Source organism: Natrialba sp. INN-245 (genome assembly GCF_009807105.1).
In the GTDB taxonomy this organism is placed as follows: domain Archaea; phylum Halobacteriota; class Halobacteria; order Halobacteriales; family Natrialbaceae; genus Natrarchaeobius; species Natrarchaeobius swarupiae.
The window spans coordinates 685-105,723 of the sequence record NZ_WUBV01000061.1; the positions used below are offsets into that span (position 1 = coordinate 685).

Genomic DNA, 105,039 nt, shown 5'->3' on the forward strand with positions numbered 1-105,039 from the left:
AGAAACGATGTCGCTAGTCCTAACATCACGCTATGAGACCCATTCTGCCCCACCGCCACTTCCGGAGGGAACTATCTGAAGATCGGTCGCTCTGCTGCGGCCGTCACCGTTGGGGACGGCCGCGAGTTCACGACCGACGTCTCATACGGGTTACTGTCAATCGGTACCGCCGAAACCGCGACCAGTTTGGGGTTTCAGCGGTACAACGGTACAGCGATCCGTATCACCGACTTCTCTCCGACAGTAGAGTTCCCTCGTCGGCTCGGGTTCCAACGGCTCGCGATCCGGACCTTACGAAATTACGTGGGAAAACGCCGACAGTGCGGACCACAGTATCGAGATCTGGAACGAGGACGGCGAGGTCATCGACGACTACTATCAGGCCGTAAGCACCGGCCGGTCGACGTCTCTGACGACGCGTTCGGCGACGCTTCCGATCTGATCTCCCGAAGTGCGGCCGCGATGTCCGAGCACGAGGAGATCGGCGTCGATCGATTCGGCGTAGTCACCGATCGCTTTCGGTGGATGACCGCGACGCAGTTCGGTCGTGACGTCGGCGTCTGCCCGTGACCGGACGTCCGTCAGTAACCCGGTCGCGTACTCACGCAGGTCGTCGACGACGTCGGCGGAATCAGCGAGCATCGAGTCGCCGTATCGCCGCGTATCGACGACGGCGATCGCGTGAAGTTCGGCGTCGAACGTCGAGGCCAGATCGAGCGCCTGCTCGAGTGCTCGATCTGCGGCTTCACTGCCATCGGTGGCGACGAGGATCCGTTCGTACATGTACGGGGAGTGGTCCACGGACGGACACTAATACCTTTCATACGGACTGCGATGTGTCTGTCCCGACCGACCGCAGAACGGTTGGCGGTCGACCGGCAATCAGTCACAACGACCCGCATCGTACGAACCGCTGGACGACAGTTTCACCACCGGTTCGACGGGCGAGGGAGAACGGACCGCATCGTGGCCTCTGTCAGCGGACGACGACGACCGGGATCGGGGATCTCCGAACGACGTTCTCGGCGACGCTTCCGAGCAACAGCCGCGAAACGCCCTCTCGGCCGTGGCTGCCGACGACGATCGCGTCTGAGGCGTGGTCGTCGGCGTACTCGACGAGACACTGGTCCGGTTTTCCCGAAACGACGTCCGTGTCGATCGAACGATCGTATTCGGCCGCGACGGCGGTCGCGCCGTCGAGGACGTCCTCTGCGTGCTCGAGCGCCCGGTCGCTGACGGGGAGGTCGACCGACGGACCGTCGAACACCCCTAACTGTCCCTCCGGAACCTGGATAACGTATACTGCTGTGACGTCCGCATCCGGAAAGTTCTCGAAGGCGAATCCGAGGGCGGCGTCAGCGAGCGGTGTGCCGTCGTATCCGACGAGTATTCGGTCACTCATGGCTGTAGCCGTCGTCTCGGAACCGACCGTTGCACCGCGAACGACTCGGGGCGATGTCCATAGACGGTTTTCACCGGCAGAATACGTATACTTCACCCCCGGTCGCGACGAGGGTCGTTCAGTCGTGACAGTCGTCTCGGACGGTCTCCAGTCCCACCGGTGGTCGTCACGTCCCGAGATTGCGTCGGCGTTACCCGATCGTCAACACTGGCCGACTCGACTGGTCGAGAACGCGGGCGGCCGTTCCGCCGAGAACGCGCCGACGGACGTCGTCTCGATCGTCGGCGCGTCCGCCGCGTCTCCCCATCGCGATCAGGTCCGCGTCGACGTCGTCCGTGTACGAGACGAGCTCGGCGGCCGGAACGCCGCGGCGGACGTCGGTTCTCACCTCGAGACCTCGGTCCTGGGCGTCGAATCGGACCGGTTCGATCACGTCGTGGGCGCCCTCGCGGAGGAGTTCCGAGAGTCGCTGGGAAACGGAGTCGAGTGCGAGTCTCGTCTCGTCGATCACGTGAACGACGTGGACGGTCGCTTCGACGGCCGCGGCGAACTCGAGTGCGTGGGTAGCAGACTCTCGAGCGAGGGCGCTTCCGTCGACGGGGACGACGATCCGCTCGGGCGTCCCGGACCCGGCGTCTGACCACGTCGGCCCGTCGGACGGAACGGCGAGGACTGGAATCGCAGCCTCGAGGAGAACGCGCTCTACGGTACTCCCGATTCGCGTCCGGTCTCTCCTCCCGGCTCTCCCGGTCGCGGCTGCCGTGGCTCCTCGCGTTCCCATCACGATCAGATCGATCCCGCGTTCGTCGACGACGTTGCCGATCTCGCGGTCGGGGACGCCGGTGCGTTGCTCCGAGACGACGTCCACCCCGTCGGCCTCTGCGCGATCGACGACCGCCGTGAGCGCCTCTCGCGACCGACGGTCGGCCTCCGCCTCGATCGTCTCGGCGTCGTCGAGCGGGAGGTCGTACTCGAGTGGCTCGCGAACGGACAGCGCGTGGACGGTCCCGACGACTGCCCGTGCGATTCCGACTGCCGGCTCGATCGCCGCTCGCGACTCGTCGCTCCCGTCGACTGGGACCAGAATCGTTGCGTACACGTCGCCCGGACGTACTGCGGTGACCGACAAAAAGCCATCTGTGGTCTGATTGGTGCTGACGACCGCTGTTATCGAGTGGGGTTCGGGAGGGACTCGAGACGTGCGGGGTCGGACCGGACTCGAGACGCGCGAGCCGTGTACTGACGTCTGGGAGCTACCCTGATCCGGTCGGGGTCGCGCTGGCACTGGCGTACAGCAAGACCCTGTCGGATCTCGAACCCACCAGGGAACGGCCAATTGTGGGCGGAAGTGACCACGACCGAAGTACTGAAGTCGTCACTCACGTGTTCCTAGCTGTCGGACATGATCGCGAAAACGAACGTGGGCGGGGACGATCAGTTTCGCGAGCGATGAACGACTACCGTCGGTACGTTCAGGTCGTCGTCAGTTTTCTGCCCGTCGCGTTCGCCCTCCTCAGGGACCGTCGACGCTACCTCCTGTTCGGCCCGTCGAGACGGACGAGCGAGGCCGTCGATCGCAGACGTGCCGAACGACTCCGGAAGACGATGCTCGAGCTGGGGCCGGCGTTCATCAAGGTTGGACAGGTCCTCTCGACGCGCCCCGACATAGTCCCACCGACGTACGCCGACGTCTTCGCGAAACTGCAAGACGAGGTTCCGGAAGAGGCCGGCGGCGAACCGTTCGCCGTTCTCGAGGAAGAACTCGGCGAGACGCTCGATCTCGAGACGGTAGAGCCGGTTGCGGGTGGCTCGCTCGCGTTCGTCTACACCGCCGCGTACGACGACGACCGTATCGCACTGAAGGTCCGCCGCCCGGGGCTCCGTGCGCTCGTCGAACGCGATCTGCGTGTCATTCGTCGGCTCCTGCCGATACTGCTGTTGTTCGTCGACGAGCGTCAGCGCTACTCCCTCGAGAACGCCGCGAACGATTTCGAGGAGATCATCGTGGACGAACTGGATCTCGAACGGGAAGCGACCATGATGGTCGAGATCGGAGAGAACTTCGCCGACGACGACCGGGTAGTCATCCCCGACGTTTACCCGGAACTCTGCTCGAAGCGCGTCGTCGCGATGGAGTACGTCGAAGGCCAGAAGATCACGGACGAGGAGGCGCTCAGCGACGTCGGGACGACGCCATCGGAGATGGCGACGTTGATCACGCGGATCTACCTGAAGATGGGGCTGGTCGACGGCGTCTTCCACGCGGACCCCCACCCTGGAAACCTCGCGGTGACATCGGAGGGCCGTCTCGTCATCTACGACTACGGGATGAGTCAACGGCTCACCGAGCAAGAACAGGAAGACATCGCCTCCCTGTATCGGACGCTCGTCCGGCGTGACGTCGACGGGCTGGTGAACGCACTCGTCGCACTCGAGGTGCTCGAGCCGACGGTGGACCGCGTCGCGGTTCGACAGGTCCTCGAGATGGTGATCGAAACGCTCCAGGGCCAGTCGGCGCTCACCTGGCGGACGATCATCACCGAACTGTTCGCGATGCTCCACGACTTCCCGTTTCGGATCCCCCCGAACGTCATGTTGCTCGTCAGGGTCGGCACCGTCGGCGAGGGCGTCTGCCGAAGCCTCGACCCGGAGTTCGACTTCCTCGAGGCGACCCAGTCGTTTCTCGTCGACCACGGCTTCGTCGAGAGCGAACTCGAGACGCTGTTCGAAGACGTCAGAACCGATCTTCGTCGATCGGCACCCGTCGTGGCGGGAATGCCGGCACGTCTCGACGCCGTGCTCGGACAGCTCGAACGCGGCGAACTGGTCGTCAGAACGGAGTCGACGGACCCCGTCCGTGCCGACGATTCGGGCCTCGGCTACGCCGTCCTCTCGAGTGCGTTCGTGATCTCGTCGGCGGTGGTGGTAACGTACGAGCCGCTTTACGCGGCGATCGGTGCGGCGTTCGCCCTCTGGTTTCTCGCCCTCTACGTTCGAAATCGACTGGGCAGGACGAAGACGAGTTGACATCCTCCCCGCCCTGAACAGTAGACGCCGAACCTAATTTGCGCCGTTGCTGGTAGGGCGGCTATGGTCGAGACGACCGAAGCAAAACAGGTCTGTCGCGCCGCTTCCACCGTCGTGTATCCAGCGCTCGATTTCGATATCAAACCCTGTGGGAGCTATACGAGAGAGGACTTCCTGAACGTCCTCTCTCGTGTCGCGTTCGAACAGGAGTTTGCCAATACCGCCGGGAAAACGTGCCAGCTCGATCGCGGCGAGCCCGTCGACGTCACATCGACGGCTCGCAACGGACTCGCTAAATCGCTCCTTTATCACCCTCGGAACATGGAGACGGACGCCATCGACGACCAGTTCGATGGCGTCCGCGACGATCTCTTCGGGATTCTCCGGAAACAACGGCTGTTACCCGAGTGTGTCGATGTTGCGACCGACCTCCACCAGTGGCGGTTTTACGGCGATGCAGACACTGACCACGTCCTGATTACCTATCCCGATCAGGGAACCAATCGAACGTACTGTTTTGCGACAATCTGTATCGTCGCACCAGGAACGCGGTTCACGCTCGACGTGCTGGCACTGGAGGCGAACGGCTTTCGCGAAAAGCGCGAAGCCGTTCGCTCGCTGCTTGAAACGGCACGAGAGTACGTCTCGATCAGACACATCTACCTCGACAGAGGGTTCTACCAGGTTCACGTTGTTGCGGAACTCGAACAACTCGGCGTCGATTACATCGTCCGTGCACGCCCGAGCAAAGGGATGAAAGCCGGTCTCAGCGCCGGCGCTGAGACGGTTGTCGACGACTATCTCATGCAAAGGAAGCGTGAGCCAACCGCCTCAGCTGCCGTAACTGTGTTTGCGGTCCCACATCGATCGAGCGAGGACGAGCACGTTTGGTTTGTCACGAATCTCGACGTTGAGCCTGAGGCGGCGAGAGCGTACGCGGCGGCGTTTCGCCGCCGCTGGGGAATTGAGACTTCTTACCGCCAGATCGGCGACTTTCTCCCGAGAACGTCATCGCCGACGTTCTCGGTGCGACTGTTCTACTTCCTGTTCGCGGTTTCGATGTACAATCTGTGGATCCTCGCAAATGTGCTTGTCTCAGCTGGTGCTGTCCCGGAGAAACCGCCAATCTCAACACGTGTCTTTAGAGAATTCGTCGATATGACCGATTACGGGTAGAGGGAGATCAGTCCGACCGAGATGATCGGTCAGAACGCCGTAACCGAGTGGCAACGCTCAGAAACGCCGCCGACAGCGGCGTTTCTTCGCTCCCTTCCTCGCTGTGTCGCAGAGATCGTTGGAAAGCTGCAATCCAAATCGGTTGATCAACCAGTTTCGTTCGGCTGTCCGCGTTGAATCGGCAACTACTGTAAACGGCGGGGTTTTGCACCTGTTCATCCCATAACCGGTCTCGAGGCCAGATCGCTCGGTCTCGAGCGTCGGCTTCGATCACGTCGACCGACTGATTCGTGGGGCGATTTGATGTGTGTCGACGTCGAACACGCTCGCATGTTCGCGACCCTGCTCGTTCCGACGGACGGCTCCGACGGGAGCGACGCCGCGATCGCCCACGCGATCGAGTACGGCCAGACCTACGGCGCGAAGATCCGTGCGCTCTACGTCGTCGAAACCGGGCTCGAGCCCTCCGATCTGACCGACGATCAGCGCGACGCACTCGAGGCACCCTCGGAAGGACGCGGTCGAGAGGCGACGATCGAGGTGACGAACCGGGCGGAATCCGCGGGTCTGGAGGCGGCTCGAGAAGTTCGCGAGGGCGTCCCCTACCGCGAGATCCTCTCGGCTGCCGTCGAGTCCGGTGACGATCTGATCGTGATGGGAACCCACGGCCGGCGGGGGGTCGACCGCGCGCGACTAGGGAGTACCACCGAACGGGTCCTCGCACTCGCGGACGTCCCGGTGCTCTCGGTTCGACTGGACGAAGACGCGTCGCCGGCAGTCGACGACGACTACGACCGGATCGTCGTTCCGACGGACGGCAGCGACGCTGCCGAACGGGCTGCGGAGACGGCCTTCGACGTTGCGGAGAGGTACGACGCCACCGTCTACACCGTCTACGTTCTCGATACGACGATATACGACTTAGAAGACGCTCCCCGGAGCACGATCGGCCCGCTCAGGGAGGGCGGAGAGAACGCGATCCAGTCGGTCGCGAGCATGGCCGAGGACCGTGGGCTCGAGACGAAAACCGCGGTTCAACGGGGCGTTCCGGCGGACGAACTGCTCGCGTACGCGTCGTCGGTCGATGCGGATCTGCTCGCGATGGGAACGCGGGGACAGGCCGTCGGCACCGGTGACCTGCTCGGAAGCACCACGGCCAGGGTCGTCAGGCGGTCGCCGGTGCCGGTATTGAGCGTCGGATAGCCGCCGCGGGCGCGCTTCGACAGGCCGGCTGTCCGCCGGACCTGGCCCGGTACGTCCGGACTCGCCGGGACGCGGATCCGGCTCCACATCGGCGCTCCACGTTCCGGCGATCCGCATCAGGGCTCGACGACCTGAACGTACTGCCGATCCAAGCGTTCGTTCCCTTCCTGTCCAGCCAACCACTCCCGATCGTCGGTCTCCTCCCAGTCGGCGGGGTATCGCTCGTCCGCGACGGCGTAACGAACTTCCACGATCGGCGGGTCATCGACGTCCGCTGCGACGGCCTCGAAGATCCGTTCACCGAGAGCCGGATCCGGCGCGAGTTCGTCGCTTCGGACCGTCACGACGACACGGTCGATCGACCGGAACGGGTAGTCGTCGTCGAGCATCACCTCGACGGATTCGGCCTCTAGGTGGTCGTATCGGGGTTCTGCGAGCACGGTTTCGACCTCCTCGTCCGCCGCCGACGCCACCTGCGTCGTCTGGAACTCGATCAACGTAATCGCGCCGAGGGGTGCCGCAAGCACCAGCAGTGCCACGGCGAACACCGCGAGGTAGGTCGCTGTCTGGCGACGCGTCGGAGACACCTCGAACAGCCCCTGCGGTCGGTATCCGGCCACCCAGAGCGTGACCAGCGCGGCGAGGTTGATCGACAGGACGTTGACGACGACGAGGACGAACGCGCCGAAAGCCGCACCCCACATCCCCCAGGCAGTCGTAATTCCGACGGCCGCAGCCGGTGGGATGAGCGCTGCCGCGATCATTACGCCGACGATCGCCTCCGAAAACCCCCGCGTGAGACTCAGAATGCCGGCGACGCCGGCACCGAGTGCGACGGCGAGCGAAAAGAGGTTCGGCGATACCCGTTCCTGGAGTTCGGCGACGACCACGATGTCGACGCCCCCCGGCTCGAACCCCGCGAGTCGGGCGAGCCACGCGAGTCCGATCGATGCGGCGACGACGACGGCGACGCCGACCAGCTGGTACCGGAACCCGGTCGACCGAAGCCCATCGTTACCGGTGACGATGCCGACACTCGCCGCGAGCGCCGGTCCGAGCAACGGCGCGATCACCATCGAGCCGACGACCACCGCCGGCGAGTCTGCGAGCAGTCCCGACGTCGCGACGACGGCGCTGATCAACAACATGACGACGTAGATCCTGAACGCGGGCGTGAGTTCGTCGGCTTTCGTCTCGAGTACCTGCCTCGAGGTCCGTTCACCCCTCGTTCCGCCGTGGCTGTGGCGTTCGCGCAACTCGTCGAACTCCTCGGAGACGACGGTCTCCGCGTCGATGACGACGACACGTGCGCCAGAGAGGTCCGCCTCCGAGAGTCGGTCGAGCACGCCCTCGACGGCCCGCGTCGGAAGCGGAAACCTGACTGCTGCGTCGTGTTCCTGGCGGCCGACCTCGTCGCTGACGATGTAATCGACGCCCTCCGCCTCGAGAACGTCGAGGACTGTCCGGCGCTGTCCGTCCGGAATCGTGATTTCGATGTACCGCACACCCCGTCGGACCACGGACAGACGGATAGAACTACGTCGTGACGGCCCCGTCTCGTCGCCACTCTCGATCTGTCTGAGTACTCGAGAGTTCTCTGTGGAACGGCTCGTCGACTGATTTCGAGAGCCCCAGCCGACAATCTCGAGACGGTCAGCGGAACAGCCGGCGGAGTCTGGACGGGACGGGGTCGTGGCGTTTCGCCAGGATAACCGTCCCGGCGGCGTGTCTCCCGACCGCTTCCGAAATCGTCCCGAGGAGCCGTCGCTGAATGAGGCCGCCTCGAGAGACGCCGAGGACCGTCAGGTCGTGATGGGGCGTCTGATCCGTAATCGTCCCGGCGACGTCGGTCGACTCGAGGACCGTTCGCTCGACCGAGTCGACGCCAGAGAACGAGTCGGCGGTATCCTCGAGTAGCGCCTGTGCCTCGTCTTCGGATAGCTCGAGGTCGTCGGGATCGACGACGTGAAGCAGGGTGACCGACGCATCGTTCCGTCGGGCGATCGCGCCGGCGGCTTCGGCGGCGTACCTGTCGTGTGGCCCGCCGGCAACGGGGACGAGGACCGAGTCGATCTCCGGCGTCGGCGTCTTGACCCGTTTGACGAGAACGTCACAGGGAGCCTTTCGGAGGATCGTATCGAGGTAACTTCCCAGAATCACCTCCTCCCGCGGTGGGCGACCACGCCAGCCCAGAAGAATCGCGTCGGCGGCGTACTCCTCTGCGCCACCGACGATGCCGGTCGCGACGTCGCGGGCGATTCGAATCCGGCTCTCGACCGGAATGCCGGCCGATTCGACGCGATCTGCGGCATCCGCCAGCAGTTGTTCGTTTTCGTCCTCGAGGAGATACCGACGCCCGTCCTGGAGCGACAGTTGTGGGGGGACCTCGAGAACGTAGAGGAGCACGATTCGGTACGAGCGATCGGTAGCGAGATCGATCGCCGTGTCCAGCTGTCGGGTTGCGGTCTCGGCGTTCGCGATCGGGACGAGTAGCGTCCCGTCCGCGGTCGTCGGATCGTCCATACGCTCGAGACGGCCCCCGGTCTGTTATCAGTTACTCTGACTCTCGAGTCGACGGGGACATCGACCACCCGAGTTGGTCCTGAGTGAGAACCGCGATAGCAAACGGTGTGTCGTACGGACTGGGATGAGCCGGTGCCTGTTGATCGAAAACGGCGGCCCGGGAACGAACGCCACATTATATGTTCTATGATCGAATAGAAAACCATGAGGGATTCACCGTGTACGATAGCGTTCTCATCCCAACGGATGGTAGTAAGGCGGCGACGGCAGCGGTCTACGAAGGAATCGAACTGGCGGCACAGAATCAGGCGACCGTCCACGCGCTGTACGTCGTCGAACCGATCCCACTCGGTGGGTTCACCAGTGGCCCGGCACCGGCGAGTTCGGAGTGGGACGACGTCGTAGACGAACAGCGGGCCGAAGGAGACGAAGCGGCGACCGACGTCGTAGAGGCGGCCGAGTCGTTCGATCTCGAGGTCGTCGAGGCCGTCGAGTACGGAAAACCAGCCGACGTGATCCTCGAGTACGCCGACGAACACGATATCGACGCGATCGTGATGGGAACTCACGGTCGATCCGGCGTGGACCGAGTCGTCATCGGGAGCGTCACCGAGACGGTCGTTCGTCGGAGTCAGGTTCCGGTCCTCGTCGTCAGGACCGACGGCGAGGGTGACTGATACGGGTTACTGCAACGATGTACCGCGCATCTGCCGCACGGGTCGCGGTTACGCCGGAAATGACAGTAAGTCGTATGAATTGGTAGCTACCAATCCGGTATGCTGTGACCGACTGTCGGTCGGTCATCTCTGATGGAGCCGTTGACGGGGACCGGTCCGGATTTCCGCCGGCCCGTCGCGACCACCGGGAGCGCCTCGAGGCGAACGCTGAACGGTGTGTACCGTGAGAACGCGGCGGCAGCAGCGACGAGCGCTGCGAGCCCCAAGCGTGAGGTGGCCACCCACCCCAAACGGCTTCGGATCGAACCACATGATGGAGAGGGACACTCACGTTGACGTTTTCAGCGCCCCGATATCTTTATATTATCCCCCAGTGAGGTGTGGGCTGTTACCATGTCACGGGTACCACTCATCGAGCCCGACAGCGTCGACGATCCAGCCATCGAAGAGATATTCGAGTGGGTCACCGAGATGGAAGGGACCGTACCCAACCACTTCTACTTGGAAATGAACTTCCCGGAGTATATGAAACACAAGCTCAGGTCGACGGCAGTGCTTTGGGAAGAAGGGGAGCTTTCGATGCCGGAGATTCAACACGTCGGTATCGCCGTCTCGAAGGCAAACGGCTGTGAGTACTGCACCGGCGCTTTCTGTACGATCCTCGATTACGGTCTCGAGGCGGAGACGAAATACGTACTGGAGTTCCTCGAAGCTGGCACGGACGTACTCGATGACGCCCGTCTCGAGGCTATCGTCGACTACGCGTTGATCGCAAACGAAGAGCCAACCGCCGTCACGGACGAGGATGTCGAGCGATTACGGGACGTCGGTCTCGGAGATAAAGGGATTGTCCAGTTGACGCATGTCGTCAGTGACTTCGCATCCTACAACCGGATCAACAGCGCACTAGACACCGACTACGACTACCAGGAGATGTGGCGCGAGGCTAACCTGACTGCGATGAATCCCGCCGCCGACGAGTAACAACCTCCGGTCGTTCCAACCAAGCCGATACCGGTACGGGACAGTGCCCTCCTTTATTTCTGAGGAGATATTGGGTACAATAATGGCCCTGTTCGACCCGTCGCTACGAAGAGATCGATTCCAGGCGTCCGCCTTTATACTCCGTGAGGGACAACGTCGGGTATGTACGATCGAATACTCGTGCCGACTGATGGGAGCGATCACGCCGACGCGGCGGCGGAGACCGCGATCGACCTCGCGGCCACGCTAAACGCGAGCGTCGACGTTCTCTGCGTCGTCGAAGTGGGGCCACTTGGTTCGATTTCGCTCCCTGGCGAACGCGGGAGTGCAGAAGAGATCCTCGGCGAGCGAGCACGGGGGTTCGTCGACGAGATCGCCGAGCGCGCTCGAGCGCGCGACGTGACGGTCGCAACCGAGGTCAGAGAGGGAATCCCGGTGCGCGAGATCCTCGAGTACGCCGGCGAGATCGACGCGGACGTCGTCGTCATGGGGTCGAGAGGGCGTGGCGGGATCGGCCGAATGATGTTAGGAAGCGTCACGGAGGGGGTCACCCGCCACAGCGAGCGAGACGTCCTCGTGGTCGGCGGCGAGGCTACTGCCCTGTCGGAGTCGTAGTCACCCACGGCGGCACGGTCTCTCCAAATCGTCGTCAGTTCTGCAACTCATACGGTCTGCTGTAGCGATCTACCGGCGAAACCGCAGATGGTCACGGTTTCGGCGGTACCGATCGACAGCAATCCGTATCAGGGTGGATCACGCACCGTCGGAGAGCGCGTTCGAGCGCCGGCCAAGTCCCCACCCGAGAAGGGCGAGGCCGACGAAGATCGCGATCGCCTGGACGACGTGTGCGGCAGGGACGGCCTCGGGTGTGAATCCCCAGGCGTCGAGACCGAGACTCGCCAGAAGCGAGAGCAACACGAGCGCGACGCCGACGTCCGCGGTTCGCATGCTCGGAAGCGGGCCCGGCGAGGTGCGAAGTCGCCCGATCAGGTAAAACACGAGTACGTACGGAATCCATCCGACGACGAGGTACCGCACCGCTCGAGCGGACTCGCCGGCGAGAACCTGGCGGGGGATCAGTCCCAGGTAGACGATCGCCGTCGCGACGACGGCCACGATCAGTAACAGGTACCCGCTGGCGCTGGGGCGCGTTGACATGACGTACGACTCGTGATCCGTTCTGATGGTCAATATATGGATGGGGTACGGATCCGAACAGGGTTCGAGGCGCGAACGGGGGAGACCCGTCCACTCGACGTGCAAGGAGACCGCCTATTGGATCGGGGCTCGTTGACGCGGTATGGGTATCGACGTCCGAAACGGGATCCCGTTCGGAAAGGCGGTCGTCGCCGGAATTCAGGAGAAGAACGTCCCGTTCATGGCAGCGAGCATCGCCTACCAGGCGTTCATCTCGCTGATCCCGCTTCTGGTCCTCGTGTTCTTTCTCGTGACAGTACTCGGCGACGAGGGCCTCGCTGCTGAAGTCAGCGCTGCAACCGCCGGGTTTCTCCCCGAGAGCGGCCAGCTCATGGTCGAAAACGCCATCGAGGAGTCACCCGCGACCGCCGGGTCGACCATCGTCGGACTCGTCGTCTTGCTGTGGGGATCGCTGAAGATCTTCCGCGGGCTCGACACGGCGTTCTCGGAGATCTACGACAGCGCGACCGAGAGTTCGTTCGTCGGCCAGATTCGGGACGCGCTGATCGCACTCGGTGCGATCGGACTCGCGCTGGTTGCGGCCGGAGCGACGAGCATCCTCCTCGCGGTGTTTCCCGACGTTCCGTTTCTCGGTCTGGTGGGTCCCCTCGCGCTCGTCGTCGGCCTGACGATCGCCTTCTTCCCGATGTACTACTACTTCCCCGACGTCGAGGTCTCGGCTCGAGCGGTCCTCCCCGGCGTCCTCGTCGCCGCCGTCGGCTGGACGGCTCTCCAGTCGCTGTTTCAGGTGTACGTCTCCTTTGCGGCCGACTCGGAGTCGGCCGGCCCCGTCGGTGCGATCTTGCTGTTGATGACCTGGCTCTATTTCGGCGGGCTCGTGTTGCTCGCCGGTGCAGTTGTCAACGCGGTCGGAGCCGGCAGACTCGAGCCGGAGGACGTGCCGTTCTCGGAGTCCGACGACGCAGACAGCGACCGCGACCCCTTCGTCGACCGGGCACGCCGCGAACGCCAGCGGCTCGTCGATCGGATCGACGCCCTCGAGCGAGAGCGCGATCGGCTCCGCAACGACCTGGCGTCCCAGCGTCGACGACGGTACCGACTCGAGGACCGGGTGAGTCGCCTCGACGCGACGACAGGGGATCTCGAGGCCGAGAACCGCCGGCTTCGCCGGCGTCTCGAGGACGGCCAGGACCCTGGATGGCGAAAGACAGCGCGTGAAATCCTGTCGCGAGTCAGCCGCGTTCGGCTCGGAACGGTAAAACGCCCGTAGCGAGCCGACGGGTCCGGTCCGCGAATCCGGAGGTTCTTTGTCGATCGCCGTCTCTGCTCACCCGTGTCGCATCCGATACGGGACCTCCGGCGACGGATCCGAAGCGAGCATTCGGACGTCGTCGCCAGCGTCGGCGGCTGCGCCGACCGCGTCGCCGATCCGTGGGACACCTCACGGACGACCGACGGACGGGCAGTCGCCGGTTCGTTGCGAACCGAACTCGAGCGCACGGGTTCGCTCGAGCGACTGTCGGCGGTGCTCGAAGACGTCGTCACTGCAGCGGGGTACGAACTCCGTGCGGATCCAGTTCCGGCACCACCGTACGTCGTCGTGACGAGTCGCGGTCCGATTCTCCGGGCGACGATCGACCCTGGCCGGCTGGTGATCCTGTTCGGCGTCTTCGAGGTAGTACCGAACGCCTCGACGGATCGAGTGACAGCGTATCGGCGGACGGATGGAACGCAGGTGACGATTTCACTCGAGTGAACCTTTTAGTGATGGGGCCGAAACGACCGCACCGATGCACGAACGCGCAGCGGCGTTTTCGGAACGGGCCCGCGAGCGATTCGGCTTCGAGCCCGAGGTCGAGGAGTTTAAAGAAGGAACGAAGACGGCGGCCGACGCGGCCGACGCGATCGGCTGTGCCGTCGCACAGATCGCCAGTTCGCTCGTCTTCGACGTCGACGGCTCGCTCGTCGTCTCGGTTACGAGCGGTGCAAACCGCGTCAGTGAGGAGGCACTCGGCGACACGTTCGACGTCTCGGCCGACGACGTCTCGATGGCCGATCCAGACCGAATTAGTGAGGAAGTCGGCTGGTCGATCGGCGGTGTACCACCGTTCTGTCACGATCGATCGATTCCGGTGCTCGTCGACGAGACGTTGCTCGAGTACGAGACGGTGTGGGCCGCCGCGGGAACGCCGGAAGCGGTCTTCCCGATCGATCCCGAGACGCTGACGACGTACGCGGACGGTGACGTGACGTCTGTCGTCGAATAATCGCCAGATTCGTACGAGCGTCAGATTCGTCGTTCGAACCGACGTCGTCACCACTCGAGTCGATCGACGAGTCCCGTCGATTGCCGACCTCGGAGTCGAATCGCTGTCCCGGTCAGTCGGCTGTCCACGAATGGGTGGGTTTCGGGGGGGACGGACTGTTTTGGGGCGTTCCGCTCGAGGAGTAGATCCATCCTCTGCCGGCCCGGACATCGGACGTACGTGACCGTTACTATCCTTCCTCCTCGTGTTGTGGCTGATTGATAAGATCGTCAGCTTCATTACTAACCACTTGTAACGGAGCGATGGTGACTACGCATGACTGACAAGCCACGTCTGGCTTCCCGTCGACGGCTGCTCGCGACGACCGGTACGCTCGCTGCGCTCGGTATCGCCGGCTGTCTCGGCGACGAGAACGGCGACGAAGGTGAGGGTGACGACGATCACGATCATGGCGACGATCACGATGATGATCACGATCACGACGATGACCACGACGACCACGATCACGACGATGACGATGAGATAGATGGTCCCGTTTCGGAGTTCGAACTCATCCACCGCGGTACCGACGAGGTCATCGCGTACGTCCATATCGACCACTGGGACCACGGCCCACTCGAGGTCCCCCTCGACGGCGACGTTTCGGTAGAAGCACACGTCGAGGACGACCACGGCGACGAGATCGAACTCGGTGACGAGGTCGAACTCGATGCTGCGGTCGTCGACGGGGCCAACGAGATCATCGAAATAGAGTCACACGGCGACCACGTCGATGTCTACGGGGAAGAGAACGGCTTTACGGATATCGTCTTCAAGCTCGTCGAGGACGGCGAGGTAATCTACGAGACGCCCGAACTCGAGGCCGAGGTCAGCGACCACGACGACCACGATCACGGTCACGATAACGGAGACGTCGAAGAGCTCAAGATCCTCGACCGCTCCGAGGACCCCCACGAGCAGGTCGCTGAGTATCACGATGACCACTGGGATGGCGAGTTGCCCCACGTCCACGTCGACGACAACGTCTCGCTCGGCGGCGAGTTCTACGACGACCACGGCGACGAGATCCACATCGGTGGCAGTGAGGAGTACGAACTGGCCGTCACGCTCGCCGACGGTGCTGAGGAGGGAGTCGTCGAAATCGATCCCGACGAGCACTGGCACGGCGACCACGTCCACATCTACGGCGAATCCGAGGGCGAGACCGAAGTGATCTTCCAGCTCTGGCACGACGATCACGCCGACTGGGAGACCGAGCCGATCACGATCGACGTCGAGGATCACTGATACGGATTCCTGTCCCGATCGCCCGTCGCACCCGCGCCCCCCGGGGCCGGTTCGCCGGAACTGACTGACAGGAACCCGTATGAGAGGATCATCACCCGCCGTTGCCGATCTGCCCGTTGTTCGGACCGTTACTAACACTGCGTGATCCGCTACCACGTGTTAATAACCAGTCTCGATCAGATAATAACACTTTTAGCTGCGAGCACCTAGTGGCGAATATGGACATCTCACGTCGTTCTGTCTTGAAAGCCAGCGGGGGTACGCTGGCAGGAGCAGCGGTCGCCGGCTGTCTGAGCGAACCCGACGCGGGGGAGTCCGGCGAGGGCGACGACGGCAACGGTTCCACCGGATACGCCGCGTTTTTCGCCCTCTGGGACTGGGCCGAACACGTCGGCGGCGACGCGATGTCGTTCGTGAATCCGATCGAAGCCGGCGAAATGGGACACGGCTGGGAGCCACCGGCTGACATCCAGCGCGATATCGCCGAATCGGACGTCTTCGTCTACCTCGACACCGCCGAGTTCACGTGGGCACAGAACGTCGCGACTGACCTCGAGGCCGATTACGACGACGTGACGCTCATCGACGCGATGACGGGCCTCGAGTCGCAGTTGCTGGCGGTCGACAGGGATCCGGAAGACGACCGCGACCCGGCCAGAGACCACGAGTTCGACCCGGGTGCGGTCGACGTCGCCGGTTTCGACATCTACGACGGCCAGTCCGGAGAGGAAGTCGCTTACTGGCACGGTGACCACTGGCACGGAGAACTCCCGGAGGTTCCCCTCGAGGGCTCGGCGACCGTCGAGGGCGTCTTCGAGGACGACGAGGGGCGGGTGCTCCCGCTCGGCGACGACGAGCAGTTTCAGATCGATGCGCGAATCGTCGACGGCGCGAACGAGGACGTCCTCGAGATCGAGTCCCACGGCGACCACCTCGAGTTCCACGCACTCGACGCTGGCCGAACTCGGGTCGCCTTCGAACTCCTCTCGGACGGCGAGCTCGTCTGGGATACGAGTAACGACAACATCACAGCGGAAGTCGTCGAGGAGCTCTCCGAATCCGACGCGCCGGAGTTTTACGACCCCCACGTCTGGATCGATCCGATCATCGCCCAGGATGTCGTCGAGACGATCGCGGACGGTCTCGCCGAGGTCGATCCCGACAACGCCGAAACGTACGCGGAGAACGCCGCCGCCTACAACGACCGCCTCGACGAGGTCGACCGTCAGTTCGAGGACCTCGCCGCGGAGGCCGACCGCGACGTCGCCGTCCTGGCGGGCCACGACTCGTTTCAGTACATCGAGCACCGGTACGACTTCGAGATCCACACGCCGGTCGGAATCGCACCGGACGACGCCGAGACGGGATCGGACATCTCCGAGGCGATTTCGATCGTCGAGGAACACGGTATCGACACCATTCTCTACGATCCGTTCGAAACTCCCGACCCGGACGAGGACGTTCCACAGATGGTCGAAGTGCTCCTCGAGAACACCGACGCAGAGGAGTACGCGCCCCTCTCGCCGGCCGAGGGGACCACCGAGGAGTGGAACGAGCAGGAGTGGGGATGGATCGAACAGATGGAAGAGATGAACATCCCATCGCTGCGACAGGCACTCGGTGCGGAATGAGTTCGAACCAGGAGCGTTCAGGCACGGAAGCGTCCAGGAACCAACGTGCCCGAAACGGACGATTCGAAGTGGAAGAACTAAGCACACGCACCTCCGAGAACGGGGTGAGTTCACAGTGAGTTCGATCGTCGACGTCCAGAACGTGACGTTCTCCTACGGCGAGAAGCTCGCTCTCGACGACGTCTCGTTGACCGTCGACGAGGGCGACTTCCTGGGACTGATCGGTCCGAACGGATCTGGAAAGACGACGCTGTTACACATCATGCTCGGCCTGATCGGTCCGGACCGCGGTTCGGTCGAACTGTTCGGCCAACCCGTCGAGCAGTTCGACCAGGGCGAGCGCATCGGCTACGTCTCCCAGAAAGCGACCAGCCGCGGTGGGACGATGCCGGTCACCGTCCGTGAGTGCGTCCGAATGGGGCGGTTCGCCCACGTCGGCCACTCGAGGCTCTCCGACGAAGATCGACAAATCGCCGAGGACGCACTCGAGACGGTCGACATCGCGGATCTGGCCGACCAGCGAATCAACCAGCTGTCGGGCGGCCAGCGCCAGCGGGCGTACATCGCGCGAGCGATCGCCTCCGAGGCCGATCTGCTCGCACTCGACGAGCCGACCGTCGGCGTCGACGCCGAATCTCGCGACGCCTTCTATCGGTTGCTCGACTCGCTGAACGAGTCGGGGATTACGATCATCCTGATCGAACACGACATCGGCGTCGTCACCGATCGGGCGAATCGCATCGCCTGTATCAACACCGAACTGTACCACCACGGCGACACGGAATCGTTCGTCGAGAGCGAGGCCCTGAGAGAGGCCTACGGCGCGACGGGAACCGTCGTCCACCACCACCACTGACGATGAGTGGGCAGGACGAACACGCGACGGAGTCGACCCACCTCTCCGAGGAGCGATCGCAATCCGTCACGCTGGACCCGAGGCGAGCTGTCGAACTCGTCGGCGTCGCGCTCGTCGGCCTCCTGGGGACGCTGATGGTCGCATTCGTCGCGCTCGATTGGTTGCGCCACTACCCGTCGTTCGGGACGTTGCCGACGACGGCGTTCGAGCAGTTTTTGATCGCCGGCATGTGGGCCGACTACACCCTCGGTACCAACGTCTTCCAGCACCCGTTCATGTGGCGCTCGATCGCGACCGGCGTTCTCGTCGGTATCGTCGGGCCGCTCGTCGGCACGTACCTCGTCCACAGGCAGATGGCGTTGATCGGCGAGACGCTCGCCCACACCGCCTTCGCGGGCGTCGCGATCGGACTGCTCGTCATCGGTCTCACCGGGTTCGGCGGGTCGCTGATGTTCGTCGCGCTGCTCGTAAGCGTCGTCGGTGCCCTCGCAGTCCAGTGGCTCACGGAGCGCACCAGCACGTTCGGCGACGTCCCGATCGCAATCATGCTTACCGGGAGCTTCGCCGTCGGGACGTTGCTCATCAGCTGGGGTCGCGGGCACGTCCCCGTCACGATCGACATCGAGGACTTCCTGTTCGGTAGTATGGCGGTCGTCACCGCCGACGGCGCGCGGATGATGGCGATCTTGAGCGTCGCCGTCGTCGCGATCGTCGCGGTCACGTACAAACAGCTCCTCTTTATCACGTTCGACGAGCAGGCCGCTCGAGTCGCACAGCTCAACGTCTCCGGCTACAACACGTTACTCGTCGTGATGACCGCGGTCGTCGTCGTCGGCGCGATGCAGGTACTGGGCGTGATCCTCGTCGCGGGGATGCTCGTCATCCCCGTCGCAGCAGCCTCGCAGGTCGCCCGAAGCTTCCGCGAGACGCTATATCTCTCGATCTTGATCGGCCAGATCTCGGTCCTCGGCGGCTTCGCGTTCGCGATCGGCTCGAGTCTGCCCTCCGGCGGGTCGATCATCGTCGTCGCCATCGCCTTCTACCTGGTCGCAGTGGCCGCCTCGTTGCTCGCGGGACGGTCGGCGGCGATATCGATGCATTAGCGCTGGTGGCTCTGATACGGATTGCTGTAACGGTTTACCGGTGAAACCACAGACGGCTCGTGGTTTCGCCGGTAACGATTTACAGCAGACCGTATGACACCCGTTTTGCGGGCCGTGTCACGGGAATGAGGGGACGGTTTTAATTCGCCCGGGCACGACCGATCGAACGATGGGACGGTTATCCGAACTATTCGAACCCGAAACCGTCGGCGTGATCGGCGCGACCGACCGCGAGGGTGCGGTTGGCCGAGCGATCACGGCGAACTTACACGAGGAGTTTGCGGGCGAGGTCGTCCCGGTCAACCCCTCGCGTGAGGAGGTCCTCGGGCTCGAGTGTTATCCGGACGTGACGAGTGCGCCGCCGATCGACCTGGCCGTCGTCGTCGTTCCCCCGCCAACCGTCGTCGAAGCGATCCGCGAGGTCGCCGAAGCCGGGACGGAGAACGTCGTCGTGATCACGGCCGGTTTCTCCGAAACCGGAAGCGAGGGCGCAGCCCGCGAACGAAAACTACGCGAGGTCGCCGACGAGTATGACCTCAACGTCGTCGGGCCGAACAGCCTCGGGGTGATGGCGACCGACGTCGGCATGAACGCGACGTTCGGCCCCGAGAGCGCCCGCCCAGGATCGATTTCGTTCATGAGCCAGTCGGGAGCCTTTATCACCGCCGTCCTCGACTGGGCCAACGAACAGGGGATCGGCTTCCAGGACGTCGTCTCGCTGGGCAACAAGAGCGTCCTCGACGAGACCGACTTCGTCCGCGAGTGGGGCGAGGATCCCGACACAGACGTCATAATCGGCTATCTCGAGGGGATCGACGACGGCGACGAGTTCGTCGAGGTCGCCCGCGAGGTGACAGACGAGACGCCAATCGTCCTCGTCAAGTCCGGCAGAACCGACGCCGGCGCGCAGGCAGCGTCTTCCCACACTGGCGCGATCGCCGGCAGCGAGCGCGCCTACGAGGCGGGCTTAGAGCAGGCGGGCGTTATCCGTGCACACTCCGTCCAGGAGCTGTTCGACTACTCGCGGGCCCTCTCGGGACTCCCGGAACCCGAGACGGACGGCGTCGCCGTCGTCACCAACGCGGGCGGTCCGGGCGTGTTGACGACCGACGCGGTCGGCGACTCGAGACTCGGGATGGCAGACTTCGCGGACGAGACGATCGACGCGCTGTCGGAGGCGATGCCCGAGGAGGCCAACGTCTACAACCCGATCGACGCCATCGGCGACGCTGACGTCGAGCGGTTCGGGGAGGCCCTCGAAATCGCGCTCTCGGACCAGAACGTCGGTAGCGCGGTCGTCGTCAGCGCGCCGACGGCAGTCCTCGAGTACGACAAACTCGCCGAGACGGTCATCGAGAAGCGCGAGGAGTTCGACAAGCCGGTCGTCACCTGTCTGATGGGCGGTGACCGTGCACGCGCCGCCGAGGAGGTGTTACGGGAGTTCGGCATTCCGAACTACTTCGATCCGTCGCGGGCGGTCGCCGGACTCGACGCGCTCGCACGCTACCGCGACGTCCGCGAGCGATCGGTCGACGACCCCGAACGGTTCGACGTCGATCGCGAGCGCGCCCGTGAGATCGTCTCTCGGGCGAACGAACGCGAGGACAACCGCCTCGGTATCGAGTCGATGGACCTCCTCGAGGCCTACGGCATTCCGACGCCGGCCGGCGAGATCGTCGACGATCCCGGCCGAGCGAGGGAGGTCGCCGAGTCGATCGAGGGAGACGTCGTCCTCAAGATCGTCAGCCCCGACATCTCCCACAAATCCGATATCGGGGGGGTCAGGGTCGGCGTGAGCGACGAGGACGTCTACGACGCTTACGAGGACGTCGTCGCCCGTGCGCGCAACTACCAGCCCGACGCGACGATCCTCGGCGTCCAGGTCCAGGAGATGCTCGACCTCGAGGAGTCGACCGAGACGATCGTCGGAATGAATCGCGACCCCCAGTTCGGCCCGCTGTTGCTGTTCGGGCTGGGCGGTATCTTCGTCGAGATTCTCGAGGATACCTCGGTTCGCGTGGCCCCGATCGGCGAATCCGACGCGCGCGAGATGATCGACGAGATCCGAGCGACGCCGCTGTTGCGGGGTGCACGCGGCCGCGACCCGGCGGACGTCGACGCGATCGTCGAGACGATCCAGCGACTCTCACAGCTGGTGACCGACTTCCCGGCGATCCTCGAACTCGACGTCAATCCACTCGTTGCCGGACCCGACGGCGTACAGGCGATCGATCTGCGACTCACCGTGGACACGGAGCAACTATGACTGACACCGACACCGACGCGACACCGACAGACGAGAGCGAACGAATCGACGACGGCGACGGGTCCGCGATCGACTCGGAAACCGACACGATCCTCGTCGCTTCGCTCGAGGAGAGCACCGGGAAGACGGCGATCACGCTGGCGCTCGCGCGCCTCGCACAGGCGGAGGGCGAGGACGTCGGCTACATGAAGCCGAAGGGAACCAGCCTGCAGAGCAACGTCGGCAAGACGTTAGACGAGGATCCGATGCTCGCGCGCGAACTGCTCGATCTCGAGGCGGAGATGCACGACCTCGAACCCGTGGTCTACTCGCCGACGTTCGTCGAGCAGGCGATTCGCGGCCGCGAGGACTCGGCGGAACTCCACGAGCGCGTTCGCGAGGCGTTCGAGGGCCTCGCGGCTGGGAGAGAGCGGATGTTCCTCGAAGGCGGCGGCCAGTACAATGTTGGCGGTATCGTCGACCTGACGGACGCCGACCTCGCCGAGTTACTCGATGCGCGCGTTCTGGTGGTCGCCCCGTACGAACGCCCCATGGACGTCGACGATGTTCTCGCCGCAGCCGACGCGTTCGGCGACCGACTCGCAGGCGTCGTCTTCAACGACATCGCCGACGCAGCATACGATCGTCTCGAGACCGACGTCGTCCCCTTCCTCGAGGGGCGAGACGTTCCCGTTCTGGGCGTTCTCCCCAGTGAACGGACGCTCTCGGGTGTCACCGTCGCCGATCTTGCCGACGAACTCGGCGCCTCGATGCTCGTCGAGGAGGGAGCCGACGCATACGTCGAACGATTCACCGTCGGCGCGATGGGTGCCGACAGTGCGCTCAAACACTTCCGACGAACGAAAGACGTCGCCGTCATCACAGGCGGTGACAGAGCCGAGATCCACACCGCGGCGCTCGAGGCGCCAGGAGTTCGCTGTCTGATCCTGACCGGCGGTCATCGGCCGTCGGGAGCAATTCTCGGCCAGGCCACCGAGAAGGGCGTCCCGATCCTCTCGGTGCAGACGGACACGCTGACGACCGTCGAACGCGCCGAAGACGTCGTCCGAAGCGGCCGCACTCGAGACGTGGAGACGGTCGACCGGATGGAAGCCCTGTTGGCCGATCACGCGACGGTCGACGCGATTCTCGGTACGGAGTAGTCGCCGTTTGCAGGCGACTGACACCTGGCTCGGCGACATCACTTCGAGTACGCACCCGTCGCTCGGAGCCACGCGTCGCTGGGGGTCCTCCCCCGCTCGAAGCCACCCGCCGCCCGGCGTCGTCCGCCGCTCGAGGCCATTCGTCACTCAGAGCACTCCCCGCTCGGTGGCGCCCATCGACCAGAGACTTCTGTCACTCGACATGTCCCTCACCCAACAGAGTTCCACCCTAGTGACTGTCACGTCTGACCAACAATTAAGAGCCAGCCACGCATGGACCGAGACATGGACGACACTCCACAGGAGATCACCTCTCTCGTCGGACGCGAGGTCTACTCGAACAGCGGCGTCTTCGTCGGCGAAGTCGAAGATCTACAGCTGAACTTAAACGGCGAGGCCGTCGTCGGGCTGGCACTCGGCGACCTGAATCCGGAACTGTTTGCCGAGGAAGCGCGGACCGAACAGGGCGTCATCGTTCCCTACCGCTGGGTGCGCGCCGTCGGTGACGTCATTCTGGTCAACGACGTCGTCGAGCGGGTCCGCGACCCGGACGAGGAACGCGACGAAGTACTCGCTTAACTTCCGTTCGATCCTTCCGTTCCCTCGACGCCCATCGCGTCGAATAAGGTTCGCTTGACCGCCTCCTCGGTCAACTCGAGCAACGTATCACGGGTATCCTCCGAGATTTCGATGCCGGTGAAGATCCCGAGTGGAATCTCGGCGCTGGCTTGCGTCGAGTGGCCGGCAGTCTCTCCCATCTCGCCGTAGGCGTCGTCTAAGACTTTGCCGATGTTGATCCGGATATCCTTCGAGCGACCGGCGAGGAAGATCGTCTCGTCGGCGATGCCGAAGACGGCGGTCGTGGTGACGCCCTCTAAGTTCAGCAGGTGGCTGGCCGCCTGCGTCAGCGCCTCGCGGTCGCGGACGAGTCCGGCGTTCGAAACGAGGTGACTCCCCTGGACGTCGCGGTTGGCGATCGCCTCTGCGAGGACGTCCAGCGTCTCGGGGGACATCGACGGCGACTCGACCTGTTCTAAGGTGTCGTGGTTCGCGAACGGATAGAGGTAGGCGGCGGCGGTGAGATCGGCAGGGGTCGTGTCGCGTTTGAAATCCAGCGTCTCCGCGCGGATGCCGTAGAGCAAGGCTGTGGCGACCTCCTCGGAGACGTTCATGTCGAATTCCTGGATGTACTTCGTGACGATCGTCGACGTCGAGGACATGTTGGGGCGGATGTCGACGAACTCCGGTTCGTACTCCATGTCCCCTTCGTGGTGGTCGATGACGGCGTCGACCGAGAGATCCATCTCAGTCGAGGTGGCGTGGTCGACCAGCGCGACGGTGTCGTAGATCGATCGGTCCTCGAGTTCGTCCCACTGGAACAGGTCGATTCCGAGTAGGTTGACGAACGCCCGGTTCTCCTGGTGGCCGACGTCACCCAGGTAGATGATGTCCGATTCGATCTCCAGGTGGTCGGCGATCGCCTGGAGCGCCGCCGCGCTCGCGATCGAGTCCGGGTCCGGACTATCCTGGGTGACGATCGCGAGTCTGTTCGAGGTCTCTTCTAGCAGCTGGGCCAACTTTCCGGTGTTGTACTCGAGTTCGCCCGACTCGAGTGCACGAAGCGCGGATTCGGCGATCACCGACGACGGGTTGATGACGATGTCGGCTCCGAGTTCGGAGAGTTCGTCACCCGAGACGGGGTCGCTCGCGCGGGCGACGACGAACTGATCGGCGTTTTCGTCGCGGATGTGCGAGACAGCTCGTTTGTTCGACTCGACGTCGGAGGCGAGGATCAACACGACGTCCCGGTCGGCAACCATCTCGGCGGCCTCCGGCTCGCGAATGTCAGCAGTACGCGCGTCGAGGTCCTGATCGCGAAGCGATTCGACGCGGCTCTCGTCGCGGTCGACGATGAGCACGTCTTTTCCCTGCTCGACGAGTTCTTCGGCGACGGCGTACCCGACGCTTCCACAGCCAAGAATCGCGTAGTCAGAGATCGACGAAATCGTAACCCCCGTACTCATTACCCATGTGGTCGGACCGACCGCACTTAACGGTCCCGAAGATTGGTACGTCACGAAAAGACCGACGTCGAGTCGGGAGTGGTGCGCCCGCTCGAGGGAACGCGTGCCGTCGGTTCCCACGGCGGAACCCAAGGGAAACGTATTTTACCGCCCGTCGAAAAGTCGGATGTGAGGGCCGGTAGCTCAGTTAGGCAGAGCGTCTGACTCTTAATCAGACGGTCGCGTGTTCAAATCGCGCCCGGCCCGCTTTCCTGTCGCGAACAAACACGTGAGCGACAGGTAACGGAACCGGCGGGATTTGAATCGGAGGGAGGTCGCGCGCAACGAAGATGAGCACGTCCGACCGTGTGTTCAGATTCCTCCTTCGTCGGGATCTTAACCAGACCGAGGTTCTACGAGCCGTGCGAGCAGATTTTCGGGTGTGGTTCAAATCGCGCCCGGTTCGTATTCTCGCCGTAGTTCGTAATCGCGCCCGGCCCGCTTCATCGCGATTCAACACGGGTGGATTTCCCGCAACTCACGGACAATTTCGACGCGAATTTGGATCTCGCCCGTCTCCTGTGGCACCGACGCGGTCGTTCCAGTCACACCCGAACTCGTCGCGATGACAGTCGCAGTGGTTGCCGTCACACAGACCCCTGTCCGGCATTGCGACGATCGGTGGCGACCTACTCGTCTCGTTCGAGAATGAAAATATCGCTTCAATCAGACAGTCTCTATCAGCGTCGCTAATCTCTTTGGAAACGGGGTTATTGCTGTCCTTGCTGTATCGTGTATCGTAATTATGACATCGATCGCAGACATCGAGATCCCGGCCGACGGAACCGGATTAGGCGAGCTGTTCGAGACGGTCCCCGCGCTGACCTGTGAGATGGAGCGCGTGATCGCCTCGAGCGGACACGGGTTGTGGCTGTCGGGAGCGGCGCAGCCGAAGATCGAAGATGCGTTGGCGGAGACGTCCGCGATCGGGTCGTACTCGTGTATTACGAGCGAGGAGGAACGACACCTCTACGACATCGAATTCGAACCGGAGACGGTCGATCCGTTCGAAGTCGTTCTCGAGGAGGGTGGGACGGTGTTGAGCGCGTCTGCGTCGAACGGAACGTGGCTGTTGAGCGTTCGCGTGATCGACCGCGAGAGCGTGAGTACGCTGTACGACCGACTCGCGGACGACGGTGTGTCGCCGACGATCGTCCGACTGTTCGGCCTCGCCGAGGAGAGTCGAACCCAGTGTGGACTGACCTCGCGTCAGTACGAGACCCTGGTCGCTGCGATCGATCACGGCTACTTCGAAATTCCGCGAGAGGTCTCGATGCAAGAACTCTCCGACGAACTCGACATCTCCCATCAGGCGCTGTCCGAACGTCTCCGGCGGGCCTACCGGGCACTCGTCACCTCGGAACTCAACGTAACCGAGGAGGAAGCCACTGCACCGCCGCTGCCATCCGACTGAGGCGAACTATCTTCGTTCGTGTCGACGAACCCGTGATCCGTCCGTAGACGTGTCGGGGACCGTTCGTGGATAGCAACAGCGGTCCGAGTGACCCTCGGATCCCCCTGGATCGGCCGACGGCGGTATTCCGAGCGTTCCCCGCGGCAATTCACGACCAGCGATGGCTGCTACGGAACGGCGTGTCGATACACCGGTGTGACCCAGGTGTGATCCCGGTCAGACTGGAACTGATAGGGAGTATCGTCGTCGCTCAGCGATTCGGAACGTGGGACTGATGACGTCAACGACTCGAGGACAACGAAACACTCGGTCGGCGACGAGAATCCCTGTGACGGACAGCAAACTGTCCGAGCGGCGCAGGCTTCGATCGCCACGGGGCCGTCGATTCCGGTCGCATCGGACCGGCCGCAAGCCTGCGCAAGCACCACCATCATAGTCGTCTTTGTGGTCGGTGATAGCGTAATGTCTCCACAGTTTACCGACGACGACATCGGCAAAACCGTCATCAACGCCCGGGGAGAGGAGGTCGGAATCGTCGCGAACGTCGAACACGGAACGGCACACGTCGAGCCCGATCCAGGAATAGCGGACACGATCAAGGCCAAACTCGGGTGGGGTGGAACCGACGAGGACGCCTATCCACTCCAGGAGGAATCGGTCGCAGAAGTGACTGGGGACGAAGTCCGCCTCGAGACCGATCTGTCCGGATCCGGTGGCGGAGCCGGTACAACCGGTCGGACGTCCGAGACGACATCCGCTGGAACGACTGACACCGGTCGCGAATCCGAAATGCATGACGACGAAGGGCTAATGGACGACGACGATGATCTGATCGGCGACGACGACGAGGGGATGATGGACGACGACGACGATCTCATCGGTGACGACGACGAGGGAATGATGGACGATGACGACGATCTCATCGGTGACGACGACGAGGGAATGATGGACGATGACGACGATCTCATCGGTGACGACGATGACGACGACCTCGTCGGTGACGACACCCGGTAACGACTGCTGGAGACGACCTCGAGCGGCCGGATCGAACGGCAATTCTCTCGTCGACCCTCGTGCGGTCGAATAGCACAACCGCGGTCTCTGGCGGGCGTCGAAGGCGCAGTACCGAACCGGTTACGGGTCCGATTCTGGCTCGCCGTGAGTGACTCCCTCCCGCTCGTCGGCACGTTTTCGACGAATCGCGGCGCGGGCGTTGGACGCGTCGTACCCGAAGAGGACGTCCTCGCCGTAGGCCTCCGCGACCTCGAGGGCGTGAATGAGGTCGTCGACGTCGACGTTCACCGCGTACAGTTCGATGCTAAACGGAACGTCGAGTGCGCTCTCGAATCCTCTGGCGATGGTCTCGAGCCAGTAGGTCGTCCCGTAGGCCGTATCGTACAGCGGGACGACGAACTCGTCGACATACTCGGAGATCGCCTCGAGATCGATCCCGGCCCGCTCGTAGAGGTGACCGGGATAGGGGTCGGGGTAGAGCGTGAGGAAGACGCGACCGGGGATTCGATCGGCCGCCTCGGCGACGAACTCGGTAATGACGCTCGCACGCCACTCGAAGCGGTCCTCGTACTCGCTCTCTTCGAACGACCGCTCGCAGATACCACAGTGACAGTACTCCGCCCGCGGGAAGCCAACGTCGTCGAGACGAACGTCCTCGTTCGCATCGACGCAGTCGTCGATCACCTCGAGCAACCCTTCGCGGTAGTCCGTACGCGACGGACAGACGTAATCCCAGTCGAAGTACGACCGATCGCGCGTCGCGGGGCGCCCGAGGTCGTCGACGGGAACGAGCGACGGGTCGGCGTCGGAGGCGGCGTTGTCGCCGAAACAGGAGACCATGTTCACCCCGTCCGCGATCGGTTCGGCGGACCGTCCGGTCACGTCTTTGACTTCGTAGAATCCGCGGTCGAACTCCGGCCATCGGACCTCTTCTTCGTTTCGCGTGACGACGCCGTACATAGCTTGGGGTACGACGCCGCCGCCGTAAGACGTTCGGTTGACTATGCTACTGTACCGGTTCGTACTCGATCTCTTCGACGTCCGACGTGAGGCTCATCGCAACCTTCACGAGAACGGCGATAACGACCAGGGCGACCAGTATCTTGACAATACGGGACATGTACGAACGGACGTAGGACTGGTGACCACTTAGATATTCTGGATAAATCTCTAGAAACGAATACGAGTCGAATTAGGTGTCGATGAGATCTGCAATCGACTCACGGACGATCGTTCCGCAGTACGAACACCGAACGCCGTCCTCGAGCACCTCGAACCGCGAGGTGACTGGCTCGCCAGCGGCCGTGATACAGTCCGGATTCGGACAAGAGAGGACGTCCTCGACGACGTCCGGGCTGTCGACCCGGTGTTTCTCGACGACGTCGTAGTCGCGGACGATGTTGATCGTGGCGTCGGGCGCGGTTAGCGAGAGGACGTCGACTTCGTCCTGGCTGAGCTCGCGGCCTTCGACCTTGACGATGTCCTTGCGCGCCAGCCGATCGGACGGAACGTTTATCCCGACTGAGACCTCCTCGCCCTCGCTCCCGTCGATCCCGAGGATCGCGAGGACGTTCAGCGCCTGCCCGCCGACGACGTGATCGATGACGGTCCCGCTTTTGATCTTGCTCACCCGAAGCTGGTGGTCATCACTCATCGGTCTCCCCTCCGTTCGACAGCAAGAGATCGAGCAACGCCATCCGAACCGGGACTCCGTTGTGGGCCTGTTCGAAGTAGGCCGCGTACTCGGTGTCGTCGATCTCGGGAGCGATTTCGTCGACTCGCGGCAGCGGGTGCATCACCGTCAGGTCGTCGTCGGCCGCCTCGAGCGTCTCGAGGTCGATCTGGTACTCGCCCGCGACCTTCTGGTACTCGTTTTCGTCGGGAAACCGTTCGCGCTGGATTCGGGTGACGTAGAGGACGTCGAGCGACGGCAACACCTCCTCGAGGGATTCGTGCTCGCGGATGCCCGCGCCGTTGCCCGCCTGGTGGAGGTCGTAGACGACCTCGCGGGGTAGACGCAGGCTCTCGGGGCTGACGAAGTGCTGGCGCGCGTCGAAGTTCGTCAGCGCGTGGGCAAGCGAATGAACCGTTCGACCGTATTTCAGGTCGCCCATGATGCCGACTGTCAGATCCTCGAGCCCCGCGTTCTCTCGAATCGTGTAGAGATCTAGAAGCGTTTGTGTCGGGTGATGACCCGCGCCGTCACCCGCGTTCAACAGCGGGACGTCGACGAACTCGCTGGCCATCGTCGCCGCCCCCTGTTTCGGATGTCGGAGGACGAGCGCGTCCGCGTACCCCTCGATAACGCGAACCGTATCGGCGAGCGTCTCCCCTTTCTTGACGCTCGAGGACTCGACAGAACCCATGTCGACGACGTCGCCCCCCAGACGTTTCATCGCGGCTTCGAAGCTCATCTTCGTCCGCGTGCTCGGCTCGAAAAAGAGCAATCCGAGCAACGACCCTGCGTGTCGATCCGCGACGGCGCTGGGATCGGCGTCGATCTCTGCGGCTCGGTCGAGCACGGTCTCGACGTCCGCCCGCGAGAGTTGTTTGCTCGTGATGAGGTGATCGTGGCGCATTCGTTCGTGTACGCTCTTGCGGGCCCCTTCAATCCAACCATTCGGTTCGCTCGCAGTTCCTTTTGGCCCGAAAACAAAGGCAAAGAATTATGCGGCCGCTGTCTCAAATGGACACAATCGAATGGAAGGGCGGCTCGAGACCGGAATCGACGTACTGGACCGGAAACTAGGTGGGGGGTTGCCACCGGGGTGTGTCGTCGCCTACACTGCAAACCCCGCCAGCCAATCCGAGCTGTTACTGTACGAACTGACGGCAGCTCGGGGAACGCTATACCTGACTACGGAGCGCTCCGAGTCGGCTATCGAACAGGCGATCGACAACTCGCCATCGTCGGTCGGGAACCCGACGATCAGACACATTACCTCGGACGATCCACTCGAGGAGGCGACGCAGTTCGTCAACGCGCTCCCCGACGGCGCGAACCTCATCGTCGACACGATGGACGTCTTAGAGCGCAGCGACGCCGGCGAGTACATTACGTTCCTCAACGAGCTGAAAGACCGGATGCTCGAGACCGACAGCATCGCGGTCTTACATTGTCTCTCTGGGGAGAGCGTACCCGAGAACCGTGCCCGGACGAACCACGCCGTCGACGCGGTGTTCGACCTGCGAACCCAGATCGCCGGCACCGAACTCGAGAATCACCTCACGATACCGAAGTTCCGCCACGGTAACCAGCCGACCGATACGATCAAACTCGAGCTAACCGAAGAGGTCGCGATCGACACCAGCCGGGACATCGCCTAGAGTCGGAGGCGATACCAACGTGTGTTGGCACCACCGATATTACCGTTGGGGCGGTACAGTGATATACGGCAGGGCGCCACATCATCACCTGCGCCATACACGCACGGACACCCTGCCGGCGTACCCCCCTTCTGACGTCACTCGACTCCGAGCAACAGCGATTTGCACAGCGCGTCGGCCCCCTCGTCCTCGAGCAGTCGTCGCTGTCGCCGAGCACCGCTGTCGCGCTCGTAGACCTGCTTGATCCCGTCGATCCCGAGTCGCTTACACTCGCGGTCGACGACCTCCCCGAGGTCGACCGTTCCCTCGAGGTCGCGGTCGATGAACGAGGCGTCGTGTCCGTGGCGAATCGCGCGCCACTTGTTCTCGTCTATGAGTTCACGCCGGTGGTCCGATGCCATCCCGCTCGCGCCGTCCTCGTACTCCTCGGCAAGCGTACAGACCAGCGCGTGGGCGTACTCGACGAACGCGAGGACGATCTCCGGGTCGGCCTGCCCGTCGGGCGTCCGAAGTTCGACCGTTCCGTGTGCCGTGTGCGGCCGGACGTCGTACCAGAGTTCACCCCGGTCGTTGATCGAGTCGGTCTCGAGCATCCGCCGCTCGAAGCGGTCGAACGCCTCGAAGTCCTCGAAGTACGTCGGCATCCCCGTGTTCGGGAGCGCCTCGAAGATCTTGGCACGGGCCGACTGTAATCCAGTGTCGAACCCGTTCCAGTACGGTGAGTTCGCCGAGAGCGCGAGCATGATCGGCACGTACCACCGGAGTTCGTTGGCGATCCAGACCGCTTTGTCGGCGTCGTCGACGCCGACGTGGACGTGGACGCCAGCCGTCGTGTTCCGGTGTTGTGGGTACTGAATTCGGTCGAGTTGTGACCGATACCGCGGTTTTTCGGCGTGCTCGAGGTCGCGCCACTTCGCCAGCGGGTGGAGACCGGCCGCCGCGATCCGGTAGCCGTGAGCGCGTGCGTGGTCGTCGAGTGCCCGGCGAACCTCGAGAAGCGAGTCGCGAGCGTCCGCGGGGTCTTCGATCAGGGGCGTTTGGGTCTCGATCACACACTTGAACAGTTCGTGATCGAGCCGCTCTTGCAGGATCTCCGGCGGGTCGTGTTCGTAGACGAGGTCGTCGGTTCCGCTCGTCGGCCGGCCCCGCTCGTCGACGACGAAACACTCCTCTTCGATCCCCAGCGTGCCCATACGCGTAAACGATTCCGGCGACCCGCGTTCCATCGTCTCCGATTTTTGGCCGCGACAGTAAATACGGTTTGGAGTCGGCACGCTGTGAGCGCGTGGTTCTCGAAGAGCACCCTCCCATGTGGTCCGTGCTGGGACGACCGTCGTCGGCCCATCAATCGGCTTCGAGTTCGATCACTCGACGTCGTCGTGGCTCGAGTTCGTTCACTTTCGGAACCCTTCTCTGGGTGCGCCGGGGCTGACGGACAACAGACCGTATGACTGCCGGTCGGTCCCCCGTCAGTGTGCGATCGGCGGGAATAGACGCATCGTGCTCCGTCTCAGACGTCCTCGAGCGCGTAGAGGACTCCGTCCGCGCTGCCGACGTAGACGACGCCGTCGACGACCGCTGGAGAGCTGGCGACTCCGCCGTCGGTCGAGAACCGCCATCGAATCTCGCCGTCTCGAGCCGAGAGGCCGTAGACGTAGCTGTCCTCGTTGCCGACGTAGATCGTGTCGCCGACGACGGCGGGACTCGATCGCACCTGGCCGAACCCGCTCGCAGACCAGTAGAACGTCTCCGGGTTGCCCGGTTCGTCCTCTGACTCGTCCTCGCCGTCCGCGTGCTCGGCGTCGGCCGAGAGCGCGTAGAGGTTGGTATCGAAGCTCCCGACGTAGACGACGCCGTCGACGACTGCAGGACTCGAGACGACCGATCCCTCCGTCAGGAACGTCCAGCGAACGTCGCCGGAGTCCGCGTCGATCGCGTAGACGGTGTCGTCGTTGCTGCCGACGTAGACGACGCCGTCGGCGACCGTCGGTCGGCTCTGGATCATGTCGCCGGTCGCGACCTCCCAGCGCGCCTCGACGGCCGCTTCGTCCTCGTCGTCTCCGTCGTCGTCCCCATCTTCGTCGCCGCCCTCGGCCACGAGGTCTTCGACGTCGACTGCGTACACCGACTGATCGCCGCTGGCGACGTAGACAGTCCCGTTCGCGACTGCGGGTGCCCGCTGGACGGAGCCGCCGGTCTCGAACGCACCGCGCTCCGTGCCGTCGTCGGCAGCGACCGCGTAGAGGCTGTTGTCGGAACTCCCGACGTAGACGACGCCGTCGGCGACCGTCGGACTCCCCGGAACCATCCCACCGGTCTCGAAGCGCCAGCGCTCCTCGCCGTCGTCGGCCGAGATCGCGTAGAGATTTCCGTCCTGACTGCCGACGTAGACGACGCCGTCGACGACCGCCGGCGAACTCGGGACCGCGTCGCCGGTCTCGAAGCGCCAGCGCTCCTCGCCGTCGTCGGCAGCGACCGCGTAGACCGTTCCGTCCTGATTGCCGACGTAGACGACGCCGTCGACGACCGCCGGACTGCTGTACACCGTCTCGCCGGTCGAAAACGTCCAGCGGGCGTCGACATCCTCCGTCGGGCCCTGCCCGGGCGCGTGGCCCGTGTTCCTGGCGTCGAACTGGAACGTCGGCCAGTCCGCACGCTCGTCCGGGTCGCCCGCGGCCACGTCGACCTCCGTGTCGGTCGGTCCATCATCGTCCGAGCCGCCGAGACAGCCGGCGAGACCCGCGAGACAGGCCGCCGCGCCAGCGCGAAGGACTCCGCGTCGGTCACGTACACGTCTCATTTCGGATACAGAACTATCGGAAAGGGAGCCATATAGGCTTCCCGTAATCGCGCCCACTGTCCGTCGCCACGCTGTCGCCACACTACGTCCCGACCGACGACGCGTTCGTCGTTACCGCGGCCGGGCGACGACGCCGAGGTGATCGTCGTGGTAGGCGTCGAGTCGACGCCGCTCGAGTATCTCGTATCCCTCCTCGAGTTCCGTACACACCTCCTCGAAGACGTCCGATGGCTCGCGGGTGACGTCCTCGCTTCGGGCCTTGACGGCGAGCAGGAGCCGCCCGTCGTCGGCGAGAAACTGTCGATTCTCGAGGGCGACCCGCGCCTGGCCGCGCGTCGCGACGTCCTGGACGATGGCGTCGACGTCGGACTCGACGACGTGGGCGTACGTCTCCGGTTTCCGGGCGTCCGCGAGGAGAGGAAAGAGCCGGGGGCGGGAGGCCGCGGTCTCGAGCAGGTCTCTGGCCGGTCGCGGGGCGAACTCCACGGCGTAGGTCGGCCCGGCGAAGTCTGCGACGTGGCTGACCGTCGTTCCGCTGGCCGCACCGAGGTAGAGCACCGTCTCTCCGCCCTCGAGGCCGGTCTCCATCTCGAGTTCGAACATTGCACCGAGTTTCGATCGATCGGGGGCCCAGGCTCGCCACTCGCCGTCGGTCGGCTCGCCGTAGACCGGTTCGCCGCGGGTCGCCAGCCGTTCGGCCCCGTCGATCGTCCGACGTTCGACACCCGACGGAAGCGGATCGTTACTCATCGCCGCCTCCGTTCTCCTGGCCTCGATCGTCGTCGGCACCTGTTTCACCGTCGTCGTTTCCGAGATCGGCGTCGCTGGTGCGCGCCTGAATCGTCTCGATGCGCTCGGCGAGTTCCGCCTCGAGTTCCGGTTTGCGTTCGCCGGAGTAGTGATCGACGCGGGCAGCGATTGCGAGCTTTCCCGCGAGTGCACGCGCCGCCGATCCGCGGTGGTCTGGGTGGGTTCCCCTGACCGCGTCGTGGACGTAGATGATGCCGTGTTTCGGCGACGGAGCGTGTCCGCGGAGGTGGGCGAACAGGGCATCCTCAGCGCCGAGTACCTGGATCGTCCCGCTGGGTTTTTTCGCCAGACTCTCGAGTCCGCCAGCGAGCGAGACGAGTCGGGCCGCAAGGATCGGCCCCGCGAGCGCGGAGAGGTTCGGCGCGACCGTCGGCGCTCGGCGCTCGACGAACTCTCGGAGGTCGTCGGCCTCGTCGCCGAGGTCGGCGACGCGTTCGGCGAGCGATCGGATTGCGGGCTCGCCTGCCACCGCCTCGCGGTCTTCGCTCGCCAGTTCGCGGGCGTACTCGAGGCCGGTTCCAGCGTCGGGGTCGACGGTGCCTGCCCACTCGGCGAGGCGTTCGGCGAGTTCGTTCGCCGTCCGTTCGCAGTCGTCCATCGCTCGAATCGCGTGGACCAGCTGGCGGTCGTCCGCCCGCTCGCGGGACTCGATCGCCGACCGCGCCGCCGCGGTCGTCGCCTCCTTCAGCGCGTCGTAGTAGCTCTCGTGGTCCTCGGCGAATCCGGACTCGACGGCGAGGGCCGGCCAGTCCCGAGACACCTCACTCGAGCCGTCCCGGACCGCCGCGGCGGCCGACTCGAGATCGCTGGCGTCGACCCCGGAGAACCATCCGTCGTCGGGGGCGCTGTCGTTCATACCACGTCGTAGCTGCCGCCGTCGTATATGCGTTCCCGAAACGCGCTCCCGGTGTCCGCTCGAGATGGGTTCGACGGCCACGCGTTCGGGCGAGCGAACGGAAAACGGTGCGTGTGGCCCGCTGGAGGACAGTTATTTCCCGAACAACCGTTCCCTGAGTGACCGGGAGCTCGGGCGCTCTGCGAGCACCACCGAACAGTCGACCTCGGTGACGACGTCGTAGGCGACGGAACCACGGATCAGACGTGAGAGGAGTCCGCGTCCGGTCGCTCCGAGAACGATCAGCGAGTGGTCGCGAGCCGCCGTCGCGATCGCGTCTTCGACGTTGCCGGAGGTATCGACCCTGCTCGCCGCGTCCTCGAGTCCGTGATCGGCGGCCCACTCCTCGAGGAACGCTTCGCCGTCGGCCAGCTCGTCCGGGTCGTCGACGACGTGCAACAGCGTGATTTCGGCACCGATTCGCTCGCGGAGATAGCGAGCGATTTCGGCGCTCAACTCGGAGTCCGGGCCGCCGGCGGTCGGCACCAGCACCCGGTCGAGACCCGTGCCGCGGTCGTCGAAGACGAGGAAGTCACACGGGAGGTCGTCCGTGAGTTCGTCGAGCGGGCGCTCCGCCCGCCCAGCGGACCACGGCCGACCGGAGCCCCACCCCATCACGACCGTGTCCGCTCGCTCGCGTCTGGCGACGTCGAACACCTCCTCGAGCGAGCGGTGGGAGACGACGGTCCGGACGTCGACCGGCACGTCGAGTGTCTCCGTGCTCTCTCGAACCTGGGCCATCAACTGCTGTGACTCTTCGTCGATTCGCTTGACGTGTTCGGAGCCTTCCTCGAGGGGCGTCTGGTCCGGCACCTGAACGACGTGGACGGCCTGGACGACGCCGTCGTTGGCTTTGGCGACGATACTCGCCAACTCGAGTAGGTTCGACTCGGTTCGGGGATTCGACACCGGAACGACGACGGTGTACTCGTCGTCCGACGGCTGGACGGCGCTCGCCGCGGTCACCGCCGCGTCCGGCATCTCGGCGGAGCGATCCAGGATGTACGCCCCGAGCAGCCCCTCGAGACTGGTCTTCGTTCGCGCGTAGCCGAAGTACCAGACGATCGCGAAGACGACGAACACCATGCTGATCAGCGTCGCGATCGGGTCCATGAAGCCGATCAGCGCGAGCGAGAGAACGAAGCCGGCGATCGGTAAGAACGGATAGAACGGCACCTCGAAGTCGGGATCGTACTCCGGGGGGTTCGTCTCGCGGAAGACGACCAGCGAGGCGTTGATCAACGCGTAGACGACGAGGTGAAGGACGCTCGCCGCACTCGAGAGGATCTCGACGGTCTCGCCGAGACCGATGATGAAGACGATGATCAGGAAGCCGGTGACGGCGATCGACCGGTACGGCGTCGCGAACCTCGGGTGAATCTCGTTGAGTTTGTCGGAGACGATCTTGTCCCGGCCCATCGCGAAGTTGATCCGCGCGGAGGCGAGGATCGACGCGTTCGCACTCGAGGCGGTCGCGAGCAGCGCCGCGAGGGTGATCGAGGTGACGCCGACACCCAGAAGCGGGATTTCGAAGCCGGCGACGGGAAGCTGGTAGTCGAAGACGACCTCGGCCGCGTAGGACATCGGCGCGTTCTCGACCGTCTCGAGGAAGAACTCCTCGTGGGGAATTAGCCCCATCAAGAGCCCGACGAGGATGGTGTAGATGACCATCACGATTCCGACGCTGCCGATGATGGCGATCGGAAGGTTTCGACCGGGGTTTTTGAGTTCCTCACCGACGGTCGCGATCTTCGCGTAGCCGAGATAGGAGACGAAGACGAGTGCGGCACCGGGGAGGATCGCGGCCGTCCCCTCGGGGGTGTAGCTGCCGTCGACGGTGACCGTTCCCCAGTCGAACGAGAAGAAGCCGACGATAGCGAAGATCGTGAGGATACCGAGCAGGAGGGTGACGATGGCAGTCTGAATGCCGCCGGTTTCCTTTGCGCCCATGTAGTTGACGCCGACGAAGATGGTCCCTGCAATGATCGCCCCGATCTGGATCTCGTTCAGCGTGAGACCGATCTCGATCGTCCCGATGGCGACCGTGCCAAGGTCGACCGCCGGCAGGAGCGTGATCGTCCCGAGGAGCGGAATCGAGACCGTCGTTCCGTCGAGTAAGTCGGCGAGGTAGCCGCCAAATCCAATGCAGTAAAAGGCACTCGCGAAGGCGAGGCCGATCCAGTCGCCCATCCCCGAGATCGAGCCGGCCAGCGGTCCGAGCGCGCGATTGATGTAGTAGTAGGCGCCGCCGGCTTTCGGCATCGCGGTCCCGAGTTCGCTCACCGAGAACGCGTTCACCATCGCGATACAGCCACCGATGATAAACGAGAGGACGACCGCGGGCCCCGCCTCCTGTGCGGCGACGCCTGGTAAAACGAAGATGCCGGCGCCAACCATCGTCCCGATTCCGATCGCCAGCGCCGAAACGAGCCCGAGGTCCTTGGCGAGTTCTTCTTCGGTTTCAGCCATAATCCCCTCCGTCAATTAGTGGAAGAGAAGATAAACCAGATCTCATTTTCGTATTCATAGTTGTACTCTCGTCGACGGTACAGTAACCCACGTCGGACACACCTCTTAAATTATTTGTTCGCGGTTGGTGTCTCGTTTATAGTTCCCTCCCGCGCGTCGATTGTGGGACGCCACTAGACGCCGAACGTCGCACGGAGCATGTCTCGAGTGCCCGGGCCGAGTCCCACCGCGACGACGGTGATCATCAGCAAGACGGCGTAGCGGGGACTCTCCTCGAACACCTCCTCGTTGAACACCCAGATGACGGCGACGGCGGCCGCGAGTTTGACCAGCAAGAACGGCCAGGCCGCGCCGGTGACGTCGACGACGCTCGCAGGGAGCATCGATCCAGTGACGTTGACGATCGCTTCGTTGACCGGGTGTTTCGGCACCAGATTCTGGCTGTGACCGAACGCCACCGCCCAGTCGAGACCGATGACGTTCGCGACGCCGTCGACGGCGTGGGCCCAGATGACGACGAACCCCATGAACATGGTCCCGCTGTTGATCTGGGGTGCGAATCGATCGACCGCGAACCAGACGACGACTGTCGCGACCGTCGCACCGACGAGCGTCGTCGTCAGTAACAGCGGGTAAAAGGTCGCATACGGTTCCGTCGCCGCGAGCCATCCCAGGTAGCCGACGGTGGCCGCGAGCAACACCGTCCCGATTCCTGCAAGCGGATACTCGTAGCCGGAGACGTAGCCGTTTCGGTCCAGCCAGACCGAGACCACGACCGCGACGAGCGTAACGAGAAAGACGGTGAAGTAGATCAGCGGACTGATCAGAAACCCTGACCACGGCAGTTCGATCGCGAGTTCGCCGGTGTCACGGTAGGCGGCGACGTTCGCGTCCTCGACGACCCGCAGGGCACCGCCGAAGAGCATGAACGGGAACAGCGCGTAAAAGCCCGCCCGGTAGCGCTCGATGTTCAGCCGCCTGACGAGCAGGACGATCCCGGCCAAAAACAGGATGAGCGTCGGGATGTAGCCGGCGTAGGAGACGAACGTGTAGCCGGGCGAGGCGGTCGGTCCGTCGTCGGGCCCGGCTTCGTCGATGTGGACCTGCTCGCCGCCGGCCCAGGCAACCTCCCTCCAGCCGTGGGCGTCGGCGACGACTGGACCCCAGTAATACTGCCAGATGAGATCGACGTACACCCGCTGTGGAAAGGCGATCGCAGCGAGGGTAACGATCGCCGCGAGGAGGGCGACGGTCACGGCCCACACACGGGCCGGCCCGTACCGCTCGATGAACTCGTTCATATCCGATATCCGTGGCGGTGGGCGCTTACCGTTTCCGGTTTTCGCATTTCCTGCAGTCGTCCACTCTGCCCGTTCTCTGACGCACGATTCGGTTCGTCCTCACCCGGTGATCTCTCGAGCAGCCTCGAGTAACTCGTCGTGAATCCCGCCGTTGGACGCGACCAGACCCTCGCTGTCGTGTCTCCACCGCTCGCCCTCGAGGTCGGTGACGACTCCACCCGCCTCGCGAACGAGGGCGACGCCGGCGACCGTATCCCAGGGGTTCGCCCGCAGGTTCGTCACCACGCCCTCGAGCGACCCCGAGGCGACCATCCCGAGCTCGAGTTGGGCACAGCCGTGGCGCCGGATGTCGCCAAAGCGCGTGACCAGGGCTTCGGCCGCCGCCGCGTACTGATCTCGCTGGTGGTAGTCCCACCAGAACGTGGGACAGACCGTCGACGCCTCCGGGTCCGTTCGATCGCTGACCGAGAGCGAATCGCCGTTCAGAAACGGACCGTCGGGTCCGACCCGGTACGTATCCGACAGCGCGGGACAGACCATCGCCGCGCCGACCGGTTCGCCGTCTACGACCGCGGCGACCGCAGTACCGAACGCGCGGCTGCCGGCCACGTAGTTGTTCGTGCCGTCGATCGGGTCGACGATCCAGGCGGGGCCCTCCTCGGGCACCCGCTTCAAGGCGTCGTTCTCCTCGCCGACGATCGGATCGTCCGGATACGTCTCGCGGACGACGTCGACGACCGCCACCTGGGCGTCCTTGTCGGCCTGGGTCACGACGTCCGTCTTCCCGTCTTTGAACTCGACCTCGAGGTCGGCCCGAAACGACTCCGCCGCGATCTCCGCACCTGCGTTCGCCGCTCGCAGAGCCACCCCGGCCCGTCGATCCGTAGACTCGCGTTCGCTCATTGACTCCCGTCCGCGCTCCGCGGTGAAAAGTTGTCGGATCTTCGACGAACGTCGGCTCGAGTGGAGAGTTGGGCCACCCAACGACCGATAGAGGGTATTTCCTTCAAAAACACGCGGAAGTTCGGCCGACACTCGAGTCCTGATGGGCGACCGAGGCGCCGAAACGCGGTATCGTACCCGGCGAGGCCGATTCGGCTGGAGCCGAGACGGGGTTTGGAGTCGCATTCCCGAGGCTGCGTGTTCCAGTCGGACGTGACCGAGGCGCCGAACCGATGCTGACGGCGAAACGGAGTGCCATCACCTCGAGTATTCCCCGCCTGCTCTGGTCGGTGAGTGTACGGTCTCCAAGCAGGATTGAGTTAGTCACATATTTGTTGTAGTGAGGCCAGCGTTCAATCGATGCAACGTACGTTCGACGTGAGACAGCTACTCACAGTTGTGGTGGGGGCGATCCTCATCTGTTCACTCTTTGCGCCGGCAATCGTTGGCGGCGCGATAGCAGATACCGGCCAGGAGACGACGAGCGAGTCGGTTACTGGCATGGACGCCGACCTCGAGTGTGAGTTCCCGCTGGAGCGGACGGACGCCCGCGGGGAGACGATCACACTCGAGGAGAAACCCGACCGAATCGTGACGCTGTATCCGGGTGACGCCCAACTGGCGTTCCAGGTCGGGATCGAGGACCGAGTCGTCGGAATGCCGATCGGACAGTACACCGACTCCCTCGAGACCGACAATCAGACAGACATCAGTCGCGACGACGGCGTCACGCCGGAGGTCGAGACGATCGTCGACCTTGAGCCGGATTTCGTCCTCGCTGCGAACGTCGCACTCTTCGAAGAGGATCTGGTGGCCCAGATCGAAGAGGCAGGGATCCCCGTCTACGTTCTCGACGAGGCGAACTCGATCGAGGACGTCGAAGAGAACGTCGCCGCCACGGGCGAACTCTCCGGCGAGTGTGAGCGAGCGGCACTGCGGAGCGAGTGGATGACCGACCGCCTCTCGATCCTCGAAAACGCCGTCGACGACGAGGACGAGCCTCTGGCGTACTACCCCACTGGCGACGGGTTTACGCCCGGCACCGATACCTTCCAGCACGACGTCCTCGAGGCCAGCGGCCTCGAGAACGTCGCCGAACGCGCCGAGATCGAAGGCTGGGGCGAGATCAGCTCCGAAGTCGTCGTCGCCCACGACCCCGAGTGGATCGTCTACCCGGACTGGGCCGACGACCCACAGGTTCCCGACGTCCTCGACGCGACGACGGCGATCCAGGCGAACAACACCGTCGCCGTCGACGACAACGCGATGAGTCAGCCCGCACCCGACATCGTCTTCGTCGTCGAAGACCTCGTGGCGACGATCCATCCCGACGCCTACGACGAGACCGAAGGCGATCTCGCGGCGCTCGACGAGGCGCTCGAGGACGACCTCGAAGCGATCGACGGCTCGGACGAGACCGACGACTCGGACGACGAGCAGGACGAAACGGGTGACGATGATTCAGACGACGAACAGGAAGAGACTGACGACGACGCTGACACTGTCCCTGACCTCGAGTGTGAGTTCCCGCTCGAGCGAACGGACGCCCGTGGTGAGACGATCACACTCGAGGAGGAACCCGACCGAATCGTGACGCTGTATCCGGGTGACGCCCAGTTGGCGTTCCAGGTCGGAATCGAGGATCGAGTCGTCGGAATGCCGATCGGACAGTATACTGACTCCCTCGAGACCGACGGTCAGACGGACATCAGTCGCGACGACGGCGTCACACCGGAGGCCGAGACGATCGTCGACCTCGAGCCGGATTTCGTCCTCGCAGGCAACATCGCGCTTGCCGACGAAGACCTGCTCGACACGCTCGAGGAGGCAGACATCCCCGTCTACGTTCTGGACACCGCGAACTCGATCGAGGACGTCGAAGAGAACGTCGCCGCCACGGGCGAACTCTCCGGCGAGTGTGAGCGAGCGACACTGCGGAGCGAGTGGATGACCGACCGCCTCTCGATCCTCGAGGACGGTGTCGGCGACGAGGACGAGCCGCTGGCGTACTACCCCACCGGCGACGGATTTACGCCCGGTACCGATACCTTCCAGCACGACGTGCTCGAAGCGTCTGGCCTCGAGAATGTCGCCGAACGCGCCGAGATCGAAGGCTGGGGCGAGATCAGCTCCGAAGCCGTCGTCGCCCACGATCCCGAATGGATCGTCTACCCGGACTGGGCCGACGACCCACAGGTTCCCGACGTCCTCGACGCGACGACGGCGATCCAGGCGAACAATATCGTCGCCGTCGACGACAACGCGATGAGTCAGCCCGCACCCGACATCGTCTTCGTCGTCGAAAACCTCGTGGCGACGATCCACCCAGACGCCTACGACGAGATCGAAGGCGATCTCGCGACGCTCGATGAGGCGTTCGAGGACGACCTCGAAGCGATCGACGACTCGAGCGAGACCGACGACAGCAGTTCCGGATCGTCCGGTAGTACGGGCCAGAGTGGCGGGAGTTCGTCCTCCGGTAGTTCCACTACGGGCGGCGCGGGTGATGAGGATACCGAAGCGGACGACGCCGATGAGGATACCGAAACGGACGAGGACACCAAGATAGATGACGAGACGGACGACGATGCTGGGACAGACGACGAAGGTGACGACGATATCGAGACGGACGATGCAGACGACGCTGAGACAGACGACGAGACGAGTCCCGATGCTGATGAGCTGATCAGCGACGACCCTGAACCCACTGTCACCGAGGACGGCGATGACGCAGTACCCTCGGTCGGCATCCAGGGTGCACTCCTTGCGCTGATCGTGTTCGCCCTCGTTTCCGTGGGCCGTCGCTCGAACTAACCGACGACCCGCGATATCTTCGCGAGGTCCAGGCCCACTGTACACTCAGTGTTCACCGTGAATGCCTCCGTTAGTCGGTGACGGTCTGTCAGAATCTTTGCGAGGGAAGATCCCGCGTAGGACCTTCTGCATTTTCGCTCGGCACAGTGTGTGCCTCGCTGCAATGCGAGGGGAGGGAATCGAACCCACGAACGTCTACACGAGCGGATCTTGAGTCCGCCGCCGTTGACCGCTTGGCTACCCTCGCACGCACCTGGGAGTTGCGCCCTCATCGGGTTAAATCGTCCGATTCGGTCCGGCCCCTGTCGGACGGACGCCGAAAAGTAGTAGGAAACTATTTATATCTCACAGAGTACTTTAAACTGACGCGTAATTCGGGCCGACTCACGGCAAACCGGACGATACCCGTGGCCGCTGATTGCGTCGAAAGTGATCGATAAGGCATGAAACGACGACAGACGCGACGACGGGTGTTGACGACCGCCGGTGTAGTAGTGACGGCCACAGCGGCGGGATGTACGAACGACGAGACGTCCGGGTCAGAGCCGACGGACGAAGAAGGCACTACCTCAACGGACGACAAAACAACGACCACCGACGGCGACGCCGACCGTGACAGTTCCAACGGCCGTGACGTCGCAGTCGGGTCGAAACGATTCACCGAAAACGTCCTCCTCGCGGAGCTGTCAGTGTCGCTTCTCTCTCGCGTTGACGGCGTCACGTCGGTCCTCGAGGAGACGATCGGGGAGCGAACGACCGTCCAGAGTTTCGTCGACACCGAGTACGGTGGTCTCGACCACTACTGGGAGTACACCGGAACCCTCTTTCGGTCGCACTACGCTCACGAGTCTCCGGAAACTATCGAGGAGGTACGAAAACTCGCCGCAGACGACGATATCGCCGTGCTCGAACCGGGTGGCTTCGACAACACGTACGAACTCGTCACGACCGACTCGTTCGCGAGCGAACACGGTCTCGAGACGCTTACTGATCTCGCCGAGAAGTTCGGGGACAGCGACGTCCGATTCGGCCTCGGCGACGAGTTCGTCCACCGCATCGACGGCTGGCGAGGTTTCGTCGACGCCTACGATGTTGACGCCGACCGTGCAAACGAGATCACGTCGGACGCCGAGGTCGTCCCGGCGGGGAGCACGTACGACCTCCTCGAGGCAGAGGAAGTCGACGTCGTAATGGGGTTTTCGACGGATCCCGAACTCGGCGGTGCCGATCTGGTCGCCCTCGAGGACGATCGGTCGTTCTTCCCCACCTACAACCCGGTGGCGCTTGTTCACCAACCGACGCTCGAGGCCGTCCCGGAGATCGAAGCGCCGCTGAACGATCTCGCGAGCCTCCTCGACTCCACGGAGACTATGCGCGAACTGATCGCACGGGTCGACGACGATGGCGAGGATCCGTCCACGGTCGCGACGGCGTTTCTCGCGGAGGAACGGTAACGACTCGAAAAGTGCCCACGACAATTACTCAACAATGACTGACTCACCGATACGCGACGACCGATCCACATCCGAGGCGACGCCACGACGATCGACGGCCGACCGTTCGTCCGCAGAAACGACGAGCAGGCGAACCGCGCTCAAGGCCGGAATTGCGACCGTCGGTGCGCTTTCCCTGTTTGGAACCGGCGTGAGCGCCCTCGAAACCGGTTCCCTCGAATACAACGAGGATACCGAACTCATGGATTCCGCCCACTCCTATCAGTTCTCGGTAACGAATACCCACGACAGAACGGCGATCATTCAGTACCTCCAGCTCGCGGAACTTGACTATCATACGATCGCTCTCGACAATCTGGACGGCGACGATACGATCGAGATCACACCGGCGAACGGGGGCCACACGAGCAGGGTGTCCGACACCTTCGCGAATGGAGGGTACGTCATGCTCGTCACCAAGGACAGCGAAGCGAGTATCAACCCCGGCGAAACCGCGACCGTGAAAATCGGCCCGTACTACGAGGCCGACGCTCACGCCGCCGCCAACACGATTATACACACGAACCACCGGAAACTGGATATCTCCGGATTTTCGTTCAGAAGCGACTTTCGGATCAGCTATGTGCTCGCCCAGACGGAACCCGGCGTGAGAGACAACGACGAAATTCAGTTCTCCCCGGACGGACCGCTCTGACTCACCCGTGGGTCCGACCCGGACGACGGCTCGGCTCTCGTCGACGGATCGACCGTCTCCGGACACCGACGCATCGGTTCGAACAGGCGTATTGAGGCCGGCCCGTCGTGAAAACGTCTCTCACACAACGTTTATTGACGGCCCCGGCATCGGTGTGGGTATGTACGCTGTGAGTTCCAGCGAACCCCGAATCGGTGGCCGGACGACGTTCGACTCCGCCTCCAGCTTTACATTCGGGAATCCGAAATTCACACTCACAGCGCGAGGCCCAAATTGGACGAAACGACTCCCCTACGAGTCGGGACGGTATCGTCCACTACGTTACCCATCGGCCTCGGGTCACGGCCATCGTCCGTGACCGATGAGTGCATCTCAACACCCGGTCGCGCTCCGCCTAGAGCGGATCGTCGGCGGTGACACCAGGCTGCTCGCGCTCGTGATGATGCTGCCGCTCATCGATGGCGTCTTCCCGGCGTTGATCCTCGCCGGCGCACTCGACAGCCCGCTAAACGCGATCCAGGTTGGATTGCTTATTTTCGGCGGGAGCGCCACTGTCGCAGTGATTCTCGCCGAAATGTCCGGAACTCCTCGAGAACAGGCGAAGATCGTTCTCCTGGTTGGCATCCCGCTGATACTGCTCGCCGCGGTGCAAGCGGCGCTCGCACCAGCGATCGGGAGCGTGCTGGACGACGCGATCATCGAGCGGTTCGCCGCACTCGTGATCCTCGCCATCGCTGCCAAAACCGCCAGCGCGACCATCGGCGAGTACCTCCCGAATCCCGCAGTCATCATCGGACTGGGGCTCGTGGCAAGCATCGATCTCAACGGCGCCTCGTTCGCGCTAATGGAAGATCCCACGCTCGTCGCCAACGCGACCCTCGCCGCAGTCGTCGGCGTTGTCTTCGCCCTGGCGGTCGCCCTGAGCGGGCCCTACCTTCGAGAGTACATGGACATCGACCGGTTTCGATTCGGGAGCGCGGTCGCGCTCGGGCTCTTGCCGCTTTCACTGCTCGGCTTCGCCTTCGGACAGGCACCACTCGCCGCCCTCGTCGTCGCCGCACTGTTCGCCCTCGAGTTCTCGTTCGACCGCGGCGACGAACAATCGGAAGACGACGGCGGCGTCTTCCCGGCCGTCGGCACGGGCCCGCTTCCCGACGTCGGTCTAACCGGCCAGGGGGCGAACGCGGATACCTCCGAAGACGAACGTGAAGACGAAGAAGCCTATCCCGGCGACGATCCGACCGACACCGAGGAGCGCGCCCCGTGGCTGTAGCTCGAATCGAAACCACTTTAGGCAGGATACACCTACGAACGCTCGAGGGGTCGTGGCCAAGTCAGGGATGGCGACTGACTCCAGAGGCACCGCGTCCGGGACGACACTCCAGACTGATATACTGATCGGACACCTGATCAGTGTCCGTGTGATGACCCTCTGGAGTTCCGAGGCGCACCGGAGATATCAGTCGATCGGGGGTTCAAATCCCTCCGACCCCATTTTCCCTTGAATTTATTGTAATATTTCACGGTAGTGGTCCGTGTAGAGAGCTATCTTCTATCGAAGGTGGATCTGATGCAATAGTGTGATTTTCGTGGGTGCGTTAGCGACGCCAGTGATTTCGGGACGGGAATAGCACGACTTCCGGAGCGCATCGACCGAATAGGGTGCTGTTCGAGGAGATGGACGCCAAACCCCCCGAGTTTTACGAGGGGTCGTCGACCCGGATCCGCGCACCGTCGGTAGCTGGGGCCGAGACGACGACCCGGCCCTCGAGTCCTCGATCGGCGAGTGCGTCCTCGGCCGCCGCGGCCGCCTCGTCGGCGTGGTCCCGATCGGTCACGCCGTAGACGACCGGCCCCCACGACGACTGGCCGACGCCCGAGAGGACACGACAGTGCTCGAGCGCCTCGACGAGTTCGCCGGCGGGGGGGCGAAAGACGCCGCCCTGTGCGTCCGCGTACCAGCTCCCGTTCTTGCGGCCGATCTCGGCGATCGCCTCGCCGAACTCCTCGAGGCGACCCTCCGCGGCGGCCGGAAGCAGTTTCCGCGTGACGACGCCCGCGATTTCGTCGGCGACCGCGGGATCGGCGCGCTCGACGACGGCTCGCATACTTCGATCTTCGTCGTCACCGCTCCGTCCCGGCTCGGCGTCGGGAACGACGACGAGAAATTGCCAGTCTGCGGGGAGATCGTGACGCGAGACGACGGGCGGAACCGTCCAGTCGCCTTCCGCCGGCGGCTCCGTCGTAAAGCGTGCCGTCGGGTGGCCGGCGTCGACGACGAACCCGCCCGCTTCGAACGTCGCGACACCGACGCCGCTTCGCCCACCACGGCCCATCGCAGGAGCGTGGTCGCGGACCCGAGGTTCGAGACCGTGGGCACGGGCCGTCCCCGCGAGGACGGAGAGGGCGAGCTGGGTGCCACTTCCCAGGCCGACGTGTCTCGGGAGGCGTTCCTCGAGGACGATTTCGACACCAGGAACGTCCAGCAACTCGACGGCTCGGTGTGCGTACTCGCGGACGAGCGAGTCGGGTGCAACGATTTCGTCCGCGGAGTTGGCGACGAGGGTAACCCGCGGTGTCTCGAGGCAGACACCAACGCCGCCGTACAGCCGACGGCGAGCGAGCGAGAGGTTCTGAAACCCGACGTGGAGGCGGGCTCCCGAAGAGACGGTGACGGTCGGCATCGTTCTCGCCGATTGGGTCGCTCGAGGGAAGGGGGTTTCGACGCTGGCAACGTCTGATGCGGAATGCTGTCCCGATATCTCGTCGACGACTCGTTCGGAATGCCATCCGGACCTCCCGGCGCATCCGCCTCACGGGTCGCTGGTGCGCCGACACTGATGGACGGTAAACCGTATCAGTTCGGGTTACGGACGCGTCGAAACTGACGGGCAACGCACCGGACGACGACTCCGCTGAAACGAGATGCGACGTGCCGGTGTCCTCGGACGGTACGGACGACTCTCGACGCGTTGGGGTGTCGACACACCGTGCAGTCGATTTGGCTCGGCGACCGTCGTCGGATCGAGAACGCGTCGGTCGGTGGTGCGTAGCTATCGTTCTGGAACGCCGTACTCGACGTGGACGGTCGGCGTGCTCGGAGACTCGGGGGCGGGAACGCCGTTCCAGTCGACGAGGTTGACGTTCGCCATCTGTCCGGAGAATCTGAACCGCCGCACCCCCACGTCGATCGTTCCTTCCGCGGCGTGTTTCGAGACGACCGTCGCGTCCTCGAGTGGGTCGTGGGAAACCATCTCAATCTCGCCGTCGACGGCGATCTCGAACGCTGCGGGAACGCCGCGACCGACGATGGTCACGAGATTGGGTAGATGGTCGTCTTCGCTCGATGCTGTCTGGCTGTGTACCGGATCGTCGCGTGCCATGCTTCGATGAGCCGGGTGGTACAGTATAAGCTTTCTTCCTCGAGAAACGGTAGGATCGTGAGAAATAGAGCCGCTGATGTATAAATTTCGCAATAGACTTGGTTTCCGGAATGGACGACTACCCTCCGGATATCGGCGAACATGTTCGTGTCATACGGGCGTGGCGGTGTGATCGACCGGGAAAGGGTGACTTATAGTGTCCCGGCGTAAGGTCCGACCATGAGCAGCGACGAGTTCGACTACGGAAAGGACGAGCAGTTGCCGAGCCACGAGGTGACTCAGGGTGCGGAGAAAGCCCCGCATCGAGCGATGTTCCGTGCGATGGGGTTCGACGACGAGGACTTCTCCTCGCCGATGATCGGCGTGGCCAACCCCGCGGCCGACATCACGCCGTGTAACGTTCACCTGGACGACGTCGCCGCGTCGGCGCTCGAGGGCGTCGACGAGGCCGGCGGCATGCCGATCGAGTTCGGCACGATCACCATCTCCGACGCGATTTCGATGGGAACGGAGGGGATGAAAGCGTCGTTGATCTCCCGGGAGATCATCGCCGACTCGGTGGAACTGGTCGCGTTCGGCGAGCGTATGGACGGTCTGGTGACGATCGGCGGCTGTGACAAGAACATGCCCGGGATGATGATGGCCGCGATCCGGACCGACCTGCCCTCGGTGTTCCTCTACGGCGGCTCGATCATGCCCGGCGAACACGACGGGCGAGAGGTCACGATCCAGAACGTCTTCGAGGGCGTCGGCTCCGTCTCCCAGGGAGAGATGAGCGAGGGAGAACTCAGCGAGATGGAACACCACGCCTGTCCCGGTGCCGGATCCTGCGGTGGCATGTTCACGGCGAACACGATGTCGTCGATCTCCGAGGCGATCGGCTTTGCACCGCTCGGATCGGCTTCCCCGCCCGCCGAAGACGATGATCGGTACGACGTTGCCCACGAGAGCGGCGCACTCGCGGTCGAAGCGGTCGAGCGCGGTCTGCGGCCCTCCGATTTCCTCTCGCGGGAATCGTTCGAGAACGCCATCGCGTTGCAGGTGTCCGTCGGCGGCTCGACCAACGCCGTGCTCCACCTGCTGGCGATGGCTGCGGAGGCCGGGGTCGACCTCGACGTCGAGGACTTCAACGAGATCAGCGCCCGGACCCCCAAGATCGCCGACCTCCAGCCCGGCGGCGAGAAGGTGATGAACGACCTCCACGAGGTCGGCGGCGTGCCCGTCGTTCTCCAGGAACTCCTCGAGGCTGACTTGCTCCACGGCGACGCGTTAACCGTTACGGGCGAGACGATGGCCGACGCGCTCGAGCGCGTCGACCCACCACGGATCGAGGAGCTCGACGCGGCGTTCCTGCACACCGTCGACGACCCCATCCACGAGCGCGGCGCGATCCGCATCCTCACGGGCAACCTCGCGCCCGAGGGCGCGGTGATCAAGATCACCGGTGAGGACCACCTTCACCACGAGGGGCCGGTTCGCGTCTTCGAGGATGAGGAGAACGCGATGGCCTACGTCCAGGAGGGCCGCGTCGAGTCCGGCGACGTCCTCTGTATTCGGAACGAGGGCCCCCGCGGCGGACCCGGCATGCGCGAGATGCTCGGCGTCACGAGCGCCGTCGCCGGCCAGGGCCACGCCGAAGACGTCGCACTGTTTACCGACGGCCGCTTCTCGGGAGCCACTCGAGGATTCTCCATCGGCCACGTCGCCCCCGAGGCCTTCGTCGGCGGCCCGATCGCCGCCCTCGAAGACGGCGACATCGTCACGATCGACATCGACGAACTCGAGCTCTCCGTCGACCTGACCGACGAGGAGATCGAGTCACGACTCGAGGAGTACGAACCCGAGCCGGCCTACGACACCGGCGTGTTAGCGAAATACGGCACGGCGTTCGACTCCGCGGCCAACGGCGCCGTGACGAACCCGGGAGCCACTCGAGAGTAGCACCGTTCTGGGCAAAAGTTCGGTACGTCACCGTACTCTCCGTTCCGGACATGGTTCTGGCGTGGACGAAACGACCGCCCTTCGATGTCCTGCACGGCCCTTTCCCCCACCTATCACCGAGAGTAAGCAGAGACGAATGTACACGTACTGCCTCGAGTGTGGATGGCAGGTCAGTACGAGCGGCGACCTCACCGAACGGGAGGCGTCGGAGGCGGCAATCGAACACTTCGTCGAAACCGGTCACGCCGTCGAGTCGCTGCGTCTCCCATCTCCCGTCGTATTCGAGGAGGCCCACAGCCAGTGAGCCGACGCCTCTCGATTCCGATCTGCGCGCCGGTCTGGTGACCGGTCGTGAACTGAAGCGGGGAAAAGCGAGTCGTCCGACGATCCCGCCCACTGAGTGATGATTCCGCCCTCAAGGTGCCGACGAATTCGCGTCTGTTCCGGGTTAGAACGGCGGCGAGGTCGGGATGCCCGTCTCGAAGTCGTCGATCGGTCGAACGCCGATACCGTGGAAGTCCGGCGTCGAAATGTCGTCGTCGTCGATCTCGTCCGCGGAGTAGTCGTCGATCGGATCGGGCTCGACGACGTCAACGACCTCTCGCGTTTCGGTGTCCAACACGGAGAAGCCGGGCGTCACGCCGGTCGCGGCGTGTGGATCACCGGACTGCGGGGCGGGGCCCCGAAGCGTCACGAACATGTACTCGCCGTCGGGCGAGGCCCACATGATGTCGGGTGCGTCGCGCTCGCCCGGGTCGTCGGACTGGTCCGGACCGTAGGCGTCGATCTCTTCGATGACCTCGTCCGTCTCGGGGTTGAGGACCACGCCGTCGTTCGTCTCGCGGTTCAGGACCCACAGCTCCTCGCCGTCAGGAGTGAACCAGAAGCCGTGAGCGTCGTTGCCAGCGGTGCTCGCGCCGTCGACGGTGATCTCGTCGTCTGCCGTGTCGTAGACGTAGTAGTCGCCGACGCCCTCGCCGTCACTCGAGGGGAGACCAGCAGTGAGGTAGAACTTCTCCTCAGTGGGGTGGGGCATCGTCCCGCAGTTGGTCGGAAGCGTCTCGCCGGAGTAGGCTCGATCGACCGAGAAGTCGTCGTGGTCGACGATAACGAGCGCACCGTCGTGGTAGCTCGGTCCGACGGTGTGAAGTGATCGTCCATCCGGGGCGTACTGGTGACAGATCGGTGCACCCTCCTCGATTCCGGCGTCGACGATCGTGTCGTTCTCGCGAAGGTCGATGTCGTCGACGATCTCGAACTCCTCGGCGTCGAGGTCGGTATCGACGCGGACGATCTTGTCCGCGCCGATGACGTCGACGTGGATATACTCGTCGTCGGGCGAGAAGCCGGCGAAATGCGAGCTCGGCCCAGTCTCGATGTTCCCGACGAGTTCGTGATCGTCGGTTCGGAAGACGAGCGTGCGGGCCCCGCCGGTACAGGCGACTGCGGCGTACTCGTAATCCGACGTGTAATCGATCATGTGCGGAACGACCCCGTCGTCCGGGACGCCCTCGAGGTCGTTCAGATCGATCGTGTCGGTCCGGTCGAACTCGTCGTCACCATCACCGGGCTGATAGAAGTGAATGTTGTCCCGGCCTTGGTCGAGCGCCCAAATTTCGTACTGGAGCGTCGCCGGTTCCTCGGGTTCGTCGTTTTCGTCCCCGTCGTCGGTCTGTTCTTCCTGGTCACCGCCGTCGTCGTCCGTGCTTGCGTCGTCGTCCTGGGGCTCGACGTCGCCCTCTTCGTCCGCACAGCCGGCGACTGCGATGGCGCCGGCAACTGCACTTCCCGCGAGGAATGTTCTGCGAGTTGGATCTGGCTTCATACCGACGTACTCGGGTCTACGGGTTCAAAAGTTTGCGGGTTTCAGGCCGTCTCTGCGGCAAATTTGGCACTTGAGGGAGATAGCGGCAATTGTTGACTTCGGTTTCGATCCGGTCTCGAGAGATCCGTCGGAAGCACCAATCACCCGTCAATCGCCGGTTGAAAATATCGGGAGAAACGATGAATATTGCCGCTTTCTACGTCGTCGTTTTTCGGGGTTCCAGAGACGATTCCCTCTCTCGTGGAGAACGTCCACGACAGTACTCGTCGGTGATGTCAACGGCGACGGTCGAGCACCCGGTCGATAATGAGCCGCGTCGAGAGCAACTCGTCGTCGCGTGGCTCTCGCCCGCTCGCACGCTCGACCGCACAGTCGATACCGCGACGCTCGAGTTCGGAAGCGATGGCGGATTCGTCGTGATACTGGTCGTGTCCGAGCGCGATCACGTCGGGATCGATCTCTTCGATCGGCGCGAAGATGTCTTCCTGGTGGCCCAACAGGGCCTCGTCGACGGCCTCGAGAGCGGCCACGACGTCCCGCCGTTGGGTTGCCGGACAGATCGGTGCCTCCTTGTGATCGACGTTCGTCGCCCGCGAGACGATGACGTAGAGTCGATCGCCCATCTCGGCGGCTTCCTCGAGATAGTGGACGTGGCCGGGGTGAATGATGTCGAACGTCCCCTGTGCGATGACCGTTCTCGTCATCTGTCTCTCGTTCGACTCGTTCGTCGAGTCATAGCTTTCTCGAATCTCTTCTCTGGTTCGGCTGCGGTGGTCTGTCCGTTCATCCGCGAAGCTCCTCGTCGATGTCTGCCTGGGTGAAATCGAAGAACTCCTCGTTGTCGGGGAGATCGACGTCGAGGACGTTCAGATTCGTTGGCTGCCCCTGTGAGTCGAATGCCTTCCAATCGGTTCGTCTGTACGGTGCGCCGACGATGATGTGGACGCTTCCACGGCCGAACGTCTCGAGGTCGGCGTCGCTGGGTCTGATCACGCCGTTCGGATGGGAGTGGATGCTCCCCAGCGCCTTCACGTCGTTCGGAATCTGGCTCGTCTTGACCGTCGCGCTAACGCTGTTGGCCTCGGTGCCGGGCACGACCAGAATGTCTGTGATGATGAGTCCGTCCCGGTCGAGTCCTAGCCGACTCGCCTCGGTCCCGCGGAGAAATCCCATATACTCCGCCGGGTGAGTCGCCTCGGAGGACTCGATAGCGAACTCGAGGGTCTCCTCGGCGATGCCGAGGATCTCGTTCGAGCGAAACAGCGCGTCGAGCAGCCCCATATCCATACCTGTGGGCTTGCCGTTGCTAAACGTTCCGATACACCAGTTCGTACTCGCAAGCCCTGACAGAGGGACGCTGGATCATCCCTGGGCACCCGCGGAAACTCCTTGGCAAGGGTTATACGCGGCCACCACCAAACGCCAAACCAAGATGACACGTGAGTCCGCCGAGGAACTCGGCGAGGACGACGGGGGTTCCGTCGTCTACGATCTCGATGCTGACTGTACCGCCGACGACGTCGAGCAAGATACACCCTATCTGGCCGAAATCAACGGTGTCGTCGACTACGGCGTCTTCGTCGACCTCTCCGAATCCGTCTCCGGTCTCGTCCACGAATCCGTCCTCGAGGGCACCTACCGCGTCGGTGACGAACTCGTCGTCGAACTCGAGGCCGTCCGCAACAACGGCGACATCGCGTTCGAACCCGTCGACGCCGACGAGTACGAACTCGAGTCGGTCTCCCACGACTACTCCCTGACGGGGACGAACCGCCTCGAGGCCAACGTCGGCGAACAGATCCACCTCGAAGGCACCGTCATCCAGGTCAAACAGACCGGTGGACCGACGATCTTCCACGTCGCCGACGAGTACGGCGTCGTCCCGTGTGCCGCCTTCGAGGAGGCCGGCGTCCGCGCGTACCCGTCGATCGAAATCGACGACGTCATCCGCGTCACCGGGACGCCCGAATACCGCGAGGGGTCGGTCCAGATCGAAGTCGACGGCCTCTCGACGCTCGAGGGCGAGGATGCCGAGCAGGCACGCGAGCGAATCGAGGAGGCCCTCGACTCCCGTGCCGAGCCCCACGACGTCGACCCGCTGATCGACTGGCCGGCCTTCGAGAAACTCCGACCCAATCTCCGCGAGGTTGCGAAACTGCTTCGCCGAACCGTTCTCGAGGGTCGTCCCATCCGCGTCCGCCATCACGCCGACGGCGACGGCATGTGTGCCGCAGTCCCGGTCCAGATCGCTCTGGAACGGTTTATCTCGGATGTCCACGAGGACGCCGACGCGCCGCGACATCTCATCAAGCGACTGCCCGCGAAGGCCCCGTTCTACGAGATGGAAGACGCCACGCGCGACCTGAACTTCGCACTCGAGGACCGCGAGAAACACGGCCAGCAACTCCCGCTCCTGTTGATGCTCGATAACGGCTCGACGGCCGAGGACGTCCCGGCCTACGAGACGCTGGCGCACTACGACATCCCGATCGCCGTCGTCGACCACCACCACCCCGACCCGGAGGCCGTCGAACACTTACTGGACGCCCACGTCAACCCCTACCTCCACGACGAGGACTACCGGATCACGACGGGGATGTGCTGTGTCGAACTCGCCCGAATGATCTACCCCGACATCACGGACGAACTCCGGCACATCCCCGCCGTCGCCGGCCTCTCGGATCGTTCGAAGGCCGACGCGATGGACGACTACCTCGAACTCGCCGCCGAGGAGGGCTACGACGAAACGCGCCTACAGGACGTCAGCGAGGCGCTCGACTACGCCGCCTTCTGGCTCCGGTACAACTCCGGCGACCAGCTCATCCAGGATCTGCTCCAGATCGACAACGGTGACGACGAGCGCCACCGCGAACTCGTCTCCTTCTTCGCCGACCGCGGCCGCGCCGAGGTCGACGACCAGCTCGAGGCCGCCATGCCCCACGTCGAACACGAGGACCTCGACAACGGTGCCCACCTCTACCGGATCGACGTCGAGAACTTCGCCCACCGCTTTACCTACCCCGCACCCGGCAAGACCACCGGCGAGATCCACGACCGGAAGATCGAGGAAACCGGCGATCCCGTGATCACGGTCGGCTACGGCCCCGACTTCGCCGTCCTTCGCTCCGACGGCGTTCGACTGGACATCCCGAACATGGTCACCGAACTCGAGGAAGAAGTTCCGGGCGGCGGCGTCTCCGGCGGCGGCCACCTCGTCGTCGGCTCGATCAAGTTCGTCAAAGGCAAACGCGAGGAAGTGATCGACGCCTTGGTCGAGAAGATGGAAGACGCCGAAATCGACGAAGCGCTCTCGAGTGCCGCGCCGATCGACGACTGACTGATTCGTACGTGACTCGAGCGTCGTTCGTCACTGCCGTGGACAAAACGTTACGACTGCGTGGGCTTGTGGGTCTGCAACCGTAGACTGTTTGAGAACCGTGCGGCGTTAACGAGATGAAGTCTCGTTCGCACACCAGAAATCTCAGATTTCTGGGGACGTCCTCAGAAACGCGAGCGTTTCTGATGGGCTGCACAAGAGCTTGCTCTTGTGAACGCTGTATCCCCTCCCTGCTCGCTCCTTCCCTTTGGTCGGCGCTCGCTGAGGAAGGGAGCTTAGCGCCTCAATTCAGCTAAAACTGATAGCGTCGCTCGTCGTCCATCGTCGGATACTGGTCAGCGCCGGTCATCTCGTCGAAGGTCATCCCAGAGAGATACTCGTCGTAGGTGACGTCGAACCCCGAACGCAGGTGAAAATCCATCTTCCCCGTCTCGACTGTCGTCTGAAACAGCATGTGGATCGCCCGCCGAACGAGTTCGTCCGTCTCCTCGGGCTTGAGGGCCGTCTCGAGGACGGCGAGTTCGTTCCTGGTCTCCCGGTCCAGCGAGACCGAAAGGTCGTCGTCGAAATCCGTATACGATTCCTCGATCTCCTCGGTTAGCTCCTCGAGGGTCATAGCGGTGTGCAAGCGGCCTCGGTGGAAAGTCCTTTCGTGCTCGCTCGAGCCCGCTCGACAGTCGTCGCCCACCGTGAGTCACACCGGTCGAGAAACCGTCCGATAGAGCATGCTCTCGCGTTGAACACGTGCCGTGTGTGTCTGCTTCGGGAACCTGTTCGTCCTCGGTCTCCTCGCGTTCCCCCGGCTCGAGTCGAGGCTGATCGAACGTCGGCTGGGCGAACCACCGTTCGACGGTTGATCGAGCGAATCCGGGCTCTACCGCCGTACCACGACACCCTCACCGCTTCGCCGTAGGGCGGAACTGCCGGGTGACCGCCTGGCCGACGCGCTCGAGCACCCGCTCGTCGTCGCTCGGTCGGCCAACGCTGACGGCGTCCGCGCCGTACTCGACGTACTCGCGGACGGTCTCGGCGTCGCGGACGCCGTTGTTCGCGACGACGAACAGCCCCGTCGCGTCCGCGACGTCTTCGATCACCGATTCGGAGTCCATCGCGTCGACGTGGACGAACGCTGCGCCAGCGTTCTCGAGCGTGCGTGCGAGCGCGGGGAGATCCACCTCTGGAACCTCCGCCCGGACCTTGACGCCGACCGTCGCGCCGGTGTCGGCCGCCGTCTCCACGTACGTTCGAAGCCGGTCGGCGTCCCGCAGAAGCGTCTCGCCACAGCCGACGGCGCACAACTCGTCCTGGCGACAGTGGGCGTTGATCTCGAGGAACGCGTCCCGGTCCCGGCAGATGCGCGCCGCCTCAGCAACCGGGTCGGGCGTCGCACTCCGGACGTTGAACGCCGGCTGGATCGGCACGTCTTCGAGCGCGGCGAGTTCACGGTCGACGAAGGCGAGCGGGTCGGGCGGGAGGAACTCGTTCCTATCGCGTTCGACGAGCTTTCGGGCGGCGGCTCTCGAGGCGTCGTCGATCGCGATCCCGCCGAGAAACGCCGCGCCAGCGTAGGAAGCGCCAGCCTGTGCCCAGTCGGCGTCCGATTCGCCGCTCAGACTCGAGAGCACGAGCGGTGGATCGATCCGGATCATCACTCGACCTGTTCGATCGCGTCGTCGACGGCTCGGACGACGCGTCTGGCGTCCTCGCGGGAGTCGATCCGGATATCCGTTCGAACCGTGGGCCGGTCGAACTCGGTCGCGTCGGTCTCGTCGATGACGAAGGCGTCCGCGAACGGGTAGGCACTCGCTAGCCCGGCGGTGCTGGGGTCGGCGTTGACGGCTTCCATCAGCGGTCCGGCCGGGCCGGAGAAAGCGTCGTCGCCGAGGAACGGCGAGACTGCGACGACCGTCGTCTGTGCGAGCGCATCCGCGAACCCAGGCAACGCGAGCATCGGTCCGATACTCGTCACGGGGTTCGATGGCCCGATCACGACCGTGTCCTCGAGTGCCTCGAGGACGCCCGGCGCGGGTTCGGCGGACGACGAGCCCCGAAATTCGACTGTGTCGACGGCGCGTTCGCCGCGGTGGGCAATCCAGTACTCCTGGAAGTGCATCATCCCGTTTTCAGTGTGGATCAGGCTCGCGACGGGGTCGTCGCTCATGGGGAGAAGATCGACCTCGAGACCGAACGCGCCGGCGAGTCGGTGGGTCGCCTCGCTCAATGAGTGTCCCTGATCGAGCAGGCTCGTGCGCGTGATGTGGATCGCGCGATCGCGGTCGCCGATCGTCATGAACTCGCCGATCCCAGAAAACCGCCGCCAGTTCGCGAGTTCACGGCCGTCCGTTTGCTTTTCCTTCGGAAGGTACTGGGGACCGGTCGGAAGGTTGCCTGCCGATGCGAGGTCCATCAGTGCCGCGTTCGTCCGGTGGGTATCACCGTCGATACCCCACCACGTCTCTCGGTCGAGGACACCACCACCCTGGAACAACAGGGTGTCGACGTCGGGCGAGACGAACAGTCCGCCGAGTTCGATGTCGTCACCCGTGTTGGCGACGATCGTGGTCTCCTCCGGCGAAAACACGGCACCAGCCCCGTCTAACAGCTTCGGCGTTCCGGTGCCCCCGGAGAGGAAGGTAACCATGCCTACAGTTCTCGGGCGAGGCTACTTAATCGCTTGCGCTATGCGAAAGCGTGGTTCCGCACCAACACGAACGGAACGTCTCGATGGGGGACTCAAACAAAATCAATATTGGCGTACAGGAACTAACTTTTTCTATTCGGCAATATTGATTTGTTCTGGGAAAGGCTTTAAGTGGTTCGCGGGAGTAGAACCGAAGTACGATGAGTACCCAGAAAACCGTCCGACAGTCGGCTGACGTCGTCGAGGAGAACGAACTTCGCCTCGAGCAGGAAAAGGCCGAACAGATCGTCGATGCGTTGAACACGGAGCTGGCGAACTCGTACGTGCTGTACCACCAACTCAAAAAGCACCACTGGGTCGTCGAGGGTGCCGAGTTCCTCCCGCTTCACGAGTTCGTAGAGGAGGCGTACGAACACGTCGAGGAAGGTGCGGACGTCATCGCCGAGCGCGCACAGGCCCTCGGTGGCGTCCCCATCTCGGGACCGACCAATCAGGAACGACGCGCGACCGTCGAGTTCGAGGGCGAGGACGTCTACGACGTCCGCACGATGTTCGAACACGACCTCGAGATGTACGGCGATATCATCGAGTCGATGCGCGACAGCATCGAACTCGCCGAGAACTTAGGCGACTACGCCACCGCCGAGATCCTCCGCGAGATCCTCGTCACCCTCGAGGAGGACGGCCACCACTTCGAACACTACCTCGAGGACGACACCCTGGTGCTCGAAGAAGCGACGAAGTAACCCGACTGCCGACAGCGACGTTTTTCGCCGACAACACGCCGTTTTTCCCGTCCGTCGACTGGACCGTGTCCTCGAATCCGATCCAGTTGTGGTGAATGCAACTCGGCGTCCGTGGCCGACCCGCATCCCGTTGTCGGCTCCAGCAAACGCTTTCCGGCTGGCGACGGAACCCGACTATCGATGCACTCGAGCCCCCCGCACGGGGAACGTATTTCCGGGCGCGTCGCCGAAATCGAGCCACAGCAGATCCGGGTCATGTTCGACCTCGCGGCGGCGGCCGACGGCGACCTCGTCCACCTCGAGGTCGGCGAGCCGGACTTCGATACCCCCGAACACGTCGTCGAGGCGGCGTTCGAGGCGGCGAGACGCGGCGAGACGCGGTACACGGCCAACGCCGGCGTCCTCGAGCTTCGTCGCGCGCTGGCCGAAAAGCGCTCTGAGGAGACCGGCTCGGCGGTCGATCCCGACTCCGAACTGATCGTCACGAACGGCGGCGTCGAGGCCCTTCACCTCGCGATCCACGCGGTCGCCGATCCGGGCGACGAGGTCGTGATTCCGACGCCGACGTGGCCGAACCCGATCTCTCAGACCAGACTCGCCGACGCGGTCCCCGTCGAACTTCCGATGGCCGCGACGGACGGCTTCGCGCCCGATCCCGACCGCATCGTCGAGGCGATCGGCCCGGACACGGCGGCCGTTCTGGTGACGTCGCCGTCGAACCCGACCGGGAAGCTGGTTTCCGAGACGGCGATCGATCGGATCGCGACGGCCGCGGCCGAACACGAGGCGTACGTCATCGCCGACGAAGTGTACCGCGAACTCACCTACGGCGAGACGCCGCGGCCGGCGGCGAGCGTGACCGACCACGACGAGTGGGTGCTCTCGATCGGCTCGTTCTCGAAAACCTACGCCATGACGGGCTGGCGCGTCGGCTGGCTCCACGGTCCCGCGGACGTCGTCGACGAACTCGTGACGATCCACGAGAGCACGACTTCCTGTGTCAACACGCCCGCCCAGCACGCCGCGATCGCCGCGCTCACCGGCCCACAAGAGCCGATCGACGAGATGAAAGCGGCGTTTCGTGACCGGCGTGATTACGTCGTCGACCGCCTCGAGTCGATCCCACACGTCTCCGCCGACCGGCCCGAGGGCGCGTTCTACGCGTTCGTCGACGTGAGCGCACTCGAGGGCTCGAGCGCGGAGATCGCTCGACGGTTGCTCTCGAAGTACGACGTTGTCACGGCACCCGGAACGGCCTTCGGGGACGGTGGCGAGGGCTACCTCCGGCTGAGTTTCGCGGCCGATCGCGAGCGACTCGCGGTGGGGCTCGATCGAATCGAATCGATGGTCAAAACGGAACTCGGATTGGAGTGAACTTTCATCAACTGTCGATACACCCTCACGACAACCGTGGTTATGAAACCCCGAATTCGGGCGTAATCGTCACGGAAAACGATGATTATCGCCGTTTCGGTTCGCCGGGGTTTTTTACAGTCGAATCCGATGGGCGTGATATGCAACTTCACAACAGGGGTGTGCGACAGGACGTTCGCGAACTCGGCGCGTTACTCGGCGAGGTACTCGAAGGGCAGACGTCGCGCAAGGCGTTCGAGACGGTCGAAACCTGTCGACGGGAAGCGATCGATTATCGTGCCGGAGAACTCGACTCTCGGGAAGCGTTGATCGCGGAACTCGAGGGACTGTCACCCCATCAACAACGGATCGTCTCCCGTGCGTTCACGACGTATTTCGAGTTGATCAATCTGGCAGAGGAACGCGAACGCGTCCGCTCGATCCGGACCGAGTCCAACGAGGATACCCTCGAGGATAGCCTCGAGACCGCGGCCGAGGAACTCGCGGAGGCCGATACCGAGACGGTCGAACGGGTCCTCGACGACGTTCTGATCGAGCCGACGTTTACCGCGCATCCGACCGAGGCTCGACGAAAGACGGTAAAATCGAAGCTCCGGCGGATCTCGACGCTGCTCGAACGGCTGGACGAACAGCTATTGACGGAGAAAGAACAAGGCCAGGTCTGGCGGGATATCGACGCCGAGGTGACGAGCCTCTGGCAGACGCCACAGGTCAGAAACCGGCAGCCGGAGGTCGAAGACGAGGCACGAAACGTCCAGTGGTACCTCGAGAACACGCTGTTCGACGTCGTCGGTGAGGTGTACGACGAACTCGCGGAGGCGATCGACGAGGAAGTCGACGGCACCCTCGAGATTCCGAAGCTGTTCGAGTTCCGGTCGTGGGCCGGAAGCGACCGAGACGGGAATCCGTACGTGACTCCCGAGGTGACCGCGAACACCCTCGAGCGGCAGCGATCGGTCATCCTCGAACGCTATCGCGAACAGCTCAAACGCCTCTCGGGCGTCCTCAGCCAGGACGGAAGCCGGATCGACGCCGGCGAGGAGTTCGAAGCCTCCCTCGAGGCGGACCGCAAACGGCTCCCGGGAAGCGCCCGCACCGCAGAACAGCGGTATCCGGGCGAGCCGTACCGACAAAAGCTCAAGCTGATGCGCGAGCGTCTCGAACGCGTCGGCGACGTCCGACCGGGCGGCTACGACACCGTCGACGAACTGCTCGACGACCTCGAGGTCATCGCGAACAGCCTGCGGGCCAACAGTGGCGAGAGCGTCGCCGACGCCCACGTCGACCCGATCCGCCGGCAGGTTGCCACCTTCGGCTTCTCGCTTGCGAGTTTGGACCTCCGGGAACATCAGCAAAAACACACCGACGCCATCGCAGAGACACTCGAGGGAGAGGAAATCGACTACCACGCGCTCTCCGAGGACGAACGCGTCGAGTTCCTCACCGACGCGATCTTACAAGACGAGACGATCGTCGATCTGACGGAAACGGAAAATCTCTCCGACGCGTCGGCGCGCGTCCTCACGCTGTTCGACAAGCTCGGCGACTGGCAGACCGAGTACGGCGTCGAGGCGATCGACACCTACTGCATCTCGATGACCGACGAACCGAGTCACGTCCTCGAGGTGCTGTTTCTGGCCGACCAGGCCGGCGTCGTCTCGCTTCCCGAACACTGCGGGCTCGACATCGTCCCGCTGCTCGAGACCGAGTACGCCCTCTCGGGTGCTCGCCGGATCATGGGGACTCTGTTCGAAAACGAGGCGTACGCACAGGCGCTCGAGGCACGCGGACGAACCCAGGAGATCATGCTGGGCTACTCCGACTCGAACAAGGAAAACGGCTTTCTCGCGGCGAACTGGTCGCTGTACAAGAACCAGCGCCGACTGGCGGAGATCTGTGACGATTTCGACGTGACGATGCGGTTGTTCCACGGCCGCGGCGGCTCGATTTCGCGGGGTGGCGGCCCGATGAACGAGGCACTTCTCGCCTTGCCGAACTCGACTGTCACTGGTCAGGTCAAGTTCACCGAACAGGGCGAAGCGATCGCCGAGAAATACGGCAATCCGCGAATCGCCGAGCGAAACATCGAGCAGATGTTGAACGCACAGCTTCGATCGCGGCTGTACGCGATCGATCAGCCCGAAGAGGAGGTTCGCGAGGAGTGGGTCGACGCGATGGAAACCATGGCGGACGCCGCCCGCCAGGAGTACCGCAACCTGCTCGAGACCGACGGCTTCGTTCGGTACTTCGAGCAGGCGACGCCGATCACCGTCATCGAGGACCTCGATCTCGGCTCGCGGCCGGCCTCGCGTTCCGGCGAGCGCACGGTCGAGGACCTCCGGGCGATTCCGTGGGTGTTCTCGTGGACCCAGTCGCGGTGTATCCTCCCGGGCTGGTACGCCGTCGCGACCGGAATCGACGCCTACCTCGAGGAGGGCGGCTCGGTCGAGACCCTCCAGGAGATGTACGACGAGTGGCCGTTCTTCCGGACGACACTCGACAACGCGGCGCTGTCGCTCTCTCGAACCGAACTCGAGATCGCCGAACAGTACGCCGACCTGGCCGACGACGAGCTGTGCGAGCGGTTCTTCCCGCGTGTCTCCGGGGAGTACGAGCGGGCGAGCGAACTGATCCAGACGATCGGCCAACGCGACGAGCTTCACACCCGTGACTGGCTCGGGGAGAACTTAGAGCGGCGAAACCCCTACGTCGACCCGCTGAATATTCTCCAGACGTACCTGCTCGATCGCACGCACCGAACCGACATCGAGGAGCGGACGCTCCGGCTGACGGTCAAGGGGATCGCGGCCGGGATGAAGAACACGGGCTGATCGCACGCCCGAACTGGTAGTCGGCTTACCGAACGTTACGTTTCTTGGTTCGATCGGACAGTATTCGCCGACTGCTCGCGTTCTGCCCACTCGAGCAACGGCTCGAGTCGCCGGCAGAGTTCCTCGCCGGTCGGCGTCAGATCGTACTCGACCCGCGGCGGGACCTCGGCGTACTGCTCGCGAGAGAGGTAGCCCGCCTCGACGAGTTCCTCGAGTTGCGTCGAGAGCGTCGCTCGCGGGTGCGACGACCCTCACGGACGTTATCGTGGCGTAGCCTCTCCGGTCTCTACCGTCGGGACCGGCACGGACTCGAGGACGCCGTCGATCACGCTCGCCCTGTCGACGTTGTTGACGGTCGCGTCGGGCGTGAGCACGAGGCGGTGGGCGAGGACGGGGTGGGCGACACGTTTGATGTCGTCGGGCGTGACGTACTCGCGGCCGACGATCGTCGCGTACGCTCGGGCCGCCTCGAACAGCCGCTGGGTCCCCCGCGGGGAGACGCCGACCTCCACCCGGCCGTCGACGCGGGTCTCCCGGGCGAGTGCCGCCACGTACTCGAGGAGGTCCTCGTCGACGCGGACGGATTCGGGTACCTGACGGAGTCGGTCGACCTGCGCCGGGTCGAGGACGGTCTCGATCGAGGGACTGGTCGTCTTCCGACCGGCGCGTCGGCGGAGGAGTTCGACCTCGCCGTCCTCGTCGGGGTACCCCATCGAGGTTTTGACGAGAAAGCGATCGACCTGCGCCTCGGGAAGGGGAAATGTCCCCTCCTGTTCGACGGGATTCTGCGTCGCGATGACGAAGAAGGGGTCGGGAAGCTGGCGGGTCTCGCCATCGGTCGTCACCTGGCCCTCCTCCATGGCCTCGAGTAGGGCTGCCTGGGTCTTCGGCGGCGCGCGGTTGATCTCGTCGGCCAGGACGATGTTGGCGAAGATCGGCCCCTCGTTGAACTCGAACGATCGTTCGCGCTCGTTGAAGACGTGGGTTCCGGTGACGTCCGCGGGGAGCAAATCCGGCGTAAACTGGATACGAGAGAACGAGAGACCGAGCGCGGCCGCGACGCTTCGTGCGGTTAGCGTCTTTCCAGTGCCAGGAACGTCTTCGAGGAGAACGTGGCCCCGACCGACGACCGCGACGAGAACCTCCTCGAGAAACTCCTGCTCACAGATGACAGCGTCGCCGATCGCCTCGAGAACGGTCGTACACTCGGTGCTGGCCTGAGAAACGTCCATGGGTGGACGTACACCGCTCCTGTCAAATCGTTTTCGCTCCTCGAACGTCACCGCCTCACACGCAGGGAGAAAAATCGAAACGGGTAAAAACGTCTCCCGGGTAGATGAAAGTGAGCCGAGATAGCCTAGCCCGGCCAAGGCGGCAGATTCGAAATCTGCTGTCCTCACGGACTCGGGAGTTCAAATCTCCCTCTCGGCGCTTTTCAGCGACACAACACGACGAACGCAGTGAGTCGTTCGTGTCGCTGGAACGCGGAACGGGGAGATTTGAATCAGGGAGGCCGCACGCTCGCGACCGGAGCGAGCGAGACCGTCCGACCGTGGTTCAAATCTCCCTCTCGGCGCTTTTCACGGCGACAATTCCGGTGAGCGGAGCGAACCGTCTGTCGCCGTGAAAACGAGACTGAGGAGTTCGAACGAGAGAAGTCGCAGCGTCCGAACGGAGTGAGGACGACTGTCTTCGCGTTGTTCAAATCTCCCCTTCGCGCTTTTCGAGCAACGAACCGATAACCGGCGCGTAGCGTCGAGTCCACTCCTCGACCGAGTTCGTCGCGGGAGACAGCTCCGATGTGTGCGCCGATATCGAGAGCGGCCGACGGACGATCGACGAAACCCTAGTACTCCGACAAGCGTCGACTGCAGGGCCGAATCGGATCACACCACCGAATTCGACCCTGCAGTGCAGGCTTGCCAAAGCACTAGACACCCTCGAGTCGATCGTCGAGGAAATCACTGAGACCAACGCAGGGATCGAATCGACCACCGACGTGACCGACGATCAGACCAGCTCCGCACAGAGGGTAGCGACGAGCCGTGGAAGGGGTAACACTCGCTCGTGAATCGGTTCCAGACCGACGCCGTCACGGAGCACACACGTTCCGGCGGCAGAACCGATCCCACCACAGCGGACGAACTCGTTTCCTCAACCGACGATTGATTGCATTCGAGTTTCCGTGAGCGATGTCTGCAAGATGGTCGCTCTCACAACCCGTCGTGTGCAGGGCCGTCTCTTAATGTGATCTCTCTGGTTGGGGAACCCACTACTCCGTGATCATGTCACCTAGTAACTATTCACCGAGGTGTCCGTAACCCATGACGTCGGACGACATAGACGAATCGGTAGACGAGCCATTTCATCCCCTGGGTGGGGCTGCCGAGGAGAACTACGAAGCGCTACTCGAAGAGGGCGAGTACGACGCCGAACTCGGGATGGCCATGGCGAAAGACGCCATGCGACTGACGAAGGGTGAACTCACCGAGGAGGAGTTTTACGACCGGTATCACGAGGACGTTCTCGAGGAGTTCGGCGAGGACAGCCGGCCGATGGCGGAGCGAGTCGAATCGGCCCGAGAGGAGGGACGACTCGAGGACGCGCTCGACCGGCTCGGCCTCGGCGAGCAGTCTCGGCGGGAGACGATGAAGAAGATGGGTGCCGGCGCGGGATTCCTCGGGCTCGGTGCCTGGGGAGCGGCGAGCGACGACGATCCCGAATCACCCGTCGTTGCACAGGACGAAGACGAGGACGAAGACGCAGACGGTGACGGCGTCCAGTGGGGGATGGCACTCGACCTCGAGACGTGTGACGGCTGTCTCTCCTGTGTCGTCGCCTGTCACCAGGAGCACAACTGGGACGAGGGGGCAAACTGGATGTACATCCTCGCATTCGACGACGGCACTGTCGAGTCACCCGAGCCAGAGGAGGCAGAGTCGGTTCGCGATTTCAACTACCTCATTCGACCCTGCCAGCACTGCACCGACGCACCCTGTGAGAAGGTCTGTCCGACGACCGCCCGTCACACGCGAGAAGCGGGTGGTCTGGTGCTGACCGACTACGACGTCTGTATCGGTTGCCGGTACTGTCAGGTCGCCTGTCCGTACGGCGTCAACTACTTCCAGTGGGACGACCCGGCGGTTCCGGACGACGAACTCGACGAGGACATGGTCTACGACCAGCGCGACCGACGCGTCAGCAGCCGCGGACCCCGCGGCGTCATGGAGAAGTGTATCTTCGACCCGGCTCGTCAGGACGGGCAGATGGGCGAGGAGATGGTCGGCACGACCGCCTGTGAGGACGCTTGTCCGCCCGGAGCGATACAGTTCGGCGACATGAACGACCCGGAGAGCGATCCGCGACAGTACCTCGACAACGTCCCGCTGGCTCGAGCCATCGAGAACGACCCCGACGACGACGAGCTACAGGAGGCGATCGAGATCCTCCAGGGCGAGACGGAAGCCGACGAGGCCGACCTCGACGAGGAAGAGGCGCTGCAACTCATCGAGGGCGAGTACGGCAACGAAGGGTCGCGATTCAAACTTCTAGAGGAGTACAACACCAACCCGAACGTCACGTATCTCGGCAACGAGCCTGGCGAAAACGCCGAACAGGTTCCGGGCCCCGTCGCCTACGAGGACGTCGGGATGGTCGACGATCGAAACGAGGTCTTACAGGAGAAGACCATCGGCGGCATCGACGGTCTGTCGTTGTAGTCTCGGGTCGGACTCGAGACAACGCGGATCATTCTTAACCGCCGACTCGAATAGTCCCGTATGAAACGTCGCCAGCGGTTGATCGTCGGTGTGATCTGGATCGTCGTCGCCGCGCTGATGGCGCTTACGGTCGGAGTCGGAGTTCCGTCGTCCGTCGGCGACGTCGCGCGGCTGTTCGTCGTCGTTCTCGCGCTGTTTCTTGCCGCGTTGTACCTGTTCGATCCGTGGAACGTGATCAGCCGGAAGCCGTTCGAGTGATACGGACTGCTGTCCCTGTGTACCACTGTGCCCGGGATCCGTCCTCCGGTGCAGTGGTACTGACGTACAGTAGACAGTATGAAGCGACTCCGGTGGCGGGTTCGGCTCCGTGGCGTGGATAGAAATCGGACGTCTCGAGTGACACAGATGCGAAGATGCAGTTGAGCCAGATTTCAACCCCGGGCACGGTGGCCCGGGGAATCCGCCTTGGTTTTCTTTTGAACCTCGCCGAGACGTGCTCGCTTCGCTGCGCGCGACTCGTCTGGTTCAAACTGCCGACCATTTTGGCGACACGGACTCGTCGCTACGCTCCTCGTCGTCGTGTTGCCAAAAATGGGTTGGGGCAGATTTGAACTGCCGACTTCCTCCGTGTGAAGGAGGTATCATAACCGGACTAGATCACCAACCCGCACGCTGTGGTATCCGGGCGTTCAACTTAAGACTTCCTTTCATCGATCTGCTTTCCGTCGAGAGCAGTCCGTCTCAGTACTGGGGCTGTTCTTCTGGCTCCCCCTCGCGAGCGTTAACCACCCGGGCGAGCGTGAACAGTCCGTCCGAGAGTCGGTTCAGATACTGGAGGGCGTCCTCACCGATCGGCTCCGCGGAGGCGAGGTCGACGGCCCGCCGTTCGGCCCGCCGACAGACCGCCCGGGCGTGGTGCAAACGGGCACCGTGGTCGCTCCCAGTCGGCAGGATAAACGAGGTGAGTGGCTCGAGTTCCTCGTCGTACTCGTCGATCCACCCTTCGATTCGCTCGACGTGTTCCGTCCGAACCGTGGGGTCGTCCTCGTCCGGGTCGGGGTTCGCGAACTCCGCCTGGACGACGTGGAGGTGGTTCTGGACCGTCCGGAGGCGGTCGTCGACGTCGTCGTACCCGGTCGGACGGATCGTGCCGATCAGCGCGTTGAGTTCGTCGACGGTGCCGTAGGCCTCGATGCGCGGATCAGTCTTCGAGACTCGAGTCATATCCCGGAGGTCGGTTTTCCCGTCGTCGCCGCGGCCGGTGTAGATCGTCATCATTGACTCGAGGGACGGAAGCGACGTCAACATTGCTATCGGCGGGCAGTCATACGGTCTCCGACGACTGATACGGATTGCTGTAACGGTTTACCGGCGAAACCACGAGCCGTCTGTGGTTTCGCCAGTAACGGTTTACAGCAGACCGTATGATTGCCGGTCGATCGCTCACCGGTGTGCGACCGGCCGGGAGAAAATGGCGTCGATGCGGGGACAGTCACCCCGAACGGTCCTGTGATCGCTGTCGACCGCCCCAGTGTCCGTCTCAGACGAGGCCGTCGGCGATGCCGCCGAGAAGTGGCAGGCTGAATCGTTCGCCCTTGTACGCCTTCAGGAGCAAGAGGAGCCACAATACGAACGCGATCGGCATCAACAACATCGTGAACAGACCGACGACGAACGAGAGGACCCACCCGATAAACGGAATCGTCTCGAGGACGACCTGTGCGATCATAATCGCGACCTGAATCGCGATCAACGCGCCAAAGACGATCATACTCTGTGCGGCGTGGAATCGAACGAACGTGTTTTTGTCCTCGAGGACGAAGAACAGGATTCCGGTGATCGGGCCCAGGAGGTACGCGACGGCTCCCGCGACGTTTTCGTCGAGTCCACCGACGATCTCTGACTCTCCCGCCGGGTCTGCGTCCATCTGTTCGTCAGTCAGTTCGCCGTCAGCATTCGCGTGTTCTGTGGTCATGAGTAGATCAGTATCGGATTGAGCAGCGGCTGTCGAATCGCCCGTGGCGTCGTTCCCGAACGCCGGAGATGGCATCTCGTACCGTCCGATTCGATCGTTGCTTCTACACACCTACACCGAAAGTTGGGCAGTTAACCGTTCCGTGAGCCGAAAGTAGTCGCATACGTTACCACGAGGTAAGTATGATCGAACCCCGATCGTCGAACTGAACCCTCGAAAATCAGTAGGTTAAACTCGATGCGTTCGCTACCCACGGCCATGACGATGGAACTCGAGCACTACTGTCCCGACTGCGATGGCGAGCGCACGTTTTATCGCGCCGCGAGTACGACGCTTCACCTCGGCGAGAAGGTCAAGTGGCACTGTCCAGACTGTGACTACGGATTCGTCCGCATCGCGGACAACGGTACGGCCGTCGACTCGAGTGCGTAACTCGGCTATTTTTCGACGGGGAGACCACTGTTGCGAGAGACGAGGCGTCGTCGCGGTGTAGCCGCGTTGGGTCAGGAGTCGTCCTCGAGCGCCTGCCACGACAGTCGCGGGTTCCGCGCAGCGCTCGTCTGGTCGATCCGGCGGGCGGTCGTCCGTTGAGGGGCGCTCTCGAGCGTTTCGTCGTCCTCCTCGGCGACGGCGTTGAAGGCGGCGGCGAGGCGGTCGAGGGTGGCCTTGCTCTCGATTTCTGTCGGTTCGGTCATCAGCGCCTCGGGAACGATCTCGGGCCACTTGGTCGTCGGCGGGTGGACGCCGTGATCGAGCATCCGTTTGGCGACGTCGGCCGCGTCCTGGTCGCCCGCGCTGGCGACGAACTCGTGGTGGAACGGCTCGTAGGGCACGTCGTACGCGATCCGACTCGCGAGGTAGTTCGCGTTCAGGATCGCTTTCGCGCTGGCGTCTGCGAGCCCCGCGTCGCCGAGGCGTGCGATGTACGCGAAGGCTTTCACGAGGACGAGCCAGTTGCCCTGGAAGCCGTGGACCTTCCCGATGGTGTGTTCGGGGTCGAACAGTTCGTAGGTCGGCTCACCGCTTTCGGTCGATCCGTCGTCCGATTCGCGCACTCGTGGGGCGGGTAGGAACGGCGCGAGGTCCGCCGTGACGCCGACCGGGCCCGCGCCCGGACCGCCGCCGCCGTGGGGCGTCGCGAACGTCTTGTGGACGTTGTAGTGCATCACGTCGAATCCCATGTCGCCCGGCCTGGCGCGGCCGAGCAACGCGTTCAGGTTCGCCCCGTCGTAGTAGAGCAACCCGCCCGCATCGTGGACCATCCCGGCGATTTCGGCGATGTCGCGCTCGAACAGTCCCAGCGTGTTCGGGTTCGTGAGCATCAGCGCTGCCGTGCGATCGGAGAGGGCGGCCTCGAGCGCTTCGAGGTCGACCCGGCCGCCGTCGTCGCTGGGCAACGAAACTACGTCGTAGCCGCCGAGGGCGGCGGTCGCGAAGTTCGTTCCGTGGGCGCTTTCGGGAACGATGACCTCGTCGCGGTGCCCGTCCCCGTTGTGTTCGTGATAGGCCGCGGCGACCCGGATGCCGACGAACTCGCCGGCCGCGCCGGCGGGTGGCTGAAGCGTGACGGCGTCCATCCCGCCGATCCGGCCGAGATAGTCCTGCAGCCGGTACAGTACCTCGAGGGTGCCCTGAACCGACCGCTCGGAGCGATCGGGGTGGACGCTCGCCGATGGCAGTGCAGCCACGTCCTCGGTGAATTTGGGGTTGTACTTCATCGTACACGATCCGAGCGGGTAGGGACCGCTGTCGATCCCGTAGACCATCTGCGAGAGTCGGGTGTAGTGGCGTGCGAGTTCGGGTTCCGAGAGGCTCGGAAGCTCGAGGGAGTCGCGGGTCAACTCCTCTGGAAGCGGCGAGTCCTCGCCGATCTCGACCCGCGTCAGATCCTTCTCGGAGAGCAGCGGTTCGTACTGACCGTCCTCGACGTACCGCGCCTGGTCGTACCGGACGCGGTCGTCGGTCCGTCCGGAACGATCGCCTCCTATCGCTTCGGATCCGCCGTCGGTTTCGTCGTCTACGGGTGAATCGACGCCGTCGGTCATCGAATCACCTCCTCGAGTGCGTCGACGAACGGATCGATTCGATCGTCGGCGACGCCGGCGACGCAGAGTTGGATCTCGTGGTCGTCGACGACGTGAACAGCGAAGCCGCGCTCCTCGAGGTCGGCGGCGACGGCTCGAGCGGGGTGGTCGACGCGTGCGACGAACTCCCGGAGGTGATGGCGGTCGTGGACGGGTGCACTCGCGCCGACGAGGTCGTCGACGCGGGTCGCGAGCCTCTCGGCGCGGGTAACGCCGCGTTTCGCGAGCTCGACGAGTCCCTCGGGGCCGAGGACGGCGGCGTGCATCGCGGTCCGTAAGGCGACCCAGGCCTGGTTCGTACAGATGTTACTCGTCGCCCGCTCGCGTCGAATGTGTTGTTCTCTGGTCTGGAGCGTGAGCGTGTACGCCCGCCGGCCGGTCGCGTCCCCGCTCGCGCCGACCAGCCGGCCGGGGACCTGCCGGAGGTACTCTTCGCTCGTGGCGAATAGACCGAGCCCCATGCCGTAACTCGTCGGGAGACCGAGGACGCTTGCGTCACCGACGACGACGTCCGCACCGACGTCCGTTGGTCGCTGGAGCAACGAGAGCGCGACCGGATCGGTCCCGAGAACGAACAGCGCGTCCGTCTCCCCGGCCAGGTCGCCCACCGCCTCGAGGCGTTCCTCGATCGTTCCACGCACCGTCGGGTTCTCGGCGTAGATCATGACGACGTCGTCGTCGACGAGTTCGTCGAGTCCGTCGACGTCGACGTTGGCGTCGTCGGTCGGATACGCCTCGACGACGAGGTCCGTCCCGGCGACGTAGTTCTCGAGGGTGCTCCGCCGTCCCTCGAGCAACAGGTCGGGCACCAGCACGCGGTTCCCGGTCGCGTCGCGGACCCGATCGGCCAGCGTCGCCGCCTCGCCGAGGGCGGTCGCGGCGTCGTACATCGAGCAGTTGGCGACCTCGAGTCCGGTGAGTTCGACCAGAAGCGACTGGTACTCGAACAGCGCCTGTAAGAACCCCTGGGAGACCTCGGGCTGGTACTGCGTATAGGAGGTGAGAAACTCCGAGCGGTCGGCGAGGTGGTCGACCACCGAGGGGACGTAGTAGCCGTAATGACCTCGGCCGAGCAGTTCCGTCAGGTCGCCGTTTCGACTCAGTATCGAGCGAACGAGCCGGCGCGTCTCCCGTTCCGTCCGCGCGTCGATCCCGTAGCTGTCCTCGAAGCCGACCTCGGGCGGGACGTCGAACAGTTCCTCGACCGATTCGACGCCGACCGCCTCGAGCATCACCGACCGTTCGTCCGCCGTGTGGGGAGCGTACGGACTCCCCGAAAGCTGTGACCCGTGCATAGTTACTGGACCCGTCGGACGGACGATACGGCCCGTCCGCACCCGCCTGAAGTGCGGGTATCGATTCGAGACACGATACCAGCGTGTAGTTTGTGGGGCTAATTAACGCATGCGGTCGGATGCTCAATCGTCGTCGCCGTTCTCGGTCGTCGTCGGCGTCTCGTCCGTCACGTCGGTTTCCGACTCCTCCGACGCGGTCGAGTCGGTCGGTCCTGTCTCCGACTCGAGATCCGGATCCGGTTCGTCGTCCGCTGTAACGCCGGTATCCGGCGCGGTGTCGACCGCGGGATCCGCCGCCTGTTCGTGGTCCCCACCGTCGTTTCGCTCTCGAGCGAACACGTCGAGGGTGACCTTCGCGCCGCCAAGGATGACGGGGCCGATAAAGAGGCCGACGGCACCGAAGACGACGAGTCCGCCGAAGATGCCGACGACGACGATCGCGGAGTTGAACGCGCTCGTCCGACCGATGAGCGCCGGCCGCAGGTAGTTGTCCGACGCGCTCACGAGTGTGCCGTACCCGACGAGGGCAGCGGCCTCGAGAGGTCGCCCCATCGCGAACAGGTAGATCGATACCGGAACCCAGATTCCGAACGCGCCGATCAGCGGGAGCAACGCGAGGACGAACGTCGCGACGGTGAGGAAAATGACCATCGGAACGCCGACTACTGCGAGCCCAGCGCCGAGCAAGATCGCCTGAATCCCCGCGACGGCGACGTTTCCGACGACCGAGGCCCACATCAGCTGATCGAGGTCGTCGTACAGTTCCTGCTGGATCTCGTCGTTGATCGGCGACACCCGCTGAGTCCAGGCGAGGAGCGCGTCCCCGTCTCGCAACAGCGCGAAGAGGACGAACAGCGTCACCGTCAGCCCGATGAGCAGAGATGGAAGCCCGGCGACGACCTCGATCCCGCTGGTCGCGAGCCCCTGTACCCCGGTCGCGATCGGCTCCTGGTAGGTCTGGTACATCTCGCCGAGGTCGACGGCGTACCCCGTCTCCTCGAGTTGGGATTCGATAATCTCGGCGTCGAGCGAGCCCTCCTGAATCGCGTTGACGATCTCGAGTGCCTCGCCGAACGCGATGGCGAGGACGTACGCGAGCGGAAGCAAGATCGCGAGGACGGCGACCGCCACCACCGTGAGCGCGGCGATCATCGACCCCACGTAGGGCTCGAGGCGACGCTGAATGGGCATTAGAATGTACGCGAGGACGGCACTCAACAGCACGTACTGGAGGTAGGGGAGAACGACGAGGACAGCCAGCGTGACGCTCACTAGCGCAAACATCGTCAACGTGGTCCGCTCGGTGAACCACCGTGACGCTCCCGTCTCGCGAGGCCCGGACATGCGACACCGTACGCGCTCCTGACCAATTAGTGCGATGACTCGACCTGTTTCCCGATCGTGACGTCGAACGAATGCCGAGCCGACGGTCTCGAGTACTCCTCGTCGTGCGGACAGGTGAGCACGCTTAAGAGCCACGGGAAACAGGCTTTTGGTATGCAACCGCGCGAGCTGTCCGATCACGTCGCATACGAGGCGGGTCGGGGCATCGAGGAAGTCGCCCGCGAACTCGGGCGGGACCCCTCGGAGTTCGTCAAACTCGCCTCGAACGAAAATCCCCACGGCCCGTCGCCGGCCGCGACCGTGGCGATCCGGGAGCACGCCTCGAGCATGAGCTCCTATCCCAAGGCCGCACACACCGACCTCGTGGCAGCTATCGCCGACCGGTGGAACGTCGAGGACGAGCAGGTCTGGCTCGCCAACGGCGGCGACGGCGCGATCGACTACCTCCATCGCGCGACGCTCGAACCCGCCGATGCCGTTCTCGTCCCGACGCCGGGCTTTGCCTACTACGGCATGAGTTCACGATTTCACCACGGCGAGGTCAACGAGTACTCGATCGATCGCACAGACGGGTTCGAGCAGACCGCCGACACAGTGCTCGAAGCGTACGACGGCGAGCGGATCATCTGGCTCACGAGCCCGCACAACCCCTCCGGCTCGACGATGGCACTCACGGAGATCGAGGCGCTCGCCGCGGAAACCGACGAGGAGACGCTGGTCGTCGTCGACGAGGCCTACGGCGAGTTCGCCGAGACCGAGAGCGCGGTAACGCTCATACAGGGACAGGATGGCTTCGACGCGCGCGACGACGTCGCCGTCCTCCGGACGTTCTCGAAGGTCTACGGGCTCGCCGGTGTCCGGCTCGGATACGCGGTCGTCCCCGAGGAGTGGGCCAGCGCGTACACGCGCGTGAACACACCGTTTGCGGCGAGCGAACTCGCCTGTCGCGCCGGTCTGGCCGCGATGGGCGATACCGAGCACGTCGAGCGGACCGTCGAGACGGCTCGAACCTCACGAGAGGCAATGAGGGAAGGGATCGACGCACACGTCTGGCCAAGCGAGGGGAACTTCGTCCTCGTCGACGTCGACGACGCCGCCGCGGTCGCCGAAGAACTCCAGGAACGGGGCGTCATCGTCCGCGACTGTACGAGCTTCGGCCTCCCCGGCTGTATCCGGATCACCTGCGGAACCGACGAAGAGACCGAACGAGCGATCGAGGCGACGAACGCGGTGCTCGCCGATCTCGAGGTCGACGCCGAAGCGGAGGTGCCCGACAGGTGAGAGTCGCCGTCACCGGAACGCCCGGAACCGGGAAGACGACCGCGACGACGATACTCGAGGCGCGCCTCGAGACGGAGTCAGAACCGAATCTCGAGGTCGTCCACCTGAACGACGTTCTCGAGCGCGAGGGGTTGTATACCGAAATCGACGCCGAACGCGAGAGTAAGGTCGCCGACCTCGAGGCGCTGTCGGTCTGGCTCGAGGGACGTGAGGACGTCGTCATCGAGTCCCACCTCGCCCATCACTTCGAGGCGGATCGCGTTGCCGTCCTCCGGTGTCGCCCCGACGATCTCGAGGAGCGACTCCGCGACCGTGGCGAGAACGAGGGGAAAGCGACCGAAAACGCCGAGAGCGAGGCGCTTGACGTGATTCTTTCGGAGGCGGCCGAGGAACACGGTCTCGAGTCGGTTTACGAGATCGATACAACCGATCGCGACCCCGAAGCGGTCGCCGACGACCTCGAATCGGTCCTCGCGGGCGAGCGCGAACCGAGCGCCGGCGACGTCGACTTCGTGGGGTATTTCGCGTGACGCTCGATCAGCTTCGACCGTACATCTCGCGATTTCTCGATCCGTTCGTGAAGGGGTTCGACCGGATCGGGATGACACCCGACGGCGTAAGCGTGCTGGCGTTTTTCATGGCGATACTCGCAGCGGTCGCGTTCGTACTCGGCGGGCGCGCGGATCCGGTCTGGTACGTCGGGGCGGCGGCGCTGGTCTTTCTGAACGGCTGGCTCGATATCGTTGACGGCGCGCTCGCGCGCGAACAGGCGGTCGCCTCGCCCGGCGGCGACCTCCTCGATCACGTTCTCGATCGGTACGCCGACATCGTCGTCATCGGCGGCCTCGCAGCAGGGGTCGGCGACTACCTGCTGGGCTTTCTCGCGGTCACCGGCGTCGTCATGACCTCGTATCTGGGGACGCAGGCTCAAGCCGTCGGTCTCGATCGCGTTTACGGCGGCCTCGTCGGTCGGGCAGACCGGTTGGCGATCATCGGTGTCGTCGGCGTTCTCGCGTACCCCTTCTCGGGGACGTACGGCGGCCTCACGCTCGTCGGCTGGCTGCTCGCCTTCCTCGCTGTCGTCGGTCACCTCACTGCCCTCCAGCGGTTCTTCTACTCCTGGAGCGCACTCGAGTAGGATCGCATCGCTCTCGCCGCATGGTTTATCACTCGGCGCGATATAGGTGCGCACATGGTTCAGTGTGAGATGTGTGGCGCCGAGACGTCGTCTCCGAAGACCATCAAAGTCGAGGGTGCGAAACTCGACGTGTGTTCGAACTGCACCGACTTCGGCACGGAGGTCAAACAGCCCTCGAGCTCGAGTACGTCCACGAAGTATTCGACCGGATCGAGTTCCTCCGGAGGGTCGAGCAGTTCGAGTTCGAGTGCGTCCGCGAGCTCGTCGACGAGTTCCAGCTCCGGTGGCTCTCCCCGGTCCGATATGTTCGACGACATGGACCAACTCGTCACCGACTACGACGACAGCGTACGCAACGCCCGCGAGGGGAAGGGGCTCAGCCAGTCGGATCTCGCCAACGAACTCAACGAGAAGGCGAGTCTCATCCGCAAGATCGAACGCGGCGATACGCTCCCGAGCGACCGCGTCCAGTCGAAACTCGAGCGGTTCCTCGAGATCGACCTGAGCGCCGAGGGTGGCTCAGGCGAGGACTCCGAGTGGTCCGGGGGCTCCTCGTCCGGCAGCTACACGCTCGGAGACGTCGTCAAGCGAAAGGACTGACCGACACACTCCGTTCGCGAGGCGTATCTCTGTCGATAACTCGCAAGCTATTTCTTCGACGGGGATCGGATACTCCGTATGTTCATCCTCGTCAACCTGAAGACGTATCCGTGTGATCCGGTCGCCGTCGCCGAAGCGGTCCGCGACGTCGATGAGTCCACCGATGTCGCTCGCGTCGCCGTTGCCCCCCAGGCCACACACCTCGAGCGCGTCGCCGAGACAGGGGCCGAGACGTGGGCTCAGCACGTCGATCCCATCGACTACGGGAGCAACACCGGCCATACGCTGGCCGAGACGGTCGCCGACGCCGGTGCCGTCGGGACGCTGATCAACCACTCCGAACGCCGCCTGAAACTCGCTGACGTTGACGGTGCCGTCGAGGCTGCCGACCGGGCGGGTCTCGAGACGGTCGTCTGTGCGAACAACCCCGCCCAGATCGGTGCTGCGGCCGCGCTCGAGCCGGACGCCGTCGCCGTCGAGCCGCCCGAACTCATCGGAACCGGAACGCCGGTCAGTCAGGCCGACCCGGAGATCGTCGAGGGTGCCGTCGCCGCCGCAGCCAACGTGGATTCCGACGTTTCGGTCCTCTGTGGTGCCGGTATCAGCACCGGGGACGACGTCGTCGCCGCGGGCGAGCTCGGCTCGGAGGGCGTGTTGTTGGCAAGCGGCGTCGCGAAAGCGGACGACCCGACGGCCGCGCTTTCGGATCTCGTCGATCCGCTCTAAATGCCACGGTGTTTTTCGTCGCTCCGGCCGAACACCGTCGTATGACCGGAGATCCGCCCATCGCCGTCACCCTCGAGAACCGACTCATGAGCCACGGGATCTACGTCCTCGAGGTCGAGTGGGACGAACCCAGGTCGGAGACCGACCTCCACCTCACGTACGAGGTCGTCACCGACGCTCCGCGAGTGACGAGCGACGAGGTCGGAACGGTCGTCCGGACCGTGCTCGCGATCGCGGACGAACGGGGGTGGTCGCCGGGCCACCTCGAGGCTACCTCCCGCGGGACTGACGGTTCGCTTCGGGGACGCTGGCGCGTCGAACGGGACTGGTTCGACGATCTCCACGCCGAACTGACGGAATCCGAGTTCTCCCGACGGATCCTCGAGACGGTAACGACGGGTTCGGTCGACGAGTAGATACATTAATTAAACTCGAAGTCGTACACGTTGTAACCGATAGATGACCGGAGAACAGGTGTACGTTTCGCACGCTCCGTCGGACCTTGAGCTCGTCCAGACGCTGTTCTCGACGGTCAAGAACCTCCCGTTCGACGTTCATATCGCACTCGAAGAGGTCGATTCGAATAGCACGCGGGATCGACTCGAGAGTCGCATTCCCGACAGCGATGTCGTCGTCGCGGTGTTGACCGACCGGTCGGCCGACTCCCGGTGGGTCAACCAGGAGATCGGCTACGCGCGCGCCGAAAGGATCCCGATCTTTCCGGTGTACACCGACGAACGCCATCGCGGTGGATATCTCGCCGACATCGAGGGGATGTCGATCAAACGAGACGACCTCTCACGAACTATCTTCGAGTTACTCGGCGGTCTCAGACACAATCTCGAGCCGATCGGACCGCTGTCGGTTCCCAACTGGTTCATGCGGTTTCCCTGTACGACCGACGGCTGTCCGGAACAGGTCGTCCTCGACATCGACGCGCCACAGTCGAAACTCTGGAAACAACACCGCCACGGCAAGCCGCTGGCGGTGACCTGTTCGGCGTGTGGGGGGACGTACTACTTCAACCCGGCGACGCTCGGGTTCATCCGTCGTGATCCCGCGACACAGTGATCGTCGTCCGAGAGCCGATCGTTGACGTCGGGATTACCCGCGTCAGTCGTGTCCGGGTCCACGGCGAGGACGTCCCGGGCTCTGGGCGCTGGCAATTCGCGCTCGAGGCGATACCGTCGCCAACCACAGCCACTGTCTCGTCTTCGAGAGGATGGGCGGCGATGCGTTCGCGATTTCGAAGTCGCGGGGTGGCTCGTAAGGGGCGCCTACCGTGTCCACTGGACCCGACGAGCGGGGAAGATCCGTTGAACGGTGCCGATAACGAAGTGTCCGGTGACCGACCCGTGGTGTGCGAGGATTTACCTCGCACGGACGCCCCGTCCGTTGGACGACACTCGGCGACCCTCGGTCGCCGGGGGTTCCCTCTCCTGTCGGTCTCGGCGTCGACGATCGAACCGGGAAGACGATATGTCGAGCGGACAAACCCGATCGTATGATCACAACAGCCGAACGAAACGCCGGCGGTCGGCCCATCGACCGGCAAACGATCGGGCTTGCCGTCGCCGATGTCGGATTGCTGACCGCACTGGTTACCGCTGGCGGACTCACCCACGGCCTCGATCCGATTGCCGACCCTCTCTCTACCCTCGAGACGGTCGTCCCCTTCGTGGCCGGTTGGCTCGTCGTCGCGGTGATCGCTGGACTGTACACGGCCGATCGATCGTCGACGATTCGAACGATTCGATTGGTGGCGGTTACGTGGCTCGGTGGTGCCAACATCGGGTTTCTCCTGCGAGGGTCACCGTATTTCGAGGGAGGGATCACGTGGCCGTTCCCGCTCGTGATGACTGGGCTGGGCCTGATCGTGCTCGTCGGCTGGCGTCTGGTGGTTGTCGCACTGGAATCGACGTGACTCGGACACCCATTCATATTTCGAGAACGTACCGGCTTCGGATGAGCAACCATCCCCGACCAGGACGTGTTGGGGATGGATCGACGAGAGAGTAGCCGACGTTCTCCGCTGGTATCGCCCGATTTCGGTGCTCGATCGCAGTTCTCTCTCCGAAATTCGCTTGACGATCGAGTGGTCGAAACACCGATGGCTGTCCTATAACTTATGAGAAACCAATACAACAAATACGAGTCACAAATGAGTCCAGTACTGGCCAATTATGGGAAACACTTATATGCGTATTTGCCATAGTATAGGATAGATTATGACTGGATATTACGACATTGTTCTCGGCCTCATCCCAGTCGCACTGCTCGGGATCACCGCTGCCCTCGCCCTGGTCGGCCTTTCACTGACGGCAGCGGTACCGATCGGTGCGTTCGTCGCGATGGGGATCATCGGTCACGCAATGTTCGTAAACACCCCCGCGGACGGCTCGGACGACGCCCAGTCGTCCCGTCCCCCGCTCAACGCGGATTGAGACGACTATCCGTCTACCTGCCTGTCACCAGTCTCGTCATCCTCGCTTGCGTTGCCGTATGAACTTGATTCGTACACTCTTTCTCACCAGCTACGCGGCCATCCTCCCCGATGGCGGGAGACACGCCGATGGCCGAGCCACGACGAGATCATCGCCTTCAACGGCGGCGAAACCGGCATCGAGACCGTCCCCGTAGCCTCGATGTTGTACGAGAAGGGCCACGCGGGCGGCTGTGGGCAGAACTCGAGTTCACACCGACGACCGAGGCGCTTTCGGGGACGATGTCGGACGGGTCGGGATCCACCTGACCTCCGTTCGGTCGCATCAGGTATCGAGATCATACCGGACGGTCAACACCGTGTTTCGACGGATTCGTGGCCGTTAGCGACCGGGGGTTCAAACGGTCGCTTCCCGTACGATCCCTGTATGTCCCGCGCGGCGGAACTCGTGTCCGTCCTCGAGGTGGCCGAGTCGGTGGCGATCGTCTGTCACGACAATCCAGACCCCGACTGTCTCGCCAGCGCGCTCGCTCTGGAGGCAATCGCGGAGGACATCGGTGTCGACGACGTGATCATCGTCTACGGTGGCGAGATCTCCCACCAGCAAAACCGGGCGTTCGTCAACATGCTCGACATCGCTCTTCGACCGATCGACGAGGTCGACGTCGAAGCGTCCGACTGTATCGCGTTCGTCGATCACGCGATCCCTGGCGAGAACTCGCAGCTGTTGGCCCACGTCGAACCTGATATCGTCGTCGACCACCATCCGGGCGAGTCCGCCGGCGCGACCGTCGAGGACGTCCGGACGAGATACGGTGCGACCGCGACGATTTTCGTCGAGTACCTGTGGGAACTCGAGGTCGAACTGACGACTCGACTCGCGTCTGCCCTGCTCTTTGCCCTCCATCGTGAACGCCTAGATTTCGTTCGCGATCCCACGAGACGGGAGTACGAGGCGGCGCTTTCGGTGTACCCTGTAGCGGACCTCGAGGCGCTCGAACAGCTCTACGGCAGCGCGTTCTCGCCGGGAACGATCGACGCGATCGGCTGTGCGATCCGCTCACGCGAGCGTCGTGGCTCCTCGCTCGTCGCGAGCGTGGGGACGACCTCCGAGACTGACGCGCTTCCGCAGGCGGCGGACTTTCTGCTCAACCTGGAAGGCGTCGACACCGTCCTCGCCTACGGGATCGTCGGTCGGACGATTCGAGTCAGCGCGCGGTCGATCGACCCACGAATCCACATCGGCGAAACCCTCCAGGATGGGTTCGGCGAGTTCGGTGCCATCGGCGGCCACCACGATATGGCCGGCGGACGGATCGATCTCGGGCTCTTTGGCGACGACGCCGGCGACGAGAAACAGCTGCTCGAGTTCGTCGGCGGCCGACTGACCCGGCGGTTCTTCGACGCGTTGAATCTCGACGATCCACGAGACGGACCGCCGTGACGATTCTCCGCTCGTGACACGTCGGTACGGTTCACTCGATGTCGATCGTCTGTCCGTCGTCGTCCGACTCGAGTGTGGGGAGACGGATGGTGAGGACGCCGTTGTTGAGGGTGGCATCGACGCCGCCGGCGTCAACAACGGCGGGGAGCCGGACCTGGCGGCTGAACGATCGCAGCTCGCGTTCGCGACGGATGTACGTCTCCTCGTCGACCTGATCGGTCTCCCGTGCTCGCTCGCCTCTGATCTTGAGCGTCTCGCCAGTCAGGTTGATCTCGAGGTCGTCGGTCTCGTAGCCGGGGACGTCGACGGTGACGACGAACTCCTCGCCCTCCTCGGCGACGTCCAGGCTGGTCGCCGACCCCCGCATCGAGAGGTCGAGACGGCTTCGGTCGTCGACCGCTGTCTCCCACGACCGAGCCGCCGTCTCGAGTTGACGCGCGAGTCGGTCGAACAGTTCCCCGATTTCGTCGAACGGGCCCGAACGGCCTGCCATTGCTATCACCTAGTGGATGTTCGTCGTGGACGGCGAAAAAGTCATCTCAATCCCACCTGACGGTCGTCGAATCGAACAGGAACGAACTGGACGACACTCGTCACGAACGGATCGACCACTCGTCCAGCAAAACGTACGTGGCGGTGCCGGCGAAACCGTGGACGGGGCGGGGAGTTTTATCTGCGGTCGGTGTAGCCTCGAGTATGACACAAGCACTGTTCGTCGTCAGCGAGGAGGGATACTGGGGAGAGGAGTGTGTCGAGCCCCTCGAGACGCTCTCGGCGGCGGGAGTCGAGATCACGGTCGCGACGCCGTCGGGGAACCCGCCGGTGATCGACGAACGATCGGTCGATCCCGAACAGGTCGGCGAGGAGACCGCCGAACACGTCCGCGAGGTCCACGAGAGCGACGAGCGATTGAACGATCCGATCCCGCTCGCTCGAGCGAACGCCGAAGTCTACGACGCCGTCGTCTTCCCCGGCGGCCACGGCACCGAGTGGGACGTCAATCAGGACCACGACGCTCGCCGACTTCTACGGGAGACGATCGAAGGCGACGACGGGAAAGCGCTGGTCGTCTGTCACGCCGTCGGCATCCTCGCGTTCGCCCGCGACAGCCACGGCGCGTTTCTCGTCAACGGTCGCGACGTCACCGGCTTCCCCAACGAGTGGGAAGAAGACATCGTCGACGAGAACGACTGCATGCCGGACGGCCGCAAACTCCCCTACTGGGTCGAAGACGAAGTACAGGCCGCCGGTGGGAACTGGGACGCCGAACTCGAGGCAGACACGAGCGTCACCGTCGACGGCGACCTCATCACCGCCCGCGGTCCCGGCTCCTCGAGTGCCGCCGCGGAGACGCTACTCGAGGAGCTCGACCGCTGACCGCCTCGCTGATCGTCTCGAAGCGGAACAAACGCCGACGATCAGCTTCCCGAGACCGAGCGGCGGCCGGCCCACTTCGCCTCGAGGACGTGGAGAACGAGATAGAGGACGAGAAACAGCCCCAGGAAGACCGGACCGACACCGTAGCCGATGACGAGCGTCACCACTGCCCACCACACCGGTCCGTCGGTGTCGCGATCGACCGCATCGACGTAGACGGCGTACGCGCCGACGATCGGGAGGACCAAAAACAGGATTCCGAACATACTGTTCCGTTGACTTTTCCGACAGGTAACCGTTTCGAACGATCCTCAAAGCAAACCACGGGACAACGGACGACACCCTCCCAAGCGAAGGCCTGCAATCAGTTCCTTTTTACGCGGCGGGGCGGAATCTCGAGTATGAGCTTCGAGGAAGACGACCACGTCGTCCTACACGACGAGCACAGCGAGTTCGACGGCGAAACCGGCACCGTCACCCAGACGATGGAGTCGATGTTCGGCGACGTCACCTACACCATCAGCTTCGAGGACGGCCAGGAGGCCGGGGTTCCCGAAGACGCTCTCGAGGCCGCCGACGAGGACGTCGCCGCCGAAGACGACGAAGAGTAACGCCACACGACCCTCGAGCCCGGAGACTCGAGGTGAGCACTCACCAGCCGTGTCCGACCTGTAGATGCCACAGATTCCGCTTCACTACGTCGATTTACGTACGTTCTGTTACGCCACCGAGGACGAAAAGCGCGTCGAGGAGGCGCTTCGGACGTTCCTTCCCGAGGGCGACGACGAGCCGTTCGAGATCGAACGCGCCGAGAGCGAGGGCCACTACGGCGATCGTATTCTCGTCCTCTCAGCCCGGGTCGAGAACGCCGACGACGTCCGCCACGTCCTCTCGAGACTCGCCGACCTCGAGAGCTTCGAGACGCTGATCGACGAACTCGACGAACGGGTAACCGAGAACACGGAGTTTTTCCTCCGACTCGACAAACAGGCCGCCTTCAACGGCGACGTCCGCCTCGGCGATGGGATCACCTTCCGTGGAAAGGTCGAGGCCTATCCTGCGAAAAAAGAGCAGGCACTCGAGAACGCCGAGGAGGTCCTGACGCGCCTTCGAAACGAGGATTGATACGGATTGCTGTACCGTGTTACCGCTGAAATCGCAGACGGGTCGCGGGTTCGGCGGCACCAATTTACAGTAAAAACCTCCCCTCCGTGGCGCTCGAGTGGCCAGCAGCCAAGAGTTATTCGTCTCGCTACCGTATAACACACGATGGTGTCATCTATACTCGCACCCCTGCAACTCGATGTCGGCGATCCGATACTGATCGTCGCGGCGCTGGCGGTCGTACTCGTCGTCGCCACCGTCTGGTCGATGATCGAGATCGTTGACGCCTACAACAGGGGCGCACTCACCGTCTTTGGAGAGTATCGCAAACTGCTCGAGCCGGGGCTGAACGTCGTTCCCCCGTTCGTCTCGCGAGTCTACACGTTCGACATGCGTACCCAGACGATCGACGTGCCGAGCCAGGAGGCGATCACCCGGGACAACTCGCCGGTGACCGCCGACGCCGTCGTCTACATCCGCGTGATGGACGCCAAACGGGCGTTCCTCGAGGTCGAGAACTACGAACGGGCGGTCTCGAACCTCGCCCAGACGACCTTGCGTGCCGTCCTCGGCGATATGGAACTCGACGACACGCTGAGCAAACGCGAGATGATCAACGAGCGAATCCGCCACGAACTCGACGAGCCCACCGACGAGTGGGGGATCCGCGTCGAAAGCGTCGAGGTCCGGGAGGTGACACCCTCTCGGGACGTCAAAGGTGCAATGGAAGAACAGACTTCCGCCGAACGCCGCCGCCGCGCGATGATCCTGGAGGCCCAGGGAGAACGTCGCAGCGCCGTCGAGAAGGCGGAGGGTGACAAGCAAAGTGAGATTATCCGTGCCCAGGGTGAAAAGCAGAGTCAGATCCTCGAAGCGCAAGGTGATTCCATTTCGACCGTCTTGCGGGCTCGCTCCGCCGAGTCGATGGGTGAACGCGCGGTCATCGACAAGGGGATGGACACCTTAGAAGAGATCGGGAGGAGCGAGTCGACGACGTTCGTCCTCCCACAGGAACTCACGTCGATGGTCGGCCGCTACGGCAAACACCTCTCGGGCGGCGACGTCAGAACGGACGGCGAGCAACTCGAGAGCCTCGAGTTCGACGACGAGACGCGTGAACTGATCGGCTTAGACGACATCGCCGAGATCATCGGCGAGATCGAGGACGCCGAGATGGACGTCGAGGCGATGGAACAGGAGGCCCAGGCGATCAAGGAAGGCGAGGACATGCCAGCCGAGGGCGGTGACGTCATCGATATTTCCGAGACGGGACAGGAACGCCGGGAGGATACGGACGCCAGGGGAGGGCCCGATTGAGCACCTCTCGGATCGCGACCGGTGAGTTGTGGTACGCGGCCGACTATCACTCCTCGAGAAGCGCCCGCGAGGAGTTCGTGACCACGAGGAGGCTGCTCGCGCCCATCGCGATCGCGGCGAAAAGCGGGTTGAGCAGTCCCGTGACGGCCAACGGGATGGCGATCGCGTTGTAGCAAAACGCCCAGCCGATGTTTCCTTTAACCCGCCGATCGGTCGCGCGAGCGAGATCGAAGACGGTGTCGACCGAGGAGAGGTCGTCGTCGACGAGGGCGATGTCCGCGGCGTCAGCGGCCATCGCAGTGCCACCTCCGAGGGCGATTCCGAGATCGGCCGCCGCGAGCGCGGGTGCGTCGTTCGTTCCGTCACCGATCATGACGGTTCGTCCGCGTTCGCCGAGGCGCGCAACCGTTTCGGCTTTCCCCTCCGGTGGAACGCCCGCGAACACCCGATCGATCGCTGCGTGCTCGCGGAACTGTTCTGCCGCACGCGCATCGTCGCCGGTGAGAACGACGACGTCCGCACCCGCGTCCGAGATCGCTGTCAGCGTCTCTGCCCACCGCTCCCGGAGGTCGTCGCCGACCACGACAACCCCCTGGGCGGTTCCGTCGCGTCCGACCGCGACCGGCACCCGTCCGGCCGCTCGCTCCCCATCGATTCGCTCCTGGAGGTCGGCCGGAACCGTCCAACCACGATCGCGAAAGAGGTCCGGGTGACCGACGACGACCTCGTCGCCGTCGACGACGCCGGAGACGCCGTTACGGTGGCTCTCGAAGGACTCGATGCGGTCGCCGAGGGTCTCGGCTCGGCTCCCCTCACCGGAAACGGACCGACCATCGGCGACGTTGTCCGGAGACGACTCTCCATCGAGTCTGCCGCCGTCTGCGACCGGATCGGTGGAGTCGATGTCTCCCCCGACAGCGGCGATGGCCTGTCCAACCGGGTGGGCGGATCGACGCTCGAGGATCGCCGCCCGCTCGAGCAGCCTCTGTTCACAGTCCGTATCGACAACGGCCATCTCGCCGGTCGTCAGCGTGCCAGTCTTGTCGAAGACGACGGTGTCGGCCTCGCGGATACGCTCGAAGACGCTGTCGTCGAAGACGACGATCGAGCGCTCGAGGGCATCACGGATGCCCGCGGCGACCGCAAGCGGCGTCGCGAGCCCGAGCGCGCACGGACAGGAAACGATGAGGACGGTGAGGCCGACGAGCAACGCAGCGGCGACCCCAGAGCCGAGCGCGAGATAGACCGCGGTGACGACGACCGCGAGGACGAGCACGAGCGGGACGAAAATCGTCGCCAGTTTGTCCGCGAGCTTCTGGATACCGTGGGTACCGCTCTGGAGGTCCCAGACGAGTTCGGTGATGCGATCGAGCGTGCTCGTCGCGTCCTCGCCGACGCGGATCGTCACTGCGCCGTCGGCGACCAGCGAGCCGCCGACGACGTCGTCGCCGACCGCTTTGGTGACGGGGAGGGATTCGCCGGTGACGACCGCCTCGTCGACCGCGGCCTCGCCGTCGATCACGTCGCCGTCGATCGGTACCCGTTCGCCCGCCCGGACGAGTACTCGGTCGTCGGGCTCGAGCGCCGAGAGCGGAACGTCCTCGTGGCTTCCGTCCGGGCCGACGCGACGGGCCTCGTCGACCTGGACGGAGGTGAGATCCGAGAGGCGCTCGGTCGCCTCCCGTTTCAGCGTAGACTCGTAGTAACCGCCGACGGTGACGATGACGACGATCGCGACGGTAACGTCGTAGTAGATGTGGTCGCCGCCGACGGCGATCGAGAGCGTACTGTAGAGGTACGCGCTGACCGCGGCGATCGCGACCAGTAGATCCATGTTCGGCGACCGGGTCTTGATCCCGACGTACGCCCCCTGTAAGATCGGCTTGCCGGTGACGCCGAGGACGATCGTCGTGAGCGCTGCGATCATCAGATAAAACGGCGTCGCCCGCTCGTCGGCGAGCGCCTGCTCGAAAAACGCCATCGTCTGCTCGTTGTAAAAGAGCCCGCCGAAGTAGACCGGGTAAATAAAGACGACGTACTGGAGCATCACCATCATCCCCATGAGGACACCGACGGCGATCCGTCCCATCTCCCAGTTCTCCGCCCGGCGACGGCTGACGGCGTCTTCGCGACTGTACGCGCTGTAGCCGAGCTGGCTGATATCCGACGTCAACTCCTCGAGTGGTGCACGCTCGGGATCGTGGTCGACCCGGACGGTGTCGGTGACGTAGCTCGCGCTCGCGTCGCTGACGCCGTTGGCCGACGTGGCGACGGACTCGATAAAGGCCTCACAGGTCACACAGTACATCCCGCTGACCTCGAGGTAGGACGTCTCGTGGTCGGGGTCGGCCCGTGGGGTGGCGTCTTCCTCGGCCGCCTGCGCTTCCTCTCGGGCGTCGCGAACGTCCTCGGCGTCGACCGCGTCGACGCCACCGACTACGTCGTAGACGTCCCGACAGCCGACACAGCAAAACGGCTTCCCGTCGGCGACGACGTCGCTGCCCTCGACGGGGAGCTCACAGAGCGTACAGCCGGTGTCGGATCGGTCGTCTGTCATCGTGTGGTTAGTTCGATCGGCGGTCGATCATCGCTGGGTTTCAGTGGTGGTGACCGTCGGCGCCAGGGGCATCGATGGCGTCGTAGAACGGCAACTCGGGATGTGGTACGTGAACACCCAGTGCCATCAACCCGTGGGCGAACAGGACGTACCCCAGCACGACGAACGCGACGCCGAGCAGCCGGTGGACGCGACGCCGATGAGCGACGTCGACGGTATCGATGACGGTTCCGTAGGCGAAAACGGCCGGAATCGTTCCGACCCCGAGCGCCGCGAGCGCGAGCGCACCGCCGGTCGGCGAGCCGGTCGCGAACGCGTACAGAAACGCCGGATAGAGGACGGGGCACGGGAGCAATCCGTGAAGCGCCCCCAGGCCGACGATACCGGGACCGTTCGCCAGCCGGTCGACGTGGCCGACGAGCCAGCCGGTAATCCGCTCGAGGCCGGGGATCGAGACGCCGCCGGTCGTCCGTCCGAGCACGTAGTAGACGCCGGTGGCGATGACGAAGCCACCGATGACGAGGCCGACCCCGCCGCGGGCGAGGTCGACGACGGGCGTGAGTTCTGCCGTCGTCAGAAACAGGGCACCACCAAGGGCCCCGAACGCCGCCCCGAGAAGCGTGTAACTCGCCGTTCGGCCGAGATTGAACAGCGCATGCTGGCGAACTTCGTAGGTCGTCAGGTGTCCGCCACGCCCACCCGCCGCCGATTCCGATGTCGTCCCCCCGTCGGTCATCCGACTCGAGTACATCGTCACGAGCGGACCACACATCCCAACGCAGTGTGCGCCGGCGAGCAATCCGATGACGAGGAAGAGAACGACGTCGACGCCGAGTAGCGTGAGCGGATCCATGAGTCGGGGCCTCGAGTTCGATCGTTGGCCGACCTAGCCACCGAGAGGTGTAGTGCGTTTCGCCTTCGGAATCGGATTCGACGATCGAACTACGGCAGGATCAACAGTGACCTCGCTATGACGTCGGCAACGCGCGTCGCCCGAACCGCTACTCGACGTAGCGGTACTTGCGCTCACCCATTCGCCCCCAGCCGTCGAAGACGAACTCCGATTCGGGAGCAGTGAACTCCTCGACGTCGACGTCCATCTCGTGGTTGTGAACGTCGTGAACCTCCTCGTAGTCCTCCCAAGAGAGGTCGTATCGGGCCTCGAGCTGTTCGTCGACGTTCAGTGCCGCGATCTCGTCCTCCCAGCCGCTGACGATCGTTTCGGCGTGAATCTCGGCCTGTGCACCGCTCCCGTAGGAGCCAACGAGCAGCGTCTCGCCGGTCAGATCGCGGCCCGCCTCGAGTGCGGTCTTGAGCGCGCTGACGCGAGCGACGTGGACGGAGCCGGTGTACCAGTTTCCGACTTCACGCGAGATCGACAGCGTCGGATCGATGGTCGCGTCGTACCACTCCCGATACTGGTCGGTTTCCTTGAGCGAGTCCATATATTCGCGGACGGCGTCGTGAAACGTCTCCTCGTCGTCGAACGCCTCACGTCGGGGCTGTCTGCCGATCTCGTCGGCGAGTTCGTCCTCGATCGCGGTATCGCGCGTAACGTGGCGATACGCGAGCATCGCCGCCTTGCGAACCATCCCCGGGAACGGCGTGTGAAACGGCGCGAACTCGAAATCGTCGGGGTGGACGTCGCCAGCGACGCTCTCGTAGTCCTCGACTGCCTCGCGCATCCGGGCGAGATACACCTGGACGGACCGTTTGCCGTCGACGGAGGGGAACTGCTGGTTGGGTTTGAGGAAGTCGGTCTCGTCGGCAGAGCCGTAGCCCTGGTGGGTCGAGAGTTCGACGAGACTCGGATCCTCGCTGATGAGCATGGCGACGGCACCGGCACCCTGGGTCGCCTCGCCAGCGTCGCCGCGAGCGTACAGGGCCGTGTCCGTCGCAATGACGAGCGCCGAACGGCCACGATTTCGGCCCGCACGGATCCAGTTGTACGCGTCGTCTAAACTCTGGGTCCCGGCGATACAGGCGAACTTCCGCTCACCTTTGTTCGCGTGGTGGAAGTCGCCGTCGAAGACCCCCTCGAGACAGCCGGCGACGTACGTCGAAACCGGCTTCGAGTTGTCGAACGAACTCTCCGTCGCGACGTCGATCCGACCGATATCGTCCGGCTCCAAGCCCTTTCGCTCCATCAGTCGGTGGGCGGCGTTTGCCCCCATCGTAACGATGTCCTCGTAGCTGTCGGGGAACGAACTCGCGTTGAGGCCGAGTCCCTTCGTGTACTTTTCCGGGTCTTCGCCTTTCTCGGGGGCGAACGTCCCGGGCAAGTCGAGTTTGAGATTCCCGGTCCAGATTTCGATCGCGTCGATACCGACTGCGGTCATGGTCTGACAGTGTGGGAGGAGCCATATGGTATTGTCGTTCGGAGTTTCGACGAACGACGAAGTACCACCGCAATACCCCCGCAATCACGGGCGAAGTTGACCGACCGACCCGCTGGCTCAGCGGGATCCGAAGAGTAATTCCTTTTTGTTGACACGACGGATAGAACGGACGATGAACGGATTCGACACCCTGTCGGTAATCACTCGGTCGCCGGTCCGCCCTCGCATTCTCCGCTATCTACTCGAGCGAGGGCCCGCGGAAACCCCCAAACTCACCGAGCACGTCGACGCCTCGCGCCGGACGGTCTCCCGGACGCTCTCGGCGCTCGAGGAGGAGGGTCTCGCGGAACTGCCAGACGACGAACGGGCGGCACTCAAGCGAACCGTCCGCCTGACGAACGACGACCCGGTCGTCGCGGACCTCTCGATTCACATGTCGCGGTCGCTCGAGCGTGAGCGCCCGTCGAGCCTTCGACGGACGGTCGTGGCGCCAGCCTATTGAGGTTCGCCTGCCTAGAACGGGATGATGTATCAGGACGTCCTCGTCCCAACCGACGGAAGCGACGGCACCCGCCGGTCGATCGTTCACGGATTGACGATAGCCGAGCGCTTCGACGCACGTGTACACGCCCTCTCGGTCGTCCCAGAGGGACCGCTCGGAACGCTCGAGAGCGAAGAGGCGACGCCCGCGGCTCATCGCGCCGTCGAACACGTCGAATCGGAGGCGGCCGAGACGGGACTCGAGGCCGTCACCGCGGTCGAACACGGTGTTCCCCACGAGGAGATACTCGACTACGTCGACGACCACGACGTCGACATGGTGGTGATGGGAACGCAGGGACGGACCGGACTCGATCGCGTCCTCGTCGGGAGCGTCACGGAGCGGGTGATCAGAATGGCCGAGGTACCGATCGTGACGGTCCGCCTAACCGACGAGCTTCGGATCGACGACCCAGAGGAGGCCGAACGACTCGCCCGCGAGGCGCTGGCCAATGGCTCCCTCGATCACGAGCGTTCGATCGTCGACGGTGGCCCACACCGCATCAGTGGCTCGTGGCTATTCGCGTTCGAACCGGACGACGATCCCGCCCACGTGACCGTCGACGGCGTCTCGGGGGAGACCCGCCTCGAGAGCGGCGTTCAGGACTAACTCGTTCGGGATGACCCGTTGGCTGCTCGTCGCGGTCTTCTCCCGCCGGGGCCACAGGACTGGCGCTGCTGGCGCTCGGACCGATCGTCGCCCTCGAACGGTCGGTGTAGACGGACGTCGTGCGGCCTCCTGTCCGTCTGGCCCGGCACACCCGCGATCCGGACGGCGGGTGCGCCGGGAGATCGGGACAGCAAACGTATCAGCCCGGCAGAGTTACCCGGACCACTCGCCCGCGAGGTCTCCAGCGAGATTCGCCCGCCAGTGTTCGAAGCCGCGCTCGCAGTCTCCGTTCTCGTCGATGTGATCGATGAAGCCAGCACCGGGCGATGGAAGTTCGTCACCGCAGAACGGACATGTTACCGGATCCGTCCAGTCCATGGTCGTTGTAGCTGTCATATGACAACCTAACCACGAACTTCCGTATAAGCCTATTCGACAAATGCGACTAATTAATAGAATGTGTTTAAGGCCCATATATATTATTCGCAGTCGACTCGAGCCGACGCGCTCGAACTTCGTCTGGTAGTCGAAAAGTAGGCCGTATCCGGCCAGTTACGGATCGGCAATGGCTGCTGGACAGCAGAACGACCGGCGTCCGTACGAGACGGCACGATCGGTCGATTCCACACGACTGCGTGATCTGTGGTCACTACCGGGCAGAGCGGTCGATAGTCACAGCCGCGCCACCCAGTACGATTCCGACGAGTGCGACGATCAGACCGACCGTGGCGTCGTTTCCGATCGCGAGTGTGACCCCTCCGGCGATTCCAGCACTGCCGCGCCCGGCGAGCGCCCCCGTCGTGGCCGAGCCGGCTCCCGGCCGTTCTTCCTCGAGTCTCGATCGCATCTCGTCGAGCCCCGGCCGCGTCTCCTCGAGTTGCGCGCGAACGTCACCCAGTTCCTCGTCGAAGCACTCCCGTTCTCAAGGTCGGATAGCCGGGCTTCGACGGCCGAGACGTCGCTGTCGACCGACGAGAGCCGAGCGTCGAGCGACCTGGCCTCGTCCTCGACCGACCGAACGTCCGCTTCGAGCGTCGCGACGGTCGACTTCTCGGGAGCCGATTCGAGCGAATCGGCCAGTTCGTCGACGTCGGACTCGATTCGCTCGACGGTTCGAACCGCAGACTTCGAAACCGACGCGTCCTCGAACGTCACGGAGTCGGCCGGATACGCGATCGGTCTCACCGTATCGATGGCGCCGCCGTCAGCAACACGAATCGCCCCTCGCCCGATATCGAGACCGAGTACCATGTCGGCGGTGAGTCGGGCCACCGTATTGGTTCTTCATCTTCGAGTGTTGGTAGTGAAAATTAGCCCGGTTCGTAGTCGAATATACGTCTCCGTTCCTGGTCAGCGGTTCTCGTTCGAGTCCGACTCCTCGAACTGGAAGACATCCGACGCGTCGTCTCCGGTGTCGTCCGAATCCGCGGCGTCGTCGGCTCCGTCGTCCGACGCGTCCGATTCGCTTACCTCGTCCTCGGGCTGGGTGGATTCGTCGCCGTCGACCAGTTGGTCTTCGGCGTCCAGCGCCGCCGTCGCGTCGTCCGAGGCCACAACGGATGGTTCTTCGACGACTGATTCGTCCGTCTCGCTCGCGGCGGCGTCCGGTTGCCCGGAACTGGTGTCCGACCCGTCGTCGCCCTCTTCGTCGGCGCGGTCTGCACCCGTCGAACCGTCTTCGTCGACCTCGAGCGTCACGACACCGGTTGCATCGTCGTCGATATCCGTCTCGAAGTGATCCAGCGCTTCCGAGAGCTGCGTGGCCTGCTGTGAGAGCTGGGAGGCCGATCCGGAGACCTCGGTCATCGCCGTTGTCTGCTCTTCTGCGGCGGCGGCGACGCTTTCGGCCTCGGCGGTCGTCTCCTCGCTGATCGTCGCGGCTTCGTCGACGATCGCGACGACCTCCTGGGTGGTCGCGGCCTGCTCTTCGGTCGCCGCGGAGATCTCCTGGACGCCGGTGTTCGTCTCGGCGGCGTACTCGGCGATCTCCTCGAGTGCGTCGACCGCCTGTTCGACCTGGTCGCTTGCGGACTCGAGTCTCGCGCTGGTCTCCTCGACCTCCTCGGCGGAGGTGACGGTCTGTTCCCGAATACTCTCTAGACGCGCCTCGATCTCTGCGGCGGCCGACTTGGCGTCGCCGGAGAGCTCCTTGATCTCCTGTGCGACGACGCCGAACCCTTCGCCGTCGTCACCGCTTGCGGAGCGAGACGCCTCGATGTTGGCGTTGAGCGCGAGCATGTTCGTCTGCTCGGCGATCTGCTGGATCCGCTCGATGAGGTCGTCGATCTGGCTCACTTCCGCCTCAAGCGCACGGATCTCTTCGACGGCACGCTCGGCCTCGGTTTCGGTATCCGTCATGCTCTCGATCGCGTCCTGAGCGGCTTCGCGCCCGGTTTGACCTGTGTTCGCGGTTCGGGCGGCGAGATCGGCGACCTCGTTCGAGGAGGCGGCGATCTCTTCGGTCGTCGTCGAGAGATTCGACATCTCGCCGGTCGCCTGCTGGAGGGACTGGTTCTGGCGCTCTGAGCCGCTGGAGATCTCCTGGACGGATTCGCTGATCTGCTCGCTCGCGGAGCGAACCTCCTCGCTCGAGGCCGTCACTTGCTCGCTGGCGATGGCGACCTCGGTCGCGAACGTCTGGAGGTCGGCGATGGTCGCCTCGATGTCGTCGAGCATCTCGTTGAAGTCCTCGCCGACCGTCTGCATCGTCTCGTTGTCGGTATCGACGTCGGCACGCACGGCGAGGTCGCCGTCGGCGGCGGCGGCCATCACCGTACAGTACTCCTGGGCGGCGTCCTCGAGTTCGTCGTTGATCCGCTGGACGCGTGCACGCTCGGTCTCCGCTTCCTGGCGTGCGGTCTGGGCGTTGTGAATCTGGTCTCGAAGCGAATCGCGCATGGCGTCGAAGCTTCGGTACAGCGATCCGATCTCGTCGACGCGGCCGGTTTGGAGGTCGACCGAGAGGTTCCCTTCCTCCATCGTCTGTGCGCGTGTTTGCAACCGATTCAGCTGCTTCGAAACGCTCCGTCCGCCGATGAGACCGACAGCGACGAAGACGAGACCAGTCAGGACGATAGTCACGACGAAGCTCGTCTGAACCTCGTCTCTCACCGCGAAGGCAGTCTCCTGTGGCGTCGTCGTCACGACGTAGAGGTCCTCGCCGCTAATCGGCGAGTACGTGTAGATCGCCTGGCTGTCCTCGGTCTGGCCGACCCTCCCGGCCCCGGGTTCGATGACCGACGGATCGACCCCGTCGGTTCCGATGATGACGCCTCCGTCCTCGTTGACGACCGCGGTGTCGGCACCCTCGATCGCCTGCGGGAGATCGGGGCCGGTCTCTTCGGCGGGAAGCTCCCCGATGACGACGTGACCGGTCAACAGCGATCGTCGCTGTCCCATCGCGATAACCTCCTCGTCGTCGAAATTCGTGTACCGTTCGGTCGTCACGAACGATTGTTGCTGAACGACGTCCTCGTCGAGCAGGTCGAACACGTTCTCTCCGACCGCGCTCTCGCTCGAGCTTCCGACCACCTCTCCCGTCTCCTCGTCGACCATGTGAATGTCCGAAAATCTACTTTCGTACGACTCTCCCTCGAGGAACGTCGATACGGCTTCCGAGTCGGCGCTATCTAGCTCCTGCGATCGCTCGATCTCCTCGAGTGTGTGCTTTCGCTCGGTCATCCACTGTTCGACGACGTTCGTGTGGAGTTGCGTCGTCTGCTCGACCTGATTGTCGACTTGACCGTCGAGTTCGTCGCTGATTCCGAGATAGAAGAACGTACTGATCGCAGCGGTCAACAGGAGAATCGCAACGATCGCGATGAGTGTCTTCGCGATAAGTCGCCGCCTGATTACACCTGGCACGAGGAGTGAGCCGATCGATCGGCCACTCGATTTCCCCGTCGACTGATTCGAATCGCCCGTTGTCTGTGAATTATCGCTCATTTTAGTTGTACTCGAGTGCTGTCCGTTGTAACCTGACCTGCCACCCTTCGAGACACTGTCACCGACCGCCTGCCAATCGATGACGTTTACGTACGTCAATTCGTGACTATTAATAAATCTTACTAATATCACTATACATGTTATTTTCCCCCAGTGATAATGGTTAACTATTAAGATATTGGTTAGATGATAACCACTCTGTCGTGGCCGATAAGTTCTAATATCGGTTACTCGTCCGGCCATATCAGTGATTATGTAGAGTTTATCCGAAAATACCAAACGTACTGTCGCTTATACGTTGTCAGTTCGAAGTGGTCGCTCCGCGACGGATCGGGACCTGCGGGACACAGACACTGTTATATGAGTGCAGTTCTCATCACCGCCAATGAGTCCACAGGTACGAACTCCGACGGCCCGCGTTTGCGAACGGTGTGGGCGAATGGAGTACTGGGATGACGAACTCGACGCCTGGCAGATCGACAGCGAAGACGGCGACAAACAGGTCGGTAACCCTCACTGTCTCCACGAGTGGGACATCAACGGTACGTTCAACCCCGTTGTCAAACAGTAACGATCGATCGCCTCCGGTCGGAACCGTCACCTCGAGGTACAACTCTACTGTCGAGCATCTTTTTTGGCTCCGAACCCATCCAGTCGGCGATGACGACCGTCTACATCACTGCCCCGCCGGACGCGGCCGATCGAATCGCCGAAGCGCTCGTCGAGGAGCGACTCGCGGCCTGTGTCAATCGAATGCCGACGACATCGACCTACAGATGGGACGGCGAGATCCACCACGACGAGGAACACGTTCTGCTCGCGAAGACGACCGACGACACGTACGTCGATCTCGAGGAGCGCGTCCTCGAGATTCACCCCTACGATATCCCATGTATCGAGCGGTTCGACGAGAGCCACGTCCTCGAGCCGTTCGCAGCGTGGCGCGCCGATACCGTCGAGTAACCTCGCTCCAGCGCACCGGCAACCGCTCGGCAAATCTGTGCTACGATAGCGCGTCACAGGCACGGACTCGGCGAAAAAGCAACCCTTAAAACTCGCGCACGGGTTGTGACGGGTATGGCTGGAACCATCGAAGTGCTCGTTCCGGGTGGCCAGGCCAACCCTGGCCCACCGCTCGGTCCCGAGCTCGGACCGACGCCCGTCGACGTACAGGCGGTCGTACAGGAGATCAACGACCAGACCGAAGCGTTCGACGGCACCGAAGTACCGGTTACCGTCGAGTACGAGGAGGACGGCTCGTTCGATATCGACGTCGGCGTTCCGCCGACGGCGGCACTCGTCAAGGACGAGGCAGGATTCGAGACCGGAAGCGGCGAACCCCAGAAGGATTTCGTCGCGGATCTCTCGGTCGATCAGGTCAAAACCATCGCCGAGCAAAAACACCCCGACCTGCTCGCTTACGACACCAAAAACGCCGCGAAGGAAGTCGTCGGCACCTGTGCCTCGATGGGCGTCACCATCGAAGGCGACGACGCTCGCGAGTTCAAGGCGAAGGTCGACGACGGCGAGTACGACGACGTCCTCGCGTAAGCGAGACGCCGATCTACTTCACCCCCGGCCGGATTCGGTCGGATTTTCGACCGCCTTCGATCGCTCTCGAGACGGCCGAATACGTCGATCAATCGCTCTCGAGACGGCCGAGTACGTCGATGTGGTGACCCACGAACGAGAGTTCGGACTCCTCGAGTTGACGCCGTCGCGTCGAGAGCCACGCTCGTCGGTCGGCCGGCTCGAGGACGTCTGTCGGATACGCCGCGAGCGCCTCGTCTACCGTCTCGAGGATCGCCTCGAGAAACGTCCGCTCGGCCGCCGGATACCCACTGCCCTCGTCGGCTGACCGGGGCCGAACGATCCAGTCCGAACCGCCGGCAACGATCGTCTCGAATCCGTGTTCCGGAAGCGACGAGAGGAGCCGTCGGCCGGTCGTGCTCGCGCCAGCGTCACGAATCTCGTCCATGTGGCGGTGATAGGCTCGTTCGATCCGATCGTCGAGCGGGTGAGACGGCGCGAATCCCGTCGCCCCGTCGAACGTGATCGGCGCGTAGAGGAGGCCGCCGGGCTCGAGGGCCGCCGCGATCGCCTCGAGCGCTCGCTCGAGGTCGACGATATCGAGAAACGCCGCGGCGATGACGGCGTCTGCACACGCATCGTTTCTCCCTGCGTCGTCGTCGCTGGCGACTGTCTCCGGCGACAACGCATCGCCCACCTCGAGTGTGAGAGCAATGGATCGACCGTCCGTTCGCTCCCCGAAATCGGCCGTTTCAACGCCGTCTGGTTCGACCGTCCCGACGTCCTCGCGTGTGGCCGCCCACCCACTGTCGTGGTCGTCTACGATCCGGTACTCCGTCGGTTCGAGGCGGTCCGATACCTGCGCTCGCGCGACGGCGACGTTTTCGGGATCGCGGTCGATCGCGCGGTAGCTCGTCCGTTCGGGGAGCCGCCCCCACTCGGCGAGGCGTTCGATCATCGTTCCGACGCCGAACCCGAACTCGACGACTCGAGCGGGGTCGTCGATCCCCGCGAGTTCGTCGGAAAACCGCTCGAGCACGCGCCGGTTCAGCGCCCGATCGTCGACGGTTCGTTTGGCCGCGAGATACGACTGCAGGCTCGGGCTCACGGGATCTCACTCCCCGACTCGCCCGACTCACAACCGCTCGAGCCGTCCGGTTCACGACCGCCTGAGTCGCCCGGCTGTCCGCCCCGAGACGCCGTCGGTTCGAGACCCCCCAGAAACGCCCGGAGATCGGCGAGCGTCTCGGCCCACGTCGGGTAGTCGGCCGCCGTCTCGAGGGCGCCGCGGGCGAGCGTCGCGAGTCGGTCGCGGTCGGCCGCGAGGCGATCGATCTCCGCGGCGAGACGGTCCGTATCCTCGGGGTCGACGAGCACGCCGTTCTCCCCGTCGGTGACGATCTCGTCCGCACCGCCGACCGCGCTCGCGATCGGAACGACGCCGAACTCCATCGCCTCGAGGTAAACCATCCCGAACCCCTCGTAGCGGGAGGGGACCGCGAGGACGTGAGATCGCTCGAGGATCGACGCCAGCGTTCGATCGTCGACGTTGCCGGTGGACGTAACTCGGCTGGCGACCGAGCGGTCCTCGACTCGCTCTCGAACAGTTCGTGCGTACGCCGGGTCCGTGTCGTGGCTTCCGACGACCGTCAGCGTCCAGTCGCGACCGGCGCGCTCGAGGGCGGTGACGAGCGACGTCACGTTCTTGCGTGGGACCAGGTTTCCGACGAACGTGACGGAAAGCGGATCGGCGCACGCGGTCGCCCGGGCTTCGACGGCGTCGCGGGAGAGCGCGGCCCCCTCGCGGCGACCGGCAGGCGGCGCGACGTGGGTCGGAAGCGCGACGAGATCCCCGGTCCGGTCGCGCGTGTACTCGCTGGTACAGACCGCCGCATCGACCGTCGAGAGGTACTGCGCCTCGAGCGCTCGGGTTCGGTCCGGGTCGGTGGCCTCTCTGCCCGCCGACCGTCGCGTCCACCCCGTCGGCTCCGCCGACTCGAGCAGGTGAACGAGCGCGACGATCGCATTGGGTGCCTCGAGTGTGGGGTTGTACTCGAGCAGGGTTCGGTAACAGAGTTCGTCCTGGAGGAGCACGTCGAACGGTCGGTTTAGCCGGCTATGAACCGTCCGGTCGGGGCACTCGGCCAGCGTGACCACGTCGACATCGTCACCCCGGCGCTCGAGAAACGACACCAGTTTGCGGTCGTACCGGTAGCCACCGGAGGTCCGCGCGATGTCCTCGGCGACGACGAGTCCGACCCGCATCGTCACAGCGAGCGCTCGTGGGCCACGCGGGCGACGTCGTCCTCGGCGACCTCGATCCGAAGTTCGCTTGCGCCGGCACACTCGAGGCGCTCGAGCAGTCGGTCGCCGAACAGCCGCGCGAACCGTTCGGCGCTCGGATTGTTGCCGTCGAACTCGGGGCAGTCGTTGAGCGTTCGATCGGCGTAGAACCCGGCGACGGCGTCCATCGCGTCGCTGACGTCGTCGATGTCGAGGAGGTAGCCGTGTTCGTCCAGGTCGGGACCCCGGACGGTCGCCGTCACGGTGAACCGGTGGGAGTGAACGTCGCCTTCGGGACCCGGATCGGGAACCGTCAGATAGTGCTGGGCCACGAGGGTTCGAGAAACGGTGACGGAGTACATGTCTCCCGCTACGATGGAGGCCGGCTAAACGACTGGGACCGGTCACACGTGCTGAGAGTCTCCGTCCCTGGCCCGCCCGGGAGAGTCGATCAATCGTAGGTCAAAAGCACCTGAATGGCCTCGTCGGGGCGTTCCTCGAGGAGTTCGTACGCCCCGCCGGCATCCTCGAACGCCACGTCGTGGGTGCAAAGCGACTCGAGATCGAGTCGACGGAGCCACTCCCAGGTGGTCCGGTGGCGGCGCTCGCGAGACCAGCGTCCCGAGAGTCGCGGATCGATCGTGCTCACCTGCGTACTCTTGATCTCGATTCGGTCACGGTGAAAACGTCCGCCCAGGTCGGCCGTCACCGGTTTCGTCCCGTACCAGGAGCCGACGAGCACGCGCCCGTCGAATCCGGTGACCGCGACCGCGTCGTCGAGCGCGTCCGGGCTCCCGGAGAGTTCGTACGTGAGATCGGCGCGAGCGTCGTCGCCAGCGATCGCCTCGAGTCGCTCTCGGATGTCACCGCGGCCCGGATCGATCGACCGATCGGCACCGAACGCCTCGGAGATGCGTCGGCGCTTCTCGCGAGGTTCGACCGTCAGGAGCGTCTCGAGGGGCGTCTCCGCGAGCAACGCCGCTGTCGAGAGGCCGACGACCCCCTGACCGACCACGACGACGCGTTCGCCGAGCAACGGCGCGCCGTCGAGAACGAGGGTGACGGCCGTCTCGAGGGTCGCGAACAGGGCGGCCTCGCGCGTGGCAACCCCCTCCGGGACGACCAGCAGATCCTCGGGATTGGCGAGGAAGGCACTCTCGTGTTGGTTGTAAGCGAAGACGCGTCGTCCGAGCCAGCGTTCGGGGACGTCCTCGCCGACCGCGACCACCTCGCCGACCGCCGCGTAGCCGTACGACAGCGGAAAGGAGAGGTCGCCGTCGAACCCCTCGAGCGCTTCGTCGGCCGGAAGCGACGGGGGTGCTTCGCCGCGGTAAATCAATCCCTCAGTGCCGGCGCTGATCGCCGAGACGAGCGTCCGGACACGGACCGACTCGGGGCCAGGTCGAGGAACGGACCGTGATCGGATTTCGACCGTCCGCGGCGCCGTGAAGTAAAGCGTTCGGGCGTCGACCGTCGACCGCGTTGTCATCGGCGCTCACGGCCCGAACCGGGCCGAAGGTGGTGATCGATCACGCTGCAGCCCCGTTCGACGAGCGCGTACTTGATCGTTTGCCCGGATGACAGTTCGTGAAAACGACCGCGGCCCACCATCAGGCGGTCAGTCGCGGCCGGTGACGAAGAGCCAGTCTCGGACGAAGTTGACGAGAACCGGAACCAGGACGATCGTCGTGACCGCCCTCGAGACGCCATGGCCCGGAACCGGCAGGATTGCGAGCCAGATCGCGAGCATCGCGAGCGCGCCAAGCGGCCGTCGAAACCGGCTCGGCGGGAGTTCGAACACGTCGCGACCCCGTCGTTGGCGCCACCAGAGACTCCCTGCGAAGAGGTACCGTGCGATGCCGACGGCGAGGAACGCTACCGGCGCCGCGCCCGCGGTAACGGCGAGGATCGAACCGACGAAGACGACGAACGCGTCCACTTCGACGTCGAGGCGTGCGCCGAGATCGGTTTCGGTCCCGGTCGTGCGAGCGATCGCACCGTCGACCGCGTCGAGGGCGGCCGCGACGGCGAACAGCGCGCCGGGAGCCCACTCGAGGGGGCCGGACGGTGGCCGCGTGGCGACGAAGCCAGCGAGGACGGCGACAGCGGCCGCACGCGCGATCGTCACCCCCGTCGCGAGTGTAAAGGTCGTCGTGCCGGATACCGACGTTCGGTCGATCGTCACCAGGACGAGCAGTGACTCGAGGGCGAGTGCAACCGCGACGACGACGAGAAACTCGAGCGCCAGGCCGCCGGCCCAGAGGTGCTCGAGGACGGTGATGGCGAGGAAGACGGCACAGAGGAGCCCGGCCGTGGCCTCTCCCCACCGTCGGCGAACGTCCGGGCGGAACGTCGCCAGCGAATCGTCACTCACGGCGATAGAGGACGATCAACGCGGCGATCAACAGCAGCTGTGCGAGTTTGTCCACGCCCTCGGCGGCGGAGATCGCGCCGAGGCCGTCTGGGCGGTTGAGGGCGTACCAAAGAATCACCTGCCCGCCGGTGAACGCAACCCCGAGGAGGTACACCAGCCGGCGGCGGTAGTCGACGAGTACCAACGTGATACCGATGAGAAAGCCGGCCGTCGCGAAGAGGAACGCTCCCCCCATCCAGTGTGGGAGGAACCCGACCCCGAGGACGAGGTGAACGACGGCGGTGACGACCGCCAGCCCAATCGCGATCCAGTGACGCGTGGACAGCGACCGGAGCGCGAGTGGGTTCCCGAGTGAGGCCATACCGACGACTCACCGTCAGTCGAAAAACACGTTCCGGGAAAATACGTGGCGTGAGAGAGCAACGAGGGATCGGGACGACGACCGTCCCGTAGGGTCAGCGTGTCGGAATCGTCAGATAGCGTGTCGGGGCCGTCAGATCTTGTTCGCGGGCGGGACGGTGCGTTCGTCGGGGTTGGTCGATCCACCCGGTCCGAACAGGATACGGACGATAGTTCCCATTCCGAGCATCGTCGCGAGCGTGGCGACGACGACCGTCGCCGGAACCGAGAAGCCGGCGAGGCCGAAGACGAGGCTCCCGATCAGGACGCCGAGCCAGAGCCGATCCTGGCCCAGCCGGGAGACGATCGACTGGCCGAGGGCGACGAAGCCGATCGCGGCCGACGCCGGGACGACCGCAGCGCCGATAGTGACGAAGATGACGCCGAAAAACGTCCCGAGACTCGAGCCGACGATGAAATAGCCCGCACTGACGAGTACGGTGACGACGAGCAACGAGGGGAGACCGATACACGTCGAGATGACGGGGCTCCGTCGCGACGTCGTGATCGCGTCGGACCCTCTCCCCTGTAGGGTTCCGAGGAGTACCAATGAGACGAGGACCATCGCGGCGAACTGGACGGCCGCACGCTCGTAGGGAAAGAGCACCCGGTACACCTCGAGTACCCACCCGTGGGCGAAGTAGTCGGCCGACTCGAGACCCGTTGTCCCGCTGATAGGATATAAATCTGTTGGCCACATACACGAACGATACACTGTCATCGAAGATATTACTTTCGGTCGAAAACAGGGGGTGAAAAATCCCGGCTGGGGTGGGCCGGCAATACCTCGAGCGGCGGTGGTCAACGTCCTCTGGGCGGCGGATAGTTCGACGGGTTTAAGTTCAGCATGCCACTTTTCTCAAAGGAGACAGGCGTTGCCTGTTTCACTGACCCGTAGGAGCACTCCTGCGTACTACGGAGGTGAACGATGGCAGAGGATATCGAAACCGCAGTGGCTCGCGCACTCGAGGACTCACCGGACCGGAACTTTACCGAGACGGTCGACCTCGCGATCAACTTGCGCGACCTTGATTTGAACGAACCGTCGAACCGTGTTGACGAGTCTATCGTGCTCCCGTCCGGAACCGGACAGGAGACGCGTATCGTCGTCATCGCCGAAGGAGAGACCGCTGTCCGCGCCGAGGAGGCCGCGGACGAGGTCCTCTCGGTAGACGACGTGGCCGACCTTGAGGACGACGACGCCAAGGATATGGCCGACGAGACGGACTTCTTCATCGCCGAAGAGGCGATGATGCAAGACATCGCCCGGTACCTGGGTACCATCCTCGGTCCCCGGGGGAAGATGCCGGACCCGCTCGCGCCCGACGATGACGTCGTCGAGACCGTCAACCGGCTCAAGAACACCGTGCAGATCCGATCGGGTGACCGACGAACGTTCCACACGCTCGTCGGTGCCGAGGATATGGACGCGGAGGATATCGCCGACAACATCGACGTTATCCTGCGTCGCCTGCACGCTGACCTCGAGAAAGGTCCACAGAACATCGATGGCGTCTTCGTGAAGACGACGATGGGGCCGTCCGTGGAGGTGGTCTAGCGTGAGCGCAGAAGCCGAACGCAAGACCGAGAACCTTCCACAGTGGAAAAAAGAGGAAGTCGACGAGCTCGAGTCACTCATCGACGAGTACGAGAGCATCGGTATCGTCGGCATTACCGGCATTCCGAGCAAACAGCTCCAGGACATGCGCCGCGGTCTCCACGGCACCGCCGTGGTCCGCGTCAGCCGGAACACGCTGCAGGTCCGCGCACTGGAGGACGCCGACCTCGACGACCTCGTCTCTCACGTCGAGGGACAGGTCGGTCTGGTCGCGACCAACGACAACCCCTTCACCCTCTACAAGGAGCTTGAGGCGTCGAAGACGCCGGCTCCGATCAACGAGGGCGAGGTCGCCCCGAACGACATCGTGATCCCCGAAGGGGACACGGGCGTCGATCCGGGGCCGTTCGTCGGTGAACTGCAGGGTATCGGTGCGAACGCCCGCATCGAGGACGGCTCGATTCAGGTCATGGAGGACTCGACGGTCTTAGAAGCCGGCGAGGAAGTCTCTGCGGACCTCTCGAACGTTCTCAACGAACTCGGCATCGAACCGAAGGAGGTCGGTCTCGACCTTCGCGCCGTCGTCGCCGACGGCGTCCTGTTCGACCCCGAGGACTTAGACATCGACGTCGACGCCTACGAGAGCGACGTGTCGACGGCCGCCGCCCGCGCACGGAACCTCTCGGTCAACGCGAGTTTCCCGACCGCAACGACGGCGTCGACGCTCATCGCGAAGGCGACGGGCGAGGCCAAGAGCCTTGGCCTGCACGCCGCGATCGAGGACGAAGCGCTCATGCCCGACCTCGTCAGCAAGGCCGACGCGCAGCTTCGTACGCTCGCGGCTCAGATCGACGACGAGGACGCCCTGCCTGAGGAACTGCAGGATGTCGAAGCGCCGGCGGCGGAGCCGGCGACCGACGAGAGCGAGGACGAAGACGAACCGGCTGACGACCAAGACGGAGCTGAGGCCGAAGAGACCGCCGAAGACGACGATGACGACGATGACGACGCCAGCGGTGGCGAAGGACTCGGCGCGATGTTCGGCTAATCAACACAACTGGAGGACACAACAATGGAATACGTTTACGCTGCACTCATCCTGAACGAGACGGACGCAGAGATCAACGAAGACAACCTGACCGACGTACTCGACGCCGCTGGCGTCGACGTCGAGGAGTCCCGCGTGAAGGCACTCGTCGCCGCACTCGAGGACGTCGACATCGACGAAGCGGTCTCCGAGGCCGCCGCCGTTCCGGCAGCAGGAGCCGCCGCAGGTGGCGCTGCCGCAGCCGCTGGCGACGAGGGCGACGAAGAGGTCGAAGAAACCAGCGACGTCCCGGACACGACGGACGAAGACGAGGACGACGACGAAGACGACGACGCCGGTGGCGAGGGCCTCGGCGAACTCTTCGGCTAAGTCGCACGACGCTGACGTCGACCGATCCAGATTTTTATTTCACCACTCTCGAGCGACTGCGTTCCCCAGTTCGATTCACGGTCCCGTCGTGGGTTTCGAGAAGCGAATCGCTGTGTCCCCCGCTCGAGAGTTTCACTCGAGCGATTCGGTGAAGACGCCGAGGACGAAGACGGTGATCGCACAGCAGAAGGCGATGGCGCTTGCGGTGGCGACTGTCACGGCAATACCGGCCCGCGAGTGGTAGGGATCGACGCCGGAGGCGACCAGCGCGTCGACCGTTTCGATGCCAGCGTAGCCGACACTCGAGAGCGCGAGCGTGACGGCCACGCCGAGGAAGCCGCTAACGAATCCGATGCCGGAAAACAGTCCTTCGATCCCGACGAGCGACCACGCCTGCTGTTCTGAGATGTCGTCGATCCGATCACGGTAGGTCGCGGTCCCGGCGAGGCCCAGACTCGCGACGAGGAGACAACAGACGCTGAACAGGGTCAGTGCAGTAAACGAGACGCGTGAGAACGCGGGGTTTGCGCCGACGTACTGCTGTTTGACTGCGGCCGGCAGAAAGTGCATGATCGGTAACATCGTGGAGGCGGCAAACAGCAGGTAGCTACAGCGCCGAATCTTCTGTGGAATCGACCACCTGCTCAACAGTCCCCGCCGAGCACGGAGCAACTCGTACTCCGCCCCTTCCAGAACGAGTCGTGTGTACCTATCGCGGTCGTGCATACGGTTCGACCGGCGCAAGGAAGAATCGGAATATAGGCCTTGTCAACTGCCCCGCGCACGGTGGCGCGGGGCTTGTCAGTGAACTCGGCCTCTTCCGACGGTTAGTCGGACGGGACGAATCCCCGGTTCGGTGTCAC

102 protein-coding genes, 5 tRNA genes and 1 pseudogene are annotated in these 105,039 nt (G+C 63.9%); 58 read left to right on the forward strand and 50 right to left on the reverse strand.

Going from position 1 to position 105,039, the window contains the following annotated elements:
• Positions 1-378: 378 nt before the first annotated feature.
• The 3 genes from GRS80_RS15965 to GRS80_RS15975 all read right to left on the reverse strand — a co-directional run bounded on the left by GRS80_RS15965 (position 379) and on the right by GRS80_RS15975 (position 2,501).
• The gene (locus tag GRS80_RS15965) at positions 379-783 is read right to left on the reverse strand and encodes a universal stress protein (RefSeq protein ID WP_160048431.1); all 405 of its coding nucleotides are present in this window, start codon (positions 781-783) and stop codon (positions 379-381) included.
• A gap of 193 nt (positions 784-976) precedes the next feature.
• Positions 977-1,402 (reverse strand): universal stress protein, encoded by a 426-nt coding sequence (locus tag GRS80_RS15970; RefSeq protein ID WP_160048432.1) that lies wholly within the window; start codon positions 1,400-1,402, stop codon positions 977-979.
• A gap of 190 nt (positions 1,403-1,592) precedes the next feature.
• Entirely contained in the window at positions 1,593-2,501 is a 909-nt protein-coding gene (locus GRS80_RS15975) for a universal stress protein (RefSeq protein ID WP_160048433.1), read from the reverse strand.
• Positions 2,502-2,851: 350 nt separating this feature from the next.
• On the opposite strand from GRS80_RS15975, the gene GRS80_RS15980 reads away from it, so the two are divergent.
• The 3 genes from GRS80_RS15980 (at position 2,852) to GRS80_RS15990 (ending at position 6,808) form a co-directional block, all read left to right on the forward strand.
• Positions 2,852-4,429: an AarF/UbiB family protein gene (locus tag GRS80_RS15980; RefSeq protein ID WP_160048434.1), complete on the forward strand. Its 1,578-nt coding sequence runs from the start codon at positions 2,852-2,854 to the stop codon at positions 4,427-4,429.
• A 63-nt stretch (positions 4,430-4,492) separates the two neighbouring features.
• Entirely contained in the window at positions 4,493-5,605 is a 1,113-nt protein-coding gene (locus GRS80_RS15985) for a transposase (protein WP_160048435.1), read from the forward strand.
• A gap of 303 nt (positions 5,606-5,908) precedes the next feature.
• Complete coding sequence (locus tag GRS80_RS15990) at positions 5,909-6,808, forward strand: universal stress protein (protein ID WP_160048436.1); 900 nt, start codon at positions 5,909-5,911, stop codon at positions 6,806-6,808.
• Between the two features lie 116 nt (positions 6,809-6,924).
• Here the strand turns inward: GRS80_RS15990 and GRS80_RS15995 are convergent, their stop codons facing one another.
• Entirely contained in the window at positions 6,925-8,313 is a 1,389-nt protein-coding gene (locus GRS80_RS15995) for a TIGR00341 family protein (RefSeq protein ID WP_343161607.1), read from the reverse strand.
• 148 nt (positions 8,314-8,461) lie between these two features.
• Positions 8,462-9,331 carry a universal stress protein gene (locus GRS80_RS16000; RefSeq protein WP_160048437.1) on the reverse strand — a complete coding sequence of 290 codons (870 nt, stop codon included), beginning with the start codon at positions 9,329-9,331 and terminating at the stop codon, positions 8,462-8,464.
• Between the two features lie 218 nt (positions 9,332-9,549).
• Here GRS80_RS16000 and GRS80_RS16005 point away from each other — a divergent pair, with 218 nt between their 5' ends.
• The 4 genes from GRS80_RS16005 (at position 9,550) to GRS80_RS16020 (ending at position 11,607) form a co-directional block, all read left to right on the forward strand.
• Complete coding sequence (locus tag GRS80_RS16005; RefSeq protein ID WP_343161608.1) at positions 9,550-10,008, forward strand: universal stress protein; 459 nt, start codon at positions 9,550-9,552, stop codon at positions 10,006-10,008.
• Between the two features lie 132 nt (positions 10,009-10,140).
• Positions 10,141-10,344, forward strand: coding sequence for a hypothetical protein (locus GRS80_RS16010; protein WP_160048439.1), 204 nt, complete (start codon positions 10,141-10,143; stop codon positions 10,342-10,344).
• Positions 10,345-10,401: 57 nt separating this feature from the next.
• Positions 10,402-10,992, forward strand: a complete 591-nt coding sequence (locus GRS80_RS16015; RefSeq protein WP_160048440.1) for a carboxymuconolactone decarboxylase family protein — start codon at positions 10,402-10,404, stop codon at positions 10,990-10,992.
• Positions 10,993-11,154: 162 nt separating this feature from the next.
• On the forward strand, positions 11,155-11,607 hold the full coding sequence (locus tag GRS80_RS16020) for a universal stress protein (RefSeq protein WP_160048441.1): 453 nt from the start codon (positions 11,155-11,157) through the stop codon (positions 11,605-11,607).
• Between the two features lie 138 nt (positions 11,608-11,745).
• Here the strand turns inward: GRS80_RS16020 and GRS80_RS16025 are convergent, their stop codons facing one another.
• On the reverse strand, positions 11,746-12,150 hold the full coding sequence (locus GRS80_RS16025; protein ID WP_160048442.1) for a hypothetical protein: 405 nt from the start codon (positions 12,148-12,150) through the stop codon (positions 11,746-11,748).
• Between the two features lie 142 nt (positions 12,151-12,292).
• On the opposite strand from GRS80_RS16025, the gene GRS80_RS16030 reads away from it, so the two are divergent.
• The 10 genes from GRS80_RS16030 (at position 12,293) to GRS80_RS16075 (ending at position 23,281) form a co-directional block, all read left to right on the forward strand.
• Positions 12,293-13,420 carry a YihY/virulence factor BrkB family protein gene (locus GRS80_RS16030; protein ID WP_160048443.1) on the forward strand — a complete coding sequence of 376 codons (1,128 nt, stop codon included), beginning with the start codon at positions 12,293-12,295 and terminating at the stop codon, positions 13,418-13,420.
• A 63-nt stretch (positions 13,421-13,483) separates the two neighbouring features.
• Positions 13,484-13,906, forward strand: a complete 423-nt coding sequence (locus tag GRS80_RS16035) for a hypothetical protein (RefSeq protein WP_343161609.1) — start codon at positions 13,484-13,486, stop codon at positions 13,904-13,906.
• 34 nt (positions 13,907-13,940) lie between these two features.
• Positions 13,941-14,417, forward strand: coding sequence for a YbaK/EbsC family protein (locus GRS80_RS16040; RefSeq protein ID WP_160048444.1), 477 nt, complete (start codon positions 13,941-13,943; stop codon positions 14,415-14,417).
• Between the two features lie 315 nt (positions 14,418-14,732).
• Complete coding sequence (locus GRS80_RS16045; protein WP_160048445.1) at positions 14,733-15,704, forward strand: hypothetical protein; 972 nt, start codon at positions 14,733-14,735, stop codon at positions 15,702-15,704.
• Between the two features lie 218 nt (positions 15,705-15,922).
• Complete coding sequence (locus tag GRS80_RS16050; protein ID WP_160048446.1) at positions 15,923-17,335, forward strand: zinc ABC transporter substrate-binding protein; 1,413 nt, start codon at positions 15,923-15,925, stop codon at positions 17,333-17,335.
• 115 nt (positions 17,336-17,450) lie between these two features.
• The gene (locus GRS80_RS16055; protein WP_343161610.1) at positions 17,451-18,191 is read left to right on the forward strand and encodes a metal ABC transporter ATP-binding protein; all 741 of its coding nucleotides are present in this window, start codon (positions 17,451-17,453) and stop codon (positions 18,189-18,191) included.
• A gap of 2 nt (positions 18,192-18,193) precedes the next feature.
• Entirely contained in the window at positions 18,194-19,294 is a 1,101-nt protein-coding gene (locus GRS80_RS16060) for a metal ABC transporter permease (RefSeq protein WP_160048447.1), read from the forward strand.
• 169 nt (positions 19,295-19,463) lie between these two features.
• Positions 19,464-21,560, forward strand: coding sequence for an acetate--CoA ligase (locus GRS80_RS16065; RefSeq protein WP_160048448.1), 2,097 nt, complete (start codon positions 19,464-19,466; stop codon positions 21,558-21,560).
• Positions 21,557-22,702: a phosphotransacetylase family protein gene (locus GRS80_RS16070; protein WP_160048449.1), complete on the forward strand. Its 1,146-nt coding sequence runs from the start codon at positions 21,557-21,559 to the stop codon at positions 22,700-22,702. The genes GRS80_RS16065 and GRS80_RS16070 overlap by 4 nt, the downstream gene beginning before the upstream one ends.
• A 285-nt stretch (positions 22,703-22,987) precedes the next feature.
• Complete coding sequence (locus GRS80_RS16075; RefSeq protein ID WP_149082868.1) at positions 22,988-23,281, forward strand: PRC-barrel domain-containing protein; 294 nt, start codon at positions 22,988-22,990, stop codon at positions 23,279-23,281.
• Here the strand turns inward: GRS80_RS16075 and GRS80_RS16080 are convergent.
• Entirely contained in the window at positions 23,278-24,726 is a 1,449-nt protein-coding gene (locus GRS80_RS16080; RefSeq protein ID WP_149082869.1) for a DHH family phosphoesterase, read from the reverse strand. The genes GRS80_RS16075 and GRS80_RS16080 overlap by 4 nt on opposite strands.
• 172 nt (positions 24,727-24,898) lie before the next feature.
• Here GRS80_RS16080 and GRS80_RS16085 point away from each other — a divergent pair.
• The 3 genes from GRS80_RS16085 to GRS80_RS16095 all read left to right on the forward strand — a co-directional run bounded on the left by GRS80_RS16085 (position 24,899) and on the right by GRS80_RS16095 (position 27,193).
• Positions 24,899-24,972 (forward strand) — tRNA-Lys (locus tag GRS80_RS16085).
• A gap of 538 nt (positions 24,973-25,510) precedes the next feature.
• Positions 25,511-26,179 carry a helix-turn-helix domain-containing protein gene (locus GRS80_RS16090; RefSeq protein ID WP_160048450.1) on the forward strand — a complete coding sequence of 223 codons (669 nt, stop codon included), beginning with the start codon at positions 25,511-25,513 and terminating at the stop codon, positions 26,177-26,179.
• 462 nt (positions 26,180-26,641) lie between these two features.
• Positions 26,642-27,193 carry a hypothetical protein gene (locus GRS80_RS16095; RefSeq protein WP_160048451.1) on the forward strand — a complete coding sequence of 184 codons (552 nt, stop codon included), beginning with the start codon at positions 26,642-26,644 and terminating at the stop codon, positions 27,191-27,193.
• Positions 27,194-27,313: 120 nt separating this feature from the next.
• Here the strand turns inward: GRS80_RS16095 and GRS80_RS16100 are convergent, their stop codons facing one another.
• The 3 genes from GRS80_RS16100 to pyrB form a co-directional block, all read right to left on the reverse strand.
• Positions 27,314-28,153: a hypothetical protein gene (locus GRS80_RS16100; RefSeq protein ID WP_160048452.1), complete on the reverse strand. Its 840-nt coding sequence runs from the start codon at positions 28,151-28,153 to the stop codon at positions 27,314-27,316.
• Between the two features lie 232 nt (positions 28,154-28,385).
• Positions 28,386-28,847: an aspartate carbamoyltransferase regulatory subunit gene (pyrI, locus tag GRS80_RS16105; protein ID WP_160048453.1), complete on the reverse strand. Its 462-nt coding sequence runs from the start codon at positions 28,845-28,847 to the stop codon at positions 28,386-28,388.
• On the reverse strand, positions 28,840-29,772 hold the full coding sequence (gene pyrB / locus GRS80_RS16110) for an aspartate carbamoyltransferase (protein ID WP_149082874.1): 933 nt from the start codon (positions 29,770-29,772) through the stop codon (positions 28,840-28,842). The genes pyrI and pyrB overlap by 8 nt, the downstream gene beginning before the upstream one ends.
• Before the next feature lie 121 nt (positions 29,773-29,893).
• Here pyrB and GRS80_RS16115 point away from each other — a divergent pair, with 121 nt between their 5' ends.
• The gene (locus GRS80_RS16115) at positions 29,894-30,520 is read left to right on the forward strand and encodes a transcriptional regulator (protein ID WP_160048454.1); all 627 of its coding nucleotides are present in this window, start codon (positions 29,894-29,896) and stop codon (positions 30,518-30,520) included.
• A 137-nt stretch (positions 30,521-30,657) separates the two neighbouring features.
• On the opposite strand, the gene GRS80_RS16120 is transcribed toward GRS80_RS16115, so the two are convergent.
• From GRS80_RS16120 to GRS80_RS16150, 7 genes are all read right to left on the reverse strand, one after another.
• Positions 30,658-31,746, reverse strand: a complete 1,089-nt coding sequence (locus GRS80_RS16120; RefSeq protein WP_160048455.1) for a glutamate--cysteine ligase — start codon at positions 31,744-31,746, stop codon at positions 30,658-30,660.
• A 284-nt stretch (positions 31,747-32,030) separates the two neighbouring features.
• Positions 32,031-33,320 carry a PQQ-binding-like beta-propeller repeat protein gene (locus tag GRS80_RS16125; protein WP_160048456.1) on the reverse strand — a complete coding sequence of 430 codons (1,290 nt, stop codon included), beginning with the start codon at positions 33,318-33,320 and terminating at the stop codon, positions 32,031-32,033.
• A 111-nt stretch (positions 33,321-33,431) separates the two neighbouring features.
• Positions 33,432-34,070: a fibrillarin-like rRNA/tRNA 2'-O-methyltransferase gene (locus GRS80_RS16130; protein ID WP_160048457.1), complete on the reverse strand. Its 639-nt coding sequence runs from the start codon at positions 34,068-34,070 to the stop codon at positions 33,432-33,434.
• Positions 34,063-34,986 (reverse strand): NOP5/NOP56 family protein, encoded by a 924-nt coding sequence (locus tag GRS80_RS16135; RefSeq protein WP_160048458.1) that lies wholly within the window; start codon positions 34,984-34,986, stop codon positions 34,063-34,065. The genes GRS80_RS16130 and GRS80_RS16135 overlap by 8 nt, the downstream gene beginning before the upstream one ends.
• A 132-nt stretch (positions 34,987-35,118) precedes the next feature.
• Entirely contained in the window at positions 35,119-37,494 is a 2,376-nt protein-coding gene (locus GRS80_RS16140; protein WP_160048459.1) for an amino acid permease, read from the reverse strand.
• Positions 37,495-37,667: 173 nt separating this feature from the next.
• The gene (locus GRS80_RS16145) at positions 37,668-38,795 is read right to left on the reverse strand and encodes a DUF63 family protein (protein WP_160048460.1); all 1,128 of its coding nucleotides are present in this window, start codon (positions 38,793-38,795) and stop codon (positions 37,668-37,670) included.
• A 99-nt stretch (positions 38,796-38,894) separates the two neighbouring features.
• The gene (locus GRS80_RS16150) at positions 38,895-39,698 is read right to left on the reverse strand and encodes an inositol monophosphatase (RefSeq protein WP_160048461.1); all 804 of its coding nucleotides are present in this window, start codon (positions 39,696-39,698) and stop codon (positions 38,895-38,897) included.
• Positions 39,699-40,097: 399 nt separating this feature from the next.
• On the opposite strand from GRS80_RS16150, the gene GRS80_RS16155 reads away from it, so the two are divergent.
• A complete protein-coding gene (locus GRS80_RS16155; RefSeq protein WP_160048462.1) occupies positions 40,098-42,551 on the forward strand; it encodes a PGF-CTERM-anchored ABC transporter substrate-binding protein in 2,454 nt (817 codons plus the stop codon).
• A 164-nt stretch (positions 42,552-42,715) separates the two neighbouring features.
• Here the strand turns inward: GRS80_RS16155 and GRS80_RS16160 are convergent.
• Positions 42,716-42,798 (reverse strand) — tRNA-Leu (locus GRS80_RS16160).
• Between the two features lie 196 nt (positions 42,799-42,994).
• Between GRS80_RS16160 and GRS80_RS16165 the strand changes: the two genes are divergently transcribed.
• From GRS80_RS16165 to GRS80_RS16180, 4 genes are all read left to right on the forward strand, one after another.
• The gene (locus GRS80_RS16165) at positions 42,995-44,005 is read left to right on the forward strand and encodes a glycine betaine ABC transporter substrate-binding protein (protein WP_160048463.1); all 1,011 of its coding nucleotides are present in this window, start codon (positions 42,995-42,997) and stop codon (positions 44,003-44,005) included.
• A gap of 34 nt (positions 44,006-44,039) precedes the next feature.
• Positions 44,040-44,699 carry a hypothetical protein gene (locus GRS80_RS16170; protein WP_160048464.1) on the forward strand — a complete coding sequence of 220 codons (660 nt, stop codon included), beginning with the start codon at positions 44,040-44,042 and terminating at the stop codon, positions 44,697-44,699.
• A 361-nt stretch (positions 44,700-45,060) separates the two neighbouring features.
• Positions 45,061-45,972 carry a DUF5794 domain-containing protein gene (locus tag GRS80_RS16175; RefSeq protein ID WP_160048465.1) on the forward strand — a complete coding sequence of 304 codons (912 nt, stop codon included), beginning with the start codon at positions 45,061-45,063 and terminating at the stop codon, positions 45,970-45,972.
• Between the two features lie 46 nt (positions 45,973-46,018).
• A tRNA-Trp gene (locus GRS80_RS16180) sits at positions 46,019-46,193 on the forward strand.
• Positions 46,194-46,399: 206 nt separating this feature from the next.
• Here GRS80_RS16180 and GRS80_RS16185 read toward each other — a convergent pair.
• A complete protein-coding gene (locus GRS80_RS16185) occupies positions 46,400-47,383 on the reverse strand; it encodes a beta-ribofuranosylaminobenzene 5'-phosphate synthase family protein (RefSeq protein WP_160048466.1) in 984 nt (327 codons plus the stop codon).
• A 369-nt stretch (positions 47,384-47,752) separates the two neighbouring features.
• The gene (locus GRS80_RS16190) at positions 47,753-48,082 is read right to left on the reverse strand and encodes a hypothetical protein (RefSeq protein ID WP_160048467.1); all 330 of its coding nucleotides are present in this window, start codon (positions 48,080-48,082) and stop codon (positions 47,753-47,755) included.
• Between the two features lie 219 nt (positions 48,083-48,301).
• Here GRS80_RS16190 and ilvD point away from each other — a divergent pair, with 219 nt between their 5' ends.
• Positions 48,302-50,023, forward strand: coding sequence for a dihydroxy-acid dehydratase (gene ilvD, locus GRS80_RS16195; protein ID WP_160048468.1), 1,722 nt, complete (start codon positions 48,302-48,304; stop codon positions 50,021-50,023).
• Between the two features lie 136 nt (positions 50,024-50,159).
• Positions 50,160-50,327, forward strand: coding sequence for a hypothetical protein (locus GRS80_RS20495; RefSeq protein ID WP_200840408.1), 168 nt, complete (start codon positions 50,160-50,162; stop codon positions 50,325-50,327).
• 144 nt (positions 50,328-50,471) lie between these two features.
• Here GRS80_RS20495 and GRS80_RS16200 read toward each other — a convergent pair whose 3' ends face one another.
• The 3 genes from GRS80_RS16200 to GRS80_RS16210 form a co-directional block, all read right to left on the reverse strand.
• On the reverse strand, positions 50,472-51,848 hold the full coding sequence (locus GRS80_RS16200; protein WP_160048469.1) for a cell surface protein: 1,377 nt from the start codon (positions 51,846-51,848) through the stop codon (positions 50,472-50,474).
• Between the two features lie 275 nt (positions 51,849-52,123).
• A complete protein-coding gene (locus GRS80_RS16205; RefSeq protein ID WP_160048470.1) occupies positions 52,124-52,552 on the reverse strand; it encodes an adenylyltransferase/cytidyltransferase family protein in 429 nt (142 codons plus the stop codon).
• A gap of 79 nt (positions 52,553-52,631) precedes the next feature.
• Positions 52,632-53,129, reverse strand: coding sequence for a Mov34/MPN/PAD-1 family protein (locus GRS80_RS16210; RefSeq protein WP_149081611.1), 498 nt, complete (start codon positions 53,127-53,129; stop codon positions 52,632-52,634).
• Between the two features lie 151 nt (positions 53,130-53,280).
• On the opposite strand from GRS80_RS16210, the gene GRS80_RS16215 reads away from it, so the two are divergent.
• Positions 53,281-55,185, forward strand: coding sequence for an OB-fold nucleic acid binding domain-containing protein (locus GRS80_RS16215; protein ID WP_160048471.1), 1,905 nt, complete (start codon positions 53,281-53,283; stop codon positions 55,183-55,185).
• Between the two features lie 292 nt (positions 55,186-55,477).
• On the opposite strand, the gene GRS80_RS16220 is transcribed toward GRS80_RS16215, so the two are convergent.
• The 3 genes from GRS80_RS16220 to cofD all read right to left on the reverse strand — a co-directional run bounded on the left by GRS80_RS16220 (position 55,478) and on the right by cofD (position 57,826).
• Positions 55,478-55,801: a hypothetical protein gene (locus tag GRS80_RS16220; RefSeq protein WP_160048472.1), complete on the reverse strand. Its 324-nt coding sequence runs from the start codon at positions 55,799-55,801 to the stop codon at positions 55,478-55,480.
• Positions 55,802-56,081: 280 nt separating this feature from the next.
• On the reverse strand, positions 56,082-56,834 hold the full coding sequence (locus GRS80_RS16225; RefSeq protein ID WP_160048473.1) for a tRNA-dihydrouridine synthase: 753 nt from the start codon (positions 56,832-56,834) through the stop codon (positions 56,082-56,084).
• Positions 56,834-57,826, reverse strand: coding sequence for a 2-phospho-L-lactate transferase (gene cofD / locus GRS80_RS16230; protein WP_160048474.1), 993 nt, complete (start codon positions 57,824-57,826; stop codon positions 56,834-56,836). Before cofD ends, GRS80_RS16225 begins: the two co-directional genes overlap by 1 nt.
• Before the next feature lie 200 nt (positions 57,827-58,026).
• Here cofD and dpsA point away from each other — a divergent pair, with 200 nt between their 5' ends.
• From dpsA to ppc, 3 genes are all read left to right on the forward strand, one after another.
• Positions 58,027-58,572 carry a DNA starvation/stationary phase protection protein DpsA gene (gene dpsA, locus GRS80_RS16235; protein ID WP_160048475.1) on the forward strand — a complete coding sequence of 182 codons (546 nt, stop codon included), beginning with the start codon at positions 58,027-58,029 and terminating at the stop codon, positions 58,570-58,572.
• A 180-nt stretch (positions 58,573-58,752) separates the two neighbouring features.
• On the forward strand, positions 58,753-59,946 hold the full coding sequence (locus GRS80_RS16240; RefSeq protein ID WP_160048476.1) for a pyridoxal phosphate-dependent aminotransferase: 1,194 nt from the start codon (positions 58,753-58,755) through the stop codon (positions 59,944-59,946).
• 140 nt (positions 59,947-60,086) lie between these two features.
• On the forward strand, positions 60,087-62,777 hold the full coding sequence (ppc, locus tag GRS80_RS16245; protein ID WP_160048477.1) for a phosphoenolpyruvate carboxylase: 2,691 nt from the start codon (positions 60,087-60,089) through the stop codon (positions 62,775-62,777).
• Between the two features lie 35 nt (positions 62,778-62,812).
• Here ppc and GRS80_RS16250 read toward each other — a convergent pair.
• Together GRS80_RS16250 and GRS80_RS16255 are read right to left on the reverse strand one after the other, a co-directional pair.
• Positions 62,813-63,001 (reverse strand): annotated as a pseudogene (locus tag GRS80_RS16250) (winged helix-turn-helix transcriptional regulator); the annotation flags it as partial.
• A 36-nt stretch (positions 63,002-63,037) separates the two neighbouring features.
• Complete coding sequence (locus tag GRS80_RS16255) at positions 63,038-64,009, reverse strand: MoxR family ATPase (protein ID WP_160048478.1); 972 nt, start codon at positions 64,007-64,009, stop codon at positions 63,038-63,040.
• A gap of 114 nt (positions 64,010-64,123) precedes the next feature.
• On the opposite strand from GRS80_RS16255, the gene GRS80_RS16260 reads away from it, so the two are divergent.
• From GRS80_RS16260 to GRS80_RS16270, 3 genes are all read left to right on the forward strand, one after another.
• Positions 64,124-64,208, forward strand: a tRNA-Ser gene (locus GRS80_RS16260).
• A gap of 893 nt (positions 64,209-65,101) precedes the next feature.
• A complete protein-coding gene (locus GRS80_RS16265) occupies positions 65,102-66,496 on the forward strand; it encodes a 4Fe-4S ferredoxin N-terminal domain-containing protein (RefSeq protein WP_160048480.1) in 1,395 nt (464 codons plus the stop codon).
• A 60-nt stretch (positions 66,497-66,556) separates the two neighbouring features.
• Positions 66,557-66,754, forward strand: coding sequence for a hypothetical protein (locus GRS80_RS16270; RefSeq protein WP_160048481.1), 198 nt, complete (start codon positions 66,557-66,559; stop codon positions 66,752-66,754).
• A gap of 334 nt (positions 66,755-67,088) precedes the next feature.
• Here the strand turns inward: GRS80_RS16270 and GRS80_RS16275 are convergent.
• The 3 genes from GRS80_RS16275 to GRS80_RS16285 all read right to left on the reverse strand — a co-directional run bounded on the left by GRS80_RS16275 (position 67,089) and on the right by GRS80_RS16285 (position 68,471).
• Positions 67,089-67,163: transfer RNA gene (locus tag GRS80_RS16275), tRNA-Val, on the reverse strand.
• A gap of 74 nt (positions 67,164-67,237) precedes the next feature.
• Entirely contained in the window at positions 67,238-67,771 is a 534-nt protein-coding gene (locus tag GRS80_RS16280; protein ID WP_160048482.1) for a cob(I)yrinic acid a,c-diamide adenosyltransferase, read from the reverse strand.
• A 265-nt stretch (positions 67,772-68,036) separates the two neighbouring features.
• Entirely contained in the window at positions 68,037-68,471 is a 435-nt protein-coding gene (locus GRS80_RS16285) for a DUF4870 domain-containing protein (RefSeq protein WP_200840409.1), read from the reverse strand.
• A 258-nt stretch (positions 68,472-68,729) separates the two neighbouring features.
• Between GRS80_RS16285 and GRS80_RS20500 the strand changes: the two genes are divergently transcribed.
• Positions 68,730-68,903, forward strand: a complete 174-nt coding sequence (locus tag GRS80_RS20500) for a hypothetical protein (RefSeq protein ID WP_200840410.1) — start codon at positions 68,730-68,732, stop codon at positions 68,901-68,903.
• Positions 68,904-68,974: 71 nt separating this feature from the next.
• On the opposite strand, the gene gcvPB is transcribed toward GRS80_RS20500, so the two are convergent.
• The 3 genes from gcvPB to GRS80_RS16300 form a co-directional block, all read right to left on the reverse strand.
• The gene (gene gcvPB / locus GRS80_RS16290; protein WP_160048484.1) at positions 68,975-70,516 is read right to left on the reverse strand and encodes an aminomethyl-transferring glycine dehydrogenase subunit GcvPB; all 1,542 of its coding nucleotides are present in this window, start codon (positions 70,514-70,516) and stop codon (positions 68,975-68,977) included.
• Positions 70,513-71,850, reverse strand: coding sequence for an aminomethyl-transferring glycine dehydrogenase subunit GcvPA (gene gcvPA, locus GRS80_RS16295; RefSeq protein WP_160048485.1), 1,338 nt, complete (start codon positions 71,848-71,850; stop codon positions 70,513-70,515). Before gcvPA ends, gcvPB begins: the two co-directional genes overlap by 4 nt.
• Before the next feature lie 123 nt (positions 71,851-71,973).
• Positions 71,974-73,194, reverse strand: coding sequence for an AI-2E family transporter (locus tag GRS80_RS16300; RefSeq protein WP_160048486.1), 1,221 nt, complete (start codon positions 73,192-73,194; stop codon positions 71,974-71,976).
• Positions 73,195-73,347: 153 nt separating this feature from the next.
• Between GRS80_RS16300 and hisC the strand changes: the two genes are divergently transcribed.
• From hisC to GRS80_RS16350, 10 genes are all read left to right on the forward strand, one after another.
• Complete coding sequence (hisC, locus tag GRS80_RS16305; protein WP_160048487.1) at positions 73,348-74,475, forward strand: histidinol-phosphate transaminase; 1,128 nt, start codon at positions 73,348-73,350, stop codon at positions 74,473-74,475.
• The gene (locus GRS80_RS16310) at positions 74,472-75,005 is read left to right on the forward strand and encodes an adenylate kinase family protein (protein ID WP_343161611.1); all 534 of its coding nucleotides are present in this window, start codon (positions 74,472-74,474) and stop codon (positions 75,003-75,005) included. Before hisC ends, GRS80_RS16310 begins: the two co-directional genes overlap by 4 nt.
• Positions 75,002-75,613, forward strand: a complete 612-nt coding sequence (locus GRS80_RS16315) for a CDP-alcohol phosphatidyltransferase family protein (protein WP_149081629.1) — start codon at positions 75,002-75,004, stop codon at positions 75,611-75,613. The genes GRS80_RS16310 and GRS80_RS16315 overlap by 4 nt, the downstream gene beginning before the upstream one ends.
• Positions 75,614-75,667: 54 nt before the next feature.
• The gene (locus GRS80_RS16320; protein WP_160048488.1) at positions 75,668-76,213 is read left to right on the forward strand and encodes a multiprotein bridging factor aMBF1; all 546 of its coding nucleotides are present in this window, start codon (positions 75,668-75,670) and stop codon (positions 76,211-76,213) included.
• Positions 76,214-76,291: 78 nt separating this feature from the next.
• Positions 76,292-76,939 (forward strand): triose-phosphate isomerase, encoded by a 648-nt coding sequence (tpiA, locus tag GRS80_RS16325; RefSeq protein WP_149081631.1) that lies wholly within the window; start codon positions 76,292-76,294, stop codon positions 76,937-76,939.
• 41 nt (positions 76,940-76,980) lie between these two features.
• Positions 76,981-77,355, forward strand: a complete 375-nt coding sequence (locus GRS80_RS16330; protein WP_160048489.1) for a hypothetical protein — start codon at positions 76,981-76,983, stop codon at positions 77,353-77,355.
• A gap of 43 nt (positions 77,356-77,398) precedes the next feature.
• Complete coding sequence (locus GRS80_RS16335; protein WP_160048490.1) at positions 77,399-78,010, forward strand: toll/interleukin-1 receptor domain-containing protein; 612 nt, start codon at positions 77,399-77,401, stop codon at positions 78,008-78,010.
• Positions 78,011-78,443: 433 nt separating this feature from the next.
• Positions 78,444-78,863, forward strand: a complete 420-nt coding sequence (locus tag GRS80_RS16340; RefSeq protein ID WP_160048491.1) for a DUF3054 domain-containing protein — start codon at positions 78,444-78,446, stop codon at positions 78,861-78,863.
• A 304-nt stretch (positions 78,864-79,167) separates the two neighbouring features.
• Positions 79,168-79,383 carry a hypothetical protein gene (locus GRS80_RS16345; RefSeq protein ID WP_160048492.1) on the forward strand — a complete coding sequence of 72 codons (216 nt, stop codon included), beginning with the start codon at positions 79,168-79,170 and terminating at the stop codon, positions 79,381-79,383.
• Positions 79,384-79,809: 426 nt separating this feature from the next.
• Complete coding sequence (locus GRS80_RS16350; RefSeq protein WP_149081636.1) at positions 79,810-80,826, forward strand: bifunctional oligoribonuclease/PAP phosphatase NrnA; 1,017 nt, start codon at positions 79,810-79,812, stop codon at positions 80,824-80,826.
• 31 nt (positions 80,827-80,857) lie between these two features.
• On the opposite strand, the gene GRS80_RS16355 is transcribed toward GRS80_RS16350, so the two are convergent.
• Complete coding sequence (locus GRS80_RS16355; RefSeq protein WP_160048493.1) at positions 80,858-81,319, reverse strand: Hsp20/alpha crystallin family protein; 462 nt, start codon at positions 81,317-81,319, stop codon at positions 80,858-80,860.
• A gap of 203 nt (positions 81,320-81,522) precedes the next feature.
• Between GRS80_RS16355 and GRS80_RS16360 the strand changes: the two genes are divergently transcribed.
• Positions 81,523-82,203, forward strand: a complete 681-nt coding sequence (locus GRS80_RS16360; RefSeq protein WP_160048494.1) for a type 1 glutamine amidotransferase domain-containing protein — start codon at positions 81,523-81,525, stop codon at positions 82,201-82,203.
• 41 nt (positions 82,204-82,244) lie between these two features.
• On the opposite strand, the gene GRS80_RS16365 is transcribed toward GRS80_RS16360, so the two are convergent.
• The gene (locus GRS80_RS16365) at positions 82,245-82,469 is read right to left on the reverse strand and encodes a hypothetical protein (protein ID WP_160048495.1); all 225 of its coding nucleotides are present in this window, start codon (positions 82,467-82,469) and stop codon (positions 82,245-82,247) included.
• A gap of 135 nt (positions 82,470-82,604) precedes the next feature.
• On the opposite strand from GRS80_RS16365, the gene GRS80_RS16370 reads away from it, so the two are divergent.
• The 3 genes from GRS80_RS16370 to GRS80_RS16380 all read left to right on the forward strand — a co-directional run bounded on the left by GRS80_RS16370 (position 82,605) and on the right by GRS80_RS16380 (position 84,624).
• Positions 82,605-82,814 carry a DUF1918 domain-containing protein gene (locus tag GRS80_RS16370; RefSeq protein WP_160048496.1) on the forward strand — a complete coding sequence of 70 codons (210 nt, stop codon included), beginning with the start codon at positions 82,605-82,607 and terminating at the stop codon, positions 82,812-82,814.
• Positions 82,815-82,878: 64 nt separating this feature from the next.
• On the forward strand, positions 82,879-83,328 hold the full coding sequence (locus GRS80_RS16375; RefSeq protein ID WP_160048497.1) for an RNA-binding protein: 450 nt from the start codon (positions 82,879-82,881) through the stop codon (positions 83,326-83,328).
• A 144-nt stretch (positions 83,329-83,472) separates the two neighbouring features.
• Positions 83,473-84,624, forward strand: coding sequence for an SPFH domain-containing protein (locus tag GRS80_RS16380; protein WP_160048498.1), 1,152 nt, complete (start codon positions 83,473-83,475; stop codon positions 84,622-84,624).
• Positions 84,625-84,670: 46 nt separating this feature from the next.
• Here GRS80_RS16380 and GRS80_RS16385 read toward each other — a convergent pair whose 3' ends face one another.
• The 3 genes from GRS80_RS16385 to hmgB all read right to left on the reverse strand — a co-directional run bounded on the left by GRS80_RS16385 (position 84,671) and on the right by hmgB (position 89,520).
• Positions 84,671-87,181: a cation-translocating P-type ATPase gene (locus tag GRS80_RS16385; RefSeq protein WP_160048499.1), complete on the reverse strand. Its 2,511-nt coding sequence runs from the start codon at positions 87,179-87,181 to the stop codon at positions 84,671-84,673.
• 40 nt (positions 87,182-87,221) lie between these two features.
• Positions 87,222-88,034 (reverse strand): sulfite exporter TauE/SafE family protein, encoded by an 813-nt coding sequence (locus GRS80_RS16390; protein WP_160048501.1) that lies wholly within the window; start codon positions 88,032-88,034, stop codon positions 87,222-87,224.
• Between the two features lie 148 nt (positions 88,035-88,182).
• Complete coding sequence (gene hmgB, locus GRS80_RS16395) at positions 88,183-89,520, reverse strand: hydroxymethylglutaryl-CoA synthase (protein WP_160048502.1); 1,338 nt, start codon at positions 89,518-89,520, stop codon at positions 88,183-88,185.
• A 172-nt stretch (positions 89,521-89,692) separates the two neighbouring features.
• Here hmgB and GRS80_RS16400 point away from each other — a divergent pair, with 172 nt between their 5' ends.
• Both GRS80_RS16400 and GRS80_RS16405 read left to right on the forward strand, forming a co-directional pair.
• Positions 89,693-90,022, forward strand: coding sequence for a helix-turn-helix domain-containing protein (locus GRS80_RS16400; protein WP_160048504.1), 330 nt, complete (start codon positions 89,693-89,695; stop codon positions 90,020-90,022).
• 24 nt (positions 90,023-90,046) lie between these two features.
• Positions 90,047-90,670, forward strand: coding sequence for a universal stress protein (locus GRS80_RS16405; RefSeq protein WP_160048505.1), 624 nt, complete (start codon positions 90,047-90,049; stop codon positions 90,668-90,670).
• 213 nt (positions 90,671-90,883) lie between these two features.
• Here GRS80_RS16405 and GRS80_RS16410 read toward each other — a convergent pair whose 3' ends face one another.
• The 3 genes from GRS80_RS16410 to GRS80_RS16420 all read right to left on the reverse strand — a co-directional run bounded on the left by GRS80_RS16410 (position 90,884) and on the right by GRS80_RS16420 (position 94,615).
• Complete coding sequence (locus GRS80_RS16410) at positions 90,884-91,066, reverse strand: hypothetical protein (protein WP_149081647.1); 183 nt, start codon at positions 91,064-91,066, stop codon at positions 90,884-90,886.
• Between the two features lie 318 nt (positions 91,067-91,384).
• A complete protein-coding gene (locus tag GRS80_RS16415; protein WP_160048506.1) occupies positions 91,385-91,921 on the reverse strand; it encodes a hypothetical protein in 537 nt (178 codons plus the stop codon).
• A 99-nt stretch (positions 91,922-92,020) separates the two neighbouring features.
• Entirely contained in the window at positions 92,021-94,615 is a 2,595-nt protein-coding gene (locus tag GRS80_RS16420) for a methyl-accepting chemotaxis protein (protein ID WP_200840411.1), read from the reverse strand.
• Positions 94,616-95,000: 385 nt separating this feature from the next.
• Between GRS80_RS16420 and GRS80_RS16425 the strand changes: the two genes are divergently transcribed.
• From GRS80_RS16425 to GRS80_RS16435, 3 genes are all read left to right on the forward strand, one after another.
• On the forward strand, positions 95,001-95,186 hold the full coding sequence (locus GRS80_RS16425) for an HEWD family protein (protein ID WP_149081648.1): 186 nt from the start codon (positions 95,001-95,003) through the stop codon (positions 95,184-95,186).
• Positions 95,187-95,275: 89 nt separating this feature from the next.
• Complete coding sequence (cutA, locus tag GRS80_RS16430; RefSeq protein WP_160048507.1) at positions 95,276-95,578, forward strand: divalent-cation tolerance protein CutA; 303 nt, start codon at positions 95,276-95,278, stop codon at positions 95,576-95,578.
• A gap of 114 nt (positions 95,579-95,692) precedes the next feature.
• Entirely contained in the window at positions 95,693-96,166 is a 474-nt protein-coding gene (locus GRS80_RS16435) for a 50S ribosomal protein L11 (RefSeq protein ID WP_149081650.1), read from the forward strand.
• 88 nt (positions 96,167-96,254) lie between these two features.
• On the opposite strand, the gene GRS80_RS16440 is transcribed toward GRS80_RS16435, so the two are convergent.
• The 7 genes from GRS80_RS16440 to GRS80_RS16470 all read right to left on the reverse strand — a co-directional run bounded on the left by GRS80_RS16440 (position 96,255) and on the right by GRS80_RS16470 (position 101,901).
• Positions 96,255-97,253: a class I SAM-dependent methyltransferase gene (locus tag GRS80_RS16440; RefSeq protein WP_343161612.1), complete on the reverse strand. Its 999-nt coding sequence runs from the start codon at positions 97,251-97,253 to the stop codon at positions 96,255-96,257.
• Complete coding sequence (locus GRS80_RS16445) at positions 97,250-98,410, reverse strand: glycosyltransferase family 4 protein (protein ID WP_160048519.1); 1,161 nt, start codon at positions 98,408-98,410, stop codon at positions 97,250-97,252. Before GRS80_RS16445 ends, GRS80_RS16440 begins: the two co-directional genes overlap by 4 nt.
• Positions 98,411-98,412: 2 nt before the next feature.
• Positions 98,413-98,790, reverse strand: a complete 378-nt coding sequence (locus tag GRS80_RS16450; protein WP_160048508.1) for a 6-carboxytetrahydropterin synthase — start codon at positions 98,788-98,790, stop codon at positions 98,413-98,415.
• Positions 98,791-98,879: 89 nt separating this feature from the next.
• A complete protein-coding gene (locus tag GRS80_RS16455; RefSeq protein WP_160048509.1) occupies positions 98,880-99,917 on the reverse strand; it encodes a zinc-binding alcohol dehydrogenase in 1,038 nt (345 codons plus the stop codon).
• Between the two features lie 129 nt (positions 99,918-100,046).
• On the reverse strand, positions 100,047-100,802 hold the full coding sequence (locus tag GRS80_RS16460; protein WP_343161613.1) for a CDP-alcohol phosphatidyltransferase family protein: 756 nt from the start codon (positions 100,800-100,802) through the stop codon (positions 100,047-100,049).
• Positions 100,795-101,163, reverse strand: coding sequence for a hypothetical protein (locus GRS80_RS16465; RefSeq protein ID WP_160048510.1), 369 nt, complete (start codon positions 101,161-101,163; stop codon positions 100,795-100,797). Before GRS80_RS16465 ends, GRS80_RS16460 begins: the two co-directional genes overlap by 8 nt.
• 132 nt (positions 101,164-101,295) lie before the next feature.
• On the reverse strand, positions 101,296-101,901 hold the full coding sequence (locus GRS80_RS16470) for a hypothetical protein (protein ID WP_160048511.1): 606 nt from the start codon (positions 101,899-101,901) through the stop codon (positions 101,296-101,298).
• A 228-nt stretch (positions 101,902-102,129) separates the two neighbouring features.
• On the opposite strand from GRS80_RS16470, the gene GRS80_RS16475 reads away from it, so the two are divergent.
• The 3 genes from GRS80_RS16475 to rpl12p are packed head-to-tail and all read left to right on the forward strand — an operon-like array spanning position 102,130 to position 104,176.
• A complete protein-coding gene (locus tag GRS80_RS16475; protein ID WP_160048512.1) occupies positions 102,130-102,759 on the forward strand; it encodes a 50S ribosomal protein L1 in 630 nt (209 codons plus the stop codon).
• 1 nt (position 102,760) lies between these two features.
• Positions 102,761-103,807: a 50S ribosomal protein L10 gene (locus GRS80_RS16480; protein ID WP_343161614.1), complete on the forward strand. Its 1,047-nt coding sequence runs from the start codon at positions 102,761-102,763 to the stop codon at positions 103,805-103,807.
• A gap of 24 nt (positions 103,808-103,831) precedes the next feature.
• Positions 103,832-104,176 carry a 50S ribosomal protein P1 gene (gene rpl12p, locus GRS80_RS16485; RefSeq protein ID WP_160048513.1) on the forward strand — a complete coding sequence of 115 codons (345 nt, stop codon included), beginning with the start codon at positions 103,832-103,834 and terminating at the stop codon, positions 104,174-104,176.
• A 132-nt stretch (positions 104,177-104,308) separates the two neighbouring features.
• On the opposite strand, the gene GRS80_RS16490 is transcribed toward rpl12p, so the two are convergent.
• Positions 104,309-104,902, reverse strand: a complete 594-nt coding sequence (locus tag GRS80_RS16490; protein ID WP_160048514.1) for a hypothetical protein — start codon at positions 104,900-104,902, stop codon at positions 104,309-104,311.
• Positions 104,903-105,039 lie beyond the last annotated feature (137 nt).

Bases quoted from the DNA above. Each gene is read 5' to 3' on its own strand.
- gcvPA (WP_160048485.1), bottom strand. From the start codon at position 71,850: ATGCACGGGTCACAGCTTTCGGGGAGTCCGTACGCTCCCCACACGGCG.
- GRS80_RS16225 (WP_160048473.1), bottom strand. From the start codon at position 56,834: ATGATCCGGATCGATCCACCGCTCGTGCTCTCGAGTCTGAGCGGCGAA.
- GRS80_RS16470 (WP_160048511.1), bottom strand. From the start codon at position 101,901: ATGTGGCCAACAGATTTATATCCTATCAGCGGGACAACGGGTCTCGAG.
- gcvPB (WP_160048484.1), bottom strand. From the start codon at position 70,516: ATGACCGACGGCGTCGATTCACCCGTAGACGACGAAACCGACGGCGGA.
- GRS80_RS16255 (WP_160048478.1), bottom strand. From the start codon at position 64,009: ATGGACGTTTCTCAGGCCAGCACCGAGTGTACGACCGTTCTCGAGGCG.
- GRS80_RS16285 (WP_200840409.1), bottom strand. From the start codon at position 68,471: ATGACCACAGAACACGCGAATGCTGACGGCGAACTGACTGACGAACAG.
- rpl12p (WP_160048513.1), top strand. From the start codon at position 103,832: ATGGAATACGTTTACGCTGCACTCATCCTGAACGAGACGGACGCAGAG.
- GRS80_RS15985 (WP_160048435.1), top strand. From the start codon at position 4,493: ATGGTCGAGACGACCGAAGCAAAACAGGTCTGTCGCGCCGCTTCCACC.
- pyrI (WP_160048453.1), bottom strand. From the start codon at position 28,847: ATGAGTGATGACCACCAGCTTCGGGTGAGCAAGATCAAAAGCGGGACC.
- GRS80_RS16030 (WP_160048443.1), top strand. From the start codon at position 12,293: ATGGGTATCGACGTCCGAAACGGGATCCCGTTCGGAAAGGCGGTCGTC.
- GRS80_RS16120 (WP_160048455.1), bottom strand. From the start codon at position 31,746: ATGGAACGCGGGTCGCCGGAATCGTTTACGCGTATGGGCACGCTGGGG.
- GRS80_RS16215 (WP_160048471.1), top strand. From the start codon at position 53,281: ATGACACGTGAGTCCGCCGAGGAACTCGGCGAGGACGACGGGGGTTCC.
- GRS80_RS16330 (WP_160048489.1), top strand. From the start codon at position 76,981: ATGACCGGAGATCCGCCCATCGCCGTCACCCTCGAGAACCGACTCATG.
- GRS80_RS16340 (WP_160048491.1), top strand. From the start codon at position 78,444: ATGATCACAACAGCCGAACGAAACGCCGGCGGTCGGCCCATCGACCGG.
- GRS80_RS16355 (WP_160048493.1), bottom strand. From the start codon at position 81,319: ATGGCAGGCCGTTCGGGCCCGTTCGACGAAATCGGGGAACTGTTCGAC.
- GRS80_RS16015 (WP_160048440.1), top strand. From the start codon at position 10,402: ATGTCACGGGTACCACTCATCGAGCCCGACAGCGTCGACGATCCAGCC.
- GRS80_RS16145 (WP_160048460.1), bottom strand. From the start codon at position 38,795: ATGAACGAGTTCATCGAGCGGTACGGGCCGGCCCGTGTGTGGGCCGTG.
- GRS80_RS16410 (WP_149081647.1), bottom strand. From the start codon at position 91,066: ATGACAGCTACAACGACCATGGACTGGACGGATCCGGTAACATGTCCG.
- GRS80_RS16175 (WP_160048465.1), top strand. From the start codon at position 45,061: ATGAGTGCATCTCAACACCCGGTCGCGCTCCGCCTAGAGCGGATCGTC.
- GRS80_RS16405 (WP_160048505.1), top strand. From the start codon at position 90,047: ATGTATCAGGACGTCCTCGTCCCAACCGACGGAAGCGACGGCACCCGC.
- hmgB (WP_160048502.1), bottom strand. From the start codon at position 89,520: ATGACCGCAGTCGGTATCGACGCGATCGAAATCTGGACCGGGAATCTC.
- GRS80_RS16420 (WP_200840411.1), bottom strand. From the start codon at position 94,615: ATGAGCGATAATTCACAGACAACGGGCGATTCGAATCAGTCGACGGGG.
- pyrB (WP_149082874.1), bottom strand. From the start codon at position 29,772: ATGCGCCACGATCACCTCATCACGAGCAAACAACTCTCGCGGGCGGAC.
- GRS80_RS15990 (WP_160048436.1), top strand. From the start codon at position 5,909: ATGTGTGTCGACGTCGAACACGCTCGCATGTTCGCGACCCTGCTCGTT.
- GRS80_RS16125 (WP_160048456.1), bottom strand. From the start codon at position 33,320: ATGAGACGTGTACGTGACCGACGCGGAGTCCTTCGCGCTGGCGCGGCG.
- GRS80_RS16080 (WP_149082869.1), bottom strand. From the start codon at position 24,726: ATGAGTACGGGGGTTACGATTTCGTCGATCTCTGACTACGCGATTCTT.
- GRS80_RS16040 (WP_160048444.1), top strand. From the start codon at position 13,941: ATGCACGAACGCGCAGCGGCGTTTTCGGAACGGGCCCGCGAGCGATTC.
- GRS80_RS16045 (WP_160048445.1), top strand. From the start codon at position 14,733: ATGACTGACAAGCCACGTCTGGCTTCCCGTCGACGGCTGCTCGCGACG.
- GRS80_RS16320 (WP_160048488.1), top strand. From the start codon at position 75,668: ATGGTTCAGTGTGAGATGTGTGGCGCCGAGACGTCGTCTCCGAAGACC.
- GRS80_RS16190 (WP_160048467.1), bottom strand. From the start codon at position 48,082: ATGGCACGCGACGATCCGGTACACAGCCAGACAGCATCGAGCGAAGAC.
- GRS80_RS16070 (WP_160048449.1), top strand. From the start codon at position 21,557: ATGACTGACACCGACACCGACGCGACACCGACAGACGAGAGCGAACGA.
- GRS80_RS16240 (WP_160048476.1), top strand. From the start codon at position 58,753: ATGCACTCGAGCCCCCCGCACGGGGAACGTATTTCCGGGCGCGTCGCC.
- GRS80_RS16490 (WP_160048514.1), bottom strand. From the start codon at position 104,902: ATGCACGACCGCGATAGGTACACACGACTCGTTCTGGAAGGGGCGGAG.
- GRS80_RS16280 (WP_160048482.1), bottom strand. From the start codon at position 67,771: ATGACGATCTACACCGGCCGCGGCGACGACGGGAAAACCGACCTCCGG.
- GRS80_RS16060 (WP_160048447.1), top strand. From the start codon at position 18,194: ATGAGTGGGCAGGACGAACACGCGACGGAGTCGACCCACCTCTCCGAG.
- GRS80_RS16205 (WP_160048470.1), bottom strand. From the start codon at position 52,552: ATGACGAGAACGGTCATCGCACAGGGGACGTTCGACATCATTCACCCC.
- GRS80_RS16020 (WP_160048441.1), top strand. From the start codon at position 11,155: ATGTACGATCGAATACTCGTGCCGACTGATGGGAGCGATCACGCCGAC.
- GRS80_RS16380 (WP_160048498.1), top strand. From the start codon at position 83,473: ATGGTGTCATCTATACTCGCACCCCTGCAACTCGATGTCGGCGATCCG.
- GRS80_RS16425 (WP_149081648.1), top strand. From the start codon at position 95,001: ATGAGTCCACAGGTACGAACTCCGACGGCCCGCGTTTGCGAACGGTGT.
- GRS80_RS16000 (WP_160048437.1), bottom strand. From the start codon at position 9,331: ATGGACGATCCGACGACCGCGGACGGGACGCTACTCGTCCCGATCGCG.
- GRS80_RS16170 (WP_160048464.1), top strand. From the start codon at position 44,040: ATGACTGACTCACCGATACGCGACGACCGATCCACATCCGAGGCGACG.
- tpiA (WP_149081631.1), top strand. From the start codon at position 76,292: ATGTTCATCCTCGTCAACCTGAAGACGTATCCGTGTGATCCGGTCGCC.
- GRS80_RS16155 (WP_160048462.1), top strand. From the start codon at position 40,098: ATGCAACGTACGTTCGACGTGAGACAGCTACTCACAGTTGTGGTGGGG.
- GRS80_RS16090 (WP_160048450.1), top strand. From the start codon at position 25,511: ATGACATCGATCGCAGACATCGAGATCCCGGCCGACGGAACCGGATTA.
- ppc (WP_160048477.1), top strand. From the start codon at position 60,087: ATGCAACTTCACAACAGGGGTGTGCGACAGGACGTTCGCGAACTCGGC.
- GRS80_RS16350 (WP_149081636.1), top strand. From the start codon at position 79,810: ATGTCCCGCGCGGCGGAACTCGTGTCCGTCCTCGAGGTGGCCGAGTCG.
- GRS80_RS16220 (WP_160048472.1), bottom strand. From the start codon at position 55,801: ATGACCCTCGAGGAGCTAACCGAGGAGATCGAGGAATCGTATACGGAT.
- GRS80_RS16095 (WP_160048451.1), top strand. From the start codon at position 26,642: ATGTCTCCACAGTTTACCGACGACGACATCGGCAAAACCGTCATCAAC.
- GRS80_RS16135 (WP_160048458.1), bottom strand. From the start codon at position 34,986: ATGAACGACAGCGCCCCCGACGACGGATGGTTCTCCGGGGTCGACGCC.
- GRS80_RS20500 (WP_200840410.1), top strand. From the start codon at position 68,730: ATGACGATGGAACTCGAGCACTACTGTCCCGACTGCGATGGCGAGCGC.
- GRS80_RS15970 (WP_160048432.1), bottom strand. From the start codon at position 1,402: ATGAGTGACCGAATACTCGTCGGATACGACGGCACACCGCTCGCTGAC.
- GRS80_RS16140 (WP_160048459.1), bottom strand. From the start codon at position 37,494: ATGGCTGAAACCGAAGAAGAACTCGCCAAGGACCTCGGGCTCGTTTCG.
- GRS80_RS16445 (WP_160048519.1), bottom strand. From the start codon at position 98,410: ATGCGGGTCGGACTCGTCGTCGCCGAGGACATCGCGCGGACCTCCGGT.
- GRS80_RS16185 (WP_160048466.1), bottom strand. From the start codon at position 47,383: ATGCCGACCGTCACCGTCTCTTCGGGAGCCCGCCTCCACGTCGGGTTT.
- cofD (WP_160048474.1), bottom strand. From the start codon at position 57,826: ATGGTTACCTTCCTCTCCGGGGGCACCGGAACGCCGAAGCTGTTAGAC.
- GRS80_RS16475 (WP_160048512.1), top strand. From the start codon at position 102,130: ATGGCAGAGGATATCGAAACCGCAGTGGCTCGCGCACTCGAGGACTCA.
- GRS80_RS16130 (WP_160048457.1), bottom strand. From the start codon at position 34,070: ATGAGTAACGATCCGCTTCCGTCGGGTGTCGAACGTCGGACGATCGAC.
- GRS80_RS16415 (WP_160048506.1), bottom strand. From the start codon at position 91,921: ATGGTACTCGGTCTCGATATCGGGCGAGGGGCGATTCGTGTTGCTGAC.
- GRS80_RS16465 (WP_160048510.1), bottom strand. From the start codon at position 101,163: ATGGCCTCACTCGGGAACCCACTCGCGCTCCGGTCGCTGTCCACGCGT.
- GRS80_RS16115 (WP_160048454.1), top strand. From the start codon at position 29,894: ATGGAAGGGCGGCTCGAGACCGGAATCGACGTACTGGACCGGAAACTA.
- GRS80_RS16270 (WP_160048481.1), top strand. From the start codon at position 66,557: ATGAAACGTCGCCAGCGGTTGATCGTCGGTGTGATCTGGATCGTCGTC.
- GRS80_RS16065 (WP_160048448.1), top strand. From the start codon at position 19,464: ATGGGACGGTTATCCGAACTATTCGAACCCGAAACCGTCGGCGTGATC.
- GRS80_RS16075 (WP_149082868.1), top strand. From the start codon at position 22,988: ATGGACGACACTCCACAGGAGATCACCTCTCTCGTCGGACGCGAGGTC.
- GRS80_RS16370 (WP_160048496.1), top strand. From the start codon at position 82,605: ATGAGCTTCGAGGAAGACGACCACGTCGTCCTACACGACGAGCACAGC.
- GRS80_RS20495 (WP_200840408.1), top strand. From the start codon at position 50,160: ATGTACACGTACTGCCTCGAGTGTGGATGGCAGGTCAGTACGAGCGGC.
- GRS80_RS16300 (WP_160048486.1), bottom strand. From the start codon at position 73,194: ATGTCCGGGCCTCGCGAGACGGGAGCGTCACGGTGGTTCACCGAGCGG.
- GRS80_RS16345 (WP_160048492.1), top strand. From the start codon at position 79,168: ATGACTGGATATTACGACATTGTTCTCGGCCTCATCCCAGTCGCACTG.
- GRS80_RS16400 (WP_160048504.1), top strand. From the start codon at position 89,693: ATGAACGGATTCGACACCCTGTCGGTAATCACTCGGTCGCCGGTCCGC.
- GRS80_RS16150 (WP_160048461.1), bottom strand. From the start codon at position 39,698: ATGAGCGAACGCGAGTCTACGGATCGACGGGCCGGGGTGGCTCTGCGA.
- ilvD (WP_160048468.1), top strand. From the start codon at position 48,302: ATGAGCAGCGACGAGTTCGACTACGGAAAGGACGAGCAGTTGCCGAGC.
- GRS80_RS16335 (WP_160048490.1), top strand. From the start codon at position 77,399: ATGACCGGAGAACAGGTGTACGTTTCGCACGCTCCGTCGGACCTTGAG.
- GRS80_RS16050 (WP_160048446.1), top strand. From the start codon at position 15,923: ATGGACATCTCACGTCGTTCTGTCTTGAAAGCCAGCGGGGGTACGCTG.
- GRS80_RS16435 (WP_149081650.1), top strand. From the start codon at position 95,693: ATGGCTGGAACCATCGAAGTGCTCGTTCCGGGTGGCCAGGCCAACCCT.
- hisC (WP_160048487.1), top strand. From the start codon at position 73,348: ATGCAACCGCGCGAGCTGTCCGATCACGTCGCATACGAGGCGGGTCGG.
- GRS80_RS16100 (WP_160048452.1), bottom strand. From the start codon at position 28,153: ATGTACGGCGTCGTCACGCGAAACGAAGAAGAGGTCCGATGGCCGGAG.
- GRS80_RS16390 (WP_160048501.1), bottom strand. From the start codon at position 88,034: ATGGATCCGCTCACGCTACTCGGCGTCGACGTCGTTCTCTTCCTCGTC.
- GRS80_RS16025 (WP_160048442.1), bottom strand. From the start codon at position 12,150: ATGTCAACGCGCCCCAGCGCCAGCGGGTACCTGTTACTGATCGTGGCC.
- cutA (WP_160048507.1), top strand. From the start codon at position 95,276: ATGACGACCGTCTACATCACTGCCCCGCCGGACGCGGCCGATCGAATC.
- GRS80_RS16010 (WP_160048439.1), top strand. From the start codon at position 10,141: ATGGAGCCGTTGACGGGGACCGGTCCGGATTTCCGCCGGCCCGTCGCG.
- dpsA (WP_160048475.1), top strand. From the start codon at position 58,027: ATGAGTACCCAGAAAACCGTCCGACAGTCGGCTGACGTCGTCGAGGAG.
- GRS80_RS16385 (WP_160048499.1), bottom strand. From the start codon at position 87,181: ATGACAGACGACCGATCCGACACCGGCTGTACGCTCTGTGAGCTCCCC.
- GRS80_RS16450 (WP_160048508.1), bottom strand. From the start codon at position 98,790: ATGTACTCCGTCACCGTTTCTCGAACCCTCGTGGCCCAGCACTATCTG.
- GRS80_RS15965 (WP_160048431.1), bottom strand. From the start codon at position 783: ATGTACGAACGGATCCTCGTCGCCACCGATGGCAGTGAAGCCGCAGAT.
- GRS80_RS16210 (WP_149081611.1), bottom strand. From the start codon at position 53,129: ATGGGGCTGCTCGACGCGCTGTTTCGCTCGAACGAGATCCTCGGCATC.
- GRS80_RS16265 (WP_160048480.1), top strand. From the start codon at position 65,102: ATGACGTCGGACGACATAGACGAATCGGTAGACGAGCCATTTCATCCC.
- GRS80_RS16360 (WP_160048494.1), top strand. From the start codon at position 81,523: ATGACACAAGCACTGTTCGTCGTCAGCGAGGAGGGATACTGGGGAGAG.
- GRS80_RS16165 (WP_160048463.1), top strand. From the start codon at position 42,995: ATGAAACGACGACAGACGCGACGACGGGTGTTGACGACCGCCGGTGTA.
- GRS80_RS16375 (WP_160048497.1), top strand. From the start codon at position 82,879: ATGCCACAGATTCCGCTTCACTACGTCGATTTACGTACGTTCTGTTAC.
- GRS80_RS16200 (WP_160048469.1), bottom strand. From the start codon at position 51,848: ATGAAGCCAGATCCAACTCGCAGAACATTCCTCGCGGGAAGTGCAGTT.
- GRS80_RS15980 (WP_160048434.1), top strand. From the start codon at position 2,852: ATGAACGACTACCGTCGGTACGTTCAGGTCGTCGTCAGTTTTCTGCCC.
- GRS80_RS16455 (WP_160048509.1), bottom strand. From the start codon at position 99,917: ATGACAACGCGGTCGACGGTCGACGCCCGAACGCTTTACTTCACGGCG.
- GRS80_RS16365 (WP_160048495.1), bottom strand. From the start codon at position 82,469: ATGTTCGGAATCCTGTTTTTGGTCCTCCCGATCGTCGGCGCGTACGCC.